Origin of the sequence: Pseudomonas sp. NFACC04-2 (genome assembly GCF_900119265.1) — a bacterium.
Lineage (GTDB): Bacteria > Pseudomonadota > Gammaproteobacteria > Pseudomonadales > Pseudomonadaceae > Aquipseudomonas > Aquipseudomonas fluorescens_AA.
This window is the reverse complement of record NZ_FPJC01000012.1, coordinates 55631-169031: the sequence shown is the minus strand read 5'-3', so window position 1 is coordinate 169031 and position 113401 is coordinate 55631. Positions and strand designations below refer to the sequence as shown.

Below are 113401 nucleotides of genomic sequence, written 5' to 3'. Positions count from 1 at the left end.
ATGGCCCTTGGCGCCGACCTGGACAGTGGGCGGTTGCACCTTGAACAGGATCCGCGTCAAGTTGGCGAATTCTTCGAACGCCTGGAGTTGGCGCAGCAGGCGTTTTTGCTGATAGCGCAGGCGCGTAGCCCAGTGGCCGTCGGTGACGATCAACAGCAGGCTGCCTTCGCGCCAGGATGCCACGTGGCAATGCTCGCGCGCGGCCGGTTGCAACTGGCTGTCCAGCAGGCGCTGCAAATGGCCCAGGCGTCTGGCGTGGCCGAAGATGGCTTTCAGCGGCTTGGCTTCGCGCAGCAGAACGGCGGGCGCCTTGGCTGGAAGAGGGCGGAAGGCCATGGATGAATACCGCAAGTGACAGAGGCGCCATGGTAGCAGAAAGCGCCGGACGCGCCTCGACCCTCTCGCCCTGCGGCTTTTGGCTACGCAATCAATGAATAACTTCTGCGCTTTGTGGGTTGAAGTTCGCACAAAAGCCCTTATTTTAGGGTGGCCCCGTCACAGCGCTGTGCCAGCATCGTGGAATAACGCCACTTTCCTCTCCATCGTTTCCGGGTAGAATGCTCGTTCGCATGCGGCCATGAGGGCTGCACGGGCGACTCATGGGGCCGCCCTCCATCCCTTTAGTGTGGAAGATCCTGCCGATATGTTTGCGCCTTTGTTAAAGAAACTTTTTGGAAGCAAGAACGAGCGTGAAGTCAAGCGCATGCTCAAGACGGTACAGACTGTCAATGCCTTCGAAGAGCAAATGGTGGCCCTTTCGGACGATCAGTTACGCGCCAAGACTGCCGAATTCAAGGACCGCATCGCCAAGGGGGAAACCCTTGACCAGCTGCTGCCCGAAGCCTTTGCGGTCGCCCGTGAAGCCGGCAAGCGGATCATGGGCATGCGCCACTTCGACGTTCAGTTGATCGGCGGCATGACCTTGCACGAAGGCAAGATCGCCGAAATGCGTACCGGTGAGGGCAAGACCCTCGTGGCGACCCTGGGCGTGTACCTCAACGCACTGTCCGGCAAGGGCGTGCACGTGGTGACGGTCAACGACTACCTGGCTCGCCGCGACGCCAACTGGATGCGCCCGCTCTACGAATTCCTCGGCCTGACCGTCGGCGTCGTCACGCCGTTCCAGCCGCCGGAAGAGAAGCGCGCCGCCTATGCCGCCGACATCACCTACGGCACCAACAACGAATTCGGCTTCGACTACCTGCGCGACAACATGGCGTTCAGCATGGAAGAAAAATTCCAGCGTGAACTCAACTTTGCCGTGATCGACGAAGTCGACTCCATCCTCATCGATGAAGCTCGTACCCCGCTGATCATTTCCGGTCAGGCCGAGGACAGCTCCAAGCTGTACATCGAGATCAACAAGCTGATCCCGCAGCTCAAGTTGCACGTCGAGGAAATCGAAGGCGAAGTGACCCAGCCCGGGCACTACACCATCGACGAGAAGACCCGCCAGGTCGAGCTCAACGAGGCCGGTCACCAGTTCATCGAGGAAATGCTCACCCGCGTCGGCTTGCTGGCCGAAGGCGAGAGCCTGTACTCGGCCCATAACCTGGGCTTGCTGACCCACGTCTATGCCGGCCTGCGTGCCCACAAGCTGTTCCATCGCAACGTCGAATACATCGTCCAGGATGGCCAGGTCGTGCTGGTGGACGAACACACCGGCCGTACCATGCCGGGTCGTCGCCTGTCCGAGGGCCTGCACCAGGCCATCGAAGCCAAGGAAGGCCTGAACATCCAGGCCGAGAGCCAGACCCTGGCCTCGACCACCTTCCAGAACTACTTCCGCCTGTACAGCAAGCTGTCCGGCATGACCGGTACCGCCGACACCGAGGCGTTCGAGTTCCACCAGATCTACGGCCTGCAAGTGGTGGTGATCCCGCCGAACAAGCCACTGGCCCGTAAGGACTACAACGACCTGGTGTTCCTGACCGCCGAAGAGAAGTACGCGGCGATCATCAACGACATCAAGGAAGGCATGGCCCAGGGCCGTCCGATCCTGGTGGGTACCGCCACCATCGAGACCTCCGAGCACATGTCCGCCTTGCTCAACAAGGAAGGTATCGAGCACAAGGTCCTCAACGCCAAGTTCCACGAGAAGGAAGCCGAGATCATCGCCCAGGCCGGTCGCCCGGGTGCGCTGACCATCGCCACCAACATGGCCGGTCGTGGTACCGACATCCTGCTGGGCGGCAACTGGGAAGTGGAAGTCGCCAGCCTGGAAAACCCGACCCCCGAGCAAATCGCGCAGATCAAGGCCGACTGGCAGAAGCGTCACCAACAGGTACTCGAGTCCGGCGGTTTGCAGGTAATCGCCTCCGAGCGTCACGAATCCCGTCGTATCGACAACCAGCTGCGTGGCCGTGCCGGTCGCCAGGGCGACGCCGGTTCCAGCCGTTTCTACCTGTCCCTGGAAGACAGCCTGATGCGCATCTTCGCCTCTGACCGGGTGAAGAACTTCATGAAGGCCCTGGGCATGCAGCCCGGCGAGGCGATCGAGCACCGCATGGTGACCAACGCCATCGAGAAGGCCCAGCGCAAGGTCGAAGGCCGCAACTTCGATATCCGCAAGCAACTGCTCGAGTTCGACGACGTCAACAACGAACAGCGTAAAGTGATCTATCACATGCGTAACAGTCTGTTGGCCGCCGACAACATTGGCGAAACCATCGCCGATTTCCGCCAGGACGTGCTCAATGCCACCGTCAGCGCCCACATCCCGCCGCAGTCGCTGCCGGAACAGTGGGACGTCGCCGGCCTGGAAGCCGCCTTGCAGAGCGACTTCGGCGTGGCTTTGCCGATCCAGCAATGGCTCGACGAAGACGATCACCTGTACGAAGAAACCCTGCGCGAAAAACTGCTGGCCGAACTGATCGCTGCCTACAACGAGAAGGAAGACCAGGCCGGCGCCGAAGCGCTGCGCTCCTTCGAGAAGCAGATTGTGCTGCGGGTGCTGGACGATTTGTGGAAAGACCACCTGTCGACCATGGACCACCTGCGCCACGGTATCCATTTGCGTGGTTACGCCCAGAAGAACCCGAAGCAGGAGTACAAGCGCGAGTCCTACACGCTGTTCTCCGAGTTGCTCGACTCGATCAAGCGCGACTCGATCCGCGTGCTGTCCCACGTACAGGTTCGCCGCGAAGACCCGGCCGAAGAAGAGGCTCGCCTGCGCCAGGAAGCCGAAGCCCTGGCTGCGCGCATGCAGTTCGAACACGCCGAAGCCCCTGGCCTGGAAGTGGTAGCCGAAGAGGGGGTCGATGTGGATGTCGCCCTGGCGACCGCACCGGTGCGCAACGAGCAGAAGCTGGGCCGTAACGAACTGTGCTATTGCGGTTCGGGCAAGAAATACAAGCATTGCCACGGGCAGATCCAATAAACCCGTCTCAACGCTGAACCACCCGCGCCGCGACCGGATTTTATCCGTCGCGGCGTTTTGCCATTTTGATTCGCCGTCTCAATGAGGGCGGCGTCGATAGACATCTAATTTAGGAGCGCATTCATGGCTGTTGGTCTTGGTCCGTTGCCCACGTTGCACCCGGTTGCCGGTTTTGAACTCGGTATTGCCTCGGCGGGCATCAAGCGCCCCGGGCGCAAGGACGTCGTGGTCATGCGTTGCGCCGAAGGCTCGACGGTGGCGGGTGTGTTCACCCTCAACGCCTTTTGCGCCGCGCCGGTCATCCTGGCCAAGCAACGCGTGCAGGGGCCGGTGCGTTACCTGTTGACCAACACCGGTAACGCCAACGCCGGCACCGGCGCGCCAGGCTTGGCCGCCGCCGAGCGCACCTGCGCCAAGCTGGCGGAATTGACCGGCGTCGACGCCAGCCAGGTGCTGCCGTATTCCACCGGCGTGATCGGCGAACCGCTGCCGGTCGAGAAGATCGAAGGCGCGCTGCAAGCCGCCCTGGACGACCTGTCGGAAAACAACTGGGCCGCCGCCGCCACCGGCATCATGACCACCGACACCCTGCCCAAGGGTGCGAGCCGTCAGTTCGAGCATGACGGCGTGACCATCACCGTCACCGGCATCAGCAAAGGCGCTGGCATGATCCGGCCGAACATGGCGACCATGCTCGGCTACATCGCCACCGACGCCAAGGTCTCGCGCCAGGTGCTGCAAGACCTGATGCTCGACGGCGCCAACAAGTCGTTCAACCGCATCACCATCGACGGCGACACCTCCACCAACGACTGCTGCATGCTGATCGCCACCGGCCAGGCCAACCTGCCGGAAATCACCGAGGCCAGCGGCCCGCTGTTCGAAGCCCTGAAGCAGGCCGTGTTCGACGTCTGCATGGAAGTGGCCCAGGCTATCGTCCGTGACGGCGAAGGCGCAACCAAGTTCGTGACCGTGCAGGTCAACGGCGGTGGCAATCACCAGGAATGCCTGGACGTCGGCTACACCGTGGCCCATTCGCCGCTGATCAAGACCGCACTGTTCGCCTCCGACCCGAACTGGGGCCGCATCCTCGCCGCCGTCGGCCGGGCCGGCGTGCCTGAGCTGGACGTGAGCAAGATCGACGTGTTCCTCGGCGAAGTCTGCATCGCCAGCCAGGGCGCTCGCGCTGCAACCTACACCGAAGCCCAGGGCGCGGCGGTGATGCAGCAAGAAGAAATCACCATCCGTATCGAGTTGGGGCGGGGTGATTGCAGCGAAACCATCTGGACCACCGACCTGTCCCACGAGTACGTCAAGATCAACGCTGAGTACAGGACTTAACAGGTTCGGGACCGAGTTGCTGCCATCGCGAGCAGGCTCGCTCCCACAGGGATTTGCGGGGTGACTGACCACCGATCCCCTGTGGGAGCGAGCTTGCTCGCGATGGCGCCAGTACAGCCTCTACAAAACCACAAGAAAGGAATCCAGACATGAGCCTGCACCTGATCATTGGCGACCAACGCATATCTTCCTGGTCCCTGCGCGGCGCGCTCGCCCTGGCGCTGACCGGCGCGAAGTACACCGAAGAGCTGGTCAGGCTCGACCAGCCCGACACCCGCGAAAAGCTGCTCAAGTACTCGGCCACGGCCAAGGTTCCGTTGCTCAAGACCGAATTCGGCGTGATCGCTGATTCCCTGGCGATTGCCGAATACCTGGCCGAACAGTTCCCGCAGGCTGGTCTCTGGCCCAAGGATGTGGCCGCTCGAGCCCAGGCACGCTCGGCCTGTGCGCAAATGCACAGCGGTTTTTTCGCCATCCGCAGCCACATGCCGTTTGACCTGCTACGCGATGCACCGCTGTCGCCCATGCCGGCTGATGTCCAAGTGGAAATCGAGCGGATACTGGCGCTGTGGGCCGAATGCCGTGCCGAGGCGACCGAGGCCGGTCCCTACCTGTTTGGCCGCGTCAGCTTGGCCGACGCGTTTTTTGCTCCTGTTGCCGTGCGCTTGCGCACTTATCAGGTGAAACTGTCCGAGGTTGATGAGGCCTACGTCGAAACCCTATATCAATGGCCAGCGTTCAAGGCGTGGCAACAAGCTGGCCTGGAGGATACTGCGCGGTGAAACGAGTCCATGTGGCGGCAGCGGTCATCCGCGATGCCGCTGGCAAAATCCTGATCGCCCGACGGGCCGACACCCAGCACCAGGGCGGCCTGTGGGAGTTTCCTGGCGGCAAGGTCGAGGCCGACGAATCCGTCGAAACCGCCCTGGCCCGTGAACTTCACGAAGAGCTGGGCATTGTCGTCGACGCCGCCCGGCCGTTGATCAAGGTGTGTCACGATTACCCGGACAAGCAGGTGTTGCTGGATGTCTGGGAAGTCTCGGCGTTCACCGGCGATCCCCATGGCGCCGAAGGGCAACCGTTGGCCTGGGTGACGGCCCGCGACCTGACGAATCATGAGTTTCCGGCGGCCAATCAGCCGATCATCGCGGCGGCCCGTTTGCCGGCTGAATACCTGATCACCCCGGAAGGCCTTGAGACGCCGGCCTTGCTGCGCGGCATGCAGAAGGCGATTGCCGGCGGGATCAAGTTGGTCCAGCTACGCGCCCCCAACGGCTACGACCCGCAATACCGCGACTTGGCGGTGGATGCGGCGGGGTTGTGTGCCGGCAAGGCCCAACTGATGCTCAAGGGGCCGTTCGAATGGCTGGGGGATTTTCCTTCTGCTGGTTGGCATATCACTGCCGCACAACTGCGCAAACATGCCGCGGCCGGTCGACCGTTCGGCAAGGACCGCTGGCTGGCGGCCTCCTGCCATAACGCCGAGGAGCTGTCCCTGGCGCAGCAAATGGACGTGGACTTCGTCACGCTTTCGCCGGTGCAGCCGACCCAGACCCATCCCGATGCACAGCCGTTGGGGTGGGCAGAAGCGGCGCGGTTGATCGAGGGCTTCGACCGGCCGGTTTATCTGTTGGGTGGGGTCGGGCCCGGCGACCGGCAAAAAGCCTGGGAAGCCGGGGCGCAGGGTGTGGCGGGGATTCGGGCGTTTTGGCCTGGGGCATGATTCTGGGGTGTGGCTGCTGACGCCATCGCGAGCAAGCTCGCTCCCACACTGGATCTGCGGGTATTCACAGTCCCCCTGTGGGAGCGAGCTTGCTCGCGATGGCGGCCTCAAAAACGATTCAGCCCCCGGGCTTGGCCGCCGCTTCCCACAGCACCTCCGCCACCCCTTGCCGCCGGGCAATGACTCGCGCGGCCACGAACAACAAGTCCGACAACCGATTGATATAGGCCAACCCCGGCCCCGTCAGCGGCTCTACCGCGTTCAATTGCTGACAACGCCGCTCGGCACTGCGGGCCAGGCTGCGGCAGACGTGGGCCTGGGCGATCAGCGTCGAGCCACCGGGCAGGATGAAATTTTCCAGTGGCCCCAATTCCTCGTTCCACACATCGATCGCCGCTTCCAGCCGCTCGATTTCCGCCACGTTCAAGGCTTGGTAGGCCGGCATCGCCAGCTCACCGCCCAGGTCGAACAATCGATGCTGACAAGGCCCCAGCACTTCGCTGACTTCCTTCAGCGCCGGGTACCGGGCCGTTTCGATGGCGAGCCCGGCCAGCAACAAGCCCAACTGACTGTTCAGCGTGTCCACTTCGCCGATGGCCTCGACCCGTGGGTGGTCCTTTGCCACGCGGCGACCATCGCCCAACCCGGTTTCACCTTTGTCGCCGGTGCGGGTGTAAATCTTCGACAGGCGAAAACCCATGCTCAACGCTCCAGTTGTTTGTTTTCCTGCGTCACCATCGAGGTGCCCGTCAGGGGCAGGCGCAGGGTGAAGCAGGTGCCTTGGCCTGGCGCCGACTGCACTTCCATCTGGCCCTTGTGGTTGTTGGTGATGATGAAATACGAGACCGACAGCCCAAGGCCAGTGCCCTGGCCGATCTCCTTGGTGGTGAAGAAGGGCTCGAAGGTGCGCTTGCGGACGTTCTCGCTCATGCCGATGCCGTTGTCCTCGACCTGGATTTCCGCCCATGGCGGATTCAACCGCGTACGCAGGATAATGCGCCCGGGTTCGCTGTCGTCCTGGCGCTGGTGGATCGCCTGGGCGGCGTTTTTCAGCAGGTTGAGCAGCACCTGTTCCAGTTCGTTGGCCGTGCCGGGCACCGGACCCAGGTTCGGGTCGAACTGACGGATGATCGCTTGGCCTTTGAAGTCGAAGCCGATCGCCAGGTCGAAGTCATTACCGGCGATTTCCACCGCCTGGTCGATCAGCGCCGGCAGGTCGCAGGGCGCCATCTGCCGCGTGCTGCGCCGGCTGAAGCTGAGCATGTGGGTGACGATTTTCGCCGCCCGGGCGCCGGCCTGCTGGATGCCGTCGAGCAATTGTGGGATTTCCCGACTTTCCAAGTAGCGGTTGACCACCGGCAATTCGATGCCCAGTTGCTCGGCCTGTTCAAGGTTCTTGGGCAGTTCCGGTGACAGGCGACGGCGGATGTTCTGCACGTTGTGCAGGATCGCCCCGAGTGGGTTGTTGATCTCATGGGCCATGCCCGCCGCGAGGCCGCCGACCGAGAGCATTTTTTCCGATTGCACCATCATTTCCTCCAGCGACAGGCGCTGGGTGATGTCGTCGATGCGGATCACCACGCCCCGCCCGGCGCCGCCCATCAGTGGATAGAACGTCAGGGCGTAATGCCGGGCCTCGTCGTCCTTGGTCCAGGTGACGCGTTCGATCTTGGCCACCGTATGTTGCTCCACGGTCTGCTTGAGCTGGGGCAGGTATGGCTTGAGCGGTTCGAAGGCGAGAAAGATCGGTTGGTTCAGGGCCTCGTCCAGTCGCGTGCCGGAGAGGGCGCTGGCTTCCTGGTTCCATTGGGTGACGTAGAGTTGCTCGTCGAGGGCGATCAGGGCCGACGGCATGGAGTCGATGATGCTGTTGAGGTAGTTCTGGAAGCCCGTGAGTTTTTTCTCGATCTTGCTGCGCACCTGGACTTCCAGCTCCAGCTTGCGATTGGTATGGCGGGTCTCTTCCGCCAGGCCCTGGGCCTGGTCGTAGGCGGCCTGGGAGTCGTCCCGCGCGCGCTTGAGTTGCTGCTCCCGGGCTTCGATCCGCGAGAGCATGGTATTGAATGCCTCGGCCAGGCTGCCGATCTCATCGTGGTTGCCCCGTGCGGCGCGCAGGGCATAGTTCTCCTCGCGGGTGACCTGGCGCGACAGCTCTTCGAGTTGATGAATCGGTTGGGTGATCAGGCGTTTGATCTGTTGGGCGATGATCAGCCACAGCAACACGCTGAAAATCAGGATGCCGAGGCTGGCGGTCAGGGTGCCGGTGTAGAACGCAGTCGGCAATTCGCTGCTGGCCACCAGCAACAGATGGCCCGGTGTCGTGCCGGGGCGGGGCAGGGTGATGACCTGGTTACTGCGAAACTCATTGGCCTGCCAGGCTTGTATGTTGCGGAAATGGTCCGGCAGCTTGAGCTTTTCGCCCTGTTGCAGTTGTGCCAGGCGATCGCCCTGGCCGTCGTACAACGCCGCCGCCCGTAGCGGTGCGTAGCTGTTGAGCTCGTCGAGCAGGCGCTGGGCGCTTTGTGGCGATTGCAGGGCGTCGGAGATCAGGCTCGGGTTGGCGATCAGTCGACCAATGGTCTGCAGGGCCTGGGGCGCCATGCTTTCCTGGGAGATGTAGTAGGCGGCGCTGATAAAGGTCAGGTTGGCCACCAGCAGGACAGTGGTCAATAACACCAACAGGGCGGCCAGCAGTTTCTGGCCGACCGGGAGGTTTTCAAGGCGCTGGCGCAATGGCATCAGACTCGTCGCTAAGAAGGAACACGAGGGTCAGCGTAGCCGCTGCTCAGTCGCTGGGCAATCCGAGGTTGTCCAAGTGGACAATCAGTCGCTGGCGCAGTTGTTCCAGGTGCGGCACGCTCAGCTCATGGCGCTGGGCAACCTTGCAGGCGTGGCCGAGCAAATAGCTGATTTCGGTACGGCGCCGATTGGCCACATCCTGGTACATCGAGGAGTAATTGGCGGCCGTGGCCTGGATTACCCGTTCGACCTCCGGTTGCAAATCCTCGGCCGCCGCGGGCTGGCCGCACCGTTCGAGCACATTCGTGAGTTCCGCGCACAGGGTCGCCACTTCGCAGTGGTGTTGCAGCAGGCCGCCGTTCTTGCAGTGATGCAGCACGGTCAGTGGATTGATTGCGCAGTTGAGTGCCAGCTTGCGCCAGAGGCGGGTGAGGATGTCGGTGCTCCATTCGTGGGGGATGCCGGCGGCGGCCAGGTCGTCCAGCCAGAACGGCGCCACCGGGTGAGCCGGATCGCCCAACCAGGTGTAGCCATGGCCGGCGAATATCACGCGCCAGTCACCGTCGCGGAACGCACCTTCGGTGCTGGAGGCACTGATGCAACGAGCCAGGGGCACGCAATTGGCCACTGCGTCCTGGCTGCCGAGGCCGTTCTGCAACAGGATCAGTTCCGATTCTGCGTCCAGGCGATGGGCCACCGACGTCACCGCCGCTTGCGCGTCGTACGCCTTGCAAGCCAGCAGCAGGCGCCTGATCGGCTCCGGGCTGTCCGCCGTTTCGCCCGGTACCGGGTAGCACTGCGCCTGGCCCTGTTCCACCAGCGTCAGGCCACCGGCGCCGCGGTAGGCCTGCAAGCGCGCTTCGTTGCGCAGCACCAGTCGCACCGGCAATCCGGCCCGGGCCAGGCGTGTGGCCCACAACGTGCCGAGACTGCCGGCCCCGAGGACATGCCAGGTGGTCGACATCAGTTTTTTACTCGGATTGGCGCAGGCATCTGAGGGCTCGCAGTGTCGGCAGGAAAAGAGCCGTTATAATGAGCCCGATTTTAACCACAAGCCAAGCGCGCGCCGTTGATACTGGCGCGCCTTTTTATTTGGAGAACACTACATGCCGTCATTCGACGTGGTATCCGAACTGGACAAACACGAAGTCACCAACGCGGTTGAAAACGCCGTCAAGGAACTCGACCGTCGTTATGACCTCAAGGGCAAGGGCAGTTTCGAGTTCAAGGAAAAAGACCTGACCGTGAACCTGACCGCCGAGGCCGAGTTCCAGCTCGAGGCGATGATCGAGATCCTCAAGCTGGCGCTGGTCAAGCGCAAGATCGATGTGCAGTGCCTCGAGGTCAAGGACGCCTATGCCTCGGGCAAGCTGATGAAGCAGGAAGCCGTGCTCAAGGAAGGCATCGATAAGGAGCTGGCGAAGAAAATCGTCGCTCATATCAAGGACGCCAAGCTCAAGGTGCAAGCCGCCATCCAGGGCGAGCAGGTGCGGGTCACCGGCAAGAAGCGTGACGACCTGCAGGAAGCCATTGCGGCACTGCGCGGCAAAGAATTCGGCATGCCCCTGCAATTCAATAACTTCCGCGACTGATCCCTTCAGTCATAGAGATGCACTGTGACGAGGGCACTTGCTTGCGCTTGGTTCTGTAGGAGCTGCCGAAGGCTGCGATCTTTTTGATCTTCGCTTGGGACTCAAGTGTCAGGGAAAGATCGCAACCTCGTTGCACTCGACAGCTCCTACGCCGCTCTTACAGCATCTAGCGGGAGCAAGCGCCCTCGCCACAATGCCGCGTGCAACAGGAATAAGGAGAGAGAGATGGACTTGAATGCTGAAGTGGACAACCTGGTCAAGGCTTCCCAGACCTGGATCCCCATGATCATGGAGTACGGCAGCCGTGTGCTGCTCGCTGTCATCACCCTGGCCATCGGCTGGTGGTTGATCAACAAAGTGACTCAGAAACTGGGTGCGCTGCTGGCCCTGCGTAACGCCGACCTGGCGCTGCAAGGGTTCATCAGTACCCTGGCCAACATCATTTTGAAGATACTGTTGATCGTCAGCGTCGCTTCGATGATCGGTGTGGAAACCACTTCGTTCGTCGCCGCCATTGGTGCCGCCGGCCTGGCGATCGGCCTGGCACTGCAAGGCAGCCTGGCGAACTTCGCCGGTGGCGTGCTGATCCTGCTGTTCCGCCCGTTCCGCATCGGTGACTGGATCGAAGCCCAGGGTGTGGCCGGTACGGTCGATAGCATCCAGATCTTCCACACGGTGTTGCGTACCGGTGACAACAAGACCGTCATCGTGCCCAACGGCAATCTCTCCAACGGCATCATCACCAACACCAACCGTCAGCCGACCCGCAAGGTCGTATTTGATGTCGGCGTGGATTACCAGGCGGACCTGCAAAAGGCCCGGGAAGTGTTGCTGGAGTTGGCCAAGGATGAGCGTGTGCTGGCCGATCCGGCACCTGAAGCGGTGATTTCCACCTTGGGCGACAGTTCCATCACGGTGTCGCTGCGTATCTGGGTGAAAACAGCGGATTATTGGAATGTGATGTTCATGCTCAATGAACAGGCCCGGGACCGTTTGAAAGAGGCGGGTATTGATATTCCGTTTCCACAACGAGTGATTCGGGTCGTGCAGGAAGGGCCAGCGCAATAACGAGTCGACTATATAACTTGGCGCTGAAGTCAGGTTATGTTTAGTTAGCTTGCTATTTAATAAGTTGAATTAAAGCTGACAGTCAATGGACATAAAAAAACCGCTCACCTGATCCAGGTGAGCGGTTTTTTGTTTGTTGCGGGTACGGCTATCGAACTAGCACTGAATTACAAGATGCTCAGTGGGTATTCGATGATCAGACGGGTGTCATTGTTGTCGTTGCCGTTGATGGCGTTATAGTCGCTGTTGGCGCGGTAGAACGCAGCACGTACGCGGAAAGACAGGTCCTTGGCTGGGCCGCTTTGCATAACGTACTTGGTTTCGAAGTCCCACTCGTGCTCTTTACCTTCGGAGCCGCCAGTCTCGATGTTGTCACCGGTAACGTAGCGAGTCATGAAGCTCAGGCCAGGTACGCCATAAGTCTTCATGTTCAGGTCGTAGCGAGCCTGCCAGGAGCGCTCGTCCTGACCGTTGAAGTCGGAGTATTGGATGGAGTTGGCGAGGAAGATAGTGCCGCCGCCGTCAACGCCATACACATAGCCGGTGTCACCGGAGGAGCGCTGGTGAGCCAGGGTGAACTTGTGGGCACCGATGGCATAGGCTGCTGCGAGGGACCAGATACGGTTGTCAACGTCGCCGCTGAGTTTCTGGCCCTGATCCTGGCTGTCATAACCGTTGAAGTCGAAGTTCAGGGACTGATCTTCGTTGATCGGCAGGGTGTAGTTCAGGTTGATGTATTTCTTTTTGTAGTGATCTTCAACGTCGGAAGCCGCTACGCCTGCTACGAAATTGTCGGTGAACTGGTAGGTTGCGCCAACGATGTCAGCAGATTTCAGGCCAAGACCGTCATCTCCCATGCCAGTTTGCGAGCTGATGGCGTTGAAATGACCTGCGCTCAACTCCAGGCCTTTGATTTCTTTGCTGGTGATCAGCGTACCGGTGGCTACTTCTGGCAGCAGACGGCTGTCGTCAGTCGAGAAAACCGGGCTGGTGGTGAACTGGTTACCGTATTTCAGAACGGTGTCGGACAGACGGAATTTAACCGCGCCGCCAACCTTCGATTGTGTGTCTTCCAGGTTGCCGTCGCTGTCACGAGCGAACAGACCGTTACCGGCACGACCGCTACCGCCATCGATGCGAACGGTGCCGAATGCGAAGCCGTCAACGCCTACACCAACGGTACCTTGAGTGAAGCCCGACTCGTAAATGGCACGAGCGGCAACACCAGACTCTTCACGATAACTTTGTGAAGTGCTTGGGTTGTTCTTGAAATCACGGTTCATGTACAGCGCACGGGTCAGAACAGTCAAGCTCTGATCTTCAATAAAACCCTTGGATTCCTCTTGGGAGGACGCCACTGCGAACTGCGAAACGCTGGCCGATACAGCCAGTGCGATCATGCTCCACTTCATCACGCGCATCGTGATTTGCTCCTTTGGTTTTTAGAAGAGTACTGCCGTCCCACCTGTTTTTTTATCTGGGCGGCTCTTTCTTTTTGTGTCGGCGCAAACTTATATCACGTCGACATTCTTTGGCGATACTTGCCCATTCAACCTTTCAGCTTCTTTACGACCATGTCGCCAATGGCTCGATCCATGTCGCATTTCAGCTGTTCCGACGCAACCGTATTCACAACTTTGATGTTGTTTTTTCTTTCCGGCATCGGTGTAAAGAGTCCATCATTACCGCGCTTGAAGCTCCTGTGGGCAGCCTTGCCGCTTTAATTTTTATGTCGACAGGTACTCGCTTCCGGCGAGGCCCTTCGGACAGTGCGGGTATGAATGCAACAAGCATGCTCAAACCCGAATTTCGTTTACATTTTTTTCACATTTCAGCGGTTGACGCGGTGAAACCTCATGAAACCGGGCCCCAAAGGCCTTGTTTTAAATAGGGTTGACGCGTGTATGGCTCTCGTGTTTGCCAGTGAAAAACGTGGCAAGACAACTAAAAACGTTACCGGTTCACCCTACCCAGTGAGTAAATCGCGGATGCTTTGTGCACTGAGCGTAGACGCCCTGTGCTGTTTTGGTGCAAAAAAATTTCAGGTTGTACGAAAATCTTACAGCGTCGAGGCTTTGCCTGGGCCCTGGCACGGTCTTTTCGGGACCTTGCCGTGCTGCCTGCGCTGTGTTGGTGCGTCAGCTTGCACAGCTTGATGCTTGTGGTAAAAAAAAACCTTCGCGGGACGGGCATCGGGACGTTGTGCCGTGATCGATCCGGCGTTCGCAGGTATGCTGCGCATCTGTGCCCGATTCAGGCCTTCGGGTCGCTGAGCCGGGCAGAATCGATAACGAGGAGTACGTGCGGTGTTTGCCTTAGATCCACGACTGCAACAAGACACATTGCCCATCGGCGATTTCCCGTTGTGCCGTTTGCTCTTGTCCAACGACGCCAATTACCCGTGGTTCATCCTCGTACCGCGGCGAGAAAATATCAGTGAATTGTTTCAGTTGGATGACACGGATCAATTACAGCTGTGGAAAGAAACCACGGCGCTGGCCGAAACCCTCAAGGATTCGTTCGATGCCGACAAGATGAACGTTGCAACCTTAGGTAACGTCGTCAGTCAGTTGCATATGCATGTCATCGTGCGCAAACGTGATGATGCCGCCTGGCCTGCGCCGGTCTGGGGCAAGCACCCGGCCCAGCCTTATAATGCAGAGCAGGTCTCGGCCATTCGCGAACGGTTGCGAGTGGCCCTGGCCGATGATTTCAAGTTTCTGGAGGGCTGAACCATGAACCTTGAAGAACGCGTAACCGATCTGGAAAGTCGCCTGGCGTTTCAGGATGACACCATCCAGGCATTGAATGATGTGCTGGTAGCGCAGCAGCGGATTGTCGAGCGGCTGCAGCTGCAGATGGCGGCGCTGCTCAAGCGCCAGGAAGAAATGGCCGGGCAATTCGAGTCGTTCGAAGAAGAGGCGCCGCCCCCTCACTACTGATGTGGCCGATTGCCGTTTGACGGGCAATAAAAAACCGCGAGCAGCCAGGCTGCATCGCGGTTTTTTTACGCTTGGATCAGCGGCGCGGCAGCGCAGCGATCACGTCTTCGGCCTGCAGGCCCTTGTCGCGGTTCATCACGGAGAATTCCACGCGCTGGCCTTCCACCAGGACGCGATGGCCTTCGCCACGAATGGCCCGGAAATGCACGAAAATGTCATCGCCGGAGTCGCGGGAAATGAAGCCGAACCCTTTGGACGTGTTGAACCACTTCACCGTGCCGGTATCGCGGTTGGACATGTCGTAGTTCTGCGCAGCGGCGGCCGGCGACGACTTCTTGTAGAAGCTGACGGCCAGGTGCAGTGCCACGGCGAGCAGTGCCGCGCCCAGGCTGAACAGAATGGCCGGATGACCGCCAATTTCCGGCATGGGCGCCAGCAGTGCCAGGGTTTGGAGGGCTACGGCCAGCACCAGCAGGGCGCTGACAAGGTTTTGCAGTTGGTGACGTGGACCTTTGTTCCAGTAAGGGATGACAGGAGCAAGGGTCAGGTTGAGCAGGCCGAAAAAGGCCAGGTACAGTGCATCGGGGTGTTGCAGGTAAGGTGTGGCTTCGGAACCCAGGCTAGGGATGAAGGACAGCAGCAGGGCAGCTGCGCCCATTAGCAAGTGGACGATTTTCAACATTTTGATTGGCTCACGGTTAAGACAGATCACAAGGAAGAGCGGGTCGGGCACGGTTCGCTTCGAAACAATGAGAGGCGTTGGACACGTACCCGAATCAGCCTATGCGTTACGCCCGGGAAAATAAGCGTAGCGACACACTGCCTATTTAACAGCAAAGCTCGGGCCTTCTCAAACCCGTTACGGGCGCGGACCGCGCTGTTCGTCGGCCAGAAAAGTCCCGTGGCTGCTTGAACGCGCCAGGCAAGCGGCGTTGAATTTCCCAGGTGCCGGAACCGTCGGTCATCCTGGCTTGTCGGTTCTGGAGGGCTGGCAATCTGTCGCAGGCCGTAGGCGGCCAGAACCACTAGAGTGAGTAGGGCCGTTGTCGAATTCATCACCTCAGGAGATCAAACCCCATGGCAATTGATATCGGTATCAGTGAAGAAGACCGCAAGTCCATCGTCGACGGGCTTTCGCGCCTGTTGTCGGATACCTACGTGCTGTATCTCAAGACCCACAATTTCCACTGGAACGTCACAGGGCCGATGTTTCGGACCCTGCATCTGATGTTCGAGGAGCAATACAACGAGCTGGCGCTGGCGGTGGACCTGATTGCCGAGCGAATCCGCGCCCTTGGCTTCCCGGCCCCGGGTGCCTACTCGGTGTATGCACGCTTGTCCTCTATCAAGGAAGAGGAAGGCGTGCCTGCCGCCGAAGACATGATCCGGCAACTGGTCGAGGGCCAGGAAGCGGTGACGCGTACGGCCCGTGGCATCTTTCCTTTATTGGACAAAGTCAGCGACGAGCCCACGGCCGACCTGCTGACCCAGCGCATGCAGGTTCACGAAAAGACCGCGTGGATGCTGCGGGCGCTGTTGGAAAACTAATAAGGTGTCGTGGCGAGGGAGCTTGCTCCCGCTGGGCTGCGCAGCGGCCCAAACCCGCCAGACGCAGGTCTTACGACTGCTGCGCAGCCGAACGGGAGCAAGCTCCCTCGCCACAAGGGCGATATCGCCTGCACGCTGGGTGTAGGACGGCGTAATTCATCGCCGGCCTTCTGTTGGCTTGTCCTACATCCATGGTCATAAAGTCGTCTGGAACTGGCGATGCCGTTGAGCTTCCATAGAGCCACAGATGGGTTGATCCAACCCAGAGGCTCGTATGGCAAAGGAGTGTCAACGGTATGATTCAAGGAAAAGAACCCGGGGAAGGGCGGTTGGGGCGTTTTCAGCCCATCAGCGTCGACCCGTTCATCCGGGGGTTCGATATGCAACTGGCCCGGCCCTTGGCTCGATCCATTCGCCTGAACGGGTTTGCCACCTGTCTGCGGCTGGAACAGGTCTATTGGGATATCCTCGGTGACATGGCCGAGCTCAACCGCTGCTCCATCAGCACATTGCTGTCCCATGTGGACAGGGAAGTGCACCTGCGCCATGGCGGGGTGCGCAATTTCAGCGGGCTGGTGCGCGTAGTCTGCGTGGTGCACAGTTTGAAGGAAACCGGGATGGATCATGGTGCGGCGTAGGCGCTGCCGAAGGCTGCGATCTTTTGCTCTTGCGCTTTAGACTCAAGTGTCTGGGGCAAGATCGCAGCCTCGTTGCACTCGTCAGTTCCTACGTAGCTCCTGCACGGCATCTACTTGGCGATGACTGTGCGGTCTTACGGCTGCACAGGCCGCATTTAATGGATATAATCCCGCTCTTTGCCGCAAAGCCCCGCCTTTGCGCGTGTAACCTGATCGCCGAGACAACCCCATGCCGATGTACGACTATCAATGTGCTTCCTGTGGTCATCAGATGGAAGCCATTCAAAAGATCAGCGCGGCACCGCTGGTCGACTGCCCTGCCTGCCAGGCGCCTGAACTGAAAAAGATGCTCTCCATGCCTGGTTTCCGCCTTGGCGGCACGGGCTGGTATGAAACCGACTTCAAGACCGGCGCCAAGAAAAACCTGGCCGGTGGCGACAAAGCTGATTGAGTTGAATACGCGCGAGTTCTTGCACGGGCAGGGCCTCCAACCGAATGTCGAATTACGAGAAGTGAAACCACTACCATGATGCGCAGCCATTATTGCGGCCAACTGAACGAAAGCCTGGAAGGTCAGGAAGTTACTCTTTGTGGATGGGTCCATCGTCGCCGTGACCATGGCGGGGTGATTTTCCTCGATATCCGTGATCGTGAAGGCCTGGCCCAGGTGGTGTTCGATCCGGACCGCGCTGAAACCTTCGCCACCGCCGACCGCGTGCGCAGCGAATACGTCGTCAAGATCACCGGCAAGGTGCGCCTGCGCCCGGCCGGCGCCGGCAACGCCAACATGGCGTCGGGCATGATCGAAGTGCTGGGCTACGAGCTGGAAGTGCTCAACGAGTCGGAAACCCCGCCGTTCCCACTCAACGAATACTCCGACGTGGGCGAGGAAACCCGCCTGCGCTACCGCTTCATCGACCTGCGTCGCCCGGAAATGGCCGAGAAGCTGCGCCTGCGCTCGCGCATGACCACCAGCATCCGTCGTTACCTGGACGAAAACGGCTTCCTCGACGTCGAGACGCCGATCCTGACCCGTGCCACGCCGGAAGGCGCCCGCGACTATCTGGTGCCGAGCCGTACCCACCCCGGCAGCTTCTTCGCCCTGCCGCAGTCGCCACAGCTGTTCAAGCAACTGCTGATGGTGGCCGGGTTCGACCGCTACTACCAGATCGCCAAGTGTTTCCGCGACGAAGACCTGCGTGCCGACCGTCAGCCTGAGTTTACTCAGATCGACATCGAGACCAGCTTCCTCGACGAAAAAGACATCATGGGCCTGACCGAAGGCATGATCCGCAACCTGTTCAAGGAAGTGTTGGGTCTGGAGTTCGGCGAGTTCCCGCACATGACCTTCGAAGAGGCCATGCGCCGCTACGGTTCCGACAAGCCGGACCTGCGTAACCCACTGGAACTGGTGGACGTGGCCGATCAGCTCAAGGACGTCGAGTTCAAGGTGTTCAGCGGCCCGGCCAACGACCCTAAATGCCGTATCGCGGCCCTGCGTGTTCCAGGCGGCGCCAGCATGCCACGCAAGCAGATCGACGATTACACCAAGTTCGTCGGTATCTACGGTGCCAAGGGCCTGGCGTACATCAAGGTCAACGAGCGCGCCGCCGGTGTCGACGGCCTGCAATCGCCTATTGTGAAAAACATCCCGGAAGCCAACCTCAATGTGATCCTCGATCGCGTGGGTGCGGTTGACGGCGATATCGTGTTCTTCGGCGCCGACAAGGCCAAGATCGTCAGCGAAGCCCTGGGCGCGCTGCGCATCAAGCTGGGCCATGACCTGAAGCTGCTGACGTGCGAGTGGGCACCGATGTGGGTCGTTGACTTCCCGATGTTCGAAGAAAACGACGACGGCAGCTTCTCCGCGCTGCACCACCCGTTCACCGCGCCAAAGTGCTCGCCGCAAGAGTTGGAGGCCAACCCGGCCACCGCTCTGTCGCGCGCCTACGACATGGTCCTGAACGGTACCGAGCTGGGTGGCGGTTCGATCCGTATCCATCGCAAGGAAATGCAACAGGCGGTGTTCCGCCTGCTGGGCATCGACGAAGCCGAGCAGGAAGAGAAGTTCGGCTTCCTGCTGGACGCGCTGAAATACGGTGCGCCGCCCCACGGTGGCCTGGCCTTCGGCCTGGACCGCCTGGTGATGCTGATGACCGGCGCCCAGTCGATCCGTGAAGTGATCGCGTTCCCCAAAACCCAGAGCGCGGCCGATGTCATGACCCAGGCGCCGGGCGTGGTGGACGCCAAGGCGTTGCGCGAGTTGCACATCCGCCTGCGTGAACAGCCAAAGGCTGAGTAAGGCTGGCTCCTGAGAGGGCGCATCTTCGGATGCGCCTTTTCATTGGGGTCGATATTTCTGATTGCCGGCCACTGTCCACGCGCAGGGCGGGCAATGTTCCAAAGAGAAACGGAGCGAGTTATGGCAGGTCATTCCAAGTGGGCGAACATCAAGCACCGCAAAGAACGTCAGGATGCCAAGAGAGGCAAGATCTTCACCAAGTGGATCCGTGAGCTGACGGTCGCGGCTCGCCAGGGTGGCGGCGATCCGGGTTCCAACCCGCGTCTGCGCCTGGCCCTGGACAAGGCCTTGGGTGCCAACATGAGCCGCGACATCATCGACCGGGCCATCGCCCGTGGCGCGGGTGCGACCGAGGCCGACAACGTCGAAGAGCTGACCTACGAAGGGTATGGCCCGGGCGGCGTGGCGGTGATGGTCGAATGCATGACCGACAATCGCAACCGTACCGCTGCCGCCGTGCGTCACGCGTTCAGCAAATGCGGTGGGAACCTGGGCACCGACGGCTCGGTGGCCTATCTGTTCGAGCGCAAGGGGCAAATCAGCTTTGCCCCGGGCCTCGATGAAGATGCCCTGACGGAAGCGGCCCTGGAGGCCGACGCCGATGACGTGGTCAGCCATGAAGACGGTTCGTTCGACGTGTTCACCTCGTTCGCCAGCTTCTATGCCGTACGCAATGCCCTGGAGGCGGCCGGTTTCAAGCCCGCCGACGCGGAAATCGTCATGCAGCCGACCACCAGTGCCGAACTGGACCTGGAAGGCGCCGAGAAGGTGCTCAAGCTGATCGACATGCTGGAAGACCTGGATGACGTGCAGAACGTTTATTCCAACGCCGATATTCCGGAATCGGTGGCTGAACAGCTGGGCTGATGGCGTCCATTTAAATGCCAATGTGGGAGCGAGCTTGCTCGCGATAGCGATACTTCAGTCAACACTGTGCTTGCTGACCCGGCGCCATCGCGAGCAAGCTCGCTCCCACAGGTCTGGTCAAATCCTCTTCAAACCGCAGGCGTTATGACTTTAATCCTTGGTATCGACCCTGGTTCGCGCATCACCGGCTACGGTGTGGTTCGCGATACCGGGCGCGGCTGCGTGTACGTCGCCTCTGGTTGTATCCGCACCGGTGCGGGCGAGCTGCATGAGCGCCTGCAGATCGTTTATCGCGGCGTGCGCGAAGTCATCCAGACCTACGGCCCGGTGACCATGGGCATCGAACGGGTCTTCATGGCGCGTAACGCCGATTCGGCCCTGAAGCTGGGGCAGGCCCGGGGCGCGGCCATTGTGGCTGGCGCCGAGGAGAACCTGGAAATCGCCGAGTACACCGCGACCCAGGTCAAGCAGGCGGTCGTCGGCACAGGGGCGGCGAACAAGGAGCAGGTGCAGATGATGGTGATGCACCTGTTGAAACTGGTCAGCAAGCCGCAAATCGACGCCTCCGACGCCCTGGCCATCGCCATTTGCCATGCCCATACCCGTTCCAGCCTGTTGCCTCATGGCCTGGGGACTGCACGCAGTCGTGGCGGGCGCCTGCGTCTCTGATAGCATCAGCGCAATCTTCGTGAGCCCGAGCATCTTGCGCCTGTGTCGTCGGCCTTACTGCCCGGGCTGTTATTCGCCAGCCCGCGGGCTGGCCAACACCCAAGGACCTGAAACGTGATTGGACGCTTGCGCGGCACCCTGGCTGAAAAACAGCCGCCGCACCTGATTCTGGATGTAAATGGCCTGGGTTATGAGCTGGAAGTGCCCATGACCACGCTGTATCGCTTGCCGTCGGTCGGCGAGCCGCTGACCCTGCACACCCATTTGGTCGTGCGCGAGGATGCGCAGTTACTCTATGGCTTCGTCGGCAAGCGCGAGCGGGATTTCTTCCGCGAGTTGATCCGTCTCAATGGCGTCGGCCCGAAACTGGCCCTGGCCTTGATGTCGAGCCTGGAAGTCGACGAACTGGTGCGCTGCGTGCAGTCCCAGGACACCTCGGCGCTGACCAAGGTGCCGGGGGTGGGTAAGAAAACCGCCGAGCGCCTGCTGGTCGAACTCAAGGACCGCTTCAAGGCCTGGGAGGCGGTGCCGGCGATGTTCGCCTTGGTGCCGAACCAGCCGGACGCGCCGGTGCCGGCGGTCAGCGCCGAAAACGATGCGGTCACCGCGTTGATCTCCCTGGGCTACAAGCCGCAGGAGGCCAGCAAGGCGATTTCCGCCATCAAGGAAAAAGGCCTGAGCACCGAAGACATGATTCGCCGTGCCCTGAAGGGAATGATTTAAGTGATTGAAGCTGACCGTCTGATCGCCGCCACGGGCGCCCCCCGTGACCGCGAGGAAATCCAGGACCGTGCGATTCGTCCTGTCAGCCTGGCCGACTACATCGGCCAACCGACCGTGCGCGAGCAGATGGAGCTGTTCATCCAGGCGGCCCGTGGGCGCAGCGAGTCTTTGGACCACACCTTGATCTTCGGCCCGCCGGGCCTGGGCAAGACCACCCTGGCCAACATCATTGCCCAGGAAATGGGTGTCTCGATCAAGAGCACATCGGGGCCGGTGCTTGAACGGCCGGGCGATCTGGCGGCGTTGCTGACCAACCTTGAGCCCCATGACGTACTCTTCATCGACGAAATCCATCGGTTGTCGCCGATCGTCGAGGAAGTGCTGTACCCGGCCATGGAAGATTTCCAGCTCGACATCATGATTGGCGAAGGGCCGGCGGCGCGCTCCATCAAGCTGGACCTGCCGCCCTTCACCCTGGTGGGCGCCACCACCCGTGCTGGCATGCTGACCAACCCGCTGCGGGACCGTTTCGGTATCGTCCAGCGCCTGGAGTTCTACAACAACGCCGACCTGGCGACGATTGTCAGCCGCTCGGCGGGCATCCTCGGGTTGCCGCTGGACCCGGACGGTGCTTATGAGATCGCCCGGCGTGCCCGGGGTACGCCGCGGATCGCCAACCGCTTGCTGCGCCGGGTCCGGGATTTTGCCGAAGTCCGAGCCAAGGGCCACATCACCAAGCCGATTGCCGACCTGGCGCTGAACCTGCTGGACATCGACGAGCGTGGTTTCGACCATCAGGACCGGCGCCTGCTGCTGACCATGATCGAGAAGTTCGACGGTGGCCCGGTGGGCGTGGACAGCCTGGCGGCGGCCATCAGCGAAGAGCGCCACACGATTGAAGATGTGCTGGAACCGTACCTGATCCAACAGGGCTATATCATGCGCACGCCTCGCGGGCGCGTGGTGACCCGCCATGCTTATCTGCACTTTGGCTTAAACATCCCGACACGAATGGGCGAGATGCCGGTGGTAGACGAATTCCTCGATGCCGTGGACGATTGAACGAGCTCTGTACGCCGACTTTTTTCCGGTTCGTGCTGTCCCAGACGACGCTTGGAGCGTCAATGCGTTCGAGAATGAAAAAACAGTTGCCTGGCCGATTGGCAACCTGAGGAGTAAGCACTAGAGTATGCGCGCGCAAAACGGGCTGGAGTCGTTCGCACATCGCTGTCGCGTTTATTACGAGGACACCGATGCTGGCGGCATCGTCTACTACGTCAATTACCTCAAGTTTATGGAACGGGCTCGAACCGAACGGCTGCGGGAACTGGGTTTTGCCCAATCCGCGCTGGCAGGGGAGGACCTGTTATTCGTCGTGCATTCCAGCGAAGCGCGTTACCACGCGCCGGCGCGACTGGACGACGAACTGGTGGTAAGTGCCGATGTCATCGAATTGAACCGTGTCAGCCTGCGCTTCAAGCAGCAGGTCAGGCGGGCTACGGATAACGTGCTGCTCTGCGAAGGGCAGTTTTTGGTGGCCTGTGTGCGCACCCATAGTTTGAAACCCCGGGCCATTCCCGAAGCTCTACGTGCGGCCTTTGCCGGCGTGAGCGGCGCGGGTACACACTCAGAGCAGGAGATAAAGCGTGGAAGCTAACGTCGTCGACCATTCCTCCATGTGGAGCTTGGTCAGCAATGCCAGCGTCGTGGTGCAACTGGTAATGCTGACCCTGGTAGCCGCATCGGTGACCTCATGGATCATGATCTTTCAGCGCAGCAACATGCTGCGCGCCGGTCGCCGTGCCCTGGAGAGCTTCGAAGAGCGCTTCTGGTCCGGCATCGACCTGTCCAAGCTCTATCGCCAGGCCGGCAGCAACCCGGACCCAGACTCGGGCGTCGAGCAGATCTTCCGTGCCGGCTTCAAGGAGTTCTCTCGCCTGCGCCAGCAGCCGGGCGTCGACCCTGAGGCGGTGATGGAAGGTGTGGCCCGTGCCATGCGCGTCGCCATTTCCCGCGAGGAAGAAAAGCTCGAACAGGGCCTGTCGTTCCTGGCCACCGTTGGTTCGGTCAGCCCATACATCGGTCTGTTCGGTACCGTGTGGGGGATCATGAACTCCTTCCGTGGCCTGGCTTCCGCCCAGCAAGCGACCCTCGCCACTGTGGCCCCGGGCATCGCCGAGGCACTGATCGCCACCGCCATCGGTCTGTTCGCGGCCATTCCGGCCGTGATCGCCTACAACCGCTTCGCTGCCCGCAGCGAGATGCTGACCGGCCGTTACTACACCTTCGCCGATGAATTCCAGGCGATCCTGCACCGTAAAGTGCACACCAGCGAAGAATAAGCAGGTATTTCCCAATGGCTTTAATCGCTCGAGCCCGAAAAAAGCGCAAGCCGGTCGCCGAGATGAACGTGGTGCCCTACATCGATGTGATGTTGGTGCTGCTGGTCATCTTCATGGTGACCGCGCCCATGCTCAATCAGGGCGTGAAGGTCGATCTGCCCAAGGTTTCCAGCGAAGCCTTGCCGCAGGACAACAACACCCAGGTACTGACCATTTCGATCAAGGCTGACAAGACCTACTACTGGAACCTTGGCAGTGAGGTGGACACCGAGAAGCAGCAGGACCGGGCCATGACCTTGCCGCAGATGACCGATGCGGTGACCAAGATCATTCGTGTCGGCAACGATGCCGGCAAGCGCACGCAAGTCTTCATTCGCGGCGACAAGACCGTCGACTACGGTGCCGTGATGGGGGCCATGGGCGGCCTGCAGAAAGCCGGGGTCGGTAATGTTGGCTTGATCACTGAGGCGCCCTGATGCAGCAACAGCGAGAGCCGTCCGCCTCGGAAAGCTACTTCTGGCCCAGTGTCCTGGCTATCGGCCTGCATGTGCTGGTGTTCGGCATGCTGTTCGTCAGTTTTGCCATGACCCCGGAGTTGCCGCCGGCCAAGCCGATCGTGCAGGCGACGTTGTACCAGCTCAAGTCGAAAAGCCAGGCTACGACCCAGACGAACCAGAAGCTTGCCGGTGAGGCGAAGAAATCCGCCGCGCGCCAGACTGAAGTCGAGCAGATGGAACAGAAGAAGGTCGAGCAGGAAGCGATAAAGGCCGCGGAACAAAAGAAAGAGGAAGCGGCTCAAAAGGCCGAGGAAGCCAAGAAGGCCGATGAGGCGAAGAAAGCGGACGAGGCGAAAAAGGCTGACGAAGCCAAGAAAGCCGACGATGCGAAGAAAGCCGAGGCCAAGAAGGCAGAAGAGAAACAATTGGCTGATATAGCCAAGAAGAAAGCCGAAGAAGAAGCCAAGAAAGCGGCTGAAGAAGAGGCCAAGAAAGCGGCCGCTGAAGAAGCGAAGAAAAAGATCGTCGAGGACGCCAAGAAAAAAGCGGCCGAAGACGCCAAGAAAAAAGCTGAAGCTGAAGAGGCGAAAAAGAAAGTCGCCGAAGACGCGAAGAAGAAAGCCGCCGCCGATGCCGCCAAGAAAAAGGCCCAGGACGCAGCGCGTAAGTCCGCCGAAGACAAAAAGGCCCAGGCCTTGGCAGATTTGCTTTCCGACACGCCGGAGCGCCAGCAGGCCTTGGCCGATGAGCAGGGTGATGAAGTTGCCGGCAGCTACGATGATCTGATTCGCGCTCGGGCGGCAGAAGGCTGGGCTCGCCCACCTTCGGCGCGCAAAGGCATGACGGTAGTATTGCAAATCGGCATGTTGCCCGACGGTACGGTTACCTCGGTCAGCGTCGCCAAGTCCAGTGGTGACGGTCCGTTCGACGCTTCGGCGGTCGCAGCGGTCAAGAACATTGGGCGTTTGACGGAAATGCAAGGAATGAAACCGAGCGACTTTGCTCCCTATCGTTCATTCAAGATGACATTCACACCTGAGGATCTAGCCTTGTGAGAAACCTTCTTCGATCAATGCTGGTCGTTATCTGCTGCCTGGCAGGGATAGCGGTAGCAGAGGAAAAGAACATCCTGGTCACCAGCGGCAGCGACCGGGCCACCCCGATCGCCGTCGTACCGTTCGGCTGGCAGGGCGGTAACGTCCTGCCGGACGACATGGCGGAAATCATCGGCAACGACCTGCGCAACTCGGGTTACTACGCGCCGATTCCGAAGCAGAACATGATCAGCCTGCCAACCCAGGCCAGCGAAGTCATCTACCGTGACTGGAAGGCCCTGGGCGCCCAGTACATCATGGTCGGCAGCATCGTTCCGGCCGGCGGTCGCCTGCAGGTGCAGTACGCCCTGTTCAACGTCGCCACCGAGCAGCAAGTGCTGACCGGCAGTGTGTCGGGCAGCGTCGATCAGTTGCGCGATATGTCGCACTACATCGCCGACCAGTCGTTCGAGAAACTCACCGGCATCAAGGGCGCGTTCTCCACTCGCATGCTCTACGTGACGGCCGAGCGTTTCTCCGAGAACAACACCCGCTACACCCTGCAGCGTTCCGACTACGACGGCGCCCGTGCGGTGACCTTGCTGCAATCGCGCGAGCCGATCCTGTCGCCGCGCTTCGCCCCCGATGGCAAGCGCATCGCCTATGTCTCGTTCGAGCAGAAGCGTCCGCGTATTTTCGTGCAGCACATCGACACCGGTCGTCGTGAGCAGATCACCAACTTCGAAGGCCTCAACGGCGCACCAGCCTGGTCGCCGGACGGTTCGCGCCTGGCGTTTGTACTGTCCAAGGATGGTAACCCGGACATCTATGTGATGAATCTGGCTTCGCGCTCGATCTCCCGCGTCACCAACGGCCCGGGCATCAACACCGAGCCGTTCTGGGGCAAGGATGGCTCGACCATCTACTTCACCTCCGACCGTGGCGGCAAGCCTCAGATCTACAAGACCAGTGCCGGTGGCGGCGGTGCCGAGCGCGTGACGTTCGTCGGTAACTACAACGCCAACCCTAAACTGTCGGCGGACGAAAAGACCCTGGTGATGATCCATCGCCAGGATGGTTTCACCAATTTCAAGGTGGCGGCCCAGGATTTGCAGCGCGGAAGTGTAAAAATCCTCACTGATAGCACTCTGGACGAGTCACCCACTGTTGCGCCCAACGGCACCATGGTAATCTACGCCACCCGCCAGCAGGGCCGGGGAGTCTTGATGCTCGTGTCCATTAATGGACGCGTGAGGCTCCCGCTTCCTACCGCACAAGGCGAAGTCAGAGAACCGTCCTGGTCCCCTTACCTGAACTGACGCGGCGCAATACGTTTTACTTAACACACTGGGGTTCATTAGGAGTTTCACGATGGAAATGCTGAAGTTTGGTAAATTTGCTGCGCTGGCTCTGGCCATGGCTGTAGCTGTAGGTTGCTCGTCCAAAGGCGGCGACAATGCCGGTGAAGGCGCTGTTGATCCAAACGCTGGTTACGGCGCTAACACTGGTGCCGTTGACGGCTCCCTGAGCGAAGAAGCTGCTCTGCGCGCAATCACCACCTTCTACTTCGAATACGACAGCTCGGACCTGAAGCCAGAAGCCATGCGCGCTCTGGACGTTCACGCCAAGGACCTGAAAGCGAACGGCGCTCGCGTTGTTCTGGAAGGCAACACCGACGAACGTGGTACTCGTGAGTACAACATGGCACTGGGCGAGCGTCGTGCGAAAGCCGTTCAGCGCTACCTGGTACTGCAAGGTGTTTCCCCAGCTCAGCTGGAACTGGTTTCCTACGGCGAAGAGCGTCCAGTTGCCACCGGCAACGACGAGCAGTCCTGGGCTCAAAACCGTCGCGTCGAACTGCGTAAGTAATTCGTCATGCGAACGTGCCGTCGTGCTGTAACTGTTCTGGCTCTCAGCCTCGCGCCGCTTGCGGCGTGGGCTGCGGTTCCTGTGGTCGATAACGATGCCGGCTATAACAATAGCGGGAGCAGCTATCCGCCTGCGGGTTACGGTACGAACGGCGCCTATGCCGGGGGAGGGGTTTCGGCCCCTGTCTCGGCACAGGGCCAGCTGTTCAACCAACTGCAGCAAATGCAGGATCAGATCTCGCGCCAACAGGGTGTGATCGAAGAACTGCAAAATGATATTTCGCGCATGAAGCAGGAAAGCCTGGAGCGATACCAGGATCTTGATCGGCGCATAGGATCCGGCGTTGCACCTGCCGCGACTCCTGAGAATTCTCCAACCGGTGGCGAGTTGAATGCCCCCGGTGCAGCCGCAGGCGCGGGGGCAACTGCTCCAGCAGCGCCTGCCGCCGGTGGCGAGCCGGCTGATCCGGCGAAGGAAAAGCTCTATTACGATGCTGCCTTCGACCTGATCAAGGCCAAGGATTTCGACAAAGCCAGCCAGGCCTTTGCCGCTTTCCTGCGCAAATACCCAAACAGCCAGTACGCGGGCAATGCCCAATACTGGCTGGGTGAAGTGAACCTGGCCAAGGGCGACCTGCAAGGTGCCGGCCAGGCGTTCGCCAAGGTTTCGCAACTGTATCCCAAGCACGCCAAGGTGCCGGATTCGCTTTACAAGCTGGCTGACGTGGAGCGCCGTCTCGGTCACGCCGACAAGGTGAAAGGCATTCTGCAGCAGGTGGTGGCCCAATATCCGGGTACATCCGCGGCTCAGTTGGCCCAGCGTGATCTACAGCGCATGTAAGCCGATTTGACCTGTTCTGAAGAAACCCGCGCCTGTCGCGGGTTTTTTCGTTAGAATTCACGCCCTTTTTATGAAACACGCTTTTTGGGATCTGCGCGTTGGCGGGGTTCCTTGAAGTGCCTGACGGAGGCGGACAGCCTGTTTAGCTGTTACGCCCGTGGCGACTATGCAAGACACATTGAGAATCACCGAAGTTTTTTACTCGTTGCAGGGTGAAACGCGAACGGCTGGGCTGCCCACGGTATTCGTGCGCCTCACCGGTTGTCCGTTGCGTTGCCAATACTGTGACAGCGCGTACGCCTTCAGTGGCGGCACCGTGCGAACCCTCGACGATATCCTGGAACAAGTGGCCAGTTATCGTCCGCGTTATGTCTGTGTCACGGGCGGCGAGCCCTTGGCGCAACCCAACGCCATCCCCTTGCTCAAGCAGTTGTGTGATGCCGGTTACGAGGTTTCGCTGGAAACCAGCGGTGCCCTGGATATCTCGGCCGTCGACCCGCGTGTCAGCCGCGTCGTGGACCTGAAAACCCCAGGCTCCAAGGAGGCGCACCGCAACCGCTATGAAAATATCGAACTGCTGACGCCCAACGATCAGGTCAAGTTCGTGATCTGTTCGCGGGAGGATTATGACTGGGCCGTGTCCAAGTTGATCCAGTACGGGCTCGACCAGCGGGCCGGCGAAGTGTTGTTGTCGCCGAGTCATCACGATTTGAACGCCCGGGATCTGGCGGATTGGGTGGTGGCGGATAACTTGCCGGTGCGCCTGCAACTGCAGCTGCATAAATATCTTTGGAACGACGAGCCGGGGCGCTGAGATGACTGAACATTCGAACATGGCTGAAAAACGTGCGGTCATCCTGTTGTCCGGTGGCCTGGATTCGGCCACGGTCGTGGCCATGGCTCGTGCCGAAGGCTACCGCTGCTACACCATGAGTTTCGACTATGGCCAGCGCCACCGCGCTGAGTTGCACGCCGCGGAACGGGTTGCCCGGGACTTGGGCGTGGTGGAACACAAGGTGATCGGCCTGAACCTCAATGGCATCGGTGGCTCGGCCCTGACCGACAGTTCCATCGACGTGCCCGAGGCGCCTAGCGAGGGTATTCCGGTGACGTATGTGCCTGCGCGTAACACGGTGTTTCTTTCCCTGGCGTTGGGGTGGGCCGAAGTGCTGGGCGCCCGTGACATTTTCATTGGCGTCAATGCCGTGGATTATTCCGGCTACCCGGATTGCCGCCCGGAGTTCGTCGAAGCGTTCGAGCGCATGGCCAACCTGGCGACCAAGGCCGGTGTGGAGGGGCAGGGGTTCCGCATCCAGGCGCCGTTGCAGAATCTCAGTAAGGCCGACATCGTCAAGGCGGGCGTGAAGCTTGGCGTGGACTACGGGCTCACCGTTTCCTGCTATCAGGCTGACGATCAGGGCCGCGCTTGCGGCAAATGCGACAGCTGCCGCCTGCGTGCAGAGGGCTTCGCCGCGGCGGGTGTAAGCGATCCAACCCGTTATTTTTGATTTATTTCAAATTAAGTGTTGAATAGTCCTTAGAAATCAGTATTATACGCGCCACCACACAGCGGGTCGTTAGCTCAGTTGGTAGAGCAGTTGGCTTTTAACCAATTGGTCGTAGGTTCGAATCCCACACGACCCACCATTTTTAGCTGTTTTAAAAGTCTGGAAGGCCCACGAAAGTGAGGATTTCCGGATTTTTTTTTGCCTGATGAAAAGTCAGAGTCTGAACCGCTCGACGACTCGAGCGGTTCTCGGCGGATTAAAGCAGGCCGTCCTCGGCACAAACCTTGATGATCTGTTCGCGAAACCAGCTGTTGGCGCTGTCCTGGCTCGGTTTTTCGCTCCACATCATGTCCAGCGTGAAGTTCGGCAGACCTGCCGGTGGGCGACGATGGCTGAACGTGTTTTCGTCGCAGGTCAGCGCTTGAATGCGTCGAGGCAAGGTCAGGATGAAGTCGGTACCGGCGATCATGTTCAATGCCGCTACGTAGCTGTTGGCTCGGGCGACAATTTGGCGGTTATAGCCTTGCCGAGCGAGCCATCCATCGATCATGTTGGTATCGGATGTCCAGGGTGTCGGAAAAACATGCTGGCAGGCGACGAACGTTTCCAGGCTGAAAGCCTCTTCCGCCAAAGTGAAGTTCTTATCGACCACACAAACCAGTTCATCTTCCAGTAGTACTTGCGAGCGCAGTCCCTTGACGCCGCGATGGAAGTTCGGACCAAAACAAATAACCAGATCGAAACGCCCTTCCATTAACTCATCGGCTGGAATATCCCTGTGGAACTTGGTGATATTAATGATGACTGGGAAGCGGCTGCCAATAAAACGCTTGACCAGCTTGGGCAGAATGAGGAGTTCAAAGTATTCCGGTGCGCAGACATTGAAGGTTATCTCTTTCTGAGTTGGATCGAATGCCGGAATACCAGAATGACATGTGTTTATTATCTTGAGGATACTAAGTATATGAGGGTACATGGCTGTGGCTTTGCTTGTCGGCAACATGCCACTACGGGTATTAACAAAAAGTTCATTTTCGAAGCTCGTGCGCAGCTTCTTCAGGCAATAGCTTACGGTTGACTGGCTGACACACAAGGCTTCGGACACCTCGGTGACGCTGCTCTGCTCGTACACCGCGACAAACACCATCAAGTCCTGCATATCCAGCTTTCTAAGCATATTACTATTGAGCATAAGATCCTTCTTGGCGCATTCCGTTGGCTAGCATCCCCGGTTTTTATGACAGGAACGTTTATTTATATATTAGCGGAAGCAATTTATTTTTTAAATGGCCTGTAGGAAAATTCCCCAATATGCTCGCCTCGCTTTTTATAGAAATCCTGTACATGGACGGAGGAGGACGATATGCAAATACGTGTCGCGGAAACTAAGACACCGTTATGGGTGCAAGCCACAGAAGTTGTAAGGGATAAGTTTCGCAGTTCTTATTCGGCCTCAGTTGAACCGAATCCGCAGTACTTTGCAGTTACTCAGGATCCGGCCGATCGTATTCTCGCCTGCGCCGGTATTACTTTTGCCGATCACCGGATATTGTTTTCCGAGCAATACCTGACGCAACCCATCGACGAGATTTTGTCCCAGCGTTTCGAGAAAACCATCGAGCGCTCGAACATTGTCGAAATCGGCAACCTGATCTCCCATCACCTGACGGCCGGAATGATCCTGGTCAATATGATTCCATTGTTGGCCTGGTGCATGGGCGGGCATTACCTGTTGTGCACCGTGACGCCTCGCGTACGGCAAATGATGGAAAGTTGCCAGATCGATTTCGAGCCCCTGCTGACCGCAGACCCAACGCGCCTGGCCGACGACGGCGGCAAGAATTGGGGGAGCTATTACGCCAAGTTGCCCGTCACCGGTTTCATCCGGGTCGACCCGCAACGTTCACGTTTCGCCGCCATGACGCTCAATACCTCGTTCACTCAACTGCCCGGCGACGTCATGGCGAGGGCGCAGCCATGAGCGGCGGGTTTATCACTCAGTTGCAACGGGCGTTGCAAGACAATCGCCAGGCCGTCTGTGCGGTTGACTGGTTGGAAGCGGGCAAAGAGTCGGTGACGCTGACCTACGGCGAGCTGGAGCACCGGGCCCTTAACCTGGCGGCCGAACTGCAACGGCGTTTCCCAGAGCCGGCCTATGGCGATCATGTGGTGTTGGGGATTGCGACGCGCAACAGCAGCGACTGGCTGGTCGCCGACCTGGCGTGTCTGTTCGCCGGGATCACCGCGCTGCCTCTGCCGCTGGCGTTCAGCCAATCCCAGGCCGAACACCTGGCATCACGTTGCGATGGATTTCTGGTGGATGCGGCAGGGCAGCGAACGCTGGCTCAGCGTTGGAAGCTGAATTTTCCGGACAATCGCCTGCGCCGCCTCAACGAGCCGGTGATCGAACAACCTTTGCTACGACGGCCGGACGGCGAGGGTGACTGGATCTGCAAGATCATTCACACCTCGGGTACCACCAGCCGGCCAAAGGGTGTGCGCCTGAGCAACCAGGCGGTCGGCGCGGTGCTCGCCTCGCTGCGCCAGAGCATGCCGGTCGGTGCTCATCGTCGTTATCTGTCGCTGGTGCCCCTGAGTCTGCTGCTTGAGCAAGTCACCGCTGCATACCTGCCATTGTTGGCGGGTGGCACGGTGCATTTCCTGCCGTCGGACGAAGCGTTGCTCGGCGAGCCAGGGGCGTCGGCACAGCGGCTGGTCGACTGGATCCTGCGGGTCCAGCCAACGGCCCTGACGGTTCCGCCGGTCATGATCAATCGTTTCCTGGAGCAATTGAACGAAGGGGGCGAGCAGGGCGAGCGGCTGGCGCGTTACCTGCAATCGGGCGCGCATATCACCTGCGGCGGTGCGGCGGTGAGTATCGATGCCCTGCGTGGCTTGGCTGAGCAAGGCATCGAGGTGTACCAGGGCTACGGGCTTTCGGAGAACGCGTCGGTGGTCAGTGTGAACACCTTCGAACAGCAGCGTCTTGGCAGCGTTGGCAAGCCGTTGCCCCATGTTCAGGTGCGCATCGGCGCCGACCAGACCATCGAGGTCAAGAGCAGCTCATTGTTCAGCGGTTACTCAGGTACGGACCCGAGTGCCTGTTCCATGTCGGACGACGGCTGGATGGACACCGGTGACCTGGGCGCGCTGGATGCCGATGGCTACCTCTATGTGCACGGGCGCAAGAAGAACGTGATCTGTCTGCCCAATGGCCGCAACGTCAGCCCCGAGCAGGTTGAACTGGAGTATCGCAAATACCCCGGCGTGAGCGACGCAGCGGTGTTTTTCGATGAGCAGCACGGTCTGGTGGCGTTGCTGTGTGTCGAGTCGACACCGGCGCGCGATGAACTGCTCGCCTGGTCGGCGGGGCGCTTTTCCGACATCGAACGCCCGGACCGGCTCTGGTTGTTGACCCAGGACGATCCGTTGCTCGAGCAACTCTACACCGTTACGGGACGGCCGAAACGCGCCGATATCGCTACGACTTTTTCCACGCTGCAAAGGAATGCATCCAATGAGCACACCTGCCTTTCACTTTGAGAACCCGGACGTCTCCATCGTCGAGTCGCGCCACTTCGCCAGCCTGGGCAAGGCTGAGTTGTATGAGCTGCTGGGGCATTACGGTGTCGTACTGTTTCGCAACTGTATTCACAACGCCGAGGATTTCAGCGCCTATGTGAAGCAAAACAGTTCGCGGTTGAGCCTTGACCCGGCCCGGGTCATGGTCGGTGGCGCGGCGCAATTGGTGGACGCCGGGCGCCAGGCGGTTGGCCTGCACTGCGAAAATGGCAACTCACCATTCTGGCCGGACATGACCTGGTTCTATTGTCAGGAAGCGCCGCGCAAGGGGTCGCAAACCACCCTGTGTGACGGCGAACGGGTGCTGGAAAAACTGTCCCCAGGCTGCCGCACGTTCTTTGAAGAAAATCCGATTCGCTACAGTCGCACCGTGGCGGGGGAAAAATGGCGCCGGCTGGTCTGTCATTACTCGCCAACGTTGTCGGATCCGGCGGCCGTCGCGATCGAGGATCTGTTGCAGATCATCGGTGACGACCCGCAAACCCTGATTTCCTTCAACCCGGCCGATGACTCGATCCATTACGCCTTCAGCACGTCGGCGATCCTGACGTCCCCCTTCAGCCAGCGTCCGGCCTTCGCCAACAGCATTCTGGGGCCTTCCTTCAACTACGAGGCGCCGGTCATCGACACTGTGGCCGGGCAGCCGATCCCTGCCGAGTTTCTGGCTGAAATCGCTGAGGTTTCCGCCCATTACACCTGCCCGGTTGGCTGGCGTGACCACGACGTGGTGATGATCGATAACCGTCGGGTCATGCACGGTCGGGAAACCATCGTCGACGAGCGTCGACGCATTTTCAACGCCTTGAGCTATCGCTGAGAGCCTTCATGAAAAACAACAAACAGATTATCGGCGGGCAGTACGAGACCTATCTCGACGGCCAGGGTCGGGAGATCATTGACCTGACCGGCGGGTTTGGCTTCCAGGTTCCGTCCGTGATCGAGGCGGTCACCCGCCAGGCAGAGATCATGGGCCTGTCCAATCGGGTGCTGATGTCCGAACCGCTGATTGCCTTGTGCCGACGCCTGGCCGAGCTGCTGCCCGCCCCGCTGGTCAGCTCTTATGTGTGCAGCTCCGGCGACGAAGCGTTCGAGGGCGCCTTGAAGTTGTGCAAAGGGCTCAAGCCCAAGGGCAACACCATCGTGTTCATCCAGGGCGGCGACTACGGCTCGCTGACGTACGGGCGCTGCCTCAATGCCGCGCAAGGTGACCTGGGTGTCCAGGCGTTCCTGGGGTTCAAGCGAGTGGCGATCCGTCACCTGGCTGACCTGGACACGGTGGACTGGAATGATTGCTTCGCGGTGTGCCACAGCAATACCCGCTCGGATGCAAACGGCCGGTTGCAATTGCTCGATGCCGATTTGATCGAGCAATTGCATGCTCGCGCGGCAAAGGCGTCGGCACCGGTCATCGCGGTGGATACCCACAGTTGTCTCGGCAGCCTGGGTTCGCTGTTCGGCTTCCAGCGTTATCGTCCGACTCCGGACATCGTTGTACTCGGCGGGCCCCTGGGCGGCAGTGCAATTCCCATCGGCACCTATACCTGCAGCGAACAGATGGCCTGGCAGGTTTATGGGCGCAGCAGCCCGGCCAAACACGGCAGTACCACTGCCGGTAATCCCATGGCCTGTGTGGCAGCCCTGGCCGCGCTGGATTACGTGCAAGCCCACGACTCGCCCCGGCACTGTCAAGAAAACGGCCGGTACCTGGCACAAACCCTTGCGTCGTTGGGGGCTGTGGCCGTCGGCGCCTGGGTCAGCTTGCCGCTGGCTGACGACCTGCAACCGGCCGTGCTGTGCGAGGCGCTTTACCAGCGAGGGGTCTATGTCAGTACGCCCCGTGGCCGCGAAGTCATTTTGCGCTGCCCGATCACTGCACGCCCCGAGCAGATTCAACGTGCCGCACTTATCATCAAGGAGACGTTAAGCCATGTCCTTACTCAGGCCGCATGAACAATTGCTGGACGATTGCCAGCGCCACTGGAGTGCGTCGGCGGCCAAGCTGTATCGCCTTGGCAAGACCACTGTCGAACAGCAGACCGATGGCATCCACGTCACCGACCACACCGGCAAGCGCTTTATCGACTGCGCGTGCAGCTACGGGGTGTTTATCGTCGGGCATCGCAACCCGATGGTGCGTGAGCGGGTGCAGGCGCAACTGAATCAACTGGCCTGGGTGCCGGAAGGCCGGCGCCATCCGCTGCAGGACACCTTGTCCGAGCGACTGTGCCAGTTGGTGCCGGGGGAGTGGGGCGACGTGCAATTCATGGTCTCGGGCGCCGAGGCCGTCGAGCAGAGCCTGCGCTATGTGCTGCGGATCCAGCCCCAACGACGTGGCATCGTGGTGATGAGCGGCTCCTACCACGGCAAGACCCTGGCGGCGATGAGCATCCTGGGCCAGCAGCAGAACCATGGCAGCTATGGCATCGATCCTCCCGACGTGACCTGCGTGCCCTACGGTGATTTCGCCGCGTTGCAGAGGGCCGTGGGCGAGGGCGTGTGTGCGGTGTACGTCGAGCCGATTCTGGGCGGGGCTCATTTGCAGGTGCCGCCGGTGGGCTACATGGCCAACATCCGGGCCCTGTGTGACGCCACCGGCACCCTGTTGGTGGCCGATGAGATCCAGACCGGTTTCGGTCGCTGCGGCAAATGGTTCGCCGTGCAATACGATGACGTGGTGCCCGACATCATGATCCTCTCCAAGGGCTTGACCGGCGGCTACACCTCGTTTGCCTGTGCCATGTACAGCCAGCGCCTGGCCACCCAGTATCCCCTCAGTGACATCGAGCCGGATACGCGAACCAACGGTGGGCATCCGGTCGCATGCGCGTCGGCGCTCGCGGCTATCGATTACATCGAGCAAAACAACCTGGTGGAGTTATCCCGGGTCAACGGCGGCGTGTTGCGCCACGGCCTGCAACGGTTGGCCCTGCGCTATCCGCACATTGTCGAAGACGTGCCGGGCGTCGGCTTGATGACAGGGTTACGCCTGCGTGGTTCGGTCTATGAAGCTCTGATGAGCATGGAGTTGGGCAAGCGTGGCGTACATGCCGGGCATTCGATGAATGAGAAGGCCGAACGTCCGGTGCTGCGCTTCTATCCGCCGTTGAATATCGAACCCGAAGCGTTGCGGCATGTGCTGGCGATGATCGAAGAGGCCCTGGAGGCCATCGACCAACGTCCGGCACTGGCGGTAAAGGCGTTTTCCCTGGTGGTGCGCAATATGTATCAGTTGCCCAACAAGTGGTTGCGCAGCAAGGAGGCGTCGTGAGTATGTTCAACCCCGACACGCTGACGTTGCGGGAAATGGCCGGTCTGCTGCGCCGGGGCGTGCTGACCAGCGTGACGTTGCTGGAGTTCTACTTGCAACGCATCGCCGAGCGTAACCGGCAGATCAATGCATTGATCCAACTGGCGCCGGTCGAGGAACTGCGGCGCCAGGCCCGAGAGGCGGACGAGATGGCGCGTATCGGCCAGATCAGCGGTCCGCTGCATGGCATTCCCATCACGGTCAAAGACGTCCTCCATGTTCGCGGATTCAAGATGTCCCGCGGCGTGGGGGAACTGATGGGGGAGGTCAGCCAAGAGGACGCGACGGCTGTCGCCAGACTTCGGCAGGCCGGCGCGATCATTCTGGGCATCAGCAATGTGCCGGAACTGTGCATGGCCTTCGAGACCGAGAACCTGATCTACGGGCGCACCCTCAACCCCCACGATCTGCTTCGCTCGGCGGGAGGCAGCAGTGGCGGTGAAGCGGCTGCCATCGCCGCCGGATGCTCGCCAGCGGGGCTGGCGTCCGATGCCTGCGGCAGTGTGCGGATTCCTGCGCATTTCAATGGCATCTGCGGCCTGAAACTGACCCAGGGACGAGTGCCGTTGACCGGCCAGTTTCCCAATGACCGTTCCGGGCTGTTTCACCTGACCTCGGCCTTTGGCGTGATGGGGCGCTATGTCGATGACCTGGCGCTGCTCGGTCCGCTGATCAGCGGCGCCGACGGCCATGATCCAGACACCGTCGATGTGCCGTTCGCTGTCAGCGAGCCCCTGGCCGACCTGCGTATCGCGCTGTTCTCGGCGTCGAGCCGAACCCCCGTCAGCGCGGCGGTGAGCCAGGTGTTGCAGCAGGTCGAACGATGCTTGAGCCCCGTGGTGGCGCAGGTGAGCGAGGTCGCGCCGCCGATGCTCGACGAAGCCTGCGATGTCCTGTGGCGGGTGTTCATCACGGGGGCTGACGCCGGACGCGGCTGGCGGCGTTTGTTCGAGTCCATGAACAAGCGCAGCTTTACCCCGGCGATCGCTCAGTTGCTGGACATGAGCGAGGCCGTGGAATTGAGCGTGGATGAAGTCAAGCGCGACTGGATCATGATCGATACCTTCCGCTATCAGTTGGCGAAGTTCTTCAAGCAGCACGATCTGTTCATCTGTCCGGTCTTCCCGGATGTCGCGTTCCGCCATGGGGCGTCCTTGGAGGACCGCGATCAGTATGCTTTCGTGTTCCCGTTCAGTCTCAGCGGCTCACCCGCGGTGGTGATCCGCGCCGGCGTCGACCCGGCCACCGGGATGCCCATCGGCATTCAGATTGTCGGGCCTCACTGGCAAGAGGAACGATTGTTGGCGGTGGCGGCTTTCCTTGAACGGGAACTGGAGCGCTGGAGCCCGGTTTCGCCTCGTCCGGTATCGACGTATTGAGAGGAATCAAGCCGTAACGGTTCTGGCGTTACGGCTGCTGACCACCAATGCCAGCATGCCGCCGCCCACCAGCGCAGCGCCGATGATCTCGATCATCATCGGTTGCTGCCTGAGCCAGAACCAATTCAGCAGAGTGACGAACAGGGTGTTGAGGTAAACGTAGGAAATCACCGTGGAGGGCGAGATCACCCCGATTGCCCGGTGCAGCAGCCAGAACGTGGCGAGGGTGCCGAACAAGGCCAGGTACACCAGCCAGCCGATGTCCAGCGTCGACAACTGCAGGCCGCTGCGCCACCCGCCGCTGGCCAGGCAGAACACCAGCAGGAACAGCGAACCGAACAGCATGTTCCAGAACGTCATCGCCACCGGATCGCGGCCCTGCAACGCTGTTGCCTTGAAGCGCTGGCTCAGCGGCGAATACAACGCCATCGCCAGGCAACCGGCACCGAACACCAGCACCGGATAAGGGGCCGGCATTTGCCCCGGGGCCGAGCCCTTGAGCGTCAGCAACACCGCACCGACTGCCGCTACCAACATGGGCAGCAGGCGGGTCTTGAGGCTGGGACTGGGCAGCAGGAATACCTCGAAAAACAAAGTCATCAAGGGCACCAGCGTGTACAGCGTCGCGGTGTTGACCGCAGAGGTGTAGCGCAGCGCTTCGAACAACGAACCAAAGTAAGTCGCCAACAGCAGGCCGAGCACGGCGTGGGCCAGCAGGCCCCGGATGGAAATGGGCGAGGTGTTTTTCAGGAGCAGCAGCGGCAGGAACATCAGTGCGGAAAACAGCAGCCGCAGGCCTGTGAGCAGGATCGGGTCGATCGTCTGGCTGACCTGGGCCGCGGCAAAGAAAGACGAGGCGATGAGCATTGCCCAAATGAGCATGCCCCAGTGAGCGGCGGCAAAACCGACGTTTTTCATCAAGGTCTTATTCCTGTGTGCGGATCGGAACGTCATGATGGGCAAAACGGTCTGCCGTCATGGGTGAACTGTCAAAACCGGGGCTGCATCGAATGCAGCCCCGGGCGCGAGTGGCCTGTCTTTGACGACTAGCTGATATGCCGCGCGTATTGCTTGGGATTGAAGCGCAGGACCATCAGGAGCATCAACGCCATGACGACGGTGAGCGACCACCAGGCCCATTCGAAGCTGCCCAACTGATCGCGGATCATCCCGGCAATCAAGGGCGAGAGCCCGGCGATCAGGTAGCCGATGCCTTGCACGAACGCGGTCAGGCCACCGGCCCGTCGCGGGTTGTCCAAGTGGTCGAGGGACACGATCAAGCTCATCGGGAACAGGCCACCGATGCCCAGGCCCAGCAGGCAAGGCCACAACAGGCTGAAGCGTTCCGGGCTGAGGATCAGGCCGCAGAAGCCGCCCATGATCAGGACCAGCAACACGGCGAGGACCATGCGCTTGTCCTGGCTGCGGTTGGCAATCGCCGGGGTGACGAGGCCGGACAGCACTTCCATGGCCGTGAGGAACCCCAGCAGCAGGCCCGCGTGTTGTTCACTCCAGCCCTTTTCCACGTAGTACGGGGCCAGCCAGGCCAGTACACAGGTGTAGGAGGCGGTGCCCAGGCCGAAGAAAATCGCCAGCAACCAAGCCCGGGAATTGCTGAAGAATGACTCTTGCTGTTGGACAGGGGCTGCGGGTAATGGGGTCACGGCTGAGCGCTGGGCGTACCAGCAACCCAGGGCGACCAACGCCAACAGCGCCCAGATCGCCAGACCGATGCGCCAACTGCCGGTCTGCGCCAGGACAAACGGCGAAAACGATGCGGCAAGCGCCGCGCCGCTCATGATCGACGTGACATACAGGCCCATGAACAGCGAGACGTTGTCGGCGTAGCGCGACTTGATCAGCGCTGGCATCACCGCCTGGATCAGCGCGATGCCGAGTCCGGCCAGCACCGCGCTGATGATCAGTTCGGCCGCGCTGTCCAGGTACAAGCGCGATGCGGTGGCGATACCGATGATCAACAGCGACAGCACAATGGTGCGGTGCTCACCGATGCGCAGGGCGATGCGCATGCCCAGGAACATCGCCAGGCCCATGGCCATGACCGGCAACATGGTCAGCAGCGAGGCCGTGCTGAAGCTCAGGGGGACCTCGCCGCGAATGGCTGACAGCAACGGCCCGACCGCGGCCATCGAGGGCCGCAGGTTCAGCGCCACCAACACGATGCTGACCATCAGCCAGACGGCGTGGGTGCTTGAGGTTCGAACGTTTTCCATAACAGAGCCTTGGTTAACAAAGCACCATTTAGGCTGGGGCCGCCTGTTATGGGCAAACTGAAAACTGGCGAGGGGTATTGAAAAATTAAATGCGGCGCGCAATCAGTCAAGATCCAGGGCTTTTGTGGTGAGGGAGCAAGCTCCCTCGCCACACTGTAGTTCACAGCCTCTTATTCCATCGCCGGGCTCAGCGTGCCCAACCACGCCACCAACCCCAGGATGACCACCGCCACGGCGAACTCCAGGACCATGCTGCGTCGCAGGGCCTTCACTGCAACCTCGTGCCCGCCGCTCTGTCGGGCCTGTTCCAGCAGCGGGCTCAGGTGAAAACGATTCAGCGCGGCGAACACCAGCATGGCTGCGAACAAGATGAGTTTGAGCGCCAGCAACTGACCGTAGGTGCTGTCCAGCAGCCCTTCGACACTCGGGCCGACGATAAACAGATAGTTCACCACCCCCGTCACGCCGATGACCAGCACGATCACCGCACCGGCGGTTTCGAACCCGGTCAATGTCCGGGCCAGCACCGCCAACTCAGGTTCGGCCTGGCGAAGCAGCAGGGCAAACGCGGCCAAGGCACCGACCCAGCCACCCGCTGCCCACAGGTGCAGGAAGTCGGTGATGAAGTGCCAGTTGCGACGGCTGCCTTCGTCCATGGCGCCGTGACCTGCCCAAGCCAGTGTCGCCAGCGCTACGGCCCCGGCCAGCGTGACCAGGCCGAGGCTGGCGCTCGGCCAACGGTGATTGAGCGTCACGGCGAAACCGGCCAGCAGCAGCGCCGCCATGCGCAGCGTCCAACTCAAGCCGACATCGGTTTGCACGACCATCATTTCAATGTGCGGCCACAGTTCGGCCCACGCCGAAACACCGCTCATGGCCCAGGCCATGCACGCCATGGCCGCCAGGGAGAGCAAGCCCCCCAACACCGCCGTGGCCAGCAGCAGCGGCGCGAAAGGCAACTGCACCCCTGAGACACGCTCCTGGCCTCGCAGGCTATAGAGGCCAAACGCGGCCAGGCCGAACAGCAACATCAAATCCAGGTACAAGGCAAAGCGCAGCGCGATGTTGATCGAGTCGCTCATCAACTCACTTCACCTTGAATGTGACGTTGCCGGTGATCGGGTGAGTGTCAGACGACACCGCGCGCCACTGGACTTGGTAAGTGCCGGTGGTAAGCGGGGCATTCGGCGTGATGACCATGGTTTTCGGATCATCGCTGCCGGACACCTTGGCCGGCATGGGCATCGGCGAATGCGCCGCCATGCCCGGCATCGCGGTCATCATCAGCTTGGCGCCGGAAAACTGGGTCATCAGGTTTTCGGAAAAGTGCAGCTCGATCTTCGCCGGCGCCGCCCCTTCGGTGCCTTCGGCCGGGGTGGAGGACAGCAGTTTCGGATGGGCCTGGGCCAGGCCACTGAGCAACAGGCCGGCGGACAAGGCGACGGCGGTTTTGATGAATGACATGCAAGGACTCCTAGCTCGATTTTTAGTTTTAGTGAAACAGGTCAGAACCACAGGCGCAGGCCCAGCACCAGGCGCGCTTCGCTGCGGTCTTCGCCGTCTTCCCGGGCGTAGTCGGCGGTGTTGCCGTAGACCCGATTCCAGGTGACGCCAATGTAGGGCGCGAATTCGCGGCGTATTTCGTAGCGCAGCCGCAGGCCGAGCTCGGTGTCCGACAGCCCCGAGCCGACGCCACGGGCGGGATCGTTCTTGCCATAGAAGTTGGCTTCGGCGGTGGGCTGCAGGATCAGGCGGTTGGTCAGCAAGATGTCATAGTCGCCCTCCAGGCGCGCCGCGCTCTGGCCACCTTCGCCGATGAACGCGGTGGCCTCGGCTTCGAAGTTGTAGAGCGCCATGCCTTGCACACCGAAGGCGGCCCAGGTTTGCGGATCGCCTGGCTTGAAGTCCTGGCGCACGCCAGCCACCAGGTCCCACCAGGGGCTGACGGCGTGGCCCCACAGGGCCTGCAATTCGGCTTCTTCGGTCTTGCCGTTGAGGCGTTCACCTTCGGAGCGCAGCCACAAACGGTCGATGTCGCCGCCGATCCAGCCCGATGCATCCCAGCTCAGGGCGCTGCCGTCATCGGCGTCCTGCCATTCCAGTTGGTCGATGAGGAAAAACGAATTAATGGCGCTGTCATGCACCGCGTGTCCGCCATGATCCTCGTAGACGGCGGCGCGGTCGGCGGCGGTCAGCGCCGGAATCGGCGTGCGGCTGCTGGTCGGCGCCGATTGCATGGGTTCCATGGCCTGCATTGAATCCATGCCTTGCATCTGGCTGTGGTCCATTCCCGGCATCTGGCTGTGATCCATGCCGGGCATGTCGTTGCTGGCCGCCCAGGTCGGGGTGATGGTGCCGAGGGCCAGGCTGGCAATGAGTGCCGTGGAATATTGAAAAACAGTGGTCATGGTCGGCTCCTCATTCCTGCACCCGAACTTCACGGAACATGCCCATCTCCATGTGAAACAGCAGATGGCAGTGATACGCCCAGCGCCCGAGGGCATCGGCGGTGACCCGGTAGCTGCGCCTGGCACCCGGTGGCACGTCGATGGTGTGCTTGCGGACCATGAACTGGCCGTTCTCATCCTCCAGGTCGCTCCACATGCCGTGCAGGTGGATGGGGTGGGTCATCATGGTGTCGTTGATCAGCACGATGCGCAGTCGCTCGCCGTACTTGAGCAGCAGCGGCGCGGCGTCGGCGAACTTCACGCCGTTGAACGACCAGACGAATTTCTCCATGTGCCCGGTCAGGTGCAGCTCGATCGTGCGACCCGGCTCGCGGCCGTCGGGGTCGGGAAAGGTGCTGCGCAGGTCGGAGTAGGTAAGCACTTTGCGGCCGTTGTCCCGCAGCCCCATGCCCGGGTCATCTAGCTTGGGCTTGACGCTCATGGCCTGCATGTCCACCAGGGGATTGTCTTTCTCGGTGTCGGGGTGCGCGAGCATGCTGCCCATGCCCTGCATGGCACCGTGATCCATGCCGGCCATGTCACCCATGCCCTGCATCTGGCTGTGATCCATGCCTTGCATCGAGCTGTCGTCCATTCCCGCCATGCCCTGCATCGAGCCGTGGTCCATACCGCTCATTTGCCCCATGCCGCCATGGTCCATCCCGCCCATGCCCATGTCGTCCATGGTCACCAAGGGCCGAGGGTCCAGGGGCGGCACCGGTGCCGACAATCCGGCCCTGGTCGCGAGGGTGCCGCGGGCATACCCGGTGCGGTCCATGGACTGGGCGAACAGGGTGTAGGCCTCTTGGGTGGGTTCGACGATGACGTCATAGGTTTCGGCCACGGCGATCCGGAACTCATCGACGCTCACCGGTTTGACGTATTGGCCGTCGGACGCCACCACTGTCATCTTCAAGCCGGGAATGCGCACGTCGAAATAGCTCATGGACGAGCCGTTGATAAAGCGCAGGCGAAGGCGCTCGCCAGGCTTGAACAGGCCGGTCCAGTTCATGTCCGGCGCCTGGCCGTTCATGAGGTAGGTGTAGGTGGCGCCACTGACGTCGGCCAGGTCGGTGGGGTTCATCTTCATCTCTGCCCACATCTTGCGGTCGGCCATGGTGTTGGCCCAGCCGTTCTTCCCCACGTCGTCGATGAAGTCGCCGACGGTGCGTTTGTTGTAGTTGTAGTAGTCCGATTGCTTCTTGAGCTTGCGCAGGATGTTGGCGGGGTCTTCATCGGTCCAGTCGGTGAGCATCACCACATAGTCCCGTTCGTACTGGAAGGGCTCGGGCTCCCTGGCGTCAATCACCAGCGGGCCATAGACCCCGGACTGTTCCTGGAAACCGGAATGGCTGTGGTACCAGTAGGTGCCGTTCTGCCGGACCTTGAATTGATACACGTACAGGCCGCCAGGCTCGATGCCTTTGAAACTCAACCCCGGAACGCCGTCCATGTTGGCCGGCAGCAGGATGCCGTGCCAGTGGATGGAGGTGGTGTCCTGCAAGCGATTGCGCACCCGCAGGGTCACGGTGTCGCCTTCACGCCAGCGCAGCAATGGGCCGGGGATGCCGCCGTTGATGGTCTGGGCGGTGCGGGGGCTACCGGTGAAATTGACCGGGCTTTCGCCGATGAACAGGTCGAACTCGGTGCCGCTCAGTACGTTGGGCTGGTCCGGGCCGGTGACTGCCCAGACGGGCGGGCGCCACAAACCCAGGCCGGCGAGGAGGCCACCAGCCGTCAGGCCCTTTACGAAGGTTCGCCGGGAAGTTTTTGTTTGCATGCGATGAAAGTCCGTCAGTCGATTCGCTGCGTGCATGGGAAGTGGTCCCCTGTGCAGGTTTGAGCGAAAGATGACACAGGCGGACGAGGCGAGTGATTACATTTCAGTCAGCTTGGCGGGGCGCGACGTCGCCCGGCGGGGCACAGGTCAGAATGATCTTTTGCATCGGCGGGATATTCTGTAGCCTTGCCGGCTTCACGCTGTCCCTTGCCTGATTGATACCCACTTTCCCGGCGGTACCCGAGTGGTCCGGAGCCGGGTGTATACTCGACTTTCGCGCTAAACGCGCTTGCAGGTCTTGCGAACATGACGCAAATTTCCGAACGCCTTCTGGTCCAGGCCCACCTCGACGCCAAGCAGCCCAAGCCGCTGACCGCCGAGCAAGAAGCCTGGTATCGCGCCGCCATCGCCGCCGAGCTCAAGGCTCAGGACGCGGTGCTGGTCGCGCACTTCTACTGTGACCCGGTCATCCAGGCCCTGGCCGAAGAGACCGGTGGTTGCGTGTCCGACTCCTTGGAAATGGCCCGCTTCGGCAATGCCCACCCGGCCAAGACCGTGGTGGTGGCCGGGGTCAAGTTCATGGGCGAGACCGCCAAGATTCTCAACCCCGAAAAACGCGTGTTGATGCCGACCCTGGAAGCCACCTGCTCCCTGGACCTGGGCTGCCCGGTGGACGAGTTCTCGGCGTTCTGCGACCAGCATCCGGAGCGCACCGTGGTGGTTTATGCCAACACCTCGGCGGCGGTCAAGGCCCGGGCTGACTGGGTGGTGACGTCCAGTTGCGCGCTGGAAATCGTCGAGAGCCTGATGGACAACGGCGAGACGATCATCTGGGGCCCGGACAAGCACCTGGGGACTTACATCCAGCGCAAGACCGGCGCCGACATGTTGCTCTGGGACGGTGCCTGCATCGTCCACGAAGAGTTCAAGTCCAAGCAGTTGGAGGACATGAAGGCGCTGTACCCGGACGCCGCGATTCTGGTGCACCCGGAGTCGCCGACGTCGGTGATCGAGCTGGCGGACGCCGTGGGCTCCACCAGCCAGTTGATCGCCGCGGCCCAGACCCTGCCGAACAAGACGCTGATCGTCGCCACCGACCGGGGCATTTTCTACAAGATGCAGCAGCTGTGCCCGGACAAGGTCTTCATCGAAGCCCCTACCGCCGGTAACGGCGCGGCATGCCGCAGTTGTGCGCACTGCCCATGGATGGCCATGAACACCCTGGAGCGCACGCTCAAGAGCCTGCAGGAAGGTGCCAACGAGATCTTCGTCGACCCGGCGTTGATCCCCCAGGCGATTCGCCCGCTCAAGCGCATGCTGGACTTCACCCAGGCGGCGCGGATGAAGCTGGCGGGGAATGCTTGAGACAGAAGAAGATATTGAGACTTGCGAGGTTTTTTTGTGGCGAGGGGATAAATCCCCTCCCCACAAATGTATTTCAACTTTTCTGATTAGGTGGCTTTACTTGGTCTTCTTGGGAATCCGCACCAGCTGCGTTTCCGAGTAGATGTCATGCCAGCTGCGCTGGCGCTTATCGAACAGCGCCCAGATGAAGCCCAACCCCACCAGCAGCAGTGACGCAATCGACACCACGAACCGCAACAGCGCCTGCCACAGACTGATGGCCGTGCCATCGGCGTTCTGTACGCGGATGCACCACACCTGCATGCCCAGGGTCTGGCCGTTGTGGGTCCAGAACTTGGCGAAGAAGCCGAACAGCACGAACAGCAGCACGGTGGACAGCAGCGGGTCGCCGTCCAGGGCGCCGGCTTCGGTCAGGGCGCGCATTTTTTCTTCGCCAATGATCGCCATCTGGATCATCTTGTAAGCACCGCTGGTGACGATCAGCAGCGCTGTGCACAGCAAAAAGTCATAAAACATCGCCGCCAGGCGACGGCCCAGGCCGGCGGGGGGAAAGTCGCCCTGGGGCGTGAGCAGGTGTTTCGGCATGATGGCCTCGGCTGAAAAAAGAAGCCATTTTACGGATTTACGCCCATAAAAAAGCCCCTGATATCAATCAGGGGCTTTTTAGTGTGCGAAAGCCTCAGGCTTCGGCTTGAACCTCGTCAGCCTGCATGCCTTTCTGGCCTTGCACGGCAACGAAAGTAACTTTCTGGCCTTCTTTCAGGCTTTTGAAGCCGTTGCCCTGGATGGCGCGGAAATGCACGAACAGGTCCGGACCGCTTTCAGGCGTGATAAAACCAAAACCCTTTTCGTCGTTGAACCACTTGACGGTACCGCTCTGACGTTGAGACATTTTCTTATTTCCTTTGACGCTAAAATTGATGACAGCCTCTTTCGCATGAAAGAGTACTGGGCTGGGTTGCAGGAAAGTAAGAGACGTCGAACGGGATGTAGCGAACTTCATAAGCTACTGCCCAGGTCACGATTCCAAGCGACCCATGCAAACACAGTGACCAAACTCTACGCCAACTTCGAATAAAAAAACAACCCCCCGGAAGGCCCCGTATTTGCTCAGCTAGCCCGCATTTACGCCGCTTGCGGAGCAGGGCTTATTCGATAGGCTAGTTCAATTGTTTACGACCGTTATAAGGTCGGTTGAATGTCGAAAGATATGCACCTTTTTATGGCGGTTGCGTGACACATTAGTGCACGTATAACGCAACCGCGTTACTTATAGAAACAACCAATCAGCCGCGGTAGTAGCGCTGTGGGACGAATGGCATTTTGCTTACAAGCAAAGGCACCTTTTTCCCACGCACGATGGCCCAGACCGGCGTATCCAGCGCCACATAGGCGCTGTCCAGGTAACCCATCGCCAACGGAGCGCCCAAGGTCGGGCCGAAACCGCCGCTGCACACAGAGCCGATGGTCTCGCCAGCTTCGTTGACGATCTCTGCGCCTTCGCGCACGGGTGTGCGTTCCTGGGGCAGCAGGCCGACGCGTTTGCGTTTGACGCCGCCCTGTTGTTGGGCGAACACGCTCTCGGCGCCGGGGAAACCACCGGCGCGGGCGCCATCGGCACGGCGCACTTTGGAAATGGCCCACAGCAGACTGGCTTCGATCGGCGTCGTCTCGGTGTTCATGTCGTGGCCATACAGGCACAGGCCGGCTTCCAGGCGCAGGGAGTCACGGGCGCCGAGGCCAATGGGCGCGACTTCCGGCTCGGCCAGCAAGGCGCGGGCGAGTTTTTCCGCGTCGGCGGCGGGGACGGAGATTTCGAAACCGTCTTCACCGGTGTAGCCCGAACGGCTGACAAAGCACTCCACGCCCAACAGCGTGACGCGCTGGAACTGCATGAAGGTCATCTTCGCCACGTCCGGCGCCAGGCGGGCGAGCACGGTGACGGCGGCCGGGCCTTGCAGGGCAAGCAGGGCACGGGCTTCGAACAGCGGCTCGATAGTGCACTGATCGCCAATGTGCGCACGCAGGTGAGCCAGGTCCTGTTCCTTGCAGGCGGCGTTGACCACCAGGAACAGCTCGTCATTGCCCAGGTTGGCGACCATCAGGTCGTCAAGGATGCCGCCGTTCTCGTTGGTGAACATGGCGTAGCGCTGCATGCCCACCGGCAGGTCGATAATGTCCACCGGCACCAGGGTTTCCAGGGCCTTGGCGGCGCCTGCGCCGCTCAGGCGGATCTGGCCCATGTGGGACACGTCGAACAGCCCGGCCTGATCGCGGGTGTGCTGGTGTTCCTTCATCACGCCCAGTGGGTATTGCACCGGCATGTCGTAGCCGGCGAACGGCACCATGCGGGCGCCGAGTTCAAGGTGCAGGGCGTGCAGCGGGGTTTTCAACAGTTGTTCGGTGGACATATCAGCTCCTGGAAAATGAGAATGGCGCGCGTCAGCATTCGATGATGTTGACCGCCAGACCGCCGCGGGCGGTCTCCTTGTATTTGCTTTTCATGTCGGCGCCGGTCTGGCGCATGGTGCGGATGACTTTGTCGAGGGAGACGAAGTGATGCCCATCGCCGCGCATGGCCATGCGCACTGCGTTGATGGCTTTCACCGAACCCATGGCGTTGCGTTCGATGCACGGCACCTGCACCAGCCCGCCGATCGGGTCGCAGGTCAGGCCGAGGTTGTGTTCCATGCCGATCTCGGCGGCGTTTTCCACTTGCTGCACGGTGCCGCCGAGCACTTCGCACAAGGCGCCGGCGGCCATGGAACAGGCCACGCCGACTTCACCCTGGCAACCGACTTCGGCGCCGGAGATGGAGGCGTTTTCCTTGTACAGGATGCCGATGGCGGCGGCGGTCAGCAGGAACCGCACCACGCCATCCTCGTTGGCCCCGGGAATGAAGCGCATGTAGTAATGCAGCACGGCCGGGACGATGCCCGCCGCGCCGTTGGTCGGGGCGGTGACGACGCGCCCGCCATAGGCATTTTCTTCGTTGACGGCCAAGGCATACAGATTGACCCAATCCAGCACCGACAGTGGGTCGCGCAGTGCGGCTTCGGGGTTCTTGCACAACTGGCGGTGCAACGCCGCAGCCCGGCGCTTGACCTTCAGCCCGCCCGGGAGAATCCCTTCGTTGCGACAGCCGGCCGCCACGCAATCCTGCATCACCTGCCAGATCTTCAGCAGGCCGGCGCGGGTCTCGGCTTCGGGGCGCCAGGCGCTTTCGTTGGTCAGCATCACCTGGCTGATGGACAGGCCATAGGTGGTGCAATGGCCCAGCAGATCCTTGGCGCTCTTGAACGGGAAGGTCAGGGGCGTGGCGTCTTCGACGATGCGGTCGGCACCGGCGGCGTCTTCATCCACGACAAAGCCGCCACCGACCGAGTAGTACTCGCGGCTGCGCACTTGCAGCCCGGCGGCATCGAAGGCGCGGAAGATCATGCCGTTGGGATGAAAGGCCAGCGGCTTGCGGATCATCGCCAAGTGCAGTTTTTCGTTGAATTCAATGGAGTGTTGGCCGAGCAGGTTCAGGCGACCGCTGCTGCGGATCTCCTGGAGCCGGGCGTTCACCGTTTCGGTGTCCACGGTGTCGGGATGCTCGCCCTCCAGGCCCAGCAGCACGGCTTTGTCACTGCCGTGGCCCTTGCCGGTGGCACCGAGCGAGCCGTAGAGCTCGACCTTGACGCTGGTAATGCTTTCAAGCAGATCGTCGCGGCGTAGCCCTTCGGCGAAACGGGCAGCGGCACGCATCGGGCCGACGGTATGGGAGCTGGAAGGACCGATACCGATCTTGAACAGGTCGAACACGCTTAACGACATGGTGTTTCTCCGGTTTCTTTTTATGAGGATCGACGGTTGAAGAGATTGGTGTAGATCTCCTGTGGGAGCGGGCTTGCTCGCGAAGGCGTAGTGTCAGTCAACATTTGATTGGCTGACACTACGCCTTCGCGAGCAAGCCCGCTCCCACAAGGGGAAATGCGGTGATTGTGAGGGGAGAAGTTACTTCTCCCCTCACAGGTCAAGCGTAGCTTTCGATCGACGGGCAGGCGCAGACCAGGTTGCGGTCGCCGAACACGTTGTCGACCCGACCCACCGGCGGCCAGTATTTGCCATCGATCAACGACGCCACCGGGTACACCGCCTGTTCGCGGCTGTAGGGGTGGGTCCACTCGCCGACGAGCTCCGCCGCGGTGTGCGGGGCGTTCTTCAGCGGATTGTCGTCTTTGTCCAGGCTGCCATTTTCCACCGCACGGATTTCTTCGCGGATGCAGATCATGGCGTCGCAGAAACGGTCCAGTTCTTCCTTGGATTCGCTTTCGGTCGGTTCGATCATCAACGTGCCGGCCACCGGGAACGACATGGTCGGCGCGTGGAAACCGAAGTCGATCAGGCGCTTGGCCACGTCATCGACACTGATGCCACTGCTGTCCTTGAGCGGACGTAAATCGAGAATGCACTCGTGGGCCACCAGGCCGTTGCTGCCGGAGTAGAGCACTGGGTAGTGTTCTTCCAGGCGACGGGCGATGTAGTTGGCGTTGAGGATCGCCAGTTGCGAGGCGCGCTTGAGGCCCGCGCCGCCCATCATGCGGATGTACATCCAGGTGATCGGCAGGATGCTCGCGCTGCCGAACGGCGCCGCGCACACCGCGCCTTCCTTGCGTGCCATGTTGGCATGGCCCGGCAGGAATGGTGCCAGGTGCGATTTGACGCCAATCGGGCCGACGCCCGGGCCGCCACCACCGTGGGGGATGCAGAAGGTCTTGTGCAGGTTCAGGTGCGACACGTCGCCGCCGAACTTGCCTGGGGCGCAGAGGCCGACCATGGCGTTCATGTTGGCGCCGTCGATGTACACCTGGCCGCCGTTGTCATGAATGATGCCGCAGATTTCGCGGATGCCTTCTTCGAATACGCCGTGGGTGGACGGGTAGGTGATCATCAGCGCGGCGAGGTGTTCGCGGTGCTCGATGGCCTTGGCCCGCAGGTCTTCGATGTCGACGTTGCCACGGGCATCGCAGGCGGTCACGACCACGCGCATGCCGGCCATATTGGCGGTGGCCGGGTTGGTGCCGTGGGCCGAGGACGGGATCAGGCAGATGTCGCGACGGTCTTCGCCACGGCTCTGGTGATAGGCGCGGATCGCCAGCAGGCCGGCGTATTCGCCCTGGGAACCGGCGTTGGGTTGCAGCGACACCGCGTCATAGCCGGTGGCGGCGCAGAGCATGGCTTCCAGTTCGTCGGTCAGTTGCTGGTAGCCAGCGCTTTGCTCCGCCGGGGCGAACGGGTGCAGGGCGCCGAACTCGGCCCAGGTCACCGGGATCATTTCGCTGGCGGCGTTGAGTTTCATGGTGCAGGAACCCAGCGGGATCATGGTGCGATCCAGGGCCAGGTCCTTGTCGGCGAGCTTGCGCAAGTAGCGCATCAGCTCGGTTTCGGAGTGGTAGCGGTTGAACACCGGGTGGCTGAGGATCGCCGATTGGCGCAGCAGCTCAGCTGGGATGCGGCTTTGCACGGTGGCGGCCAGCGCCGCGAAGTCCGGCAGTGCCTTGCCGTCGGCCAGTAGGCTCCACAGTGCTTCGACGTCAGCTTGGCTGGTGGTCTCGTCCAGGGACAGGCCCAGGCGTTCCGTATCCACCACGCGCAGGTTGATGCGTTGGGCGCGGGCCTTGTCGTGCAGGGCGGCGGTTTGCGCGCCGGTGTGCAGGGTCAGGGTGTCGAAGAAGCTCTCTTGCTCGACGCTCAGGCCCAGCGCGCCCAGGCCCTTGGCGAGGATCGCGGTCAGGCGATGGATGCGGTTGGCGATTTGCACCAGGCCTTTGGGGCCGTGGTACACGGCGTACATGCTGGCGATGTTGGCCAACAGCACCTGGGCAGTGCAGATGTTGCTCGTGGCTTTCTCGCGGCGGATGTGTTGCTCGCGGGTCTGCATTGCCAGGCGCAGGGCCGGCTTGCCGAAACGGTCCACGGAAACACCGACCAGACGGCCCGGCATGTCGCGTTTGAAGGCGTCCTTGGTGGAGAAGTACGCCGCGTGTGGGCCGCCGAAGCCCAGCGGCACGCCGAAGCGCTGGGCGCTGCCGATGGCCACGTCGGCACCGAATTCACCCGGTGGGGTCAGCAAGGTCAAGGCCAGCAGGTCCGCGGCAACGGCCACCAGGGCGTTGGCGGCGTGGAAGCGTTCGGTCAGTTCGCGGTAGTCGAACAGGTCGCCGTTGCTGGCCGGATATTGCAGCAGCGCGCCGAAGAAGCCGCTGACGTCGCTCAGTTCGCGCTCATCGCCCACCACCACGTCGATGCCCAGGGGCTCGGCACGGGTGCGCAGCACGTCGAGGGTTTGCGGGTGGCTGTGCACGGAGGCGAAGAAGGCGTTGCTGCCCTTGTTCTTGCTCAGGCGCTTGCAGAAGGTCATGGCTTCGGCGGCGGCGGTGGCTTCGTCGAGCAACGAGGCGTTAGCGATCGGCAGGCCGGTGAGGTCGCTGATCAGGGTCTGGAAGTTCAACAGCGCTTCGAGACGGCCTTGGGAAATTTCTGGCTGATACGGGGTGTAGGCGGTGTACCAGGCCGGGTTTTCCAGCAGGTTGCGCAGGATCGGTGCCGGCGTGTGGCAGTTGTAGTAGCCCTGGCCGATGTAGGTCTTGAACAGTTGGTTCTTGCTGGCGATGGCCTTGATCGAGGCCAGTGCGTCGGCTTCGCTCTGGCCGTCGCCCATATCCAGCACGCTGGTGCCCTTGATGCTTTCGGGGATGACGCTGGCGCTCAACGCTTCCAGGGAGTCGTAACCCAGGCGCTCAAGCATGGCTTGCTCGTCGCTGGCGCGCGGGCCGATGTGGCGGGCGATGAATTCGTTGGCGGTGCCGAGATTAACGGTCATGGTGCGCTCCTCAGGCTTCGGCGTTGGCTTTGATCAGGCGATCGTAGGCGTCTTGATCCAACAGCTTAGCCACTGCGTCGGCGTCGGTCGGTTTAAAGCGGAAGAACCAGCCTTCGCCCAGCGGATCTTCGTTCACCAGTTCCGGGCTGGCGTCAAGCTTGGCGTTCACTTCGAGCACTTCACCGTCCAGGGGCATGTACACGCCGCTGGCAGCCTTGACCGACTCCACGGTAGAGGCCTCGGCGCCTTTTTCATAGGCCTGCAATTCAGGCAGTTGCACAAAAACCACGTCGCCCAATGCGTTCTGCGCGAAAGCGGTAATGCCTACGGTGACGCTGCCGTCGGCTTCGGTGCGCAGCCATTCGTGATCTTCAGTGAAACGCAACTCGCTCATGGAAACTCCTGGGGCCAGATTCGTCTGGTGGACGCGAAGAAAGGCGCGAGGCATGGCTCGGCCGAATGGTTTATCCATAGCAAGAATGCGGCCAATGTTATTAATGCCTTATCTATCAATGGCTTGGATTGTTTCATCAAGTCTTGGGTTGACTTGTCTGTAGCGAAATCGCTACAGCTGGACGCCTGGAAAAAATCGTTGTGGGATCAAAGCCTTGCACGGCGCAGGTTAGCGCGAGGTGTAGCGATATCGTTCCACTGTAGCGCTTTCAGTACAGGTGGAGGTCGTTTTTGAGGCGATTTTTGACCACGACACAGAGCCCCCTGTGGGAGCGGGCTTGCTCGCGAAAGCGGTGTGTCAATCGACATCTGCTTTGCTGACATTACGTCTTCGCGAGCAAGCCCGCTCCCACAGGAGACCGAGTAAGCCTACGGCTTGTTGGAAATCCCGTACTTGCGCAATCGATGGGCAATCGCGGTATGGGAGGTTTGCAGGCGGCTGGCCAGCTGGCGGGTGGAGGGGTAGTTGGCGTAGAGGCTCTCGAGCAGGTGCTTCTCGAAGGTTTCCACGGCCTGCTCCAGGCTTTCTACTTCCACATCGCCCTGGCGCGCCACGGAGGTGCCGGCGATGTCCAGGTCGCCGATGTCCACCAGGCTGCTTTCGCAGATGGCGGCGGCGCGGAAGATCACGTTCTGCAGTTGCCGCACGTTGCCCGGCCAGCGGTTGCCCAGCAGCGCCGGATAAGTACCGGGAGCCAGGCGGCAGACCGGGCGCTGGATCTGCGCGCAGGCCTGCTGCATGAAGTAGCGCGCCAGCAGCAGGATGTCCTGGCCGCGTTCGCGCAACGGTGGGACTTCGACGTTGAGCACGTTCAGGCGATAGAACAGGTCCTCGCGGAACGAGCCTTCGCTGACCATTTTCTCCAGGTTGCGGTGGGTGGCGCTGAGGATCCGCACGTTGACTTTGACTTCCCGGTCGCCGCCCACCCGGCGGAAGCTGCCATCGTTCAAGAAACGCAGGAGCTTGGCTTGCAGGTACGGCGACATCTCGCCGATTTCATCGAGGAATACCGTGCCCTGGTTCGCCAACTCCATCAGCCCGGGCTTGCCGCCCCGTTGCGCCCCGGTGAAGGCGCCGGGGGCGTAGCCGAACAGCTCGCTTTCCGCCAGGTTCTCCGGCAGCGCGGCGCAGTTCAGGGCCAGGAACGGCGCGCTGTGACGAGCGCTGATGGCGTGGCAAGCCCGGGCCACCAGTTCCTTGCCGGTGCCGGTTTCGCCCTGAATCAGCAGCGGTGCATCCAGGGCCGCGACCCGCTGAGCCCGGGCCTTGAGGGTGCGGATCGACGGGGATTCGCCCAGCAGTGCGTCGAAGCCTTCGGCGTGATCGTGGTGCAGCGCCGACAGGCGTTCGCCGATGCGGTTCGGCTGGTAGAGCGTCAGCAGCGCGCCGGCGTCGGTGATGGGGGTTGCGTCCAGCAGCAAGGTCTGGCCATTGAGGGTGACCTCCCGCAAGGGCAGGCGGAAACCATTTTCCAGCAGGGCGCCGAGCAATGCCTCGTCACTGAACAGCTCGGCCACGCTTTCCCCAGCCGGTTCCCGACCGTACAGGGCGATCAGCGCCGGGTTGGCCAGCAAGACCTTGCCGACGCTGTCCAAGGCCAGCACCGGGTCGGTCATGGCGGCGAGCAAGGCGTCGAGCTGCAAGTGCCGACGCTGGCCCGGCAGGATGTCCACCACGGTCACCGCCTGCACGCCGCGCACACTGAACAGCGCCTCGCGCAGCTCGTCGAGCACTTGCGGGCTGAGGGTCGGGGCGTCGATGTAGACGTTGGGGGGCACCATCTCCACCGCATCCAGATTGAGATTGCGCCCACCGAGCAAGGCCAGGACTTCCTGGGTGATGCCGACGCGGTCGATGAAACTGACGTGGATACGCATGGGGCGGTTTTAGGTTCTGGGATGCGGAGGGTGGCCAGTATGCCTTGGGGCGGGCTGTTGGTGAAATCCTGGTGCAAGGCTTGAGAAAGACATCGAACTCCTGTGGGAGCGGGCTTGCTCGCGAAAGCGGTGTATCAATCGACATCTGCTTTGCTGACACTACGTCTTCGCGAGCAAGCCCGCTCCCACAGGGGGGCTCGGTGAGGCCAATACTGGCTACAACCCCACATCCCACTCCGGCGTCTCGGGAAACTTCAGCACCAGAAAATCCAGCAGGCTGCGCAGCGCCGAGGGCATGTGCTTGCGTGAGGCGTACACCGCGTACATGTTCATCCGGCGCGGTTCGGCATGGGGCAGCAGACGGATCAGTTCGCCGTTCTTGAGGTGGGCGCCGGCCTGGTAGCTGGGCAGCATCGCCACGCCTGCGCCGGCTATCGTGGCTTGAAGCAATGTGCTGGCTTCGTTGGCGCTGATGTTGCCTTGCACCGGCACCGAGACCTGCTCGCCGTCCTGCTCGAAATGCCACAGGCTCTTGCCGACGTAGGAGTGGGTGAGGCAGTTGTGCCGGCTCAGGTCTTCCACGCGCAACGGTGTCGAATGCTCACGCAGATACCGCGGCGAGGCGCAGATCACCGAACGGCAGACCGTCAGGCGGCGGGCGATCAGGTTCGGGTCCAGGTCGTTGCTCATACGGATCGCCAGGTCGATGCGCTCGTCCACCAGGTTCACGGTGCGGTCGAGCATCTGCAGGTCGACGCTCACCCCTGGGTAGCGCTTGACGTACTCGGCCATGGCGCTCGCCAGTTGGGCCTGGCCGAACGAGGTGCTGGCGCTGATGCGCAACATGCCCCGTGGCGCGTCGTCCGGGGTGCCGACGGCGGCTTGCATGTCGCCGGACAGCTCCAGCATCTGCCGGCAGCGCGGCAGGATCTCGGCGCCTGCGGCCGTCAGGCTCAGCTTGCGGGTGGTGCGGTGCATCAGCCGGGCACCGACCCAATCTTCCAGCTCCGCCAGGTAGCGCGATACCACCGGCCGCGACAGGTCCAGATGCTCGGCCGCCGCCGACTGGCTGCCCAGGTCGAGCACCGTGACGAACACCCGCATTGCTTGTAGACGATCCATGATTTGCCCGATTTTAGAAACAAACTATGTTGGATCATCGCATTTTTTGAAATGAACCAGGTCACTAAGCTCCGTCTCATTCCTTTCGGACTTTTGGACAACGGAGCACCCATGATCGCATTCACCCCATTCAAGCGCCTGTTGCTGGCGACCGCATCAATGGCGTTCGCCGCCCACGCCTGGGCCGCGGACCTGACATTGGACGTCTATAACCCGGGTACGGCGGCGATTTTTCCGGTGACCTCGGTACTGGTCAGCGGCGAGAAGGAGGCGATCCTGGTAGACGCCCAGTTCGGCAAGTCCCAGGCCGCACAAGTGGTGGAAAAAATCCGCGCCAGCGGCAAACAACTGACCACGATCTACATCAGCCACGGCGATCCAGACTACTATTTTGGCCTGGAGACCCTCACCGCCGCGTTCCCTGAGGCCAAGGTGCTGGCGTCGGCGCCGACCGTCGAACACATCAAGCACACCATGGACGGCAAACTGAAATACTGGGGGCCGATCCTGAAGACCGATGCGCCGACCAAAGCCATCGTGCCCCAGGTGCTCAAGGGCGACAGCCTGACCCTGGAAGGCCAGCGCTTGCAGGTCGTCGGCCTCGATGGCCCGCAGCCGGACCGCAGTTTCGTGTGGATTCCATCGATCAAGGCTGTGGTTGGCGGTGTCGTGGTGGCCGAGAACCTTCATGTGTGGATGGCCGATACCCAGACGCCGCAGTCTCACAAGGATTGGCTGGCGACGCTGGACAATATCGAAAAACTGCAACCGGCCACTGTCATCCCTGGCCATTACCTGGGCGAAAGCGCCCGTTCCCTGGCCCCGGTGCGCTTCACCGCCGATTACATCAAGGCTTTCGACGAAGAAACCGCCAAAGCCAAGGATTCCGCCGCGCTGATCCGTGCCATGAAACTACGCTATCCGGACCTGGGTGAAGACAGCTCCCTGGAGCTCAGTGCCAAGGTGGCGAAGGGCGAGATGAAGTGGTGAATACCCATCTTTGATCAGAGCACAAGAGCATGTATTTCAACATCGCTAATCACTGGAGAACACCATGAGCAAAATCGCAATCATCGGCGCCACCGGGCGTGCGGGTAGCCAACTGTTGGAAGAGGCCCTGCGCCGTGGTCACAGCGTGACAGCCATTGCCCGCAACACCGCGAAAGTCGGCGAAAGGGCCGGGGTGGTCAGCAAGCAGTTGGACGTATTGGACAGCGAGGCGCTGATCGCCGCCATCGACGGGCATGACGTGGTGATCAGTGCCGCGCACTTTGCCAGCGTGCCGGCCGACAAGGTCATCGCACCGGTGAAAGCCGCCGGGGTCAAGCGCTTGCTGGTGGTCGGCGGGGCCGGTTCGTTGCTGCTGCCGGATAACAGCCGGGTGATCGACAGCGACGGCTTCCCGGAGGAGTACCTGGCCGAAGCCAGCGCCGGTGCATTGTTCCTGGATGTGCTGCGCAAGGAACAGGACCTGGACTGGACCTTCCTTTCGCCTTCGGCGGAGTTCGTCGAAACCGAGCGCACGGGCCAGTTCCGTGTCGGCAAGGATCACCTGCTGTTCGACGCCGACGGGCGTAGCTGGATCAGCTTCGCCGACTACGCCATTGCGATGATCGATGAAGTGGAAGCGCCGCAGTTTTCGCGGACGCGGTTTACCGTCGGCTATTGAGCCGTAGGTTTTTACAGGGATCAGCCGTGAACCCGCACCCAAACGGTGACCAGCACCGTCGCCGCCATCAGCCAGGCGACGGCTGCCACGGCCAATGAGGCTTCGAGGCGCAGGCGGTCGACCATGACGTACAGCGTTGCGAGATAGACAAAGTACGGAATGATCGACCACATGCCAAACACGATGGTGGTCTTCAGATCGTCCACCGAGCGACCTTTGCCAACGATGTAGTGGGCAATCAGGGCGAAGGTGGGGAACAGCGGCACCAGCCCGGCGATGTAGTAATTCCTGGTCTTGGCCAGCATCGCCAGGATGACCACCACGGCTGCACCCAGCGCCGCCTTGAAAATCAGGTCCACACGTTCACCCTTCGGTTAATGGCTCAGGCCATATTTTTTGACTTTGTCGAACAGCGTGGTCTTGGCCATGCCCAGTTCCTGACTGGCCTGGGTCAGGTTGCCGCCGCTGCGTTGCAGGGCGTCCACCAGCAGGTTGCGCTCGAACGCCTCCACCGCTTCGGCGAAGGCCAGGCCCTGGCTGCCGCTGCTGGCACCAGACCTCTTGAACGCCGGCAGGCCGAGGGCGTAGCGCTCGGCGACGTTGCGCAGTTCGCGCACATTGCCCGGCCAGTCGTGACTCATCAGGTTCGACAGGGTCTGGTTGTCCAGCTCCGGCACCGTGCGGTCGAAGCGTAGGGACGACTGCTGAAGAAAATGCTCGAACAATTGCAGGATGTCTTCGCGCCGCTCGCGCAGGGGCGGCAGTTCCAGGGTCACCACGTTGAGGCGGTAATACAGGTCGCTGCGGAATTGCCCGGACCGGCCCATTTCGTCCAGGTCGGACTTGGTGGCGGCGATCACCCGGCAGTCCACCGCCACGCTCTGGTTCGAGCCCAGACGTTCGAGGGTGCGTTCCTGCAACACGCGCAGCAACTTGATCTGCAAGGGCAGGGGCATGCTTTCCACTTCATCGAGAAACAGCGTGCCGCCATCGGCGTGCTCGATCTTGCCGATACGGCGTTTGCCGGCACCGGTGAAGGCGTTGGCCTCGTGGCCGAAAATCTCGCTTTCGAACAGGTTCTCCGGCAGGCCGCCGCAGTTCAGCGCGACGAACTGCTTGTCATGGCGCCGGCTGAAATCATGCAGGCAGCGGGCGACCAGTTCCTTCCCGGTGCCGGTTTCGCCTTCGATCAGAACGTTGGCCGAGGTGTCGGCAACGTTGGCGATCAGCGCGCGCAGATGCTGCATGGCCGGCGAGCGGCCAATGATCCGGCCTTCCAGGGAGTCGCGTTCGGCCAGTTGTCGACGCAGTGAGAAAACTTCACGGGCCAGGCTGCGCTGTTCCAGGGCGCGACGGGCGACCTCCACCAGGCGCTCGGGGGAGAAGGGTTTCTCCATGAAGTCATAGGCGCCTTTTTGCATGGCCCCGACGGCCATGGAAATGTCGCCGTGGCCGGTGATCAGCACCACCGGCAGGCTGCGATCCCGCGCCTTGAGACGCGTCAGCAGTTCCAGGCCGTCGATGCCCGGCAGCCGAATATCGCTGATGACGATGCCGGCAAAGTTATCGTCGACTCGCTCCAGGGCCTCTTCGGCGCTGCCCACGCCGATGCAGGGAATGTCTTCCAGGCTCAGGGCCTGCTGGCAGCCCAGCAGGACGTGGGGGTCGTCTTCGACGATCAGTACGCTCAGGTCGTGGTTCATAGCGGCTCGGCAGGTGAAAGGCTGACCAACGGTAGATTGAGGACAAACGTAGTGCCACGCTCAAGCGGGTACTCGACGCCCAGGTGTCCACCCGCGGCGGCGGCCAGGCTCGCCGAGAGCGTCAGGCCCAGGCCCAGGCCCTGTTCGCCAGGTTTGGTGGTGAAGAACGGTTCGAACAAATGCTTGCGGGCTTCCGGGTCGATGCCGTGACCATTGTCCCGCACCCGAAGGCGATACTTGCCATCGGCGGCTTGGCCGTCGAGCCACAGTTTCGGCTCGGGTTGCGTTTGCATGGCGTCCAGGGCGTTGCCGATCAGGTTCACCAGGATCTGTTCGAGGCGGGTCTGGTCGATTTGCAATTGGACGTCATCGAAACCGCTGTGGATCTGGATGTCCAGGTTTTCCAGGCGCCCGCCCAGCAATTGCAATGCGGCCTCGACGGCCTTGCCCAGGCTCGCCCGGCCCTGGTCATCGCCGCGCCGGGCGAAGGCGCGCAGGCTGGCGGTGATCCGGCCCATGCGGTCGATCAATTCGTTGATGGTCTTGAGGTTGGTGCTGGCGATGTCCAGCTGGCCGCGCTCCAGGAAGCGTACGGTATTGCCAGACAAGGTGCGCAGCGCCGCCAGCGGCTGGTTGAGTTCATGGGCGATGCTGGTGGACATCTGGCCGATGGCCGCCAATTTACCGGCCTGGACCAGTTCGTCCTGGGCCCGGCGCAAGGTCTCTTCGGCCTGGCGTCGCTCACGGATCTGGCCCTTGAGGCGTTCGTTGCTGGCGCGCAGGTCGGTGGTGCGTTCGGTAATCCGACGCTCGAGCTGGTTGTTGGCTTCCTGCAAGGCTTCCCGGGCCGCAAGGCGGGTAGCGATGACCTTGCGTCGTTCGTTCCAGGCGATCAGCAGGAACGCCACCAGGGCGAAGGCCACGGCCACCAGGATGCCTTGGTTGATCGCCTGGCGACGTAGGTCTTCAAGGGGCGTCAGCAGGGTGAAATTCCACGGGGTATCGCTCAAGGGCCGGGTCTGCGACAGGTAGCTGATGGCGCGTTCGTCGGACACCAGTTCGGCGTTGGCCGGGAAGGTCAGCTTCTCCATGCCTTCGGCCAGGCGTTCCCGGGCCAGGGGTACCAGTTCATTGAGCGGGAACCAATAATATTGCAGGCTGCGGGCCAGGCGTTCCTTGGTTTCGTCGCTCAGGGGCCGCACCGACTTGAGCCGTCGCGCCGGGTCGCTGGACAGGATGATGATGCCGTTCTCATCACTGACGAACGCCTCCAGCCGCGCTCTCTGCCAGCGCTCTTCCAAGGCTTCTAGGCGCACCTTGACCACGGCCACGCCAATGATTTTGCCCTGTTGCTCCAAGCCATGGGCCAGGTAGTAGCCGGGTTCGCCATTGGTGCTGCCGATGCCGTAGAACCGTCCCGGCTGGCCGCGTACGGCGTTCTGGAAATAGGCACGGAAGGACAGGTCTTCGCCCAGGTAACTGTCGACATCGCGCCAGTTGCTGGTGGCCATCACCCGACCGGTGGTGTCCATCACGTAGATGGCCCGGCTGCGGCTGCGGCGGTTCAGGCCTTCGAGGTATTCGTTGACGGTCTTGCGATGCTCGGGCGTGGGGTCGTCGAGCAGGCGCGAGACACTCGATTCAAGCTCCAGCAGGCTGGGCAGGTAGGTGTACTTGCTGATTTCGCTCTCGACCGCACGGGCGTGCAGCTCCAGCTGGCGCTCGCCATTCTCGGCCAGGCCACGCACGCCATAGTGTTCGCTGATCCAGAAGCCGAGGTAACCCAGGCCGATCATCAGCGCAATGACCAGCGGCGGCAGGAACAGATGGCGGATCAGGCGGGGTTTCACGGCGAGTGATGGCGGCGCGGCGCGATAGAGGGTGGGGTCGCATTTCATCACAGAAGCCTTGGGTCAACCACAACACAAATCTACAAGCCAACTCCGATCCCTTGTGGGAGCGAGCTTGCTCGCGAAAGCGGTGTGTCAGCCACATTGATGTTGAATGTGCTGCCCTATTCGCGAGCAAGCTCGCTCCCACAGTGGGGAGCGGTGTTTTTAGTGCTGCAGGATTTTCTCGAGGAAATGCTGCGCGCGTTCGGAGCGGGCACTGATGTCGCCGAAGAACTCTTCTTTCTTGCAGTCTTCGATGATCTGGCCCTGGTCCATGAAAATCACCCGGTTCGCCACTTTGCGGGCGAAGCCCATTTCGTGGGTCACGCACATCATGGTCATGCCTTCGTGGGCCAGTTGCACCATCACGTCGAGCACTTCGTTGACCATTTCCGGGTCAAGGGCCGAGGTCGGTTCGTCAAACAGCATCACCACCGGGTCCATCGCCAGCGCACGGGCAATCGCCACGCGCTGCTGCTGGCCGCCGGAGAGCTGGCCCGGGTGCTTGTGGGCGTGGGCCGAGAGACCGACCCGCTCAAGCAGTTGCAGGCCTTTTTTAGTGGCTTCTTCCTTGCTGCGGCCCAGCACCTTGATCTGCGCGATGGTCAGGTTTTCGGTGATGGTCAGGTGCGGGAACAGTTCGAAATGCTGGAACACCATGCCCACCCGCGAACGCAGTTTCGGCAGGTTGGTCTTCGGGTCGGCGATGGAGGTGCCATCGACCACGATGTCGCCTTTCTGGAACGGTTCCAAGGCATTCACGCACTTGATCAGCGTGGATTTGCCCGAACCCGATGGTCCGCACACCACCACAACTTCACCCTTGCTGACCTCGGTGCTGCAATTGGTCAGTACCTGGAAGTCCCCATACCACTTGTTGATGTTCTTGATAGAGATCATACGGCGAACCTTTTTTGCAGACGCTTGACCAGCAGCGAGGCGGCAAAGCTGATTGTGAAGTACACGAGACCTGCGATGATCAGGAACTCATTGGAGCGGCCGATGATGTCGCCATTGGCCCGCGAAGCATTGAGGAAGTCCACCAGGCCGACCGTGTAGACCAGCGAGGTGTCCTGAAACAGGATGATGCTCTGTTGCAGCAGCAGCGGGGTCATCTTGCGAAACGCCTGGGGCAGGATGATCAGGCGCATGGTCTGGCCATAGTTCATGCCCAGTGCCTGGGCGGCACCCATCTGGCCCTTGGCGATCGACTGCACGCCGGCCCGCACGATTTCGCAGAAGTACGCGGCCTCGAACATCATGAACGCCACGACGCAGGAGCCGAACGCACCGATCGGCGTGTCCTCGCCGGTGATCCAGCGCAGCACGAACGGCACCGCCAGGTAGAACCAGGTGATGACCAGCAGCAGCGGAATTGAGCGGAAATAGTTGACGTAGGCGCCCGCGATATTGGAGACCAGCTTGTTGTGGGACAGGCGCATCAGCGCCAGGATTGTCCCCAGGATGATCCCGCCGACGACGCCCAGGGCCATCAGCTTGAGGGTCATCACCATGCCGTTCCACAAGCCGGGAATGGCCGGTATGACGCCAGTGAAATCGAATTCCATCATTTACCCCCCACGGAGATCAGGCCGGGCACCGCGACCTTCTTCTCGACCATGCGCATGAGCAGCATCAGGCTCATGTTCAGGGTGAAGTAGATCAGCGTCGCCAGGGTGAAGGCTTCGAACAGGTTGGCGGAGAACTCGGCGGTCTGCTTGGTCTGCGCGAGCAGCTCCATCAGGCCGATCAGCGAGGCCACGGAGGAGTTCTTGAAGACGTTGAGAAATTCCGAGGTGAGCGGCGGAATGATGATTCGGTAGGCCTGGGGCAGCAGCACGTTCCAGTAGATCTGCGGCAGCTTGAAGCCCATGGCTCGGGCGGCGGACTCCTGGCCGCGCGGCAGCGCCTGGATGCCGGTGCGCACTTGTTCGCAGACTCGGGCGGCGGTGAACAGGCCCAGGCACACCACGACGCTCAGGTAGGCCGAGGTGGTCGGGTTCAGGTCCTGTTTGTACCACTCCTGCATATCGGCGGGCAGCAGGTCCGGCACCAGGAAGTACCAGATGAACAGCTGAACCAGCAGCGGCACATTACGGAAGAGTTCCACGTAGCAGGTGGCGATCCCCGACACCAGCCGGTTCGGCACGGTGCGCATCACGCCGAGCACCGAGCCCAGCAGCAGGGCGATGATCCAGGCCACGACGGCGATAGCAATGGTCCAGCCCAGGCCGGCTACGTACCAGTCGAGATAGGTCTCGCTGCCCACGCCGGTGGACTTGAAGAACACGCCCCAGTCCCAGTTGTAATTCATTAGGGTCTCCCCTCAGATCGTTCGATATACAAATGCCCGCCTGGGGAAACTCCGTTCCCGCCCGGCTTGGAGGCCAGGCACACGCGATCGGCTCGACAGCCACCGGTTCGAGTGTTTCCAGATTTGCCAGCAGGGAGTGACCATCCCCTGAAAGGGCCGCGCCCCTTCAGGAGATAAGGTTAGTCAGAAATCAGGATTTCTTGTCGTCAGCCGCTTTATCGGTCGGCTTGGCGATCAGTGCCTTGAGTTCTTCGCTCATCGGGAAGTTCAGGTTCAGGCCTTTTGGCGGAATAGGCTGCATGAACCATTTTTCGTAGATCTTGTTGATCTCGCCCGAAGCGTAGGTGGCCTTGATGGCGTCATCCACCGCCTTTTTGAACGGTTCGTCGCCCTTGCGCATCATGCAGCCGTAGATTTCGTAGGACTGTGGTGTACCGGTCACGGCCCAGTCGTCGGCTTTCTTGGCCTTGGCGGCTTCGCCGGCCAGCAGGGCATCGTCCATCATGAAAGCAACGGCGCGGCCGCCTTCGAGCATCTGGAAGGACTCGCCATGGTCCTTGGCGGAGATGACGTTCATGCCCATTTGCTTGTCGGCGTTCATGGACTTGAGGAGGCGCTCGGACGTGGTGCCGGCGGTGGTCACGACGTTCTTGCCCTTGAGGTCGTCGAAATCCTTGTATTTGGAATCTTTCTTGGTCAGCAGCCGAGTGCCGATCTCGAAGATGCCAACGGAGAAGTCAACCTGCTGCTGACGCTCGACGTTGTTGGTGGTGGAGCCGCATTCCAGGTCCACGGTGCCGTTCTGTACCAGCGGGATACGGGTTTGCGAGGTGACCAGGTTGTACTTGACCTGCAGGTTGGGCAGGTCCAGGTCTTTCTTGATCGCTTCGACGACTTTCAGCTGGATGTCGTGGGAGTAGCCGACCGGCTTGCCGGAAGCGTCCGCGATGTAGGAGAACGGAATGGAAGCGTCGCGATGCCCAAGCGTAATGACGCCGGACTCTTTGATCTTTTTCAGTGTGCCGGTCAGTTCGGCTGCGAAAACCGGAGTACTGATCAGAGCGGCAGCAATGGCTGCGCCCAGGAGATGGGGAACGATACGCATCGATGTTTCCTCGACATTGTTTTTTTTATTTCGGCCGGTTCGTCGGCCCTGAGTACTTCGAGATGCCTGGCAGCTCCTGGTGTGTTGGCGTACAGGCATTCGTCTCCACGAGTGTAGAGCATGACTCGTGCCAGACCAGGACTGTTTGATTAACTTATTGTTTTATATAGAAATTAATGTTTTGTTTCAGGCTTTATACGGGCTGCTTTATCCGGTTAGCCGAACTGACTGACGGGTCGTGTTCGGAAAACCGAATGGTTTGGGCCCGTCTCAATCCTGTGGGAGTGGGCTTGCTCGCGAAAGCGGTAGGTCAGTCACTTTGATGCTGGATGTGCTGCCCTTTTCGCGAGCAAGCCCGCTCCCACAGGGGGCAGCGGTGGACGCCAGATAGCAAAAAAGCCCCTGAATCGTTGGATCCAGGGGCTTTGGGGTTTGCAGGATATCCGTCAGGCCGCTTCGATCTTGCGACGGTTGTGTTCGACCTTATCCAAGTACTGCTGCAGCTTCTCCTGCTCGGCCGGAGTGGTGAACAAGCCCAGCTTGCTGCGGCGCCACAGGATGTCCTGGACATCGACGGCCCACTCGTCGCTGCACAGATAATCGACCTCGCGGGTGTAAAGGCCGGCGCCGAGGTGTTCGCCCAGGTCGCCAAGGTCATGCACGCCTTCGAGCATGCGCCAGGTACGGCTGCCATAGGTGGTGGCCCAGCGGCGGGCGATGTCGGTCGGCAGCCAGTCGAACTTGTCCCGCAACGCCGAGCACAGCGCTTGCGGGGTGGTCATGTTTTCGCCGCCGGGGAGGGCCTCTACGGCGGTCCAGCTTCCGCGCATCTGTGTGAAATAGGGCGCCAGTTGCGCCATGGCCGATTCGGCCAATTTGCGATAAGTGGTCAGCTTGCCGCCGAATACCGACAGCAAGGGCGCTTCTTCGCCGCCACCGGAAAGCGCCAGGGTGTAGTCCCGGGTGACGGCCGACGGGTTGTCGGATTCGTCGTTGCACAGCGGCCGTACGCCGGAGTAACTGTGCAGGATATCGTCGCGGCCGATCTGCTTCTTGAAGTGGGCGTTGACCACTTTCAACAGGTAATCGGTTTCACCTTCAGTAATCGCTACCTTGGCCGGATCACCGGTGTATTCGCGATCCGTCGTCCCGATCAGTGTGAACTGGTTCAGGTACGGAATGGTGAACACGATGCGCTGATCTTCGTTTTGCAGAATGTGCGCATGCTCGCCTTCGTAGAGTTTCGGTACGATCAGGTGGCTGCCCTGGATCAGGCGGATGCCATAGGGCGACTCCAGCTTCAAATCATCGCGAATGAACTTGGCGACCCACGGGCCGGCGGCGTTCACCAGCGCTTTGGCGCGGATAGAAAACAGGCTGCCGTCGGCGCGTTCCAGGTGCAAGTGCCACAGGCCTTTGCTGCGGCGGGCATTCACACAGCGGGTGCGGGTGTGGATATGCGCGCCTTTTTCCCGGGCGGCCATGGCGTTGAGTACCACTAGTCGCGCATCGTCGACCCAGCAGTCGGAGTATTCGAAGCCCTTGGTGATCTCACTTTTCAGCGCGCTGTCGGCACCGAACTTCAAACTTTTGGAGCCGGCGAGCTGCTCGCGTTTGCCCAAGTGATCGTAGAGGAACAGGCCGGCACGAATCATCCAGGCCGGGCGCAGGTGCGGGCGGTGGGGCAACACGAAGCGCATTTGCTTGACGATGTGCGGGGCTTTGGTCAGCAGCACTTCACGCTCGGCCAGCGCTTCACGCACCAGGCGGAATTCATAATGTTCAAGGTAGCGCAGACCACCGTGGATCAGCTTGCTGCTGGCCGACGAGGTATGGCTGGCCAGGTCGTCCTTTTCACAAAGGAACACCGAAAGACCGCGACCGGCAGCGTCCGCGGCAATCCCCACGCCATTGATACCGCCGCCAATGACGGCGACGTCATAGATCTCGGCGAGAGGGGGCGTAGGCAAGGTAGAAGTGGGCATCGGCTGGCCTCGGGTTCTTTTCGTAATATTTGAATTCGAACATAAATGTTCATTTGCGAAAATACTAGCCCATAAAGACAGCAACAGCCAGCCAACTTCGATTGAAAATACTGATCAAAGGAAGCTGAAAGGAAAATTTTCGAACAAAAAAGTTATTGAGCGAGGTGCTTTTGTGGCGAGGGAGCTTGCTCCCGCTCGGCTGCGAAGCAGTCGTAAAACCGGCTGGCGTGGTGTGCCTGAAAGGTCGCGTCAGATCATTGTGGCGGCTCCGCCACCCAGCGGGAGCAAGCTCCCTCGCCACAGGGTAACCGGGAGAGCGTCAGACCACTTCCAGGCGGATCTTGTGCTGGCTCAGTAGCTGCGCCAGGGCCGGCACCGGTTGCTGGTCGGTCACCAGGCAATCGATCAGGCTGATCGGGCCCAGGCGGACCATGGCATTGCGTCCGAACTTGCTGGAGTCCGCCGCCAACAGCACTTGCCGGGCGTTGGCGATGATGGCTTGGGAAACCCGCACTTCCTGGTAGTCGAAGTCCAACAGGCTGCCGTCTTCGTCGATACCGCTGATGCCCACCAGGGCGAAGTCGACCTTGAACTGGTTGATGAAGTCGACGCTCGCCTGGCCCACCACGCCGCCGTCACGCCGTACGTTGCCGCCGGCGATCAGGACTTCGAAGTCGTCCTTGGCGCTGAGGATCGAAGCCACGTGCAGGTTGTTGGTGATGACCTTCAGGTGGTTGTGATTGAGCAGGGCCCGGGCGATGGATTCGGTGGTGGTGCCGATGTTGATGAACAGCGAGGCGTGATCGGGGATCTGGGCGGCGATGGCTTCGGCGATGCGTTGCTTTTCGTCGCGCATCTGATCGGCGCGCATGGCGTAGGCGGTGTTTTCCACGCTTGAATCGTAGGCGGCGCCGCCGTGGTAGCGGCGCAGCAGGTTCACTTCCGCCAGTTGGTTGATGTCACGGCGGATGGTTTGCGGGGTGACGACGAATAACTGCGCCATTTCCTCGATGCTGACATAGCCGCGTTCGCGGACCAGTTCGAGGATTTGCTGCTGGCGGGGAGGCAGATTCATGGGGCTTCCTTTGGGCTGCCGTACAAAATTTGCCCATGATGCCGCAGGAATCCGATCCCGACCAGTTTCAGAACCTTATCAGGCTTATTCAGCGTCTTCGTGGGGCTCCCAATCGCGGGTGCGGCTGACCGCTTTCTGCCAGCCGGCATAGAGTTTTTCTTTCGCCGCCTCGTCCAGTTGCGGTTCGAATTCGCGCTCGATCACCGCTTTGCCGCGCAGTTCTTCCAGGCTGCCCCAGAAGCCGCACGCCAGGCCGGCCAGGTATGCCGCACCCAGGGCCGTGGTTTCGCGCATTTTCGGCCGCTCGACCTGGGTGCCAAGGATGTCGGCCTGGAACTGCATCAGGAAGTTGTTCGCCACCGCGCCACCGTCGACGCGCAGGGCCCTGAGGCGTTCGCCCGAATCCTGTTGCATGGCGTCGAGCACGTCGCGGGTCTGGTAGGCGATCGACTCCAATGCTGCGCGAATGATGTGATCGACCCGTACGCCGCGGGTCAGGCCAAACAGTGCGCCACGGGCATAGGGGTCCCAATACGGCGCGCCCAGGCCGGTGAAGGCGGGGACCAGGTACACACCGTTGCTGTCCTTGACCTTGTTGGCAAAGTATTCGGTATCCAGGGCGTCATTGATGATCTTCAGTTCATCACGCAGCCACTGGACGGTGGAGCCGCCGTTGAATACAGCGCCTTCCAGGGCGTAGGCCACTTCGCCACGGGGACCGCAGGCGATGGTGGTGAGCATGCCATGATTGGATTTCACGGCCTTTTTGCCGGTGTTCATCAGCAGGAAGCAGCCGGTGCCGTAGGTGTTTTTCGCCTGCCCCGGCTCCACGCACATTTGCCCGAACAGGGCTGCCTGCTGGTCGCCGGCGATGCCGCCGATGGCGATACCGCTCTTGGTGCGGCCATAGATTTCCGAGGACGACTTTACTTCCGGGAGCATTTCCCGGGGGATGTCGAGGATCTCGAGCATCTTCGCATCCCATTCCAACGAGTGAATGTTGAAGAGCAGGGTGCGCGAGGCGTTGGTGTAGTCGGTGACGTGGACCTTGCCACCGGTGAATTTCCAGATCAGCCAGCTATCGACCGTGCCGAACAGCAGCTCACCGTTGCGCGCACGCTCGCGGCTGCCTTCGACGTTGTCCAGGATCCACTTGAGCTTGGTGCCGGAAAAGTACGGGTCGGTGACTAGGCCGGTGGTCTGGCTGATGTATTGCTCGTGGCCGTCGCGTTTGAGCTGTTGGCAGATCTCGGTGCTGCGGCGGCACTGCCAGACGATGGCGTTATAGATCGGCCGGCCGGTGGTCTTGTCCCAGACCACGGTGGTTTCCCGCTGGTTGGTGATGCCGATGGCGGCCACCTGGTCATGGTGCAGGCCGGCCTGGGCCAGGGCTTCGACCATGACCGCGCTCTGGGTGGCGAAGATTTCCATCGGGTCGTGTTCGACCCAGCCGGCCTGCGGGTAGTGCTGGGCGAATTCGCGTTGGGCGGTGCAGACCACATTGGCATCACGGTCGAAGATGATCGCGCGCGAGCTGGTCGTACCCTGGTCGAGGGCAATGATGTAGTTCTTGTTCTGGATATCGGTCATTTCGATTGCCTCGGGTCTTTCATAAAGGGAGACGTAAAAAGAAGCCACGGCGCAGGCTTCGAATGGCAGGGCCTGCGCCGACTGTTTCAGGATGTTCTGGGCTTGCCATCAATGGCCGGTTCTACATCCTTTGTAGCTGTCATGGCGCTGGGCAGGTGACGGGCGATCAACCCGCGATAGGCCGCAGCACCGAGGCACGCACCCACGATCGGCGCAAAAATCGGAACCAGGAAGTACGGGATGTCGCGTCCACCCGTGAGGGAAATTTCACCCCAGCCTGCGAAGAAAGTCATCAGTTTAGGACCGAAGTCCCGCGCCGGGTTCATCGCAAAGCCCGTCAGCGGCCCCATGGAGCTGCCGATCACGGCAATCAGCAGGCCGATCAGCAAGGGTGCCAGCGGGCCACGGGGCAAGCCGTTGTTGTCATCGGTCAAGGACATGATCACCCCCATCAGGATGGCGGTGATGATCGCTTCCACGAGGAAGGCTTGGCCAGTGGAGAGTGCCGCGTGAGGGTAGGTGGAGAACACCGAAGCCAGTTCGAGGCTCATTTCGGTGCCACGAACCATGTGCCGGGACTGTTCGAAATCGAAGAATAGATTGCTATACAGCGTGTAGACGAGCAGGGCGCCGCAGAAAGCGCCGGTCACTTGGGACGCAATATAGAAAGGCAGCTTGCGCTTTTCGAAGTCGGTGAACATGCACAGGGCGATGCTGACGGCGGGGTTGAGGTGGGCACCGGAAATGCCTGCGCTCAGATAGATTGCCATGCTGACACCGACGCCCCAGATGAGGCTGATTTCCCACAAACCGAAACTCGCACCCGCGACCTTGAGCGCTGCGACGCAACCGGTACCGAAAAAGATCAGCAGGCCAGTTCCCAGAAATTCGGCCAGGCATTGGCTGGCCAGGGATGGCTGTTGTAAAGCAGTTGTCATTCAAACCTCGGTTTTTTGTTGTTTTGCAGCGCGTTCGATACAGCACGATTGCGCGATTTCCACCGAGGCAGGATCCCCATCCTGAACTCGGGTTGCTGCTTGAGACATGCAATGTGACTTTCAGTTTCGAAAAAATATAGACAAGAAACGCTGGTGTCAAAGGTCGAAAGTGAACCGCCGGTCACATTTCAACTATTCGCGCTGTGAATGACTTTCCCGTTGGCGGCGCGTTACCGGTACAGACAGCGCAGCCGCAAAGCCTTTTCAGAGGCGATGGCTTAGAATCCGCTCAGTCTTTTTTGATTTCCTTATCAGGAGCGGTCATGACACCCGCATTGGATCTGCTTAAGAAAGTGCGCGCCGAACATCGCATCCACAGTTATGAACACGATCCCAAGGCGGCGTCCTATGGCTTGGAGGCGGCGGAAAAGCTCGGGCTGGATCCGGCGCAGGTGTTCAAGACGTTGTTGGCGGCCAGTGAAAAAGGTGAGCTGTTGGTGGCGGTAGTGCCCGTGGCCGGGAGCCTGGATTTGAAAGGCCTGGCCCACGCCGCCGGTGTGAAGAAGGTCGAGATGGCCGACCCGGCCGCCGCGCAGCGTTCGACCGGTTATTTGCTCGGCGGTATCAGCCCGCTGGGACAGAAGAAGCGTTTGCGCACGTTTATCGACAATTCCGCACAGCCACTCGCCAGTATGTTCGTCAGTGCGGGGCGGCGTGGGTTGGAAGTCGAGTTGGCGCCTTCGGTATTGAAGGGGCACACCGGGGCGGTGTTTGCTGATATCGGGCGTGCTTGATAGAGCAGGCGCAGCCTGTAGGGTGAAAATTCTGCTGATCTGTCACTGGATAATCCGTGCCGCTACACCCCATGCTGGGCATCAGAAAAATAAGGAGAAGTGCCATGCAGCTTGCGTTTCATCAGGTCGATGCGTTCAGTGACCGGCCGTTCGGCGGTAACCCGGCGATGGTCTATCGGCTCGACGGCTGGCTTGCCGACGACCTGATGCAGAAGATCGCCGCCGAGCATAACCTGGCTGAAACCGCGTTCCTGGTGCGTGAAGGCCAGCATTGGCATATCCGCTGGTTCACCCCCACCACCGAAGTCCCGCTGTGTGGCCACGCCACGTTGGCCAGCGCTTATGTGCTGTTCGAGGTCTATCACGAAACCGTCGAGCGCCTGGATTTCATCTGCCGGTCCGGCTCGTTGAGCGTGACGCGTGAGGGTGATCGGCTGTGGTTGGATTTTCCGGCTGTCGTGCCCGCCGAGTTGGGCGTGTCCCTGGCCGTGCAGAGTGCCTTGGGCGTCGAAGCGGTGGATGTGCTGAGTTCCAACGAGTTGTTCGTGGTGCTGGAGTCGGAGCAAGCGGTGCTCGATTGCAAGCCGGACATGGTGGCCCTGGCGAAACTGCCCTGGCCCGGCGCTATCGTCACCGCGCCGGGGAGCAAGCATGATTTTGTCTCGCGCTATTTTGCCCCGGCGATCGGCATCAACGAAGACCCGGTGACCGGCTCGACCCATTGCAGTCTGATTCCCTATTGGTCCAAGCGGCTGGGCAAGCACGGACTGACGGCTTATCAGTGTTCGGCCAGGGGAGGGGCGTTGTTTTGCCGGTTGGAGGGTGAGCGGGTGAAGATCGGCGGGAACGCGACGTTGGTGGCCAGTGGGACGTTGATGCTGCACTCAAGCCAATGACATCAAATGTGGGAGCTTGCTCGCGATAGCGGTGGTTCAGCCTGCATCGATGCTGAATGTGTCCACTCCCACAATGATTAGCTGGCCGCGCTGTAGCGTCGCACGCCGCTGTCCACTGGTGGAATATGCGCCGCGGTGCTGCCCGAGGCCTGGAACAGCACCAGGTGCTCAGCCGCCACGCGGATGCCGACGGCGGCGCCGACCTGATGGTCGGCATGGCTGGGGAAGATCGATTCCAGTTGCGCACCTGTGGGTAATTGCAGGCGATACAAGGTTGAAGCACCCAGGAAGGTCTTGCCAACGATTCTGGCGGTGAGCGGGCTGTCCGGGGCGTAGACGATATCGTCGGGCCGCAGCAGCACGTCCACCGCGCCGCCGATGGGCCAGGTGTAGGCCCGGTTGCCGCGCAGGAGGCCCAGCTCGGTCTGTACCGATTCCGGGCTGTCGAGCTGGCCGCGAATGAAGTAGCCCTGGCCAACGAAACTGGCAACGAATGGCGTCAGTGGTTCGTGATACAGGTTGTAAGGCGTATCCCACTGTTCCAGGCGACCTTCCCTGAATACGCCGACATGGTCACTCACGGCGAAGGCTTCTTCCTGATCGTGGGTGACCAGGATCGCGCTGGTGCCGCGGGCCTTGAGAATGTCCCGCACTTCATGGCTGAGCTTGCGGCGCAGCTCGCCATCGAGGTTGGAGAACGGTTCATCGAGCAACAGCAGCTGCGGTTCCGGCGCCAGCGCACGAGCCAGGGCCACGCGCTGCTGTTGGCCGCCGGACAGTTCATGGGGAAAGCGGCTACCCAGGTGTTTCAGGTTGACCAGTTCCAGCAATTCTTCGACGACGCGGTCCTTGTTCGGATGCTTGCGAATGCCGAAGGCAATGTTCTGGGCCACGCTCAGGTGAGGGAACAGGGCGTAGTCCTGGAACACCATGCCGATGCGGCGTTTTTCCGGGGCGAGGGTGAAGCCCGCGCGGGAAATGGTTTCCCCAGCCAACTGGATTTCACCCTCATGCACAGGTTCGAAGCCGGCAATGGCACGCAAGGTCGTGGTCTTGCCACACCCGGACGAACCGAGCAGGCAACCGATATCACCGGCATTGAGGTGCAGGTTGAGGTTCTGCACGACCCGCTGGTCCTGATAACCGCAGGCCAGGTTGTGCAAGTTCAGCAGCAGGGCGTGGCTCATGCGTGGTGATACGCCGGCTCGACCAGGAACTCGAGCAAGGCCTTTTGCGCATGCAGGCGATTCTCGGCCTGGTCCCAGGCTACCGAACGCGGGTCATCCAGCAGGTCCATGCTGATCTCCTCGCCACGGTGGGCCGGCAGGCAGTGCATGAACAACACGTCGGCATCGGCCAGGTCGAGCAGGGCGCGGTTGACCTGCAGTGGCGCGAACAACTCCAGGCGCCTGGCGGTTTCTTCTTCCTGGCCCATGGAGGTCCAGACGTCGGTGCTCACCAGGTGCGCACCGGCCACGGCCTGTTTCGGGTCACGGACGATGGACACCCGGTCCCCGGCCTTGGCCAGCAACTCTGCATTGGGGTCAAAACCTTCGGGGCAGGCAACGCGCAGTTGGAAGTCGAATTGCATCGCCGCTTCTATATAGCTGTTGCACATGTTGTTGCCATCGCCGATCCAGGCCACGGTCTTGCCCTGGATCGAGCCACGGTGCTCGAGGAAGGTCTGCATGTCGGCCAGCAACTGGCAGGGGTGCAGGTCGTCGGACAGGCCGTTGATCACCGGTACGCGGGAATGGGCCGCGAACTCGGTCAGGGTGCTGTGGGCAAAGGTACGGATCATCACCGCGTCCAGCATGCTCGACATGACGATGGCGCAATCGCCGATGGGTTCGCCACGGCCCAGTTGGGTGTCGCGGGGCGACAGGAAAATCGCCTGGCCGCCCAGTTGGATCATGCCGGCTTCGAAAGAGATGCGGGTGCGGGTCGATGACTTCTCGAAGATCATCCCCAGCACGCGGTTTTTCAAGGGCTCGAACAGTACGCCGCGATTACGCAGGTCCTTGAGCTCCACGCCTCGACGGATCACGCCGAGCAACTCATCGGGCGTGAAATCCATCAGGGAGAGAAAGTGCCTTGCGCTCATGATTGACTACCTTTTTGTAACTGACCGCAGATGCTCAAAGCCTTGTTTAATGAAAAAACGGGCGAGACCTGCGGCAAAAGCCGCACGGGGCGACGAAATAGGGGAAGGCGCGATCTTATAATTAAATGTCGCGTCTTACCAATAGGGCTACGGTTTTTGGGGATTTCAGCGAAGCCATCACGCGAATGCGATGACGTATTTGAGGCCGGTTTCCTGACTGCAGCGGCCCATTTGTACACTGGCGCTGCTCGCCTTGGCAATCAAGCGCGGCGGGCGCGCCATGGATGGGGGGCGTTTGTGTCGTGGCCTGCGACTCTTGCGCCTGTCTGCTGGTGGTTGTGAAACATTTCCTAATGCAAAGGCCTGGGTTATAAATGAGCCTCAGCGGCACAGGAGCCCGAAATGGATTCGAAAGAGCAACAACTGATGGAATTGCTGGGGCTGACCGCACGCTCGCTGACCCACCTGACGGCATCGGTGACGTCCATGTCATTCGAATTGCTGCGCAGCGAGGATGAAGTGACCAAGGCCGCCGGCCGCCGGATGATCGATCGCATGGCCACGATCAGCAGCGGCCTTGACGAGCATTGGCGATTGATTGGCGAACTGACTGGCGTACCGATCGCCCAGGAGGAAGTGGAAACCGTCGAGGAGATCCAACTCCTGGCGCCCCCCGAGGGCCCTTGATGGCAGTTCATCGGCGGGCCTGATGCCCGGCAATTCACAGGACGAACGTCGCTGGCGCTGCCGGGAATCACGCGCCATAGTTTTGTTCCCGCGGCCGAAAGTGCCCGCCACGAATAAAACAGAGACTGGCCATGACCAAGACTCTCCACCACCGTGCGTGCCATCTGTGTGAAGCCATCTGCGGCTTGACCCTCGAAACCACCGAAACCGACGGCCAGGGCCTGGCGATCACCTCGATCAAGGGCGATGCGCTGGACACCTTCAGTCGTGGTCACATCTGCCCCAAGGCAGTGGCCCTGCAAGATATCCAGAACGATCCGGACCGCCTGCGCCAACCCATGCAGCGCATCGGCAACGAATGGCACCCCATCGCCTGGGACGATGCCTTCGCGTTGGTGGCCGCGCGCCTGGCGGATATCCAGGCGCGCCACGGCCAGAACGCGGTGGCGGTCTACCAGGGCAACCCCAGCGTGCATAACTATGGGCTGATGACCCACAGCAACTACTTCCTGGGCCTGTTGAAGACCCGCAGCCGTTTCTCAGCAACCTCGGTGGACCAACTGCCCCATCACCTGACCAGCCACCTGATGTACGGCCACGGCTTGCTACTGCCGATTCCGGACATCGATCACACCGACTTCATGCTGATCCTGGGCGGCAACCCATTGGCTTCCAACGGCAGCATCATGACCGTGCCGGATGTGGAGAAGCGCCTCAAGGCGATCCAGGCCCGTGGCGGCAAAGTGGTGGTGGTCGATCCGCGCCGCAGCGAAACGGCGGCGATTGCCGACCAGCATGTCTTCGTGCGTCCCGGTGGTGATGCCGCGTTGCTGTTTGGCTTGCTCAATACCTTGTTCAGCGAAGGCCTGACCCGTGACAGCCATCTGCCGGTGGACGGCCTGGACGAGGTGCGCGCGGCCGTCGCTTCTTTCACGGCTGAAGCGATGAGCCCGCTCTGTGCGGTGCCGGCAGCGCAGATCCGGCAATTGGCCCGAGACTTCGCCGCCGCCCCGTCAGCGGTGTGCTATGGGCGGATGGGGGTGTCGACCCAGGCGTTCGGTACGCTGTGCCACTGGCTGATCCAGGTGATCAACCTGGTGACCGGCAATCTGGATCGGGTGGGTGGTGCGCTGTGCACCGAGCCGGCGGTGGACCTGGTGGCGACCACCTCGGGCGGGCATTTCAATCGTTGGCAGAGCCGGGTGTCCGGGCGTCCCGAATACGCGGGGGAGCTGCCGGTGTCGGCCCTGGCCGAGGAGATGCTCACCGAGGGCGAAGGCCAGATTCGGGCGCTGGTCACCGTGGCCGGCAACCCGGTGTTGTCTACACCCAACGGGCGGCAGTTGGAGCAGGCCCTGGATGGGTTGGAGTTCATGGTCAGCGTCGATCTGTACATCAACGAAACCACCCGCTACGCCGACCTGATCCTGCCCTCGACCTCGGCCTTGGAAAACGATCATTACGACACCACCTTCAACCTGTTCGCGGTGCGCAACGTGACCCGTTTCAACCGGGCGATCCTGCCCAAGCCCGAGGGGGCGCTGCACGACTGGGAAATCTTTGTCGGCCTGGCCAAGGCCTTCGCTGCCCGGACCGGCAAAGAACTCAAGCCGACCATGCCGCCGGCGCAGATGATCGATCTTGGCCTGCGCAGCGGGGCGTATGGCGACGTCTCGCCGCACAAACTGTCCTTGGCGACTTTGTTCGACCATCCCCATGGCATCGACCTCGGCGCACTCAAGCCCAACCTGGCCCCGCGCTTGAAAACCGAAAACCAACGGGTGCAGGCCGCGCCGGCGGTGATTCTCGCCGACCTTGCGCGCTTTGCCGCGTTGCAGGCACCAGAACCGGATGAGTTGCTGATGATTGGCCGCCGCCATGTGCGCAGCAACAACTCCTGGATGCATAACTTCCATCGACTGGTGAAGGGCAAGCCGCGTCATCAATTGCTGATGCACCCGGATGACCTCGCCTCCCGCGGCCTTGCCGACGGGCAGCGCGTGACGGTCAGTTCGCGGGTAGGGGCCATCGAAGTCGAGGTACTGGGCAGCCTGGACATGATGAAAGGCGTGGTCAGCCTGCCCCACGGCTGGGGCCATGCCCGGCCGGGCGTGCAGATGACCATTGCCAGCGGACAGCCGGGCTCCAGCGCCAATGACCTGACCGATGATTGCCAGCTCGATGAGTTGTCCGGCAACGCGGCGCTCAACGGTGTACCGGTGAAGGTGGTGGCTGCGTAGAATTGTCTCTGAGCAGTACGTTCTGCTTTCCGTTACAATGCGCCACCGTGTCGACAACTGACGTCGCAAAGTTTAAGCCGAGGTGCTCCGTGGATATCATCGAAACGATTAAAGACCAGATTGCCAACAACACCATCCTGCTTTACATGAAAGGCTCGCCGAACGCGCCACAATGCGGTTTTTCGGCCAAGGCTGCTCAGGCGGTGATGGCGTGTGGCGAGAAGTTTGCCTACGTGGACATCCTGCAGAACCCGGAAATCCGCGCCAACCTGCCCAAGTACGCCAACTGGCCAACCTTCCCGCAATTGTGGGTGGGTGGTGAGCTGATCGGTGGTAGCGACATCATGACCGAGATGGCCGCCGACGGTTCTCTGCAGGCCACGATCAAGGAAGCGGTAGAAAAAGCGTCCGCGAACAAGACCGAAGCCTGATCCAAGAAGGTCTGTTCACCACACCAGTCATGGTGAGCGCGAAACCTTGTGGGAGCGAGCTTGCTCGCGATAGCGATGTGTCAATCAGCATTTTTATATCTGACCTCCCGCTATCGCGAGCAAGCTCGCTCCCACAGTAGGTTTTCGGTGGCCTGGGAATCCAGGCAATAAAAAGCCCCGCCTCTCGAAAGAGGGCGGGGCTTTTTAGTGGCTTGCTGCCGGGGAAGGTTACTCTTCGCCCATCTGCGATTGCAGGTAGTTCTCAAGACCGACTTTGTCGATCAGGCCCAGTTGGGTTTCCAGCCAATCGATGTGCTCTTCCTCGGATTCGAGGATGTCTTCCAGCAGTTCACGGCTACCGAAGTCGCCAACGCTTTCGCAGTGGGCAATGGCGGCTTTCAGGTCGGCGTGGCCGGTGCGCTCGATGCGCAGGTCGCACTCGAGCATTTCCCGGGTGTGTTCGCCGATGTGCAGCTTGCCCAGGTCCTGGACGTTCGGCAGGCCTTCGAGAAACAGGATGCGCTTGATCAGCTTGTCCGCGTGCTTCATCTCGTCGATGGACTCGTGGTACTCGTGCTTGCCCAGCTTGTTCAGGCCCCAATCCTCGTACATGCGCGCATGCAGGAAGTATTGGTTGATCGCGACCAGCTCATTGGCAAGGATCTTGTTGAGATGCTGGATGACTGTGATGTCGCCTTTCATGATGAGGCCTGCCCTGTAATAGCTGTGTATAGGGCGGAGTTTGAGCTGCGTATTTATCAGTGTCAAACCTAAGTTATTGAATAATAAATGAAAATTAATCGGAATAAGAATGTTTGTGTTCCGCGTCTGGACGCTAAGCATTTGATTTACAGGCATAAAAAAACCGGACATTGAGTCCGGTTCCTTGAAAAGCTGTCTTTACGCGGCAGTAAATTCTACCGGGTAGGGGATCGAGGCCTGAGCTGTTTGCACCTTGGCGAGGGTTTCACGTACCACCTCCTTGGCCAGACAGGCACATTTTCCGCATTGGCTGGCTACGCCGGTGGCCTGGCGGACTTCGCGATAGCTGCAGCAACCTTCATAGATCGCTTCGCGGATTTGTCCGTCGGTGACGCCAGTGCAGAGGCATACATACATAAGTGAGAACCGTCGCTGGTTGTGACTCAATTGAGACGGATCTTAATGTTAACGAGAATGATTGTCAAAGTGGTTTCTCAAGGTCTTGCGCCAGAGCGATGCCAGGCTGACGAACGGTTTTTTCCTTGAGCAACGAAGGCGGCACGTAGCGGGGCGGCGATTTTTCGATACCACCGAAAAACCGTTGAAGACAGTCTAAATGCGCGGTGTATGATGGTCGGCCCTTGCAAGCGGGTTCGTGTCACAGGGCTGTCGCCTGAGGGTGGCAGGCTGGCCCGGACTTTGTTTTCACGCTAATTACATCAGGAGATATCCAATGAGCGTACTCGTAGGCAAACAAGCCCCTGACTTCACCGTGCCAGCCGTGCTTGGCAACGGCGAAATCGTCGACAGCTTCACCCTGTCCTCGGCCATCAAAGGCAAATACGGCCTGGTGTTCTTCTATCCGCTGGACTTCACCTTCGTCTGCCCATCCGAGCTGATCGCACTGGATCACCGCATGGACGACTTCAAGGCCCGTAACGTTGAAGTGGTCGCTGTTTCGATCGACTCGCACTTCACTCACAACGCCTGGCGCAACACCCCGATCAACAATGGCGGCATCGGTCAGGTGAAATACACCATGGCTGCCGACATGAAGCACGAAATCGCCAAGGCCTACGACGTCGAGTCCGAAGGCGGCGTGGCCTTCCGTGGCGCCTTCCTGATCGACGACAAGGGCGTTGTCCGTTCGCAGATCATCAACGACCTGCCGCTGGGCCGTAACATGGAAGAGCTGATCCGTCTGGTCGACGCGCTGCAATTCCACGAAGAGCACGGCGAAGTCTGCCCGGCCAACTGGAAAAAAGGCGACAAGGGCATGACCGCATCGCCTGAAGGCGTTGCCGCTTACCTGGGCGAGCACAGCGACAAGCTGTAAGCGCATCCAGGCATAAAAAAACCGGCCCTCGATGGGCCGGTTTTTTATGGAGTTCTAAAGCAGAATACAGTCCTGTGGCGAGGGAGCTTGCTCCCGCTTGAGTGCGCAGCGCTCACAACATCTTGGGGCGGCTACGCCACCCAGCGGGAGCAAGCTCCCTCGCCACACAAGAGCCACACCAGGCTTGTTGTCAGTCGTCGAAATCCTGCCAGCCGCCCATCTCTTTCCACCGGTTGACGATGCCGCAGAACAGCTCGGCGGTCTTCTCGGTGTCGTAGCGGGCCGAGTGCGCCTCACGGCCATCGAAATCGATATCGGCTGCCTGGCACGCCTTGGCCAGGACGGTCTGGCCATACGCCAGGCCAGCCAGGGTCGCGGTGTCAAAGCTGGAGAACGGGTGGAACGGGTTGCGCTTCATGTCCAGGCGCGCGACGGCGGCGTTGAGGAAGCCCAGGTCGAAGCTGCTGTTGTGCCCGACCAGGATCGCGCGCTTGCAACCGTTGGCCTTGAGCGCTTTGCGCACACCACGGAAGATGTCGGTCAGGGCCGTTTCTTCGCTGACCGCCATGCGCAACGGGTGATCGAGCTTGATCCCGGTGAACTCCAGGGCCGCCGCTTCGACGTTGGCGCCTTCGAACGGTTCGACACGGAAGAAATAGGTGTGGTCAGGGAACACAAAGCCTTTTTCGTCCATGCCGATGGTTGTCGCCGCGATTTCCAGCAAGGCGTCGGTGGCGGAATTGAAACCACCGGTTTCTACATCGACGACGACCGGCAGATAACCACGGAACCGCGCGGCCATGGGGTGACGGGCGCCGCCCGAACCACCGTTGCCGTCCAGTTCGTCGTCGAAATGATCTTCACTCACGCGTTTTCCTCCAGCAGGCGCCAGCGCAGTTTTTCACCGGCGCGCAGCGGGATGACGGTCTGCTCGCCGAAGGGCAGGCTGACGGGGGCGGTCCATTCGTCACGGACCAGGGTAATACGGTCGGTGTTCACCGGCAGGCCATAGAAGCGCGGGCCATGCAGGCTGGCGAAGCCTTCAAGTTTTTCCAGCGCATTGCGCTGTTCGAACGCCTCGGCGTACATCTCGATGGCGGCATAGGCGGTGTAGCAGCCGGCGCAACCGCAGGCCGCTTCCTTGGCGTGACGGGCGTGGGGCGCCGAGTCGGTGCCGAGGAAAAACTTGGCGCTGCCGCTGGTGGCGGCGTCCAGCAAGGCTTCCTGGTGGGTATTGCGCTTGAGAATCGGCAGGCAATAGAAGTGCGGCCGGATCCCGCCTACCAGCATGTGGTTGCGGTTGTACAGCAGGTGGTGGGCGGTAATGGTCGCGCCGACGTTGGCCGGGGCCTCGTTGACGAACTGCACGGCATCGCCGGTGGTGATGTGTTCGAATACCACCTTGAGGGTCGGGAAGCGCTCCACGACGCGGCGCATGTGCTCGTCGATGAAGATCTTCTCGCGGTCGAACACATCGACGTCGCCCCGGGTAACCTCACCATGGATCAACAACGGCATGCCGACTTCGGCCATGGCCTCCAGCGCCGGGAAGATCTTGTCGATGCTGGTGACACCGGAATCGGAGTTGGTCGTCGCGCCGGCGGGATACAGCTTGGCGGCATGGACAAAACCGCTGGCCTTGGCGTCGCGAATCTCTTCGGGCTGGGTGCGGTCGGTGAGGTAAAGCACCATCAGCGGTTCGAAGCGGCTGCCAGCCGGGCGCGCGGCGAGGATACGCTGGCGATAGCCATCGGCCTCGGCGGCGTTGCGCACGGGCGGAACCAGGTTAGGCATGATGATTGCGCGCCCGAAGGTGCGCGCGACATCGGCGACGGTATGGGTCAACACAGCACCATCGCGAAGATGAATATGCCAGTCGTCGGGACGCAGCAGGGTCAGGCGGTCGGACATTGGGGGGCTTCCAGGCGGGTCAAACTCTGGGGAATGCTACCGGAAAAGACCGATTCAGGCACCCGCTATCAAGTTCTGCCACAACTTACCGATAGCTCCTACAGGTGTGCCACGAATCCGTGCGGTGCCCCAGACAGGCGTCATGCCCTCAAGCACGCGTCGATCTTTGTATAAAAGTCAGTGGAGCCTCCCGTGCGCCAGCGTTATCTAGCCTTGCTCAGTGTGTTTGCCAGTCTTCCCGCCATGGCGCTCACTTTCCAGACCCGTCTGGAGAGCATCGAGTGGACGGTCGAAGGCGACAAGTTCGAGTGCCGGCTGAGCCAGCCGATCACCGATTTCGGCACTGGCGAATTCGTGCGCCGGGCGGGCGAACAGGCCACGTTCCGCCTCAAGAGCTATAACCCGATGCTGGGCGGCGGTTCGGCCACCTTGCTGGCCGCCGCCGCACCGTGGCAACCGGGGCGCGGCGATATTAACCTGGGCTCGGTCAGGATCGGCAGTGGCGACGTGCTGTTCAACAGCTCCCAGGTCCAGGCCGGTCGCTTGATCAGTGGGTTGATGGACGGTCGCAGTCCCGTGGTACGGCGCAACACCGAGGACGGTCGGGTGTCCGAAGTCCGGTTGCTGCCGGTGCGTTTCAACAAAGCCTTCAGCGATTATCAGAGCTGTGTGGCCAAGTTGCTGCCGAAGAATTTCGAGCAGGTGAAGCAGACCCAGATCGGCTTCCCCGGCGAAGAAGTCGAACTCGATGCCCGGGCCAAGGCCCAATTGCAGGTGATGCTCGATTTCATCAAGGCCGATCCGAGCGTCAATCATGTCGAGCTTGACGGTCACTCCGACAACAGCGGCAATCGCCTGACCAACCGCGAGCTGTCACGCCGCCGGGCCCTGGCGGTCCAGGATTTCTTCAAGGCCAATGGTTTCCAGGAGTCGCAGATTACCCTGCGCTTCCACGGCGAGCGTTATCCCCTGGTGCCCAACACCAACGCCGCCAACCGGGCCAAGAACCGTCGGGTGGTCGTGCGCCTCGAGCGCGTGGCGGCTAGCGAAGCACCGGCACCCCAGGCTCCCGCCGCGCAGCCCGCACCCGCAGCGGCCCCTGCCAAGGTGCCGGCGCCCACCGCGGCGCCGGCAAAGACACCGGCACCCACGCCCGTCGGGGCGACCGCGCGGACCTCCTGATTCGATTTTGACCGTCGCGCGTTCGACATAATCTGTCGCTTCGTCGTCATAAGCTGTCGCGCCCCTGTAAATTATCCGCGCTGGACGTTAGACTTCACGGCTTTCCGTACAACCCGTGGAGTGATGGCATGGCGGACGTAAACAAGGTCGTTCTGGCGTATTCCGGCGGCCTGGACACTTCGGTGATCCTGAAGTGGCTGCAGGACACTTATAACTGCGAAGTGGTGACCTTCACCGCTGACCTGGGGCAGGGCGAGGAAGTCGAGCCTGCACGCGCCAAGGCTCAGGCCATGGGCGTCAAAGAGATCTACATCGATGACCTGCGCGAAGAGTTCGTCCGCGACTTCGTGTTCCCGATGTTCCGCGCCAACACCGTTTACGAAGGCGAGTACCTGCTGGGTACGTCCATCGCCCGTCCGTTGATTGCCAAGCGCCTGATCGAAATCGCCAACGAAACCGGCGCCGATGCCATTTCTCACGGCGCTACCGGCAAAGGCAACGACCAGGTGCGTTTCGAGCTGGGCGCCTATGCCCTCAAGCCGGGCGTGAAAGTCATTGCCCCATGGCGTGAATGGGACTTGCTGTCCCGTGAAAAACTGATGGACTACGCCGAGAAGCACGCGATTCCAATCGAGCGTCACGGCAAGAAGAAATCCCCGTACTCGATGGATGCCAACCTGCTGCACATCTCCTATGAAGGAGGCGTGCTGGAAGACACCTGGACCGAGCACGAAGAAGACATGTGGCGCTGGACCGTCTCACCCGAGAAGGCCCCGGATACCCCGCAATACCTGGAGCTGACCTATCGCAATGGCGATATCGTTGCCCTGGACGGCGTGGAAATGAGCCCAGCCACCGTGCTGGCGACCCTGAACCGCATCGGCGGCGAACACGGCATCGGTCGTCTGGACATCGTCGAGAACCGCTATGTCGGCATGAAGTCCCGCGGCTGCTACGAAACCCCGGGCGGCACCATCATGCTGCGCGCTCACCGGGCGATCGAATCGATCACCCTGGACCGCGAAGTGGCTCACCTCAAGGACGAGCTGATGCCCAAGTACGCCAGCCTGATCTACACCGGCTACTGGTGGAGCCCTGAGCGTCTGATGCTGCAGCAGATGATCGACGCCTCCCAGGCTCACGTGAATGGCGTGGTACGCCTGAAACTGTACAAGGGCAACGTGATCGTCACCGGGCGTAAGTCCGACGAGTCGTTGTTCGACGCTAACATCGCGACCTTCGAAGAAGACGGCGGTGCCTATAACCAGGCCGACGCGGCTGGCTTCATCAAGCTCAACGCCCTGCGCATGCGCATCGCGGCGAACAAGGGTCGCAAGCTGTTCTGACCCTGGCGATAAAAAAAACGGCCTGCCTTGAGCAGGCCGTTTTTTTTGCCTTCTGTTTTGCGCGCGCAGCCTATTTGCTGCAGCGCTGCCTCCTGATAGCTCATTCATCCTGCCCGTGGGTTGCAAGGTCTGCGTGGTGGTGAATGACGTATACGACGATGCCGGCGTGCTTCAAATGCTCCGCTCGATGGGTCTCGATCAGGCGCCGGGATTGGCGGCATAGGATGCAAAGGGTGTCCGGCGGCTCATGCCTGGGTCGATGAAGACTGATCAGTCGCCGCCGTTGGTCCTTGCCCGTCCGGCGTAGCATTCGTTTGCGCCGACAGGTCGCGTCAGCCATGGTCTTTATGAAGTGTTTGCTCTTGCGAAAATCCGAAGGTGAATACAAGGAACGATAATTGAAGTTGAGGGTGATGAAAAAAAGCAGCAATAAATAAAAGGGAAAGCTGATCAGGAACCAGAGGTAATACTCTCGGTCCTGGTCATCGAGAAAAGGCAGGGAAACAGCCGCGGACGTTTCGGATAAAGTTGCGAATATGGCGATAAGGGTCATGGGGTTGGTGATGGTCTTCAAAGGTTTGTTCATGGTTAATGCTCATGGAATATTCATGCTCGGCGAGTGGGCTGGAAAAATAATATTGGTGGTTAGCAAGGTGACGCTGAAAACAATCAGGGCTGTCGATGTTTTATCGGACGCCTGAACGTCTCTTATATATGAGTTTCCGCTGCTGAAGTGAGGGGCGCGAGTTTTAACAGCAAATAATTCAGTTACTCTTTATGAGTAAAGTAATTTCCGATGACCGGTCCGCAGGCAGGCGTGGCGGTGAAAGAGCGCATTATTCATAGGGGAGCGGACTCTCAAGGGCGACCGGTCCTTCTCCGTAAAAAAATTCAGGACACATTTTTCCCGGCGGAATTTGTAGGAATTTTCTGTATAGCTTGTAGGTTCTGTCTCTCGGTGCGAGCGGTCGGGGGGGGGCGGCATGCCAAGGTAGAAATGACTAGGCTATTGTGCGTGCTCTAAAAATTCGAACAGCGAAGTTGGATTTGCCCATGAATAAAGTGCTGATCGTGGATGATCATCCCGTCATTCGTCTTGCTGTACGTTTGCTGATGGAGCGTCATGGTTATGAGGTCGTTGCCGAAACCGACAACGGCGTCGATGCGTTACAACTTGCTCGTGAACTTATGCCCGATATCGTCATTCTCGATATCGGTATTCCGAAGCTGGACGGGTTGGAGGTCATTGCCCGTTTGACGGCCATACCTTCGTCAATGAAGGTGTTGGTACTGACTTCCCAGGCGCCTGGACATTTTTCAATGCGCTGCATGCAGACAGGGGCGGCCGGGTATGTCTGCAAGCAACAGGACCTTACTGAATTATTAAGTGCAATCAAGGCAGTACTGTCCGGCTACAGTTACTTTCCCAACCAGGCATTGCATACGGTGCGATCGAGCCTGGGTAATGCCAGTGAGTCCGATATGGTCGATCGGTTGTCGGGACGGGAGATGATGGTCTTGCAGCAACTGGCGCGCGGCAAGACCAACAAGGAAATCGCCGATGGAATGTTCTTGAGCAACAAGACCGTCAGTACTTACAAGACCCGTCTGTTATTGAAGCTCAATGCTCGTTCGCTGGTCGACCTGATCGAGTTGGCGCAGCGCAATGGGTTGGTGTGAGGCTGCTGTCACGCGTACTCAGTAAAAAGCCTCCATCAGGGAGGCTTTTACGTGTCAGAGGTCAAAGTCGTAATCGGCCAGTTGCTTCTGTAAACGACGCTCTTCCAGCAGGTTATCGATGGTGCGGCGCTTGCTCAGGTTGGTTTTCGCGACTTCCGGTACGACCGCAGGTTCACCGTCGTCGGCTTCAACGGCGATGAATTCGTCTTCTACATCCAGTTGTTCTTTGCCAGCACTCATGGGTTCGACTCCAGGCTAAGACTGCCATTGGCGCTCCTTATATCGATAAACCACGGGCGGGTAAAAAAGATTTTTTCAATCGATAGATCGATAAAAGCAATAGCGCCTCAATCGTCCGACGTCTTGTGCTTGTATTCGCATAAGTCTTCGATTCGGCAGCTGCCGCAGCGGGGCTTGCGCGCCAGGCAGACGTAGCGTCCATGGAGGATGAGCCAGTGATGGGAGTCCAGCAGGTATTCCTTGGGGACAAACTTCATCAGCTTCTTCTCCACCTCCACCACGTTTTTGCCGGGGGCCAGCCCGGTACGGTTGCTGACGCGGAAAATGTGGGTGTCGACCGCCATGGTCAATTGCCGAAACGCGGTATTGAGCACGACGTTGGCGGTTTTGCGGCCGACGCCTGGAAGGGCTTCCAGCGCTTCACGGGTCTGCGGGATTTCACTGCCGTGGCGCTCAATCAGCAGGCGGCAGGTTTCGATCACGTTTTTGGCCTTGCTGTTGAACAGGCCGATGGTCTTGATGTACTCAGACAACCCTTCGACGCCCAAGGCGTAGATCGCCTCCGGAGTGTTGGCGACCGGGAATAATTTGGCCGTGGCCTTGTTGACGCCGACGTCGGTGGACTGGGCCGACAGGATGACCGCGATCAGCAACTCGAACGGCGAGGAATAGGCCAGTTCGGTTTTCGGTTCCGGGTTGTCCTCGTGAAAGCGACGGAATATTTCCAGGCGTTTTGCGGCGTTCATGGGCGCGGCGTTTCCTCGGTGGTTGAAGGGGATTTGACTGCCGTCCAGGCCTGTCTGGCCGCCAGCAGCAGCCCGAGCAGAATGAACCCACCCGGGGCGAGCAAGGCCAGGGGGAGGCCGCTGCCGATCAGCTCACGCAAGGTGCCCAGGCTGACCATCAAGAGACCGAACACCCCAGCCAGCCTGAGACGTCCAGGCAAGCGAGACTCAACGAACAGACCCGCATGCTCCAACGCCACGCAGCTCAGGGCGATCCAGCCCAGGTAAAGGCTCAGCGGTCGATACAGTTCCAATGCCCAGGCCTGGACGGCAAAACCTATGCAGGTGGTCAGCGTAGCGGCCAGCACGATGGCGGCGAGCAGTTGTTGCGGGTCTGTCAGGCGTTGTCGGACCAACCCCATCGCCAAGCCCTGGCAGAAGAAAATCAAGGCCCAGGCCAGCCATAGCACCAGTGCAGCCATCAGCGAATGGCTGGCGCCCACCAGCGGGACGAGCAGCAGGCCGTGTGTCAGGCCCCATGGCTTATTCATTGGCAGGCACTCCCAACGCAGCCTTGTGCTCGTCGAAGTAACGCAGCGCGTCGTGAACCGCTTGGAGCACCGCCCGGGACGTCACCGTTGCGCCGGCCAATTGATCGAACTGTCCCTGGTCCTTCTTCAGGGCCCAGCCGCTGTCGTCAGGCGCCTGGCGTGATTTGCCGGTGAAGGCCTGCATCCAGGTGTTCGGCCAGCCGGCAATCGCCGCGCCCAACCCGGGGGTTTCGGCTTGGCGCAGCGTCTTGACGCCCAGCAGCCGGCCTTGTGGATCGATGGCGACCAGCAATTCGATGCTGCCTTCATAGCCGGGCGCCTGGCTACGCAGCAGCACGGCGCTGGGCTGGCCATTGCGGGTCGCCAGATAACCGCCCAGCAGCGTGCTATGGGCCAAGGTCACCGAGGCGGTGGAAACGGGGTGCGCCAACGGCTGATTGTCGTAGAGGTCAGCGGGCAGCACCTCAAGCAAGGTCCTGTTCGCCAACGCTTGCCGCTGGGCCTCGATGCGCCCAGCGGTGCCGAGGTGTGTGAGGTAAGTGGCACTGCTACCGAGGCCGATCAACAGAATCAGGATTGCCACGCCGCCGGGATTCTTCATGTCAGTGGCCGCCGTTGTCGCGCCTCGGCAAACCGGTCCAGTGCCGGTACCCCGAGGTTCATCAGCAACACCGCGAACGCCACGCCATCCGGGTAGCCGCCCCAGGTGCGGATCAGGTAGACCAGCAGCCCCATGCCCGCGCCAAACAGCAGGCGGGCGAGAGGAGCCTTGGCGCCAGAGACCGGTTCGGTCGCGATAAAAAACGCGCCGAGCATGGTCGCGCCGCTGAACAGATGGAACAGCGGTGAGCCATGGGAATCGGACCCCGACCCGTTCCAGCACAGCAGGCTGACGATAAACAGGCTCGCCAGCAGGCCCACCGGCGCATGCCAACTGAACACCCGTTGCTGCAACAGAAACAGACCGCCTGCCAGGAAGGCCAGATTGACCCATTCGGCACCGCGGCCACCGAAACGCCCGAACGCCGGATCGCTGGCGAACAGTTCATCGATGGTCAGGCTCGTGTTGGTCCGCAGGCTGTCCAGCGCGGTGGCCCCGGCCCAGGCGTCGGGCGCCGGATGAGTGCCGAACACCTGTTGCAAGCCTTCAAGCAGGCCCAGGCCGTGGGACGCGGGACTCATATAGGCGGGAAACGCTACCAACACCAGGGCATACCCGAGCATCGCCGGGTTGAATGGATTGCTACCGACGCCGCCCCACAGGTGCTTGCCGAACAGCAAGGCGCAGGCGGCCGCGGTGACGGTCAGCCACCAGGGGCAATACGCCGGCAAGGCCAGGGCCAACAGCGTGGCACTGACCAGTGCGCTGCCATCGTTCAGCTCGGGTTTGAGCGGCCGGTGGCACAAACGCAGCACCAATGCTTCGATCGCCAGCGCGGTGAGGCCGGACAACAGCAGGTTGAGCGCCACGCCCCAGCCCTGGAACCACAGCAACGCCAGCACGCCGGGCAGTGTCGCCAGCAACACCCGCGTCATCGCTGGCCGCAGCCGTTCGTCCACGGGCTCAGGAAGCGGCATGGACAGCCACCTGGCGTTCGGCATCCTTCACCGCTTGTTCCAACGCCTGCAGTTGTTCATCCGATGCCGCTGCCGTACGGGCTTTGCTGAGTTCGGCGCGGCGCATCGCCAGTTGGATCTTGGCCCGCTTCAGTTCGGCGCTTTGTGCCGGAGCCGGGGCTGGAGTGGTCGCGGGTGCGGCGTTTTCCAGTTGGCTCAAGGCCTGCTCGGCCGTTTCGAACTGGCGTTGCAGCAGGATCAGTTGCGACTGCTGCTCGAAGGTTGGCGGATGGCCGAACGCTTTCAAGGATTTGTTCAACTGCGCCCGGCTCATGGCCAGGTCAACCTTGGCTTTTTTCAAGGCAGCATCGGCGGTGGCGGCTTTTTGCGCGCGCACGCGTTCCAGTGCGGCTTGTACGGGATCGAGCGGCTGCTCCTGTTCCTTGGCCTGGGCCGCGCGCTGCGTACGGGCCAAGCGCTCCGCCTGGCGCTGTTCTTCTTCGCGGCGCAGGCGCGCATTGCGCTGTTCGAAGCGGCGCCGGGCGTGGTTGCGCTTGGCTGTTCGCGCCTGTTGCTCGGCGGCGCTGAAGGCCAGACCGCCGACAATCGGCAACACGTTTGCCGTCGGCAGAGGCCGCATTTCGATGCAGTCGACCGGGCAGGGCGCCACGCACAGGTCGCAGCCGGTGCATTCATCGATGAGGACGGTGTGCATCAGCTTGGCCGCGCCGACAATCGCGTCTACGGGACAGGCCTGGATGCACTTGGTGCAACCGATGCATTCAGCTTCGCGGATAAAAGCGATTTGCGCCGGCGCCACGCCGCGGCTGGCATCCAGTTCCAGCACCGGTATTTTCATCAGCTCGGCCAGGGCCGCGATGGTTTCGCGCCCGCCGGGCGGGCATTTGTTGATCGGCTCGCCCTGGGCGATGCCTTCGGCGTAGGGCTTGCATCCGGGGTGGCCGCACTTGCCGCATTGGGTCTGCGGCAACAGGGCGTCGATACGTTGAATCAGGCTCATATTTTGACCAGCCCGCGCAATCCGAGAAAGGCCACCGCCATCAGTCCGGCGCTGATCAACTGAATCGGCAGGCCCCGAAAAGGCAAGGCAATAGCGTGATTGAAGGTGCGCTGGCGCAGATCGTCGAACAGGCCCAGCACCAGCCAGAAGCCCAGCCCGGCACCCAGGCTCAAGGCGACGGCGTGGCCCAGGCCTCGGTCTTCCTGACCGTTGAGCAGCGTGACGCCCAGGATGCCGGCGTTGCCGAGCAATAGCGGCCATAACCCATCGAACGGCATTGCTGGCAGCCAGTGAGTCAGCAGGCGCAGCAAGGGCCCGATCAGCAAGATGCTCAAGGGCAGCCAGACCAACAGGCGCAGGAATGTCAGATTCGCTGGCACGAGCACCCCATGGTCGACCAGATAACCCAGGGTGCCGACGATCAGCATCAGGCATGCCGTTGCCAGGCCCAGGGCGTGCACCTGCCTTCTACCGCTGGCTGCCAGCAGCGGATCGACGCCCAGCGGCCAATGCAACACCAGGTTGTTGATCAGGGCAGCGCTGAATAGCGTAAGGACGATTTCGGTCATGGGCGTGTGGGCGACAAAGGGCCTGTTACAAGATTAGGCATTATCCGGCACGTCGGGAGTGCGGGCCAGATATGAAAATCCCACAGCCACCTGCAAGGCGACTGTGGGATCGGTGCAGCACGCGGTCGCGTTACTTGATCCGCTGGCCCGGCTTGGCGCCGCTGTCAGGGCTCAACAGGTAGATTTCTTCGCCACCGGGGCCCGCCGCCATCACCATGCCTTCGGAGATACCGAAGCGCATTTTGCGCGGCTTGAGGTTGGCGATCATCATCGTCAACCGACCTTCGAGCTTGGCCGGGTCTGGGTAGGCACTCTTGATACCGGAGAAGACATTGCGTTGCTCATCGCCGATGTCCAGGGTCAGGCGCAACAGCTTGTCGGCCCCTTCAACGGCCTCGGCCTTGACGATCAGCGCCACGCGCAGGTCAACGGCGGCGAAAGCGTCGAAGTCGATTTCCGGCGACAACGGATCCTTGGTCAACTCACCGTTGCCGGTCGGGCCACCGGTATCGGTCTGGCTGGCGGCCAGGTCTTCCTTGGAGGCGTCGATCATGGCTTGGACCTTGGTGGCATCGATCCGGGTCATCAACGGCTTGAACGCGTTCAACTGATGGTTGCTCAGCAGTGTCTGGTGGTCGTTCCAGGTCAGCGGCGCGACGTTCAGGAACGCCTCCGCATCAGCGGCCAGCAACGGCAGCACCGGCTTGAGGAAGATCACCAACTGGCGGAACAGGTTGATGCCCAAGGCGCAGATGGCCTGGACTTCGTCCTGCTTGCCTTCCTGCTTGGCCAGTGACCACGGGGCCTTGTCGGCGATCCAGGCATTGGCGCGGTCGGCCAGGGCCATGATTTCGCGCATGGCACGGGCAAAGTCGCGGCTCTCGTAGGCATCGGCGATGCTGGGCGCCGCCGCCAGGAAAGCGTCGGTCAGTTCCGGCGCGGCGTTGCCGGCGACCAGGACCCCGGCGTTGCCCTTGTGGATGAAGCCGGCGCAACGGCTGGCAATGTTGACGACCTTGCCCACCAGGTCGGAGTTGACCTTCTGCACGAAGTCTTCGAGGTTCAGGTCCAGGTCGTCGACGCCGCGGCCGAGCTTGGCCGCGTAGTAGTAGCGCAGGTATTCCGGCGACAGGTGGTCCAGGTAGGTCCGGGCCTTGATGAAGGTGCCGCGGGACTTGGACATCTTCTGGCCATTGACGGTCAGGTAGCCGTGGACGTTGATGCCGGTCGGCTTGCGGAAACCGGCGCCTTCGAGCATGGCGGGCCAGAACAGCGCATGGAAGTTGACGATGTCCTTGCCGATGAAGTGATACACCTCGGCCGTGGAGTCCTTGCCCCAGAACGCGTCGAAGTCCAGCTCAGGCGTACGGTCGCAAAGGTTCTTGAAGCTCGCCATGTAGCCGATGGGCGCGTCCAGCCACACGTAGAAATACTTGCCGGGCTCGCCGGGGATTTCGAAGCCGAAGTATGGCGCATCGCGGGAAATGTCCCACTCTTGCAGGCCGGAGTCGAGCCATTCGGCGAGCTTGTTGGCCACCGCGTCGTGCAACGTGCCGCTGCGGGTCCAGGTTTGCAGCATCTCCTGGAAATCCGGCAGCTTGAAGAAGAAGTGCTGGGAGTCCCTGAGCACCGGGGTGGCGCCGGAAATCGCCGATTTCGGGTCTTTCAGGTCGGTCGGTGCGTAGGTGGCGCCGCATTTTTCGCAGTTGTCGCCGTACTGGTCCTCGGTGCCGCATTTCGGGCAGGTGCCCTTGATGAAGCGGTCGGCCAGGAACATGTTCTTTTCCGGGTCGAAATACTGGGTGACCGAACGGGTAGCGATGTGCCCGGCGTCCCGCAGCTTCAAGTAGATCTGGCTCGACAGCTCACGGTTTTCTTCGGAGTGAGTGGAATGGAAGTTGTCGAAGTTCACCAGGAACTCGGCAAAGTCGGCGCTGTGTTCGGCTTGGACGTTGGCGATCAGTTGTTCCGGGGTGATGCCTTCCTTTTCCGCACGCAGCATGATGGCCGAACCGTGGGCGTCGTCGGCGCAGACATAAATGCACTGGTTGCCGCGATGTTTCTGGAAGCGCGTCCACATATCGGTCTGGATGTATTCCAGCATATGGCCGAGGTGAATCGAACCATTGGCATAGGGCAGGGCGCTGGTGACGAGAATCTTGCGTGGCTCGGACATGGGGCTCGGCTACTTGATGAAACGGAGGTCGGCCACTATAAAGCGCTGGCGGCTTTTTTTCACCCTGTGAGCCTGTTTCCGGATGCTGGCGGGACTTCTGTGGCGAGGGAGCTTGCTCCCGCTGGGGGGCGAAGCCGCCCGCAACCGCTCAACCCGACCTCTCATGGCCTCATTGCGACTGCTGCTCAGTCGAGCGGGAGCAAGCTCCCTCGCCACACAAGCAGGCTCGGCGTAGGATAGCGGCCTGTTTTTCAAGTCTTGCTATCGGAGTTGCCCATGAGCGCCGTCAACCGCGCAGCGGTGGAAACCGTCCTTCGCCAGTACACCGACCCCTACCTGAACCAGGACCCGGTCAGCGCCGGATGCGTGCGCGCCATCGATATCCAGGGCGATCGCGTCAGTGTCCAACTGGAAATCGGCTACGCCGCCGACCTGTTCAAGAGCGGCTGGGCGCAGATGCTGCAAATGGCGATCGAAGGCCTGGACGGCGTGACAGCCGCGACAGTCCACATCACCAGCGTGATCGCTGCGCATAAAGCCCAGGCGCAGGTGCCGGGGCTGGCCAACGTCAAGAACGTGATCGCCGTGGCCTCGGGCAAGGGCGGCGTGGGCAAGTCCACCACCGCCGCCAACCTGGCCCTGGCCCTGGCCCGTGAAGGGGCGAAGGTCGGGATTCTCGACGCGGATATCTACGGTCCGAGCCAGGGCATCATGTTTGGGATCGCCGAGGGCACCCGGCCCCAGATCAAGGACCAGAAGTGGTTCGTTCCGTTGCAATCCCATGGCGTGGAAGTCATGTCCATGGCCTTCCTGACCGACGACAACACGCCGATGGTCTGGCGCGGGCCGATGGTTTCCGGGGCGTTGCTGCAACTGGTCACGCAAACCGCGTGGGGCGACCTGGATTACCTGGTGATCGACATGCCGCCGGGCACCGGCGATATCCAGCTGACCCTGGCGCAGAAAGTCCCGGTGGCCGGTGCGGTGATTGTCACCACTCCCCAGGACCTGGCCCTGCTGGACGCGCGCAAAGGCGTGGAGATGTTCCGCAAGGTGAACATCCCTGTGTTGGGCGTGGTAGAAAACATGGCCGTGCACATCTGCTCCAATTGCGGACATGCCGAGCACCTGTTCGGCGAAGGTGGCGGGGAAAAACTGGCGACCCAGTACGGCGTCGAATTGCTGGCTTCGCTGCCGCTGTCGATGGTGATCCGCGAACAGGCCGACGGTGGCAAACCGACGGTCATCGCCGAACCGGCCAGCCAGATCGCCATGGTCTATCAGGAACTGGCCCGCCACGTGGGCGCGCGGATCGTGCTGCAGGAGGCCGCCTCACCGGCGATGCCGAACATCACCGTCAGCGACGATTGATCGCACGCTGGCCCTTGTGGGAGCGGGCTTGCTCGCGAATGCGGTAGATCAGTCAACTTATCCGTTGAATGACACAACGCATTCGCGAGCAAGCCCGCTCCCACATTTGGTTTGCGGTGACCTTAGATCCGCAACCCGCCATCCATCTCCAAGATCCGACCGGTGTAGTAGTCATTCTCGAAGATATACGCCGCCGAATGGGCGATCTCCTCGGGCTTGCCCATGCGCTTGAGCGGAATCCCCGAGGTCATTTTCTCCAGGGCTTCGGGTTTCATGCCCAGGGTCATCTCGGTTTCGATGAAGCCCGGTGCGATGCCGGCGACACGGATGCCGTAGCGCGCCAGTTCCTTCGCCCAGGTCACGGTGGCGGCGGCCACACCGGCCTTGGCGGCCGAATAGTTGGTCTGGCCGACATTGCCGGCGCGGGAAATCGACGAGATATTGATGATGGCGCCGCTGTTCTTCAACTCGACCATTTTCGCCGCCACTTCACGGGTGCACAGGAACACGCCGGTGAGGTTGACGTCGATCACGGCCTGCCACTGGGCCAGGCTCATCTTGGTCATTTCGCCGTCCTTGACCTTGAGCAGCAGGCCGTCGCGCAGGATCCCGGCGTTGTTGATCAGGCCGTGGATCGCGCCGAAGTCCTCGGCCACCCGGGCAACCATGTCGATCACCTGATCTTCATTGGCGACATTGCACAGGTAGGCGCGCGCCTCGACGCCCTTGGCTGCGCAGGCGGCCACCGCCTGGTCGAGTTTTTCCTGGTTGAGGTCCACCAGCGCCAGCTTTGCGCCTTTGTCGGCGAAATACTCGGCCATGGAGCGGCCCAGGCCCTGGCAACCGCCAGTGATAATGATTACTTTGTCAGTGAGTTGCATTCTCATGTCCAGGTGGCGCAGCGATGGAGGGGGACCTGTTGGGAGGCCTCTCGATTTGCGACGGTGTAGCCCCGACTGCACACGAGAACTGTCCCCTAGGTGTATCGGAACATTACTCCAGTCGCCTGACCGTTTTCTAGACGGTTTTTATAAAAGGAGTCATAAATTGAGCGTTGAAGCTGCCAAGCATGCCCGGGAACTGCTACTCAAGGAATACCGCGCAATGCTCGCCACTCATTCCAAATCGATGCCCGGCTTTCCGTTCGGCTCCGTCGTGCCGTATTGCCTGGACGCACAAGGCTGGCCGCTGATCCTGATCAGCCGCATTGCCCAGCACACTCACAATCTGCAAAAAGACCCCAAGTGTTCGATGCTGGTGGGCGAGCGCGGTGCCGAGGATGTGCAGGCGGTGGGGCGCCTGACCTATCTGGCCGAAGCCCGGAAGCTCGAAGACAGCGCCGCCATCGAAGCGGCCGCCGAGCGTTATTACCGCTATTTCCCTGACTCGCAGAACTACCACAAGGCCCATGATTTCGATTTCTGGGTGCTCGAGCCGGTGCGCCATCGCTACATCGGCGGCTTTGGCGCCATTCACTGGATCGACCAACTCACCCTGGCCAACCCCTTCGCCGGCAAAGCCGAAGCCAGCATGATCGAACATATGAACGCTGATCACGCAAAAGCCATCGCTCATTACGTGGAGCTGGCCGGCTTGCCGAAAAGCGAACCGGCGCAACTGGTGGGCATCGACAGCGAGGGGATGCACCTGCGCATTGGCCAGGGCCTGCACTGGCTGGCGTTTGCCAGGCCTTGCAACACCCCGACACAAGTGCGCGAAGCCTTGGTTTACTTGGCTCACGCCGAGCAATGGCCAAAAAATGCCGAGGCCGACGCTTGAATTCACGAAAGGGCGACGTCATTTAGGGTTTCATAGCAAGGCATTCTTGCGTTGAGGAACCATTTGATGCGCCCTTTTTTGTTGCTCTTTCTGCTGTTCCCGGTGTTGGAGCTGTTCGTATTCGTCAAGGTCAGCGGTGCGATCGGTTTTTTCCCGGCGCTGTTGCTGGTCATTCTCGGCTCGATGCTCGGCGTGTTCGTGCTGCGCATCGCCGGCCTCGCCACGGCATTGCGTGCCCGTGAAAGCCTGAATCGTGGCGAGCTGCCTGCCCAGACCATGCTTGAAGGCCTGATGCTGGCATTGGGTGGCGGCCTGTTGATTCTGCCGGGCTTTATCAGCGACGTGCTGGGCCTGGTCATGCTGTTGCCATTCACCCGTCGGCTGCTGGCCAATAAAATGCGCCAGCGCGCCGAAGAGCAGGCGATGCGCCAGCGGGCCTTTGCCGATGACCTGCAGCCCCGTGGCGGGCCGGCTCCGCGAGAACCCCTGGGCCGTGAGCCCAACGTGATCGAAGGCGAATTCGAACATCGCGACCCCAAGTAAAAAACCGCAACACGGCACCTTCGGGTGCCGTGTTCGTTTTTGGCTCCGAGAAGTAAAAAATTTCAGTCCCTGCCCTTGTAATCGCCTTGTGCGCCCTTATGTATGGGTCACCGCAAGGTTTCCGGTGGCAACACCGGACAGACTTCCGCGGTTCGCTCGACGAACCGCACCCGGCACAGCCGGATTCGTTAAACCCGCCGGGACTACACCGGCCGATGAAAACCACAATTAGGAGAGATCGACAATGAAGCTTCGTCCTCTGCATGACCGCGTCGTCGTCCGTCGCAGCGAAGAAGAAAAGAAAACCGCTGGCGGTATCGTCCTGCCAGGTTCGGCTGCTGAAAAGCCAAACCAGGGTGAAGTCCTCGCTGTAGGCCCAGGCAAGGCACTGGAAAACGGTGAAGTACGTGCGCTGTCCGTGAAAGTGGGTGACAAGGTTGTGTTCGGCCCTTACTCCGGTAGCAACACTGTGAAAGTTGATGGCGAAGACCTGCTGGTTATCGGCGAGAGCGAAATTCTCGCTGTTGTCGAAGGCTGATTCCCCGCTCATTTTTCCGCGACTACAAAGTATTTAAGGAATATCGATCATGGCTGCTAAAGAAGTTAAATTCGGCGATTCCGCCCGCAAGAAAATGCTCGCCGGTGTCAACGTCCTGGCTGACGCAGTAAAAGCGACCCTGGGCCCGAAAGGCCGTAACGTGATCATCGAGAAGAGCTTCGGCGCTCCGACCATCACCAAGGACGGCGTTTCCGTAGCCAAGGAAATCGAGCTGAAAGATCGCTTCGAAAACATGGGTGCGCAGCTGGTCAAAGACGTTGCCTCCCGTGCCAACGATGACGCCGGTGACGGCACCACCACCGCGACCGTACTGGCTCAGTCGATCGTCAACGAAGGCCTGAAAGCCGTCGCTGCCGGCATGAACCCGATGGACCTCAAGCGCGGCATCGACAAGGCGACCATCGCCATTGTCAAAGAGCTCAAAGCCCTGTCCAAGCCATGCGCTGACACCAAGGCGATCGCTCAGGTCGGCACCATCTCCGCCAACTCCGACAACTCCATCGGCGACATCATTGCCGAAGCCATGGAAAAAGTCGGTAAAGAAGGCGTGATCACCGTGGAAGAAGGCTCGGGCCTGGAAAACGAACTGTCGGTTGTTGAAGGCATGCAGTTCGACCGTGGCTACCTGTCCCCGTACTTCGTCAACAAGCCGGACACCATGACCGCCGAGCTCGACGGCCCGCTGATCCTGCTGGTGGACAAGAAGATCTCCAACATCCGCGAAATGCTGCCCGTGCTGGAAGCCGTTGCCAAAGCCGGCCGCCCACTGCTGATCGTGGCTGAAGACGTTGAAGGCGAAGCCCTGGCGACTCTGGTTGTGAACAACATGCGTGGCATCGTTAAAGTCGCAGCCGTCAAGGCTCCAGGCTTCGGCGACCGTCGCAAGGCCATGCTGCAGGACATCGCCGTACTGACCGGCGGTACCGTTATCTCCGAAGAGATCGGCCTGAGCCTGGAAAGCACCACCCTGGAGCACCTGGGTAACGCCAAGCGCGTGATCCTGTCCAAGGAAAACACCACCGTGATCGACGGTGCCGGCGTCGAGGCTGACATCCAGGCTCGCGTGACCCAGATCCGCGCACAAGTGGCCGAGACTTCGTCCGACTACGACCGTGAAAAACTGCAAGAGCGCCTGGCCAAGCTGTCCGGCGGCGTTGCAGTGATCAAGGTCGGTGCAGGTTCCGAAGTTGAAATGAAAGAGAAGAAAGCCCGCGTTGAAGACGCCCTGCACGCTACCCGCGCAGCCGTCGAAGAAGGCGTAGTACCTGGCGGTGGCGTGGCACTGGTTCGTGCCCTGCAAGCCATCAGCGAACTCAAAGGCGACAACGATGACCAGAACGTGGGCATCCAGTTGCTGCGTCGCGCAGTAGAAGCACCGCTGCGCCAGATCGTTGCCAACTCCGGCGACGAGCCAAGCGTTGTGGTCGACAAGGTCAAGCAGGGTTCGGGTAACTACGGTTACAACGCTGCTACCGGCGAATACGGCGACATGATCGAAATGGGTATCCTGGACCCGGCCAAAGTGACCCGTTCGGCTCTGCAAGCGGCTTCGTCGATTGCCAGCCTGATGATCACCACCGAGGCGATGATCGCTGAAATCAAGGAAGACGCTCCAGCTGGCGGCGGCATGCCAGACATGGGCGGCATGGGTGGCATGGGCGGCATGATGTAAGCCAGCCTTACCCTGTAGCGAAAAACCCCGCCTGCGAAAGCAAGCGGGGTTTTTTATTGCCTTGGATTCATGACGCGGTACCAATGCCCCTGTGGGAGCGAGCTTGCTCGCGATTAAGGTGTGTCAGCTCATACATCCGGCACTGGCCCACCCTTATCGCGAGCAAGCTCGCCCCCACATTGGGATGTGGTTCGGTTCAGGCATTGGCGGGACTGGTTACAGCGACACGCTCAGCAATGGCGGCCGGTCGGTACAGGATGTAGTAGTAACACCCCAGGCAAATCAGCCAACAGAACACCGCCGTCCACACGTTATGGGAAAAGAAGTGCGCCCCTTGCATCATCCGTCCCAGGGAAAACAGCGTGCCCAACGTGAAGGCGAGTATCAGGGCCCGGCGAGCCAGGCGCGGGCGGCGGTCGCGCAGGACGAAGAACAGTGCGAACAATGTGAACCCGGTGGCGGCGTGACCGCCGGGCCAGCATCGACCAGGCTTGTCTGTGGCCGGGCGTGGGCTGAGCAGTTCACTGTAGGTTTCCTGGCCGCCGAACTCCTTCAGGCTCCAGGGGCATTGCACCGCCGTTACCGCTTTCATCGGGGTGACGAAGGACGTCGCCAGTGCCAGGGACAGGACCAGGCAACCCAGCTCGCGTTTGAATGGTTTGAGCCGGGCGATAAAAAATGTACCGATGAACCCGAGGATCGCCAGTACGGAGAACGCGATCACCACCTCCTTGGCTCGATCGTGCAGGATGTCCTCCAGAAAAAAACTGTGCCGACCGATGAAACCACCCGCCATCGGGTCGTAAAACAGCTTGGCCACGTCCATGTCCAGTGTGGTCAGTTCCAGCAGTACCAGAATGGCTGCGACAACGGCAGGCAAACCCAAGGCAACCCGGAAATTCAGCGGCCTGGAAGCGGGGCGGATGGCGGTGGAGACCATGGTAATACCTTTGATGGGAGTTTTCGTAAGCAACGCGTGGCGCAGTCTGGTCTGCGCTGCGTTGGGGCGGCGTGAATGCTGGGTGAAAAACTCGTCAATAGCAGCGCAGTCCTGTTCCTGGGTGGCCTTTGTGGAAGCGAGCTTGCTCGCGAAAGCGTCGGCACATTCAGCATGGATGGCGGCTGATGCACCGCATTCGCGAGCTCGCTCCCACAGGGGAACCTGCACTGCTATGGCGGATACAACCCTAGCCGTAAGCCACGCTTGGCCGTAAGCTGCGCGGGCCAAGCCAGCCGTTAACTGTGTACGCAGAGGTGCCCATGCGAATTCTATTGGTCGAAGACAACCGCGACATCCTGGCCAACCTGGCCGATTACCTGGGGCTCAAGGGCTACACCGTCGATTGTGCCCAGGACGGTTTGTCGGGGTTGCACCTGGCGGCGACCGAACACTACGACCTGATCGTGCTCGATATCATGCTGCCAGGCATCGACGGCTACACCTTGTGCAAGCGTCTGCGCGAAGACGCCCGGCGCGATACGCCGGTGATCATGCTCACCGCCCGGGATCAGTTGGACGATCGCTTGCAGGGCTTCAAGTCCGGCGCCGATGACTACCTGATCAAACCGTTTGCCTTGTCGGAACTGGCGGCGCGGATCGAAGCCGTCATGCGTCGAGCCCAGGGTGGTGGCCGGCGGGCCTTGCAGGTCGGCGACCTGAGCTACGACCTCGATACCCTCGAAGTGACGCGCGAAGGCAAGCTGCTCAAACTCAACCCCGTGGGCCTCAAGCTGCTGGCGGTATTGATGCAGAAAAGCCCCCACGTGCTGCGCCGCGAAATCCTCGAGGAAGCGTTGTGGGGCGACGATTGCCCGGACAGTGACAGCTTGCGCAGCCATGTCCATCAACTGCGTCAGGTGATCGACAAACCGTTCGAAAAGCCGTTGTTGCACACCGTGCACGGCGTCGGCTATCGCCTGGCCGAGGGCCGCGATGGAGTTTAAGCAAAGTCTTGCCCAACGGATCATCATCGCGTTTGCGCTGATGAGCGCATTGGTGGCCGGTGCGTTCGCCATGGGCATTGTGGCGACGGTCCATTTGGTTGAAGAGAAACTGATTTCCGCCGGGCTTGGCGGTGATTTGCAACGCCTGCTGCTCATGGACAGCGTCTCGGACTGGAACCATCGGCCGGAACCCGACCAGTTGTTTTATTTCAGCGGCGGCCCGGGGGATTTCGAGCTGCCCAAGGATCTGCGCCATCTGGAGCGCGGTTTCCACGAGGTGTTTCGCGAGCAGTTGTCCTATCACGCCATGGTCGAGATCGTTGACGGCCGCCACTACGTGTTGCTGCAAGACCAGAGCGACTTCGAAGAGCGCGAACGGGTGCTGTTCGCCGTGGTGCTGGTGGGCTTCGTGCTCAGCCTGGCGCTGGCGGTATTCCTGGGTTGGGTCCTGGCACGCCGGGTGATGGCGCCCGTGGTTCGCCTGGCGCGGCAAGTGCGTCATCGCGATCAGTTGCTGGGGCTCGCGCCGCCGCTGGCCCCGGATTATGCCGCCGATGAGGTGGGGGAACTGGCGGTGGCGTTCGACGCCACACTGGGGCGTTTGCGCCAGGCCTTGACCCGTGAGCGGTTGTTTACCAGCGACGTGAGCCACGAGTTACGCACACCGTTGATGGTCCTGGCGACCTCTTGTGAGTTGCTGTTGGAAAACCCGGCGCTGGACCCGCGCGGTCGTACCCAGGTCGAGCGCATCAATCGGGCCAGTGAAGAAATGCGCGAGTTGGTGCAGACCTTCCTGATGCTCGCCAGGGCCGAGCGTGAAGACAACGGCATGTCGCCTCAGCTGACCCTGGGGCAGGTGGCCGAGAACCTTCTTGGCGTGTGGCGTGCACCCATCGAATCCAAAGGCCTGACGCTGATCTTCGAACCTGGGCAAACCGTCGACACTTTGTATAACGCCACGTTCCTGACGGCCGTGATGGGCAATCTGCTGCGTAACGCCCTGCACTATACCGACCAGGGATTCATCCGCCTTTCGCTGACCACCACCGGATTCGTGGTCGAGGACAGCGGCGTAGGGATTCCAGAGGAGAAGCGCGAGGCGATGTTCGAGCCGTTCGTGCGCGGAAACGAAAAACGCGGCGAGGGATTGGGGTTGGGTTTGTCCCTGGTGCAGCGCATTTGCGAGAACCAGGCTTGGACAGTCAGCCTCAGTACGATGGAGCCCAATGGTTGCCATTTCGAGGTTGAGTTGAATCCAAAGAGCTAAGCCTCTATGCCGAAAAGTCTTGTAAACATTGGAGCGTTTACCTGACTTTATTTTCACAAAGGCATGACATTCCGATTCATAAGGTGGGCCGATCAGTCATCGAGGCCCACCTTATGTCCAAACCCATCAAGCTGGAATTTTCTGAAAAATACGACGAGCAGCACGCCAGGGAATATTTTCATAAGCATCGCCGTGGCTTGAGTCGCCGCCTTTCCAACCAGCGAGACCAACAACTGGCCCGGCGTGCATTGGCCCTCGTCGGGGACCCCGGCCTGGTCCTGGACCTGCCTTGCGGTGCCGGGCGCTTCTGGTCTTTGTTGGCCGAAAAACCGAACCGAGTCATCATCGGCGCGGACAATTCCGAGGCCATGCTCAGTACTGCATTGGAGGCTCAACCGACCGATGTGGTGAAACGGGTACGGCCCTTGCACACTTCTGCGTTCGACATTGCCTTGCCTGATAACGCCGTCGACAGTATTTTTTGTATGCGTTTGTTGCATCACATCGGTGAACCCGCGCACCGACTGGCGATTCTGAAGGAATTCGAGCGTGTCAGCCGCGACAGCGTGATTGTTTCATTGTGGGTTGATGGCAATTTCAAGGCCTGGAAACGCAAGCGTCTGGAGCGCAACCGTGGGCAGAAAGACTACCAGAATCGATTTGTGTTACCGACGGATACAGTAGAAGAAGAGTTTCGGCAGGCTGGGTTTCGCATTCAGGAACGGCTGGATTTCCTACCGCTCTATGCCATGTGGCGAGTTTATGTATTACGCAAGAGGTAACAGCATGGTTGTGCAGGCAGTAGAGACCACTGGCATTTCCCGCAACAGCTTCGAACATTTTTGGAACCAGCAAGGTGAGTGGGTGGAAGAACCCAACGTGCGACGTGGCGGTGAAAGCGGCGTGCAGCGGATCAACAGCAACGACGGCGACCTGTTGTATGCCAAGCGTCAAACGGGGCACATTTATCGCAGTTGGTTGCATCCGCTCGGTCGACCGACCGTGCTGCGTGAGCAAGACGCGCTGCTGGCGTTGACCCAGTTGGATGTCCGCGTGCCCGAGTTGATCTTTTGTGGTGCCCAGCGTGACCCCGTCCACAAGTGGCGTGCGTTGTTAGTGACCCATGCGCTGGATGGCTTCGAGGAGATCGAGCATTGGTATGCCGGAGGCGGACGTGAGCGCCATGGCGAAGCGGTGCATGATCAAATCCTCCAGGCCCTGGCTGAGAACCTGGCCCGCATGCACAAGGGCCGTTGGCAGCATGGCTGCCTCTACATCAAGCATGTTTTTGTGCGGGTGACAGGGGAGGGCGAAGCGGTCAAGGCCGAAGTGGCCCTGCTGGATCTGGAGAAGTGTCGCCAGCGCCTGACTGCCCGGCGTGCGGCCTCCCATGACCTGAAGCAACTGCGGCGCCATTCGTCGTTCAGCGATGCTGATTGGAAAAAACTCGTCTACTTTTATGAGGCGGCGTTTGGCAGCGCTATCAAAGGTTTATAGCCATGAAACTAGAAATTGCTAGAGGTTTGTTTTTAGTCGGAGCCCTGGCAGTTGCGTCGATGGCGGTGGCTGTATGGGAACAGCCACGCTCGCAGATCCTCAGTGCGTCCAGTGCGGGTGCGCATTGTCCCCTGCCGCGTGTGGCAAAGGCGAGCGAGGCGATCCGACCGGACGATGATCTGCTGCTGTTCATGTTCAGCCTGTCCCAAGGGATGAGGCCTCAGAGTTGAACATCACGAAGCCCAAAAGGCCTCGCCTGTGCGAGGCCTTTTTTTGCCGCAATCTCCAGTCGAGCATAAAACCTGTGGCGAGGGAGCTTGCTCCCGCTGGACCGCGAAGCGGTCCCCATCGATTGGTCAGGTAGCCTTGGCGCATTGACGGCTGCTTCGCAGCCGAGCGGGAGCAAGCTCCCTCGTCACAAAAACCATCCAGTTCCCTTCTGGCTGCCTCAGGGTTTATCGGGCCTGGCCAGCAGTGTGTAGACGCAGGGCAGCACAAACAGGGTGAACAAGGTGCCAATCGACATGCCCGTGGCGATCACCGTGCCGATGTCGAAGCGGCTCACCGCCCCGGCGCCTGTGGCGAAGATGAGCGGCACCATGCCGAACACCATCGCCGCGGTGGTCATCAGCACCGGTCGCAGACGAATCGACGCGGCTTGTTCCACGGCTTCGCGCGGCGACAGGTTCTGTTCCCTACGCAACTGGTTGGCGAACTCGACAATCAGGATCCCGTGCTTGCTGATCAGACCGATCAGCGTCACCAGGCCCACCTGGGTATAGATGTTCATGCTCGACCAGCCGAGGAACAGCGGAATCAGAGCACCGCAAATGGACAACGGCACGGTCACCAGGATCACCAGCGGGTCCCGGAAGCTTTCGAACTGCGCGGCCAACACCAGGAAGATAATCGCCAAGGCCAGGGCAAAGGTCACCCACAGCGCGCTGCCCTCCTGTACGAATTGGCGTGAAGCCCCGGCGTAATCGAAGGCGAACCCCACCGGCGCTTCCTCCCGGGCGATCTGGCGGACGGTCTCGATGGCCTCGCCCATGCTCACGATGGGAAAGCCTGAAATCGTCACCGCATTGAGCTGCTGGAACTGGTTCAGTTGTCGCGGTCGCGCCCGGTCGCTGACCTTGATCAGGGTCGATAGCGGTAGCGATTCACCCTTGGCATTTTTCACGTAGTAGTTGTTCAGCCAGTCCGGGTTGTCCCGGAACGGCCGCTCGACCTGGGCGATGACCTTGTAGCTGCGGCCTTCGAGGGTGAAGCGATTGATCTCTGATTCGCCCAGCAGCGTCGCCAGGGTACCGCCCAGGTCCTGCATGGAAACGCCCATTTGGGCAGCCTTGGCGCGATCGATATCCACCACGACTTCTGGCTTGTCGAACGCAAGGTCAATGTCCATGAAGGCGAACTTGCCGGATTCCAATGCGCGCTTTTTGACCCGGTCGGCAACCTCCAGCAGCGTTGCATAGTCCTTCGGAGAGTTGATCACGAACGCGAACGGCAAGCCTTCGCCGGTGCCCGGCAGCGAGGGCAGGTTGAAGCCGAAGATCTGCAAGCCAGGCACGCTTTCCAGCTTGGCCTGGACCTCGGGCAGGATTTCCATCTGGGTGCGGTCGCGTTCGTTCCAGGGCTTGAGCAGGAAGCCGCCGATGCCCGACTGCACGCCGTTATAGCCGTTGATCTGGAACGAGGAGTAGTACTCCGGGAACTCCTTGAAAATGGTAATGAAGTGATCGGTATAGGTGTTCAGGTAGTCGAGGTTGGTGGGCTGCGGGGCGTTGGCCATCATGAAGATGATGCCCTGGTCCTCGTCGGGGGCCAGTTCGGACTTGCTGAACATGACCAGCACCGGGATCAGCAGCAGCACGATCACCGCGAACACCAGCACCACCGGCCGGGTGTTGAGCGTGCCATGGAGCATGCGCTGGTAACGGCTCTTCAAGCGTTCGAAGAGCATGTCCAGCCGATGGGCCAGCCCCGAGGGGTTCTCATCGTGGCGCAGGAGCAGGGCGCACATCATGGGCGACAGGGTCAAGGCGACGATCCCGGAGATAACCACCGCCCCCGCCAGGGTCAAGGCGAACTCCTTGAACAAGGCGCCCGTCAGGCCCTCGAGCAGGCCGATGGGTGCATACACCGCCGCCAGGGTGATGGTCATCGAGACCACCGGCATGGCGATTTCCCGGGCACCTTCTATCGCGGCATCGAACGGGGTCTTGCCTTCCTCGATGTGCCGGTGAATGTTCTCCACCACCACGATGGCGTCGTCCACCACCAGGCCGATGGCGAGCACCATGGCCAGCAGCGTCAGCAGGTTCATCGAGTAGCCCATTAGCTGCATGAAGAACATCACGCCGATCATCGACAGCGGGATGGTCACCACCGGGATGACCACCGAACGCAGGGCGCCGAGGAACAGGAACACCACGACGATGACGATCAGCACCGCCTCGAACAGGGTTTTCACCACCTCGTCGAGGGAAGCCTGGATGAACAGCGTGGCGTCGTAGGCGATCTCGGCCTTGAGGTTGGTCGGGAGTTGCGCCTCCATCTCCGGCATGATCTTGCGCACTTCCTTGATCACATCCAGCGGGTTCGCGCCCGGCGTGGCCTTGATCCCGATGTACACCGAAGGCGTGCCACCAAAGGAGCTGATGGTGTCGTAGTTCTCGGCGCCCATTTCCACGCGGGCCACGTCCCGCAACAACACGCGGCTGTCGCCGTCGGTCTTGAGCGGGATCGCGGCGAAGGCCTCGGCGGACTTGAGTTCGGTGTTGGCGTTGATACTGGTGACGACGTATTCGCCTTTCACTTCACCGGCGGCGGAGAGGAAGTTGTGTTGGCGCACGGCATTGGTCACGTCGGCGGCGGTCAGGCCGAAGCCGGCGAGCTTGACCGGGTCCAGCCACAGGCGCATGGCGAAGACCTGGTTGCCGAGGATTTCCGCCTCGGCCATGCCGGGCAGTGTCGCCAATTTGGGCTGGATCACCCGTGACAGGTAATCGGTGATCTGCGGGTTGTTCAGTTCCTTGCTGAAGAAGCTGATGTACATCAGTGCCGAGGCATCGGCGGCCTCGCGGCTCAGGACCGGGTCTTCGGCGTCCTGGGGCAGTTGGTTCTTGACCTCGTTGGCCTTGGCCAACAGTTCGGTAAAGAGCCGGTCGCTGTTGGAACCAATGCGGGCGTAGACCGAAATCACCGAGAAATTCTGGCGACTGACCGAGGTCATGTAGTCGATGCCCTCGGCACTGGCCAGGCTCTGCTGCATCGGTTGGGTGATGTAGCCCTGGATGGTCTCGGCGTTGGCCCCGGGGTAGGCCGTGGTCACCGTGATCAGGGCGTTTTCCATTTGTGGATACTGACGCAGGGGCAGCTTGCTCCAGGCCTGGAAGCCCAGCAGTACGATCAACAGGCTGACCACGGTGGCGAGCACCGGGCGGCGGATGAACGGATCGGTAAAAGCCATGGGGGTTCCTTGATCAGTCCGCGCGCGGCGGGCTGTTCTGTTCGGTCAGGGTCTTGTCGTCGCTGATGGCGATCGGCGTACCGTTATCGAGCTTGATCTGGCCGGCGATCACGACTTGTTCGCCGCTCTGCACGCCTTTGGAAACCAGCACCTGCCCGTCGCGTCGCTCTCCGGTTTCAACGAAACGCCGTTCGGCGATCAGGACCGGCTGGCCCTTGTCGTCTTTCTCGACAGTGCCATCGGCGGCTTTCTTCTGCGTGACCACGTACATGGAGTTGCCGTAGAGGGTGTAGGTCACGGCGCTTTCCGGCACGACGATTCCGGCGGCCACTTCCGGCAGGATCACCTGCAGGTTGGCGAACATACCGGGCAGCAGCTTGCCGTCGGGGTTGGCCAAGGTGGCGCGCACCAGCACGTTGCGGGTGCTGTCCTCGACCTTGGGGTTGATTGCGCTGATGGTGCCTACGAAGGTCTGCCCAGGGTAGGCCGAGACGCTGACGTTGACCGGCTGGGAAACGGCAAGCCGGGGCACGCTTTGTTCAGGGACGTAGAAGTCCACATACAGGCTGCTGAGGTCTTGCAGGGTGGCAATCACCGTGCCGCTGGCCAGGTAGTCGCCGACATCCACCTGGCGAATGCCGATGGTGCCGCTGAACGGCGCCAGGATGTGTTTCTTGGCCAGCGAGGCCTTGAGCTGGTTGACCGTGGCCTGGTTCTTCTTCAGTTGCGCCGAGAGCCGGTCGAATTCGCCTTTGGAGATCGCCTGGCTGCCCACCAGCTGTCGTCCGCGACCGAAATCCACTTGCGACAGGCCCAGGTCGGCCTCGGCGGTTTCCAGCAGGGCGCTTTCGACTTCGCTGTCCAGCTGCAGGAGTGGCTGACCGACCTTGACCTTTTGCCCGGACTGGAACTGCACCTTCTGCACGGTCCCGGCGATTTCCAGGCTCAGGTCCACCCCTTGCAGCGCCTTCAGACTGCCAACGGTGGGTAGGCGAGCCTGCCAGGGTTGCTGGGCGGCCGTGGCCACGGCGACGCTGACCGGAGGTTTTGGCGCAGAGAACGCCTGGATCTGCTGGTAAACGGAGAAGGCCTTGTAGCCGGCGAGCAACAGCACTACCAGCAGGACAACACCCAACATGATCAGCATGCGGCGTCGCAGCATGTTCCACTTCCTTGGAAAAGAACTGAGAGAAAATACAGATAGGCGGGCACATTACTCCGAGTGTGCGGGCTATTCCAGATGTTGGCGGGCCGGTGGTGCGTGGGACTTTTCCGAAAAATCAGGAAGCTCGGCGCCGATGGGCTTCGCTCCCTTGCTCAAGCCAGATGCAAATGGTTGTCCCAGAGCCCTGACGGCAGATCCAGCGGTTTTGCAACCAGTTGTGTCTGACGGCAATCGTAATAGCGGCATCGCCCTTGGCCCGACGTCACGACAAAACCGTCGGCCACCGCACCCACGCCGGCACAGTCCGGCAGGGGCGCATCCAGGCGTACCTGGCCACTGTCCAGGTCCCAGATGAAGAAACGATTGCCGCGCGGGGCGGTGAGGGCCACCAGGCGCAGGTCGCTGTGCACAGCGACGCTGGCGGTGTAGTGCCCCATGGCCTGCAATTGTTCTTCGGGCACCGGGAACGCCTGGAACGGTTGGCCCGGCCGTTTGATCGCCACCAGTTCCGACGATTCGTGGGCGGCGCCCATGAACTGTTGGCCGGAGACGATGGTGCCGTCACTGGCGATGCCCAAGTGGCGCACGCTGTTCATCGATTGGGCGAGGGTCTCCTTGCTCAGCAGGGTGCCATCGCGTTGCATCAGCACCAGGCTTGGCTCCATGGCGTCGAGGTTCATTTCGACCCGGCTTTCGGCCTCGGTGCGAATGCCGCCATTGGCCACCACCAGCGTCTCGCCATCGGGCATCCAGGACACCTGGTGAGGACCGATGCCATGGGTGGGTATCTCGCCGCTGTGCACCAGCCGCTCGCCTTCGAAACGGTACACACCCAACAGGCCACGCCCCGGGTCGGTGGTGTCGTTCTCGGTGGTGTACAGCCATTCGCCGCTGTTATGGATGACCGCGTGGCCGTAGAAATGCCGGTTCGGCAACGAGGCGATGGTTTGCAGCAGCGCCCCGTCGCGCAGGTCGATCAGGTAGCTTTCGGTGCCTGGGCGACGGGCGACGAACAGCGCAATCGGTTGCGTCGGGTGATGGATGATGTCATGGCAGCGTTGGCCGACCTGGGTGGCGAACACCCGCGTGCCGTCCAGTCGATAGCCGACGGCGTAATGCCTGCCGTCGCCATCGTCCCGTGCCGAAAGCAAGAGTGGGTGCTTGTCCTTTTGCTTGAACAGCGTCCAGCCGCCCAGGGTGACGGCGCCGAGCAGCAAGCTGCCCAGTGCCAGGACCTGACGTCGAAACATGATCAGTCACCGTCGTTGGCATTGAAGCCCAGTTGGATGCCCAGCGCCTTGGCCAGTTCGCCTTCGTGCAGGCGATGGACGACGTTGAGGCTGTCGTACAAATCGTTGAGTTGCTGGCGCCCGGCATCGTCGTTGAGCATTTCGGTCAACGAGCGCTGGCTGCTGGCGAACAGTTTCAAGGAGGCATCGTAGGCGGCGTCGATCTTGTCCGCCAACGGTTTCTGATCGCTTGGCAGCAGGCCGCGCAGGCCCTTGTTGTCCACGCCGGCCCAGACGGTCCTGGCCGCGCTCAGGCTGGCTTCCAGCCCTTGCAACGACGACTGGCTGCGCCAGGCATCGGCCTGGAATGGCTGAGGTACGCCCTTGCTCTGGCGGCCCATGGGCGTGCCGAGTTTTTTCTTCAACGTGTCCAGGGCCGTGACCTGCACGCGCAGCAAATCGGCGATGGCTTCATGGGAGTCGGCGTAGCGCTGGTTGGGGAACTTGCTCATCTGGGCGAGCATGCCGTCGTTGGCATTCCAGCCCGACAGGATCTCTTCGGCCAGTTGTTTCTGGCGTTCGCCGATGGCAGTGAGCAGCGGGCAGTACTTGGCTTTCTGGGCACTGTCGGCCATGTCGATTTTCGCGTCGAACAGCAGGTATTCGTAGGCCGAGAGCCCTTGTACGACCACGCTGGACTTGGCCAGGCCGGCGGCGTCGATCTGCGGCTGGCTGTTGACCAATTGCTCAACCTGACGGCCCACCAGGTTTTTCTTGTCCGGCCAGAACTGCACCTGCCAGGCGCGGTTGCCCTCGGCCAGCGGGCCGATCAACAGGGGTTGCAACTCGGCCCAGGCTTTTTGCGCCTTGAGGAAGTCGGCGCGGGCGGTGTCCAGGTTTTCCTTGCCTTGGCAGAACGCCAGCGCGCTGGTCGCCAGTTGCCGGTCGGCCTCGACCCAGCGGCTGTAGGTCGGCAGGATCACCTGCTTGGCGATGGCAGCCGAGGTGACGGCTTGCGGGTCCTGGGGCGAGCAGGCACCGAGGGCGAGGGCGGCGAGGCTGGTGAACAACAGCTTGGGACGGAACATGTCAGGCTCCCATTTCTGGAAAGGGCATTTATAGGGAATTCAGAAAGGCCAGCAACGCAGCGCGTTGCTCGGCATTGAACGCTAAAACCTGTCGCTGCGCCGCTTGTGCTTCGCCGCCATGCCACAGCACGGCTTCGAGCAGGTCCCGGGCACGACCGTCGTGCAGGAACTGAGTGTGGCCGTTGACGGTTTCGGTCAGGCCAATGCCCCACAGCGGCGGGGTGCGCCAGTCACGGCCGCTGGCCTTGAATTCGCTGCGGTTGTCGGCCAGGCCTTCGCCCATGTCGTGCAGCAGCAGGTCGGTGTAGGGGCGGATGACCTGGTTCGCCAGCTCCGGTTCGGCAGCGTGGGCGGACGTGGTGTATTTCGGCGTGTGGCAAGACTGGCAACCGGCCTGGAAAAACAGATTCTTGCCCGCCAATACCTGGGGAGAATTCACCTCGCGACGGGCCGGCACGGCGAGGTTGCGGCTGTAGAACAACACCAGTCGCAGGATGTTGTCACTGACTTCTGGCTCGCCGTCCGGGCCGTTGCCACTGGGGGCGCGCTTGCAATCGACCTGGGTCTCGGTGCAATCGTCGAAGGGCCGCAGGCTCGTCGTCAGGCCCATGTCGCCGGAGAACGCATGGACGTTCTGTTGGTTGAGGTTGGGCTGTCCGGCTTTCCAGCCAAACCGTCCAAGTACGGTTTTCTGTTGGGCATCGTCCCAAACCTGGTTGGGACGACCGGCAATGCCGTTGTTTTCCCGCGCCTGGGTCTCGGCGTTGGCCAGGATGGCTTCGTCGGGGATCGCCTCCAGCAACCCCAGCCCGATCATAGGCGGAGCGACACGGGCGGAAAAACGCGTGTCCGGGTGCATCGGCCCATAGGCCAATTGGGTGATGTGCAGGTTGGGCTTGCGCAGCTCCACGACGGTGCCGTCCTTGAAGCGCACCGGGACGGGGCTGTAGTCGACCCGGACTTTGCCTTCGGGAGCGACACCGGGGACGGACATGTCCTGCAACTGCCCACCGTAAACCGGTTCCGGCACGACCCCCAGTTGTTCGATGACCTTAGCGTAGGGCGGCGCATCGGGAATCGACAGGCGCACCAGCATCGATACCGCGCTGGCGGCATCCGGCGCTGGCGGATGACCGCGACCGTCCTTGATGTGGCAGTTCTGGCAGGCGTTGGTGTTGAACAACGGGCCGAGGCCGTCCCGGGCGGTGGTGGTCGAGGGGGCGATCACCCACGGGCTGCGGAAGAAACTGTTGCCGACGCTGAAGTCCACCCGCCTCGAGGGCGGCAGGTTGGCCGAGGGCAGGGAAAAGGCGTTCTGATCGCTCTTGCGAACCGTCGCCGCGCCACCGGAGCGGGCTTCACCCGGTTCGGCCTGGGTAAAACGCGGAGCGTCATCGCAGGCACTCAGGCCCAGGGCCATGAACAGTGCACATAAACGAAGAGGCAACGACGGCATCGGGCGACCTGGGGAGAGGTGAAAAGAGGGCGCAAAGTCTAACAGGGCCGGGCAGTTTGAATAAGAGGAATTATCGTTTGGTTTGTGGGTATCGCTTTAATCAGGGTGACGCAAACGTTGCTTGCTCAAGGCTTGATTCCAGTGGCCAGGCATTCTCTGTCTCAACCGTTCGTCTGCAGTCACTTCTTACCTGTAAGTTCTGACAGTAGCCAGTCCCTCGTATCCGAGGTGTGATATCTCCTCAGAATTTAAGGGGGCATGTCTCATGACTGACTCATCGATCACCGTCGATCAAACGGTGCTGATGCTGTACCCGCCCAGGCTGCCCCGCGCGACGATGCCCGTGCAGGGCGCCGATTACGGTGTGCCCAAGCACGTTTATGACCTCGAACCCATGGGATGCACGGTGGAGGTGGGCCCCTATTTGGGGCAGGACGTAGGTGACACGGTATCTATTAACCTGAATGGCGAGCTGGCGCTGGATAGCGGTCAGACTCAAGGTCTCGATGACATGGTCACGCTGTACATCCCGCACGGCAAATTGTTACCAGGGATCGTCAATCGGCTGACTTATACCGTGACACGTGCCGGTGCGAATTTTGGGACTTCGGAGCCACCGCTGGAGATTTTGTACAACAGTATCCGTCCCGGCATCGAGGACGTGACGCCTGGCGATAATGCGCACTCCGAACTGGAGCTGATACTGCCGGACGAAATCAAGAACGGCGTGGGGCCAGGTTTCACCCGGGCGACGGTGTGCGTGGCGTACCCGTATTGCCGCGCCTACGACCGCATCCGGCTCAATTGCAACGGCCGCGACGTGTATCACACCGTCGATGTCTCCCAGGCCCCCGCGCCGCCCGCGCATGGCTCGGCGACCCCCACCCGGGTGTGCTTCGAAGTGACCAGCGCCGACCTGCGCGACGATCCTGAATTCAGGTTTTCCTTCACGGTTAACGATCAGCTCAACAACTCTCCGGACCCCGACGCCCCTTGGTCGGCGGTGCAGACGGTGGACGTGGACCAGGCCGGTGTCCGATTGCCGCAACCAATCCCACGGGAAATTGCCAGTGATGCGGGCGACGATCCAAGCACCATTGATCTCGAAAAGCTGGGAGCCAACCCATTGTTGTTGATCGTCCTGACCGGTGAATCGCGTTTCCTGCCAGGGGACACGGTGGAGGCGACCTATGTCGCGAAGGTCGCGGGCCAGCCGGATGTCGTGGTCCTGGCCACGGGCACGGTTGAAACTGATGAATTCGGGCAGAAAAAGGCCTGTGTCCTGACGATTCCAAACGACAAGGTCATCCCGGGCAGTACGGTGCAAGCGTCCTATAGGTTGCTCAGAAACACGGTGCTGGTAGGCACCTCAAAAATCGCCAGGGCCACCGTCATCGGGGAGGGAGGGCTGAACCTGCCTCCGCCCAGGGTCAAGGAAGCGCCTGGCAACAGCCTCGACCCGGTTGATGCAAAAGACACGTTGACTGTAGTGGTGCGCTATGACGGCATGTTGCCCACCGATCTGCTAAGCGTGACTTGGGCCGGTACGGCCGGCGCCGGTTCCCACACCACCGACGCAGAGGAGGTCGGTACTGTTGGCGACAAAGAGGTGCCGATTCCGGTCGCGGTCCTGGCCTTCAATTTGGGCAAGACGGTGACGGTAAGCTATACCGTCACCCGTAATGACCGAGCGACCACCACCCCCTCCGATCCGCTCCTGCTCAACGTGCGGGACATCGCCCAGAGCGATCTGCCGACGCCGCTGATTCCCGAAGCGGCCAATGACGGCGCCGGACCTGAGCTTGACCTGGCCAGTTACGCGGGTGACGCCAATGTGACGGTGGTGCCCTGGCCGCTCATTGCCATTGACCAGAAGGTATGGCTTTACTGCGAAGGCACCA

At 61.0% G+C, this 113401-nt stretch carries 107 protein-coding genes, 1 tRNA gene and 1 pseudogene (2 of these 109 cut by a window edge); 55 read left to right on the top strand and 54 right to left on the bottom strand.

Annotation, left to right across the window (positions count from 1 at the left end; translation table 11 throughout):
• Positions 1-336: the 5' portion of a DUF721 domain-containing protein gene (locus BT125_RS17630; protein ID WP_072408810.1), read on the bottom strand. Its footprint begins 120 nt before the window's first position; 336 of the gene's 456 nt are visible here — the first part of the coding sequence; its start codon is at positions 334-336; its stop codon lies off the left edge, out of view.
• Between the two features lie 307 nt (positions 337-643).
• Between BT125_RS17630 and secA the strand changes: the two genes are divergently transcribed.
• The 4 genes from secA to BT125_RS17610 all read left to right on the top strand — a co-directional run bounded on the left by secA (position 644) and on the right by BT125_RS17610 (position 6443).
• The gene (gene secA / locus BT125_RS17625) at positions 644-3379 is read left to right on the top strand and encodes a preprotein translocase subunit SecA (RefSeq protein ID WP_072408808.1); all 2736 of its coding nucleotides are present in this window, start codon (positions 644-646) and stop codon (positions 3377-3379) included.
• 123 nt (positions 3380-3502) lie between these two features.
• Entirely contained in the window at positions 3503-4720 is a 1218-nt protein-coding gene (gene argJ / locus BT125_RS17620; RefSeq protein ID WP_072408806.1) for a bifunctional glutamate N-acetyltransferase/amino-acid acetyltransferase ArgJ, read from the top strand.
• Between the two features lie 149 nt (positions 4721-4869).
• Positions 4870-5502: a glutathione S-transferase family protein gene (locus BT125_RS17615; RefSeq protein ID WP_072408804.1), complete on the top strand. Its 633-nt coding sequence runs from the start codon at positions 4870-4872 to the stop codon at positions 5500-5502.
• Positions 5499-6443 (top strand): Nudix family hydrolase, encoded by a 945-nt coding sequence (locus tag BT125_RS17610; protein WP_072408802.1) that lies wholly within the window; start codon positions 5499-5501, stop codon positions 6441-6443. Before BT125_RS17615 ends, BT125_RS17610 begins: the two co-directional genes overlap by 4 nt.
• Positions 6444-6561: 118 nt before the next feature.
• Here the strand turns inward: BT125_RS17610 and BT125_RS17605 are convergent, their stop codons facing one another.
• From BT125_RS17605 to BT125_RS17595, 3 genes are read right to left on the bottom strand one after another with little or no spacing between them, the layout of a single operon-like run.
• Positions 6562-7143 (bottom strand): cob(I)yrinic acid a,c-diamide adenosyltransferase, encoded by a 582-nt coding sequence (locus BT125_RS17605; RefSeq protein ID WP_072408799.1) that lies wholly within the window; start codon positions 7141-7143, stop codon positions 6562-6564.
• 2 nt (positions 7144-7145) lie between these two features.
• Positions 7146-9182, bottom strand: coding sequence for a sensor histidine kinase (locus BT125_RS17600; protein WP_072408797.1), 2037 nt, complete (start codon positions 9180-9182; stop codon positions 7146-7148).
• Positions 9183-9228: 46 nt separating this feature from the next.
• Positions 9229-10146 carry a putative 2-dehydropantoate 2-reductase gene (locus tag BT125_RS17595; protein WP_072408795.1) on the bottom strand — a complete coding sequence of 306 codons (918 nt, stop codon included), beginning with the start codon at positions 10144-10146 and terminating at the stop codon, positions 9229-9231.
• Between the two features lie 142 nt (positions 10147-10288).
• Here BT125_RS17595 and BT125_RS17590 point away from each other — a divergent pair, with 142 nt between their 5' ends.
• Both BT125_RS17590 and BT125_RS17585 read left to right on the top strand, forming a co-directional pair.
• Complete coding sequence (locus BT125_RS17590; RefSeq protein WP_060740892.1) at positions 10289-10774, top strand: YajQ family cyclic di-GMP-binding protein; 486 nt, start codon at positions 10289-10291, stop codon at positions 10772-10774.
• 225 nt (positions 10775-10999) lie between these two features.
• On the top strand, positions 11000-11842 hold the full coding sequence (locus BT125_RS17585; RefSeq protein ID WP_072408793.1) for a mechanosensitive ion channel family protein: 843 nt from the start codon (positions 11000-11002) through the stop codon (positions 11840-11842).
• 167 nt (positions 11843-12009) lie between these two features.
• On the opposite strand, the gene BT125_RS17580 is transcribed toward BT125_RS17585, so the two are convergent.
• Complete coding sequence (locus BT125_RS17580; RefSeq protein ID WP_060740894.1) at positions 12010-13263, bottom strand: OprD family porin; 1254 nt, start codon at positions 13261-13263, stop codon at positions 12010-12012.
• An 885-nt stretch (positions 13264-14148) separates the two neighbouring features.
• Here BT125_RS17580 and BT125_RS17575 point away from each other — a divergent pair.
• On the top strand, positions 14149-14574 hold the full coding sequence (locus tag BT125_RS17575) for an HIT domain-containing protein (protein WP_072408791.1): 426 nt from the start codon (positions 14149-14151) through the stop codon (positions 14572-14574).
• Between the two features lie 3 nt (positions 14575-14577).
• Positions 14578-14784 (top strand): SlyX family protein, encoded by a 207-nt coding sequence (locus BT125_RS17570; RefSeq protein WP_072408789.1) that lies wholly within the window; start codon positions 14578-14580, stop codon positions 14782-14784.
• Between the two features lie 76 nt (positions 14785-14860).
• On the opposite strand, the gene BT125_RS29855 is transcribed toward BT125_RS17570, so the two are convergent.
• The gene (locus BT125_RS29855) at positions 14861-15466 is read right to left on the bottom strand and encodes a cold-shock protein (protein ID WP_072408787.1); all 606 of its coding nucleotides are present in this window, start codon (positions 15464-15466) and stop codon (positions 14861-14863) included.
• Positions 15467-15861: 395 nt separating this feature from the next.
• Between BT125_RS29855 and BT125_RS17560 the strand changes: the two genes are divergently transcribed.
• The 18 genes from BT125_RS17560 (at position 15862) to BT125_RS17475 (ending at position 29760) form a co-directional block, all read left to right on the top strand.
• Positions 15862-16332, top strand: a complete 471-nt coding sequence (locus BT125_RS17560) for a Dps family protein (RefSeq protein ID WP_060740897.1) — start codon at positions 15862-15864, stop codon at positions 16330-16332.
• A 296-nt stretch (positions 16333-16628) separates the two neighbouring features.
• Positions 16629-16970 (top strand): ribbon-helix-helix domain-containing protein, encoded by a 342-nt coding sequence (locus BT125_RS17555; RefSeq protein ID WP_060740898.1) that lies wholly within the window; start codon positions 16629-16631, stop codon positions 16968-16970.
• A 229-nt stretch (positions 16971-17199) separates the two neighbouring features.
• Complete coding sequence (locus tag BT125_RS17550; RefSeq protein WP_003178589.1) at positions 17200-17421, top strand: FmdB family zinc ribbon protein; 222 nt, start codon at positions 17200-17202, stop codon at positions 17419-17421.
• A gap of 75 nt (positions 17422-17496) precedes the next feature.
• On the top strand, positions 17497-19272 hold the full coding sequence (gene aspS / locus BT125_RS17545; RefSeq protein WP_072408785.1) for an aspartate--tRNA ligase: 1776 nt from the start codon (positions 17497-17499) through the stop codon (positions 19270-19272).
• A 120-nt stretch (positions 19273-19392) separates the two neighbouring features.
• Positions 19393-20139, top strand: a complete 747-nt coding sequence (locus BT125_RS17540) for a YebC/PmpR family DNA-binding transcriptional regulator (RefSeq protein ID WP_018614256.1) — start codon at positions 19393-19395, stop codon at positions 20137-20139.
• Positions 20140-20283: 144 nt separating this feature from the next.
• Complete coding sequence (gene ruvC, locus BT125_RS17535) at positions 20284-20808, top strand: crossover junction endodeoxyribonuclease RuvC (RefSeq protein ID WP_014339919.1); 525 nt, start codon at positions 20284-20286, stop codon at positions 20806-20808.
• 114 nt (positions 20809-20922) lie between these two features.
• Entirely contained in the window at positions 20923-21531 is a 609-nt protein-coding gene (gene ruvA, locus BT125_RS17530; protein ID WP_053124616.1) for a Holliday junction branch migration protein RuvA, read from the top strand.
• A complete protein-coding gene (gene ruvB / locus BT125_RS17525) occupies positions 21532-22593 on the top strand; it encodes a Holliday junction branch migration DNA helicase RuvB (RefSeq protein WP_003178599.1) in 1062 nt (353 codons plus the stop codon).
• A gap of 127 nt (positions 22594-22720) precedes the next feature.
• On the top strand, positions 22721-23188 hold the full coding sequence (ybgC, locus tag BT125_RS17520) for a tol-pal system-associated acyl-CoA thioesterase (RefSeq protein WP_003205037.1): 468 nt from the start codon (positions 22721-22723) through the stop codon (positions 23186-23188).
• Positions 23178-23873, top strand: a complete 696-nt coding sequence (gene tolQ / locus BT125_RS17515) for a protein TolQ (RefSeq protein ID WP_014339916.1) — start codon at positions 23178-23180, stop codon at positions 23871-23873. Before ybgC ends, tolQ begins: the two co-directional genes overlap by 11 nt.
• 23 nt (positions 23874-23896) lie before the next feature.
• Positions 23897-24349, top strand: coding sequence for a protein TolR (gene tolR / locus BT125_RS17510; RefSeq protein WP_161798348.1), 453 nt, complete (start codon positions 23897-23899; stop codon positions 24347-24349).
• Positions 24349-25425 (top strand): cell envelope integrity protein TolA, encoded by a 1077-nt coding sequence (gene tolA / locus BT125_RS17505; protein WP_072408783.1) that lies wholly within the window; start codon positions 24349-24351, stop codon positions 25423-25425. The genes tolR and tolA overlap by 1 nt, the downstream gene beginning before the upstream one ends.
• The gene (gene tolB, locus BT125_RS17500) at positions 25422-26723 is read left to right on the top strand and encodes a Tol-Pal system beta propeller repeat protein TolB (protein ID WP_072408782.1); all 1302 of its coding nucleotides are present in this window, start codon (positions 25422-25424) and stop codon (positions 26721-26723) included. Before tolA ends, tolB begins: the two co-directional genes overlap by 4 nt.
• Positions 26724-26775: 52 nt before the next feature.
• Complete coding sequence (gene pal, locus BT125_RS17495; protein ID WP_003178634.1) at positions 26776-27273, top strand: peptidoglycan-associated lipoprotein Pal; 498 nt, start codon at positions 26776-26778, stop codon at positions 27271-27273.
• Between the two features lie 6 nt (positions 27274-27279).
• Positions 27280-28113, top strand: a complete 834-nt coding sequence (gene ybgF, locus BT125_RS17490; RefSeq protein WP_072408780.1) for a tol-pal system protein YbgF — start codon at positions 27280-27282, stop codon at positions 28111-28113.
• A gap of 166 nt (positions 28114-28279) precedes the next feature.
• A complete protein-coding gene (gene queE, locus BT125_RS17485) occupies positions 28280-28927 on the top strand; it encodes a 7-carboxy-7-deazaguanine synthase QueE (RefSeq protein WP_072408778.1) in 648 nt (215 codons plus the stop codon).
• Between the two features lie 19 nt (positions 28928-28946).
• Positions 28947-29621: a 7-cyano-7-deazaguanine synthase QueC gene (gene queC, locus BT125_RS17480; RefSeq protein WP_170862027.1), complete on the top strand. Its 675-nt coding sequence runs from the start codon at positions 28947-28949 to the stop codon at positions 29619-29621.
• A gap of 63 nt (positions 29622-29684) precedes the next feature.
• Positions 29685-29760 (top strand) — tRNA-Lys (locus BT125_RS17475).
• 117 nt (positions 29761-29877) lie between these two features.
• Here the strand turns inward: BT125_RS17475 and BT125_RS17470 are convergent.
• Positions 29878-30813, bottom strand: coding sequence for a LysR family transcriptional regulator (locus BT125_RS17470; RefSeq protein ID WP_072408774.1), 936 nt, complete (start codon positions 30811-30813; stop codon positions 29878-29880).
• A gap of 171 nt (positions 30814-30984) precedes the next feature.
• Here BT125_RS17470 and BT125_RS17465 point away from each other — a divergent pair, with 171 nt between their 5' ends.
• Genes BT125_RS17465 through BT125_RS17440 form a run of 6 tightly spaced genes read left to right on the top strand, consistent with a single transcriptional unit; the run spans position 30985 to position 37889 of the window.
• Positions 30985-31602, top strand: a complete 618-nt coding sequence (locus tag BT125_RS17465) for a thermostable hemolysin (RefSeq protein ID WP_072408772.1) — start codon at positions 30985-30987, stop codon at positions 31600-31602.
• Complete coding sequence (locus BT125_RS17460) at positions 31599-33164, top strand: AMP-binding protein (protein ID WP_072408770.1); 1566 nt, start codon at positions 31599-31601, stop codon at positions 33162-33164. The genes BT125_RS17465 and BT125_RS17460 overlap by 4 nt, the downstream gene beginning before the upstream one ends.
• The gene (locus BT125_RS17455) at positions 33139-34020 is read left to right on the top strand and encodes a TauD/TfdA family dioxygenase (protein WP_072408768.1); all 882 of its coding nucleotides are present in this window, start codon (positions 33139-33141) and stop codon (positions 34018-34020) included. Before BT125_RS17460 ends, BT125_RS17455 begins: the two co-directional genes overlap by 26 nt.
• 8 nt (positions 34021-34028) lie before the next feature.
• Positions 34029-35153, top strand: a complete 1125-nt coding sequence (locus BT125_RS17450; protein ID WP_072408765.1) for an aminotransferase class III-fold pyridoxal phosphate-dependent enzyme — start codon at positions 34029-34031, stop codon at positions 35151-35153.
• Complete coding sequence (locus tag BT125_RS17445) at positions 35131-36471, top strand: aspartate aminotransferase family protein (protein ID WP_072408763.1); 1341 nt, start codon at positions 35131-35133, stop codon at positions 36469-36471. Before BT125_RS17450 ends, BT125_RS17445 begins: the two co-directional genes overlap by 23 nt.
• 2 nt (positions 36472-36473) lie before the next feature.
• Positions 36474-37889 carry an amidase gene (locus BT125_RS17440; RefSeq protein ID WP_072408761.1) on the top strand — a complete coding sequence of 472 codons (1416 nt, stop codon included), beginning with the start codon at positions 36474-36476 and terminating at the stop codon, positions 37887-37889.
• 6 nt (positions 37890-37895) lie between these two features.
• On the opposite strand, the gene BT125_RS17435 is transcribed toward BT125_RS17440, so the two are convergent.
• The 6 genes from BT125_RS17435 to BT125_RS17410 form a co-directional block, all read right to left on the bottom strand.
• Positions 37896-38807 carry a DMT family transporter gene (locus BT125_RS17435; RefSeq protein WP_072408759.1) on the bottom strand — a complete coding sequence of 304 codons (912 nt, stop codon included), beginning with the start codon at positions 38805-38807 and terminating at the stop codon, positions 37896-37898.
• Positions 38808-38935: 128 nt separating this feature from the next.
• Positions 38936-40123, bottom strand: coding sequence for a cyanate transporter (locus tag BT125_RS17430; protein WP_072408756.1), 1188 nt, complete (start codon positions 40121-40123; stop codon positions 38936-38938).
• Between the two features lie 170 nt (positions 40124-40293).
• Positions 40294-41205 (bottom strand): copper homeostasis membrane protein CopD, encoded by a 912-nt coding sequence (gene copD / locus BT125_RS17425; protein ID WP_072408754.1) that lies wholly within the window; start codon positions 41203-41205, stop codon positions 40294-40296.
• A gap of 4 nt (positions 41206-41209) precedes the next feature.
• A complete protein-coding gene (gene copC / locus BT125_RS17420) occupies positions 41210-41587 on the bottom strand; it encodes a copper homeostasis periplasmic binding protein CopC (RefSeq protein WP_072408752.1) in 378 nt (125 codons plus the stop codon).
• 41 nt (positions 41588-41628) lie between these two features.
• On the bottom strand, positions 41629-42531 hold the full coding sequence (locus tag BT125_RS17415) for a copper resistance protein B (RefSeq protein ID WP_072408750.1): 903 nt from the start codon (positions 42529-42531) through the stop codon (positions 41629-41631).
• 10 nt (positions 42532-42541) lie between these two features.
• Complete coding sequence (locus BT125_RS17410) at positions 42542-44350, bottom strand: copper resistance system multicopper oxidase (RefSeq protein ID WP_072408748.1); 1809 nt, start codon at positions 44348-44350, stop codon at positions 42542-42544.
• A gap of 306 nt (positions 44351-44656) precedes the next feature.
• On the opposite strand from BT125_RS17410, the gene nadA reads away from it, so the two are divergent.
• Positions 44657-45715, top strand: a complete 1059-nt coding sequence (gene nadA, locus BT125_RS17405) for a quinolinate synthase NadA (protein WP_072408746.1) — start codon at positions 44657-44659, stop codon at positions 45713-45715.
• Between the two features lie 96 nt (positions 45716-45811).
• On the opposite strand, the gene BT125_RS17400 is transcribed toward nadA, so the two are convergent.
• The 8 genes from BT125_RS17400 to BT125_RS17365 form a co-directional block, all read right to left on the bottom strand.
• On the bottom strand, positions 45812-46300 hold the full coding sequence (locus tag BT125_RS17400; protein ID WP_060740916.1) for an RDD family protein: 489 nt from the start codon (positions 46298-46300) through the stop codon (positions 45812-45814).
• A 94-nt stretch (positions 46301-46394) separates the two neighbouring features.
• The gene (locus BT125_RS17395) at positions 46395-46607 is read right to left on the bottom strand and encodes a cold-shock protein (protein ID WP_003175786.1); all 213 of its coding nucleotides are present in this window, start codon (positions 46605-46607) and stop codon (positions 46395-46397) included.
• A 394-nt stretch (positions 46608-47001) separates the two neighbouring features.
• Entirely contained in the window at positions 47002-48126 is a 1125-nt protein-coding gene (gene gcvT / locus BT125_RS17390; RefSeq protein WP_072408744.1) for a glycine cleavage system aminomethyltransferase GcvT, read from the bottom strand.
• Between the two features lie 31 nt (positions 48127-48157).
• On the bottom strand, positions 48158-49534 hold the full coding sequence (locus BT125_RS17385; RefSeq protein WP_072408742.1) for an L-serine ammonia-lyase: 1377 nt from the start codon (positions 49532-49534) through the stop codon (positions 48158-48160).
• 199 nt (positions 49535-49733) lie between these two features.
• Positions 49734-52583: an aminomethyl-transferring glycine dehydrogenase gene (gene gcvP / locus BT125_RS17380; RefSeq protein WP_072408740.1), complete on the bottom strand. Its 2850-nt coding sequence runs from the start codon at positions 52581-52583 to the stop codon at positions 49734-49736.
• Between the two features lie 10 nt (positions 52584-52593).
• Positions 52594-52977 (bottom strand): glycine cleavage system protein GcvH, encoded by a 384-nt coding sequence (gene gcvH / locus BT125_RS17375; protein ID WP_072408738.1) that lies wholly within the window; start codon positions 52975-52977, stop codon positions 52594-52596.
• 428 nt (positions 52978-53405) lie between these two features.
• The gene (locus BT125_RS17370; RefSeq protein ID WP_072408736.1) at positions 53406-54914 is read right to left on the bottom strand and encodes a sigma-54-dependent transcriptional regulator; all 1509 of its coding nucleotides are present in this window, start codon (positions 54912-54914) and stop codon (positions 53406-53408) included.
• A gap of 216 nt (positions 54915-55130) precedes the next feature.
• Entirely contained in the window at positions 55131-56036 is a 906-nt protein-coding gene (locus tag BT125_RS17365) for a LysR family transcriptional regulator (protein ID WP_072408734.1), read from the bottom strand.
• A gap of 111 nt (positions 56037-56147) precedes the next feature.
• Here BT125_RS17365 and BT125_RS17360 point away from each other — a divergent pair, with 111 nt between their 5' ends.
• Both BT125_RS17360 and BT125_RS17355 read left to right on the top strand, forming a co-directional pair.
• A complete protein-coding gene (locus BT125_RS17360; RefSeq protein WP_072408732.1) occupies positions 56148-57026 on the top strand; it encodes an MBL fold metallo-hydrolase in 879 nt (292 codons plus the stop codon).
• A gap of 64 nt (positions 57027-57090) precedes the next feature.
• Complete coding sequence (locus tag BT125_RS17355; protein ID WP_072408730.1) at positions 57091-57705, top strand: NAD(P)-dependent oxidoreductase; 615 nt, start codon at positions 57091-57093, stop codon at positions 57703-57705.
• 20 nt (positions 57706-57725) lie between these two features.
• On the opposite strand, the gene BT125_RS17350 is transcribed toward BT125_RS17355, so the two are convergent.
• The 11 genes from BT125_RS17350 to BT125_RS17300 all read right to left on the bottom strand — a co-directional run bounded on the left by BT125_RS17350 (position 57726) and on the right by BT125_RS17300 (position 70307).
• Complete coding sequence (locus BT125_RS17350; RefSeq protein WP_170842284.1) at positions 57726-58055, bottom strand: GlpM family protein; 330 nt, start codon at positions 58053-58055, stop codon at positions 57726-57728.
• Between the two features lie 24 nt (positions 58056-58079).
• Complete coding sequence (locus BT125_RS17345) at positions 58080-59408, bottom strand: two-component response regulator AauR (protein ID WP_072408728.1); 1329 nt, start codon at positions 59406-59408, stop codon at positions 58080-58082.
• Positions 59405-61306 (bottom strand): two-component sensor histidine kinase AauS, encoded by a 1902-nt coding sequence (locus tag BT125_RS17340; protein ID WP_072408726.1) that lies wholly within the window; start codon positions 61304-61306, stop codon positions 59405-59407. Before BT125_RS17340 ends, BT125_RS17345 begins: the two co-directional genes overlap by 4 nt.
• A gap of 159 nt (positions 61307-61465) precedes the next feature.
• Positions 61466-62200, bottom strand: coding sequence for an amino acid ABC transporter ATP-binding protein (locus tag BT125_RS17335; RefSeq protein WP_003204983.1), 735 nt, complete (start codon positions 62198-62200; stop codon positions 61466-61468).
• On the bottom strand, positions 62197-62868 hold the full coding sequence (locus BT125_RS17330; RefSeq protein WP_072408865.1) for an amino acid ABC transporter permease: 672 nt from the start codon (positions 62866-62868) through the stop codon (positions 62197-62199). The genes BT125_RS17335 and BT125_RS17330 overlap by 4 nt, the downstream gene beginning before the upstream one ends.
• A complete protein-coding gene (locus tag BT125_RS17325; protein ID WP_014339891.1) occupies positions 62868-63614 on the bottom strand; it encodes an amino acid ABC transporter permease in 747 nt (248 codons plus the stop codon). The genes BT125_RS17330 and BT125_RS17325 overlap by 1 nt, the downstream gene beginning before the upstream one ends.
• 190 nt (positions 63615-63804) lie before the next feature.
• Positions 63805-64719: a glutamate/aspartate ABC transporter substrate-binding protein gene (locus BT125_RS17320; RefSeq protein ID WP_072408724.1), complete on the bottom strand. Its 915-nt coding sequence runs from the start codon at positions 64717-64719 to the stop codon at positions 63805-63807.
• Positions 64720-65165: 446 nt separating this feature from the next.
• Positions 65166-66704, bottom strand: coding sequence for a glycerol-3-phosphate dehydrogenase (gene glpD / locus BT125_RS17315; RefSeq protein WP_072408722.1), 1539 nt, complete (start codon positions 66702-66704; stop codon positions 65166-65168).
• Positions 66705-67023: 319 nt separating this feature from the next.
• Positions 67024-67779: a DeoR/GlpR family transcriptional regulator gene (locus BT125_RS17310; protein WP_003204973.1), complete on the bottom strand. Its 756-nt coding sequence runs from the start codon at positions 67777-67779 to the stop codon at positions 67024-67026.
• A gap of 84 nt (positions 67780-67863) precedes the next feature.
• The gene (gene glpK, locus BT125_RS17305; RefSeq protein WP_060740931.1) at positions 67864-69369 is read right to left on the bottom strand and encodes a glycerol kinase GlpK; all 1506 of its coding nucleotides are present in this window, start codon (positions 69367-69369) and stop codon (positions 67864-67866) included.
• An 86-nt stretch (positions 69370-69455) separates the two neighbouring features.
• The gene (locus tag BT125_RS17300; RefSeq protein ID WP_072408720.1) at positions 69456-70307 is read right to left on the bottom strand and encodes an MIP/aquaporin family protein; all 852 of its coding nucleotides are present in this window, start codon (positions 70305-70307) and stop codon (positions 69456-69458) included.
• Positions 70308-70630: 323 nt separating this feature from the next.
• Between BT125_RS17300 and ybaK the strand changes: the two genes are divergently transcribed.
• Together ybaK and BT125_RS17290 are read left to right on the top strand one after the other, a co-directional pair.
• Positions 70631-71101: a Cys-tRNA(Pro) deacylase gene (gene ybaK / locus BT125_RS17295; RefSeq protein ID WP_072408717.1), complete on the top strand. Its 471-nt coding sequence runs from the start codon at positions 70631-70633 to the stop codon at positions 71099-71101.
• A gap of 104 nt (positions 71102-71205) precedes the next feature.
• Positions 71206-71997 (top strand): PhzF family phenazine biosynthesis protein, encoded by a 792-nt coding sequence (locus BT125_RS17290; RefSeq protein ID WP_072408715.1) that lies wholly within the window; start codon positions 71206-71208, stop codon positions 71995-71997.
• A gap of 77 nt (positions 71998-72074) precedes the next feature.
• Here the strand turns inward: BT125_RS17290 and BT125_RS17285 are convergent, their stop codons facing one another.
• Together BT125_RS17285 and argF are read right to left on the bottom strand one after the other, a co-directional pair.
• On the bottom strand, positions 72075-73184 hold the full coding sequence (locus BT125_RS17285; protein WP_072408713.1) for an ABC transporter ATP-binding protein: 1110 nt from the start codon (positions 73182-73184) through the stop codon (positions 72075-72077).
• A complete protein-coding gene (gene argF, locus BT125_RS17280; protein WP_072408711.1) occupies positions 73181-74101 on the bottom strand; it encodes an ornithine carbamoyltransferase in 921 nt (306 codons plus the stop codon). Before argF ends, BT125_RS17285 begins: the two co-directional genes overlap by 4 nt.
• Positions 74102-74503: 402 nt before the next feature.
• Between argF and BT125_RS17275 the strand changes: the two genes are divergently transcribed.
• The 3 genes from BT125_RS17275 to grxD all read left to right on the top strand — a co-directional run bounded on the left by BT125_RS17275 (position 74504) and on the right by grxD (position 77459).
• Positions 74504-74788, top strand: a complete 285-nt coding sequence (locus BT125_RS17275) for a hypothetical protein (protein WP_072408709.1) — start codon at positions 74504-74506, stop codon at positions 74786-74788.
• 131 nt (positions 74789-74919) lie between these two features.
• Positions 74920-77028, top strand: a complete 2109-nt coding sequence (locus BT125_RS17270; protein WP_072408707.1) for a molybdopterin oxidoreductase family protein — start codon at positions 74920-74922, stop codon at positions 77026-77028.
• An 89-nt stretch (positions 77029-77117) separates the two neighbouring features.
• A complete protein-coding gene (grxD, locus tag BT125_RS17265; RefSeq protein WP_072408705.1) occupies positions 77118-77459 on the top strand; it encodes a Grx4 family monothiol glutaredoxin in 342 nt (113 codons plus the stop codon).
• 228 nt (positions 77460-77687) lie between these two features.
• On the opposite strand, the gene bfr is transcribed toward grxD, so the two are convergent.
• Positions 77688-78161 (bottom strand): bacterioferritin, encoded by a 474-nt coding sequence (bfr, locus tag BT125_RS17260; protein WP_003178701.1) that lies wholly within the window; start codon positions 78159-78161, stop codon positions 77688-77690.
• Between the two features lie 198 nt (positions 78162-78359).
• Positions 78360-78578: a bacterioferritin-associated ferredoxin gene (locus BT125_RS17255; RefSeq protein ID WP_003178704.1), complete on the bottom strand. Its 219-nt coding sequence runs from the start codon at positions 78576-78578 to the stop codon at positions 78360-78362.
• A gap of 316 nt (positions 78579-78894) precedes the next feature.
• Here BT125_RS17255 and BT125_RS17250 point away from each other — a divergent pair, with 316 nt between their 5' ends.
• Positions 78895-79497 (top strand): peroxiredoxin, encoded by a 603-nt coding sequence (locus BT125_RS17250; protein ID WP_003204949.1) that lies wholly within the window; start codon positions 78895-78897, stop codon positions 79495-79497.
• Positions 79498-79687: 190 nt separating this feature from the next.
• Here BT125_RS17250 and rnt read toward each other — a convergent pair whose 3' ends face one another.
• Together rnt and pyrC are read right to left on the bottom strand one after the other, a co-directional pair.
• On the bottom strand, positions 79688-80365 hold the full coding sequence (gene rnt / locus BT125_RS17245; protein ID WP_003204947.1) for a ribonuclease T: 678 nt from the start codon (positions 80363-80365) through the stop codon (positions 79688-79690).
• Positions 80362-81408: a dihydroorotase gene (gene pyrC, locus BT125_RS17240; RefSeq protein ID WP_060740940.1), complete on the bottom strand. Its 1047-nt coding sequence runs from the start codon at positions 81406-81408 to the stop codon at positions 80362-80364. The genes rnt and pyrC overlap by 4 nt, the downstream gene beginning before the upstream one ends.
• 192 nt (positions 81409-81600) lie before the next feature.
• Here pyrC and BT125_RS17235 point away from each other — a divergent pair, with 192 nt between their 5' ends.
• Positions 81601-82590: a flagellar protein MotY gene (locus tag BT125_RS17235; protein WP_072408703.1), complete on the top strand. Its 990-nt coding sequence runs from the start codon at positions 81601-81603 to the stop codon at positions 82588-82590.
• Positions 82591-82718: 128 nt separating this feature from the next.
• Entirely contained in the window at positions 82719-83936 is a 1218-nt protein-coding gene (locus BT125_RS17230) for an argininosuccinate synthase (protein WP_003204943.1), read from the top strand.
• A gap of 328 nt (positions 83937-84264) precedes the next feature.
• Here BT125_RS17230 and BT125_RS29460 read toward each other — a convergent pair.
• Positions 84265-84522: pseudogene (locus BT125_RS29460) on the bottom strand (hypothetical protein); the annotation flags it as partial.
• Positions 84523-84989: 467 nt separating this feature from the next.
• On the opposite strand from BT125_RS29460, the gene BT125_RS17220 reads away from it, so the two are divergent.
• Positions 84990-85616, top strand: coding sequence for a response regulator transcription factor (locus tag BT125_RS17220; RefSeq protein WP_053124532.1), 627 nt, complete (start codon positions 84990-84992; stop codon positions 85614-85616).
• A 54-nt stretch (positions 85617-85670) separates the two neighbouring features.
• On the opposite strand, the gene BT125_RS17215 is transcribed toward BT125_RS17220, so the two are convergent.
• The 8 genes from BT125_RS17215 to metG all read right to left on the bottom strand — a co-directional run bounded on the left by BT125_RS17215 (position 85671) and on the right by metG (position 92455).
• Entirely contained in the window at positions 85671-85856 is a 186-nt protein-coding gene (locus tag BT125_RS17215) for a PA3496 family putative envelope integrity protein (RefSeq protein WP_072408699.1), read from the bottom strand.
• Between the two features lie 107 nt (positions 85857-85963).
• Positions 85964-86602, bottom strand: coding sequence for an endonuclease III (gene nth, locus BT125_RS17210; protein ID WP_053124528.1), 639 nt, complete (start codon positions 86600-86602; stop codon positions 85964-85966).
• Positions 86599-87132 (bottom strand): Rnf-Nqr domain containing protein, encoded by a 534-nt coding sequence (locus BT125_RS17205; protein WP_072408697.1) that lies wholly within the window; start codon positions 87130-87132, stop codon positions 86599-86601. Before BT125_RS17205 ends, nth begins: the two co-directional genes overlap by 4 nt.
• Complete coding sequence (locus BT125_RS17200) at positions 87125-87733, bottom strand: RnfABCDGE type electron transport complex subunit G (RefSeq protein ID WP_072408694.1); 609 nt, start codon at positions 87731-87733, stop codon at positions 87125-87127. The genes BT125_RS17205 and BT125_RS17200 overlap by 8 nt, the downstream gene beginning before the upstream one ends.
• Positions 87730-88710, bottom strand: a complete 981-nt coding sequence (locus BT125_RS17195; protein WP_072408692.1) for an RnfABCDGE type electron transport complex subunit D — start codon at positions 88708-88710, stop codon at positions 87730-87732. The genes BT125_RS17200 and BT125_RS17195 overlap by 4 nt, the downstream gene beginning before the upstream one ends.
• The gene (rsxB, locus tag BT125_RS17190) at positions 88697-89710 is read right to left on the bottom strand and encodes an electron transport complex subunit RsxB (protein WP_072408690.1); all 1014 of its coding nucleotides are present in this window, start codon (positions 89708-89710) and stop codon (positions 88697-88699) included. Before rsxB ends, BT125_RS17195 begins: the two co-directional genes overlap by 14 nt.
• Positions 89707-90279, bottom strand: coding sequence for an Rnf-Nqr domain containing protein (locus BT125_RS17185; protein ID WP_072408688.1), 573 nt, complete (start codon positions 90277-90279; stop codon positions 89707-89709). Before BT125_RS17185 ends, rsxB begins: the two co-directional genes overlap by 4 nt.
• A gap of 130 nt (positions 90280-90409) precedes the next feature.
• A complete protein-coding gene (gene metG, locus BT125_RS17180; RefSeq protein WP_072408685.1) occupies positions 90410-92455 on the bottom strand; it encodes a methionine--tRNA ligase in 2046 nt (681 codons plus the stop codon).
• A 276-nt stretch (positions 92456-92731) separates the two neighbouring features.
• Here metG and apbC point away from each other — a divergent pair, with 276 nt between their 5' ends.
• A complete protein-coding gene (apbC, locus tag BT125_RS17175; RefSeq protein ID WP_072408683.1) occupies positions 92732-93826 on the top strand; it encodes an iron-sulfur cluster carrier protein ApbC in 1095 nt (364 codons plus the stop codon).
• A 122-nt stretch (positions 93827-93948) separates the two neighbouring features.
• On the opposite strand, the gene BT125_RS17170 is transcribed toward apbC, so the two are convergent.
• Positions 93949-94707: an SDR family oxidoreductase gene (locus tag BT125_RS17170; protein ID WP_060740952.1), complete on the bottom strand. Its 759-nt coding sequence runs from the start codon at positions 94705-94707 to the stop codon at positions 93949-93951.
• A gap of 166 nt (positions 94708-94873) precedes the next feature.
• Between BT125_RS17170 and BT125_RS17165 the strand changes: the two genes are divergently transcribed.
• From BT125_RS17165 to groL, 4 genes are all read left to right on the top strand, one after another.
• Positions 94874-95605 carry a HugZ family pyridoxamine 5'-phosphate oxidase gene (locus tag BT125_RS17165; protein ID WP_072408681.1) on the top strand — a complete coding sequence of 244 codons (732 nt, stop codon included), beginning with the start codon at positions 94874-94876 and terminating at the stop codon, positions 95603-95605.
• 66 nt (positions 95606-95671) lie between these two features.
• Positions 95672-96148, top strand: a complete 477-nt coding sequence (locus tag BT125_RS17160; protein ID WP_060740954.1) for an FxsA family protein — start codon at positions 95672-95674, stop codon at positions 96146-96148.
• Between the two features lie 244 nt (positions 96149-96392).
• The gene (locus BT125_RS17155) at positions 96393-96686 is read left to right on the top strand and encodes a co-chaperone GroES (protein WP_024619193.1); all 294 of its coding nucleotides are present in this window, start codon (positions 96393-96395) and stop codon (positions 96684-96686) included.
• Positions 96687-96735: 49 nt separating this feature from the next.
• Entirely contained in the window at positions 96736-98379 is a 1644-nt protein-coding gene (gene groL / locus BT125_RS17150; RefSeq protein WP_053124505.1) for a chaperonin GroEL, read from the top strand.
• Between the two features lie 196 nt (positions 98380-98575).
• Here groL and BT125_RS17145 read toward each other — a convergent pair whose 3' ends face one another.
• Positions 98576-99319, bottom strand: coding sequence for a phosphatase PAP2 family protein (locus BT125_RS17145; RefSeq protein ID WP_072408679.1), 744 nt, complete (start codon positions 99317-99319; stop codon positions 98576-98578).
• Positions 99320-99639: 320 nt separating this feature from the next.
• Between BT125_RS17145 and colR the strand changes: the two genes are divergently transcribed.
• The 5 genes from colR (at position 99640) to BT125_RS29565 (ending at position 103317) form a co-directional block, all read left to right on the top strand.
• Positions 99640-100323 carry a two-component system response regulator ColR gene (gene colR, locus BT125_RS17140; RefSeq protein ID WP_024779529.1) on the top strand — a complete coding sequence of 228 codons (684 nt, stop codon included), beginning with the start codon at positions 99640-99642 and terminating at the stop codon, positions 100321-100323.
• A complete protein-coding gene (locus BT125_RS17135; protein ID WP_072408677.1) occupies positions 100313-101590 on the top strand; it encodes a sensor histidine kinase in 1278 nt (425 codons plus the stop codon). Before colR ends, BT125_RS17135 begins: the two co-directional genes overlap by 11 nt.
• A gap of 113 nt (positions 101591-101703) precedes the next feature.
• Positions 101704-102372, top strand: a complete 669-nt coding sequence (locus BT125_RS17130) for a class I SAM-dependent methyltransferase (protein WP_072408675.1) — start codon at positions 101704-101706, stop codon at positions 102370-102372.
• A 4-nt stretch (positions 102373-102376) separates the two neighbouring features.
• Positions 102377-103087, top strand: coding sequence for a lipopolysaccharide kinase InaA family protein (locus BT125_RS17125; protein ID WP_072408673.1), 711 nt, complete (start codon positions 102377-102379; stop codon positions 103085-103087).
• A gap of 2 nt (positions 103088-103089) precedes the next feature.
• Positions 103090-103317: a hypothetical protein gene (locus BT125_RS29565; protein WP_072408671.1), complete on the top strand. Its 228-nt coding sequence runs from the start codon at positions 103090-103092 to the stop codon at positions 103315-103317.
• Between the two features lie 218 nt (positions 103318-103535).
• On the opposite strand, the gene BT125_RS17115 is transcribed toward BT125_RS29565, so the two are convergent.
• The 5 genes from BT125_RS17115 to BT125_RS17095 all read right to left on the bottom strand — a co-directional run bounded on the left by BT125_RS17115 (position 103536) and on the right by BT125_RS17095 (position 111500).
• Positions 103536-106562 carry a multidrug efflux RND transporter permease subunit gene (locus BT125_RS17115; protein ID WP_072408669.1) on the bottom strand — a complete coding sequence of 1009 codons (3027 nt, stop codon included), beginning with the start codon at positions 106560-106562 and terminating at the stop codon, positions 103536-103538.
• Between the two features lie 13 nt (positions 106563-106575).
• Entirely contained in the window at positions 106576-107724 is a 1149-nt protein-coding gene (locus BT125_RS17110) for an efflux RND transporter periplasmic adaptor subunit (RefSeq protein ID WP_072408667.1), read from the bottom strand.
• A gap of 155 nt (positions 107725-107879) precedes the next feature.
• Entirely contained in the window at positions 107880-108977 is a 1098-nt protein-coding gene (locus BT125_RS17105) for a DUF1513 domain-containing protein (protein ID WP_072408665.1), read from the bottom strand.
• A gap of 2 nt (positions 108978-108979) precedes the next feature.
• A complete protein-coding gene (locus BT125_RS17100; protein ID WP_072408663.1) occupies positions 108980-110044 on the bottom strand; it encodes an imelysin family protein in 1065 nt (354 codons plus the stop codon).
• A gap of 28 nt (positions 110045-110072) precedes the next feature.
• On the bottom strand, positions 110073-111500 hold the full coding sequence (locus BT125_RS17095) for a di-heme oxidoreductase family protein (RefSeq protein ID WP_072408661.1): 1428 nt from the start codon (positions 111498-111500) through the stop codon (positions 110073-110075).
• 265 nt (positions 111501-111765) lie between these two features.
• On the opposite strand from BT125_RS17095, the gene BT125_RS17090 reads away from it, so the two are divergent.
• On the top strand, positions 111766-113401 hold the 5' portion of the coding sequence (locus BT125_RS17090; RefSeq protein WP_072408660.1) for a hypothetical protein. Its footprint extends 1055 nt past the window's final position; only the first 1636 of its 2691 coding nucleotides appear in the window; it begins with the start codon at positions 111766-111768; the stop codon falls past the right edge of the window.

Excerpts from the sequence above, each read along its gene's own strand:
- secA (WP_072408808.1), top strand. The coding sequence starts at position 644 with ATGTTTGCGCCTTTGTTAAAGAAACTTTTTGGAAGCAAGAACGAGCGT.
- argJ (WP_072408806.1), top strand. The coding sequence starts at position 3,503 with ATGGCTGTTGGTCTTGGTCCGTTGCCCACGTTGCACCCGGTTGCCGGT.
- BT125_RS17615 (WP_072408804.1), top strand. The coding sequence starts at position 4,870 with ATGAGCCTGCACCTGATCATTGGCGACCAACGCATATCTTCCTGGTCC.
- BT125_RS17605 (WP_072408799.1), bottom strand. The coding sequence starts at position 7,143 with ATGGGTTTTCGCCTGTCGAAGATTTACACCCGCACCGGCGACAAAGGT.
- BT125_RS17600 (WP_072408797.1), bottom strand. The coding sequence starts at position 9,182 with ATGCCATTGCGCCAGCGCCTTGAAAACCTCCCGGTCGGCCAGAAACTG.
- BT125_RS17595 (WP_072408795.1), bottom strand. The coding sequence starts at position 10,146 with ATGTCGACCACCTGGCATGTCCTCGGGGCCGGCAGTCTCGGCACGTTG.
- BT125_RS17590 (WP_060740892.1), top strand. The coding sequence starts at position 10,289 with ATGCCGTCATTCGACGTGGTATCCGAACTGGACAAACACGAAGTCACC.
- BT125_RS17585 (WP_072408793.1), top strand. The coding sequence starts at position 11,000 with ATGGACTTGAATGCTGAAGTGGACAACCTGGTCAAGGCTTCCCAGACC.
- BT125_RS17580 (WP_060740894.1), bottom strand. The coding sequence starts at position 13,263 with ATGCGCGTGATGAAGTGGAGCATGATCGCACTGGCTGTATCGGCCAGC.
- BT125_RS17570 (WP_072408789.1), top strand. The coding sequence starts at position 14,578 with ATGAACCTTGAAGAACGCGTAACCGATCTGGAAAGTCGCCTGGCGTTT.
- BT125_RS29855 (WP_072408787.1), bottom strand. The coding sequence starts at position 15,466 with ATGTTGAAAATCGTCCACTTGCTAATGGGCGCAGCTGCCCTGCTGCTG.
- BT125_RS17560 (WP_060740897.1), top strand. The coding sequence starts at position 15,862 with ATGGCAATTGATATCGGTATCAGTGAAGAAGACCGCAAGTCCATCGTC.
- BT125_RS17555 (WP_060740898.1), top strand. The coding sequence starts at position 16,629 with ATGATTCAAGGAAAAGAACCCGGGGAAGGGCGGTTGGGGCGTTTTCAG.
- BT125_RS17550 (WP_003178589.1), top strand. The coding sequence starts at position 17,200 with ATGCCGATGTACGACTATCAATGTGCTTCCTGTGGTCATCAGATGGAA.
- aspS (WP_072408785.1), top strand. The coding sequence starts at position 17,497 with ATGATGCGCAGCCATTATTGCGGCCAACTGAACGAAAGCCTGGAAGGT.
- BT125_RS17540 (WP_018614256.1), top strand. The coding sequence starts at position 19,393 with ATGGCAGGTCATTCCAAGTGGGCGAACATCAAGCACCGCAAAGAACGT.
- ruvC (WP_014339919.1), top strand. The coding sequence starts at position 20,284 with ATGACTTTAATCCTTGGTATCGACCCTGGTTCGCGCATCACCGGCTAC.
- ybgC (WP_003205037.1), top strand. The coding sequence starts at position 22,721 with ATGCGCGCGCAAAACGGGCTGGAGTCGTTCGCACATCGCTGTCGCGTT.
- tolA (WP_072408783.1), top strand. The coding sequence starts at position 24,349 with ATGCAGCAACAGCGAGAGCCGTCCGCCTCGGAAAGCTACTTCTGGCCC.
- pal (WP_003178634.1), top strand. The coding sequence starts at position 26,776 with ATGGAAATGCTGAAGTTTGGTAAATTTGCTGCGCTGGCTCTGGCCATG.
- ybgF (WP_072408780.1), top strand. The coding sequence starts at position 27,280 with ATGCGAACGTGCCGTCGTGCTGTAACTGTTCTGGCTCTCAGCCTCGCG.
- queE (WP_072408778.1), top strand. The coding sequence starts at position 28,280 with ATGCAAGACACATTGAGAATCACCGAAGTTTTTTACTCGTTGCAGGGT.
- queC (WP_170862027.1), top strand. The coding sequence starts at position 28,947 with ATGGCTGAAAAACGTGCGGTCATCCTGTTGTCCGGTGGCCTGGATTCG.
- BT125_RS17470 (WP_072408774.1), bottom strand. The coding sequence starts at position 30,813 with ATGCTCAATAGTAATATGCTTAGAAAGCTGGATATGCAGGACTTGATG.
- BT125_RS17465 (WP_072408772.1), top strand. The coding sequence starts at position 30,985 with ATGCAAATACGTGTCGCGGAAACTAAGACACCGTTATGGGTGCAAGCC.
- BT125_RS17460 (WP_072408770.1), top strand. The coding sequence starts at position 31,599 with ATGAGCGGCGGGTTTATCACTCAGTTGCAACGGGCGTTGCAAGACAAT.
- BT125_RS17455 (WP_072408768.1), top strand. The coding sequence starts at position 33,139 with ATGAGCACACCTGCCTTTCACTTTGAGAACCCGGACGTCTCCATCGTC.
- BT125_RS17450 (WP_072408765.1), top strand. The coding sequence starts at position 34,029 with ATGAAAAACAACAAACAGATTATCGGCGGGCAGTACGAGACCTATCTC.
- BT125_RS17445 (WP_072408763.1), top strand. The coding sequence starts at position 35,131 with ATGTCCTTACTCAGGCCGCATGAACAATTGCTGGACGATTGCCAGCGC.
- BT125_RS17440 (WP_072408761.1), top strand. The coding sequence starts at position 36,474 with ATGTTCAACCCCGACACGCTGACGTTGCGGGAAATGGCCGGTCTGCTG.
- BT125_RS17435 (WP_072408759.1), bottom strand. The coding sequence starts at position 38,807 with ATGAAAAACGTCGGTTTTGCCGCCGCTCACTGGGGCATGCTCATTTGG.
- BT125_RS17430 (WP_072408756.1), bottom strand. The coding sequence starts at position 40,123 with ATGGAAAACGTTCGAACCTCAAGCACCCACGCCGTCTGGCTGATGGTC.
- copD (WP_072408754.1), bottom strand. The coding sequence starts at position 41,205 with ATGAGCGACTCGATCAACATCGCGCTGCGCTTTGCCTTGTACCTGGAT.
- copC (WP_072408752.1), bottom strand. The coding sequence starts at position 41,587 with ATGTCATTCATCAAAACCGCCGTCGCCTTGTCCGCCGGCCTGTTGCTC.
- BT125_RS17415 (WP_072408750.1), bottom strand. The coding sequence starts at position 42,531 with ATGACCACTGTTTTTCAATATTCCACGGCACTCATTGCCAGCCTGGCC.
- BT125_RS17410 (WP_072408748.1), bottom strand. The coding sequence starts at position 44,350 with ATGCAAACAAAAACTTCCCGGCGAACCTTCGTAAAGGGCCTGACGGCT.
- nadA (WP_072408746.1), top strand. The coding sequence starts at position 44,657 with ATGACGCAAATTTCCGAACGCCTTCTGGTCCAGGCCCACCTCGACGCC.
- BT125_RS17400 (WP_060740916.1), bottom strand. The coding sequence starts at position 46,300 with ATGCCGAAACACCTGCTCACGCCCCAGGGCGACTTTCCCCCCGCCGGC.
- BT125_RS17395 (WP_003175786.1), bottom strand. The coding sequence starts at position 46,607 with ATGTCTCAACGTCAGAGCGGTACCGTCAAGTGGTTCAACGACGAAAAG.
- gcvT (WP_072408744.1), bottom strand. The coding sequence starts at position 48,126 with ATGTCCACCGAACAACTGTTGAAAACCCCGCTGCACGCCCTGCACCTT.
- BT125_RS17385 (WP_072408742.1), bottom strand. The coding sequence starts at position 49,534 with ATGTCGTTAAGCGTGTTCGACCTGTTCAAGATCGGTATCGGTCCTTCC.
- gcvP (WP_072408740.1), bottom strand. The coding sequence starts at position 52,583 with ATGACCGTTAATCTCGGCACCGCCAACGAATTCATCGCCCGCCACATC.
- gcvH (WP_072408738.1), bottom strand. The coding sequence starts at position 52,977 with ATGAGCGAGTTGCGTTTCACTGAAGATCACGAATGGCTGCGCACCGAA.
- BT125_RS17370 (WP_072408736.1), bottom strand. The coding sequence starts at position 54,914 with ATGCGTATCCACGTCAGTTTCATCGACCGCGTCGGCATCACCCAGGAA.
- BT125_RS17365 (WP_072408734.1), bottom strand. The coding sequence starts at position 56,036 with ATGGATCGTCTACAAGCAATGCGGGTGTTCGTCACGGTGCTCGACCTG.
- BT125_RS17360 (WP_072408732.1), top strand. The coding sequence starts at position 56,148 with ATGATCGCATTCACCCCATTCAAGCGCCTGTTGCTGGCGACCGCATCA.
- BT125_RS17355 (WP_072408730.1), top strand. The coding sequence starts at position 57,091 with ATGAGCAAAATCGCAATCATCGGCGCCACCGGGCGTGCGGGTAGCCAA.
- BT125_RS17345 (WP_072408728.1), bottom strand. The coding sequence starts at position 59,408 with ATGAACCACGACCTGAGCGTACTGATCGTCGAAGACGACCCCCACGTC.
- BT125_RS17340 (WP_072408726.1), bottom strand. The coding sequence starts at position 61,306 with ATGAAATGCGACCCCACCCTCTATCGCGCCGCGCCGCCATCACTCGCC.
- BT125_RS17335 (WP_003204983.1), bottom strand. The coding sequence starts at position 62,200 with ATGATCTCTATCAAGAACATCAACAAGTGGTATGGGGACTTCCAGGTA.
- BT125_RS17330 (WP_072408865.1), bottom strand. The coding sequence starts at position 62,868 with ATGGAATTCGATTTCACTGGCGTCATACCGGCCATTCCCGGCTTGTGG.
- BT125_RS17325 (WP_014339891.1), bottom strand. The coding sequence starts at position 63,614 with ATGAATTACAACTGGGACTGGGGCGTGTTCTTCAAGTCCACCGGCGTG.
- BT125_RS17320 (WP_072408724.1), bottom strand. The coding sequence starts at position 64,719 with ATGCGTATCGTTCCCCATCTCCTGGGCGCAGCCATTGCTGCCGCTCTG.
- glpD (WP_072408722.1), bottom strand. The coding sequence starts at position 66,704 with ATGCCCACTTCTACCTTGCCTACGCCCCCTCTCGCCGAGATCTATGAC.
- BT125_RS17310 (WP_003204973.1), bottom strand. The coding sequence starts at position 67,779 with ATGAATCTGCCTCCCCGCCAGCAGCAAATCCTCGAACTGGTCCGCGAA.
- glpK (WP_060740931.1), bottom strand. The coding sequence starts at position 69,369 with ATGACCGATATCCAGAACAAGAACTACATCATTGCCCTCGACCAGGGT.
- BT125_RS17300 (WP_072408720.1), bottom strand. The coding sequence starts at position 70,307 with ATGACAACTGCTTTACAACAGCCATCCCTGGCCAGCCAATGCCTGGCC.
- ybaK (WP_072408717.1), top strand. The coding sequence starts at position 70,631 with ATGACACCCGCATTGGATCTGCTTAAGAAAGTGCGCGCCGAACATCGC.
- BT125_RS17290 (WP_072408715.1), top strand. The coding sequence starts at position 71,206 with ATGCAGCTTGCGTTTCATCAGGTCGATGCGTTCAGTGACCGGCCGTTC.
- BT125_RS17285 (WP_072408713.1), bottom strand. The coding sequence starts at position 73,184 with ATGAGCCACGCCCTGCTGCTGAACTTGCACAACCTGGCCTGCGGTTAT.
- argF (WP_072408711.1), bottom strand. The coding sequence starts at position 74,101 with ATGAGCGCAAGGCACTTTCTCTCCCTGATGGATTTCACGCCCGATGAG.
- BT125_RS17275 (WP_072408709.1), top strand. The coding sequence starts at position 74,504 with ATGGATTCGAAAGAGCAACAACTGATGGAATTGCTGGGGCTGACCGCA.
- BT125_RS17270 (WP_072408707.1), top strand. The coding sequence starts at position 74,920 with ATGACCAAGACTCTCCACCACCGTGCGTGCCATCTGTGTGAAGCCATC.
- bfr (WP_003178701.1), bottom strand. The coding sequence starts at position 78,161 with ATGAAAGGCGACATCACAGTCATCCAGCATCTCAACAAGATCCTTGCC.
- BT125_RS17255 (WP_003178704.1), bottom strand. The coding sequence starts at position 78,578 with ATGTATGTATGCCTCTGCACTGGCGTCACCGACGGACAAATCCGCGAA.
- BT125_RS17250 (WP_003204949.1), top strand. The coding sequence starts at position 78,895 with ATGAGCGTACTCGTAGGCAAACAAGCCCCTGACTTCACCGTGCCAGCC.
- pyrC (WP_060740940.1), bottom strand. The coding sequence starts at position 81,408 with ATGTCCGACCGCCTGACCCTGCTGCGTCCCGACGACTGGCATATTCAT.
- BT125_RS17230 (WP_003204943.1), top strand. The coding sequence starts at position 82,719 with ATGGCGGACGTAAACAAGGTCGTTCTGGCGTATTCCGGCGGCCTGGAC.
- BT125_RS17220 (WP_053124532.1), top strand. The coding sequence starts at position 84,990 with ATGAATAAAGTGCTGATCGTGGATGATCATCCCGTCATTCGTCTTGCT.
- BT125_RS17215 (WP_072408699.1), bottom strand. The coding sequence starts at position 85,856 with ATGAGTGCTGGCAAAGAACAACTGGATGTAGAAGACGAATTCATCGCC.
- nth (WP_053124528.1), bottom strand. The coding sequence starts at position 86,602 with ATGAACGCCGCAAAACGCCTGGAAATATTCCGTCGCTTTCACGAGGAC.
- BT125_RS17205 (WP_072408697.1), bottom strand. The coding sequence starts at position 87,132 with ATGAATAAGCCATGGGGCCTGACACACGGCCTGCTGCTCGTCCCGCTG.
- BT125_RS17200 (WP_072408694.1), bottom strand. The coding sequence starts at position 87,733 with ATGAAGAATCCCGGCGGCGTGGCAATCCTGATTCTGTTGATCGGCCTC.
- BT125_RS17195 (WP_072408692.1), bottom strand. The coding sequence starts at position 88,710 with ATGCCGCTTCCTGAGCCCGTGGACGAACGGCTGCGGCCAGCGATGACG.
- rsxB (WP_072408690.1), bottom strand. The coding sequence starts at position 89,710 with ATGAGCCTGATTCAACGTATCGACGCCCTGTTGCCGCAGACCCAATGC.
- BT125_RS17185 (WP_072408688.1), bottom strand. The coding sequence starts at position 90,279 with ATGACCGAAATCGTCCTTACGCTATTCAGCGCTGCCCTGATCAACAAC.
- metG (WP_072408685.1), bottom strand. The coding sequence starts at position 92,455 with ATGTCCGAGCCACGCAAGATTCTCGTCACCAGCGCCCTGCCCTATGCC.
- apbC (WP_072408683.1), top strand. The coding sequence starts at position 92,732 with ATGAGCGCCGTCAACCGCGCAGCGGTGGAAACCGTCCTTCGCCAGTAC.
- BT125_RS17170 (WP_060740952.1), bottom strand. The coding sequence starts at position 94,707 with ATGCAACTCACTGACAAAGTAATCATTATCACTGGCGGTTGCCAGGGC.
- BT125_RS17160 (WP_060740954.1), top strand. The coding sequence starts at position 95,672 with ATGCGCCCTTTTTTGTTGCTCTTTCTGCTGTTCCCGGTGTTGGAGCTG.
- BT125_RS17155 (WP_024619193.1), top strand. The coding sequence starts at position 96,393 with ATGAAGCTTCGTCCTCTGCATGACCGCGTCGTCGTCCGTCGCAGCGAA.
- groL (WP_053124505.1), top strand. The coding sequence starts at position 96,736 with ATGGCTGCTAAAGAAGTTAAATTCGGCGATTCCGCCCGCAAGAAAATG.
- BT125_RS17145 (WP_072408679.1), bottom strand. The coding sequence starts at position 99,319 with ATGGTCTCCACCGCCATCCGCCCCGCTTCCAGGCCGCTGAATTTCCGG.
- colR (WP_024779529.1), top strand. The coding sequence starts at position 99,640 with ATGCGAATTCTATTGGTCGAAGACAACCGCGACATCCTGGCCAACCTG.
- BT125_RS17135 (WP_072408677.1), top strand. The coding sequence starts at position 100,313 with ATGGAGTTTAAGCAAAGTCTTGCCCAACGGATCATCATCGCGTTTGCG.
- BT125_RS17130 (WP_072408675.1), top strand. The coding sequence starts at position 101,704 with ATGTCCAAACCCATCAAGCTGGAATTTTCTGAAAAATACGACGAGCAG.
- BT125_RS17125 (WP_072408673.1), top strand. The coding sequence starts at position 102,377 with ATGGTTGTGCAGGCAGTAGAGACCACTGGCATTTCCCGCAACAGCTTC.
- BT125_RS29565 (WP_072408671.1), top strand. The coding sequence starts at position 103,090 with ATGAAACTAGAAATTGCTAGAGGTTTGTTTTTAGTCGGAGCCCTGGCA.
- BT125_RS17115 (WP_072408669.1), bottom strand. The coding sequence starts at position 106,562 with ATGGCTTTTACCGATCCGTTCATCCGCCGCCCGGTGCTCGCCACCGTG.
- BT125_RS17110 (WP_072408667.1), bottom strand. The coding sequence starts at position 107,724 with ATGCTGCGACGCCGCATGCTGATCATGTTGGGTGTTGTCCTGCTGGTA.
- BT125_RS17105 (WP_072408665.1), bottom strand. The coding sequence starts at position 108,977 with ATGTTTCGACGTCAGGTCCTGGCACTGGGCAGCTTGCTGCTCGGCGCC.
- BT125_RS17100 (WP_072408663.1), bottom strand. The coding sequence starts at position 110,044 with ATGTTCCGTCCCAAGCTGTTGTTCACCAGCCTCGCCGCCCTCGCCCTC.
- BT125_RS17095 (WP_072408661.1), bottom strand. The coding sequence starts at position 111,500 with ATGCCGTCGTTGCCTCTTCGTTTATGTGCACTGTTCATGGCCCTGGGC.